Raw genomic sequence first — 111,812 nt, 5'->3', positions numbered from 1 at the left:
CGGGTATCAGTTGCATCAGCGCGCCGTCCCCGGTGGTCGTCACTGACAAGCGGGCCATGCAGGCGGACAGGGTTTGCCCGGAAGACACGTACTTCGCGTCGGCGATGACAGCGGTCGCTGCTGTCGTGCTTTCGGCGTTGGTCGTGGTGCTGGCGACTGCCGGCGCCGTATCGCGGTGATAGACGAAGCCGGCTGCGGTGGCCAGTCCCGTCGCCGCCACCAGTGCGGCGGCGACGATCGGCCCGCGCAGGTGGCGACGCCGGACCGGCATGAAGCCGGCCTCGGCGCTGGCCAGGCGAATCAGGTCGGCATCAATCACCGGATTGCCGGTGGCGACAATGCCGTACAGGCAGCGGTCCATGATCAGGTGGATCCGGCGCGGGTTGCCGGCGCTGCTGCGATACAGCGCGGCGTGGGCGGCGGCCGTCACGCGGATGCGGCCGGCCGCACCGGCCAGTGACAGGCGGAACTCGACGTAGCGCGCGGTCTCGGTGACGTCGAGCGCGCTCATGCGGATGTGCTTGACGATGCGGCTGGTCAGCTGACGGATCTCGTGGCGGCCGAGATGCTCGTCCAGCTCCGGTTGACCCGCCAGCACGATCTGCAGCAACTTTTCCTGCCCGCTTTCGAGATTGCTCAGCAGCCGCAGCAGTTCGAGGCTTTCGAGACTGAGGTTCTGGGCATCGTCGATGACCAGCACGCAGGTGGTGTCGGCCTGCCAGCGGCGCACCAGGAAGCTGTTGAGCCGGTTGATATTGTCCGCAGCGTCACTGCCCGGTTCGATGCCGAAGTCGCGCAGGATCGCGGCCAGCAGGTCCGGCCCCTGCAGGAAGGTATTGAACACCAGCGAAGCCAGTGCCCCCTCGCGCACGACGGCATCCAGCAGGCGGCGCACGAAGGTGCTCTTGCCCATGCCGACTTCACCGGTCATCAGCACGAAGCCCTTGCGCGCGAGCAGGCAGTGGGTTGCCTCGGCCAGCTCGCGCTCCAGCGCGACGGTGTGGAAGTAGCCGTCCGCGTCCGGCGTCGGTGGGAACGGTGAACGCGTCAGCCCGAGCTCGGACAGATACGTGATCTTGGAGGTGGCGATGGCCTCGTTCACCGCAACTGCGCCTCCACCAGGCCGATGGCTTGGTCGATCTCGCGCGAGTCGGTGCTGTTCGACCGTAGCCGTTGCAGGCGCTGGCGTGCACTGGCGGCCTCGCCCGTGCGCGCCTCCAGGATCGCCAAGTTGATGACCGCGGTCTGGTCGCCGGGCATGCGTGCCACGATACGGCGATACAGCACCAAGGCGCCTGCAGTATCGCCGCTCTCATGCGCCAGCCACGCCTGCATGCGCAACAAGGTCAGGCTTTGCGGTGGCAACAGTCGGCTCAGCAAGGCGAGTTGCTCGGCACCGGCGACGAAGTCCTCGCTTTTGATTGAAGTGCCGAGCGCGGCAACTGCGCGCGCGACGGACTGTCCGTCCTCGGGCACCGTCGCCTCCGACGCATCGCGGATGCTGATGGCATCGACCAGCGGTTGCGGTTGTGGCTGTTTTTGTGGCGCAACCTGGTCCGCTGGTTGCGGTGTGGGTGTGGGTGCGGGTGAGGGTGTGGCCTGGGCGATGGGTGCTGCTGCGGGCGGCTGTGAATTCGCAGTGGTCTGGATGTCCGGGGTTGTGGCAGCGACGGGACTGACAACGGCCGGCTTGGCAACGACAGGAACAAGTGCTGTTTCGTTGGCTGCGACCGGTGTCAACGCAAAGGTGGTTGCGCGCGAATCATCCGCGTCGTTGGTGGGCGGTGGGACCGTCGGGATCGAGACCGTCGCCGTGGCCATTGCAGCGCCGGAATCGGCGGGCTGCGTCACTGCTGGGGGAAACCACCACCAGCCGCACAACAGCACCATCACGGCGACCAGTGGCGGCGACCAGCGTTGGAGCAGGCGCCAGTTGTGACGTGGCGTTCCGTCGCGCACCGCCGTCCCGGCCGGGCTCGCGCCCGACGTTTCCAACCGCTTCAGGGCGGCAAACATCAAACTCATATCACCGTGACCCGCAATACCATCACCAGTTCGCGGCTGTCGTGCGAGCGAGACTGGGCACCAAACAGGTTGCCCAGGCCAGGCACGTCGGACAGGCCCGGCACACCGTTATCGGTGTTCTGCGATTGCTGGTCGATCAGGCCGCCAAGCAACACGGTGTCGCCGTCGCTCAGACTCAAGGTGGTGGTCATGCCCTTGAAACTGATCACCGGCAATGTCACCGAGTTGCCGTTGCCGACATCGATCAGGTCCAGGCTGCCGGGCGCGACGTCGGTCTGCATCGGGTGAACCAGCAGCTCGACCGTGCCATCTTTGTGGATCAGCGGCGCGACGCCAATCACCACGCCGGCGAACAAGGATTCGGTCTGGATGTCGGACGAGGTGTTGGTCGCACCGCCACCGGGGTTGCTGAAGCTGGTGGTCGACTTGCTGACGTAGCGGATGTTGCGGCCGACGCTGAGGTAGGCCGGCGTTCCGTTGCGCACGCGCACGCTTGGGTTGGACAACACCTTGACGTTGCCGAACTCGCGAAGCACGTTGACCGAGGCCGAGAATGTATCGCCGAGATAGCCGATCCCGGTGCCACGACCCAGGGCCGATCCGATGACCTGACGTGGGATGGTCAGGATCTTGTCGAGGGTGTTGTGCTTGCCGGCGGGGAAGTTCGGGTTGGTGATCGGGTCGCCATCCGCGTTCAACCCGTAGAACGGATCGGCCTGCAACGGCGAGTCGCCGTAGACACCGGCCACTCGGCCGCGCAGTTTGGTCCAGTCGACACCAAAGCGGAACTGGTCGTTGAGCTGCACGTCGATCAGCTGCGCCTCGATCAGCACCTGGCGGCCGAGCATGGCCTGGTTGCGCTCGATCAGCTCGGCCACTGCGCGCAGCTGCGAAGGCCGCGCGCGCACGAACAGCGAGCCGGTCAGCGGGTCCAGGCTGTAGCGTGAGACCTCGCGCGGAGGCGCATCACCGGTGGTCTTGGCCGCAGTGTCTTCCTTGATGATCGCCTCGACCGACGCGGCGAGTTGCGTGTACGGGTCGTTCTGTTTGCCGACGGTGCCGTCCAGGATGAGCTTGCCGCGCAATGAGTTGCCACCGCCGGCGCCGCTGCTGCCGGCGCCGAACACGTCGCCGCCGGTGCTCATGTCCAGCGAGGTGGTGCTGTTGAGCATCTCTACGCTGAAGATGCGCTCGGCCATCGCACTGACCACCAGCGCGCCACCGCGGGTCTCGCCGTGCAGGTCGAACGCGGTGAGAATGTGGTTGTAGACCTCGCGCGCGGTGACGTTCTTCAGGTACAGGCTGGCGCGCTGGTCACGTGCCAGCACGTCCGGATCGACGATCAGGTTCATGCCCAGCTGCTCGGCCAGTGCCCACAGTAGGCCGCCGACATTGGCCTCGCTCATGTTGATGGTGACGATGCGGTTCTCGAGCGGGTCGTATTGCGGTGCCACCGGCGCCACGACGGGCGCCGGTTCACGCATGCGCTCGATATGGCGGCGCAGGCGATCGTGTTCCGCCGACAGCTTGTGCGATTCCTCGCCAACTTTCGTACCCAGTTGTTCCAGGGCGACGTACTCGGTCGCCGGCAGGTCCTTGACGCTGCGTGGAACGGTGCTGCAGCCAACCAGCAGGGTGAATGCCAGTACCGTCGCCGGCGCCGCGAGGACGCGCAGGGCAGGACGTTTCGGCTGAAGCTTGAATGTGCGGTTCATGGAGTCGATTGCCTGTGGTCATCTAGCGGGTGTGGGTGGCCAGCCAGCCGAGCAGCGTGCTGGCGCTCTCGGCGACTACCACGTCGTCGTAGGTCGCATCCATCGCCCGGCCCGGGGCGGCGATGCAGGTGGCGTTGGCGGTGGCCATTGCGTGGTTGATGCCATCGAAGCCGGCGTCGGCACCGCCGCTGGCGTCGCGGTCGCTGACCGGTGCGATCAGGACAAACGCGGGGTTGGCGGCGATGTCGGTGCAGTTCTCCGGATCGCCGGGCGTGCCGACCCCGCTCAGGAACGGGCGGGCAGTGGATGGCGCGAGCCGCGCGGTCGCGACAAGGGTGTTGCGCAGGCGGCCGTTACCGTCCAGGTCGAGGCCGTCGCTGGCGCCGCCGACGGGCGCCACCAGATCCACTGCGGTTGTGCGGCTGACGGCATAGCGCATGCGTTCGGACGGGGCAGGCCGGGTAAGTCCAACGCTTTCATACGGCAGCCAGCCAACCTGGGCGCCCGGTGGACAAGTGCCGGCAAACCCTTCACGGCCGCCGTTGCCCGCGGCACTGAGATCGGGGCACGGCAGGCGCTTGTTCTTCAGCATGAACACGCGCACCGCCTGGCGGGCGACCTCGGCCTGGCCTTGGGCGAGTGCGCGGGCGCGGACCTCGGCGATGCTGAAGTAGGCCGTCGAGACCACCAGGCTGAGCACACCGATGACGCTCACGGTGATGGCCAGCTCGACCAGGGTGAAGCCGCCCACGCGGTGTTCGCCGCTGCGACGGATGACTCGGCGATGGTGGTCACGGCGTGGCATTTCACGGCGTACTGGCAGGCTTGGCGGCGGGCGCGAGGGTGGGGAATGCGGGAATCACCTCGGTCGCACCGGGCGCACTCACGTCCTGACGCAACTGCGACTGCAGTTGACGAAACTGCGCCAACGTCGCCTCCAGCCGCTGCTGGCGCGCGGAGCCGCCCGGTTCGGCCATCACCTGTTGCAGCTCCTGCGCCAGCGCCTGCATCTTGATGCTGATTTCGAGGTTCTGGCGCACCGCGTCCAGGTTGATCTGCGAAGTGACCGCCGGGTCGTTCATTTCCTGCAGCGTGTCGAGCGCGTTGCGCAGGTGATCATTGGTCGCCTGCGAGCGCCGGCTGGTCTCGGTCATGATGCCGCGCATCGATTGTTGCAACTGGCGCATCTGCTCGGCGCGCTCCGGATCTTCCGCGGAGCGGGTGTCGGCCGGAGCACCGGTATCGCTGTCGGTGGACTGCGTCCGGGCCCAGGGCGGCGGCGCCTCGGCAGTGGTTGGCGTATCCACAGTCACAGCTGCGGCGGTGGTCGGGGTGGCCACCGGCATGACTGCGGCATCAGCGGGGGTGCGTGCCGCAAAGCCGCGCAAGGTCATCACCACGATCAAGCCGGCGACGATCACCACTACGGCGGTCAACGCAATGGCGCGTCGGTTGTTCATGGTTGTACCTGCGAGGATGCGGCGGCGAAGGGCCGGGGAAGCTGCAGCGTCTCGATGTCTCCGGCGGCGTTCTCGATACGCAACCAGTCAGCTCCGATGCTGCGCACGTGAGAGCCGTCATCGAGCTTCGTGCCGTCCCGCACCACGCGACCGTCGAGGATGGCGCGGCGCGAGCGCTCGGTGGAGATGATCAGCGAGAGCCGGTTGCCGATCGGCACGGCCGTGCCGGCAGCGATCTCGCCATTGCTTCCCGCCACCGGCTCGGGGTCCGGGGCGACCAGTGGCCCCGCGACCGCGTGATCGGGCGCACTGTCCAGCAAGTCCAGGGCGGTCAGCATTGCGGTGTTGTGGTTGATGCTGCGCTGCAGTTGGACGATCTCGCCTGATTCGTTCCCGTCAGCAAAGTTGTTGGCGACGCTGGGCTTGGCGACGATCATCGCGCTGACCCAGGCCACCACGCACAGCCACAACGCCAGCGCCAGGCTCGCCGAGTATTTGAGCTTCACGATGGATCGCCTGCGGTTGCGCCGGTGGCGGACGCTTGTGGGTACTGGAGCTGATATGAAAACGAGCCGCCCGGTGATTGCGCGCGTCCACCGCTGACCTGCGGGTCTACCGCAGTCGCGGCGAATCCGGCGGCACGCAGCCGCTCGACGAAGCGCGCGACCTGCATGCCCTGCGGGTCGCTGTCGTGTTGCTTGACCATGCCGTCCACGCGCAGACTGTCACTGCCGTCGGCCATGGTCGCCTTGTCCAGGCGCAACCGCAGGATACGCACGTCGTCGCCGGCCGCTTCGCGCACCGTCGCCAGACTGGCGTGGGGGTCCAGGGCTTGTTGCAACGCATCCGCACGTTCGAGAAACCTGAGCATCTGCGGGTAGGTGTCCGGTAGCGCCTGATGCTGTCCCAGGGCCTTGATCTGGTTGTCGATTTCGGTGATCTGATCGTCCAGGCCGTGGGCGCGGGTGTTCGCGTCGTGTGCGGCCAGTGTCCAGCGTCCACCCAGGCCGCCGAGCGCGATGGCCAGCAGCAAGGAGGCGGCACTTGCCCATGGCAACAAGCGTTCGGCCAGGTACATCACCCGGCTGGCGGCTGGATTGACGGCGATCAACGTACTGGCACTGGCCGTCAGGCGAGCGACACCGCTGCGGTACATCACGCCGTCGGCATTGGTGACCAGTGCATGCGCGCCGAGGCGGACGGTGGTGCCACTGTTGGCGGAGAAGATCTCCAGCAACGCCTCGTCCGTCCAGCGGCCGCTGGCGATGCTGCCGCTCGCGCTCGCAGGCGCGGCGATGCGTGCGGCATCTCTCAGCTGCTCGGCCGAGGGAGCGACGTCGTCATCGCCAGCCTTGTTGTCGGTATCGGCATGGCCGTATTCGGGGTCGAGTTGGCCATCGAACGTCAGCGGTTGTTCGTGTTCGACATCCCCGTTGGCCTGGTCAGCCGCGCGCAGGGTCGGGTGATCGTCGTCGCCCGCGGTCGCCGCAGACCCGGGCAGGTGGTCGGCACGCGGCATGGATGCGGCAAACACGCCCGGCACGTTGTCGCTTTGCAGAGTGGCGGGGGTGGTGCCGGCATCGGGCGCGCGGGTCAGTACGCCAACCCATTCAACCGTCAAGGTCTCCAGTGCTTCGTCGTCGCCCGCCAGATCCCTGCCGGCGCGCTCTCCCAACGCTGCCACGGTCATCGCCAGATCGTCCTGCGAATCACTGAACGCGAGCGCCGAGGCATGCACGATACGGTTGCGTAGCGAAGCCAGGAACACGAACTGGCGGCCACTGTGCAGCACGATACCGCGGCCAGGCTTGAGTGAATGCCAGAGCAAGGCCACCGACGGCAGCAGCAGGCAGTGGTCGAGCTGTCCTTCAGCCCAGGCAAACAGTTGCTGCCAGCGGTCCAGCGGCACCGCGGTGAACAGTGCCTGGTAGCCGTTGCCGACGGTCTTGGTCTGGTGGATCAGGATCTTGCTTTCGTTGTCGATCAGGCCATCGGCGCGCAGCCGCTTCTCGATCAGTGCGGTCGCGTGCGAGGTGCTGCCCTCCAGCGCGGTGACCTGGCTGATCGCGCCATCGAAATCGGTGATCACGACGGTGGCGCGGTCGACCTTCGGGCGCGCGTCCAGGTGCGTGACCTGGTCGCCGTCGAATGACAGCCAGCGGCCGTCCTGGTGCAACAGGGTCAAGGCGCTCACGGCAGCTCCACGGCGGGCTCAAACATCTGGGTGCGGAACAGCAAGGTCCCGCGCAAGGTCATCAGCAGCGGTGGGCTGCGCTGTCCGGGCTCGTCAAACAGCCCTTCGTCGGCGTGGGTCACGGACAACTCGAATGCTTCCGCCCCGAACATCCGCGCATCGGTGCGGATCACGCCCGACAGCAGGCCGTTGACCTGTTCACGCGTCAACGGCGCCTGGCTGACGTTGATCAGCCGCTCGCCCCAGCCCTGGTCGACGAAACCATTGGCGGCGGCGCGGTCGACCAGTTGCCGGGCGCCGGTGGCGAGCTTCACTTGCAGCCGCGCCTGCTGCATGCGGTGATCGGCCGATGCCAGCGCCTGCTGGCGACTGCCGACCAGACTGTAGGCCTCGGCCAGGTTGCCGCGGGCACTTGTGAACCAGGCCGCGGCGATCACCAGCGCCCCCAGCGTCGCGGCAAACAGCAGCAATGATGCTTGCCGGGATTGACGCAGCCGGACGAGCAGGGCGGCAGGAGACGCTTTCATCGTGTGGCGCCTTACTGATTCATTTTGTAGTGGGCGACCAGGGTCAGCACCTGGTCTGCGTCGGTCGCGGTGTCAACGACTTCGTTGGTGCCGGTACCGTCGGTGATGCTGTTGGTGTTGTTGCCAAGCCAGATAACGCCTTCGTTGCCGTTGGTGGCCACGACGCCCTGCTGGCGGAATGCGCCGTTGCGTGCATCGGGTGCGCCGTCGATCGCCTGGTCCAGCGCGCGCGCCAGATCCGGCGTCAGGCCAGTGAGGACCATGATGTTGCCGGAGCCGGACGCGGTCGCGGGTGGGTTCCACTGGAAGCAGACCTGGATTTCCTGAGGGTTGCCGTTGGTGTCCAGGTAGACATAGCGATCCTCCATGCCTTCGCCGCGACCGGGTGGCAGCGTGATGCCGGCCTTCAGCATCAGGTCGCGCAGGATGAACTGCTGGCCGGTTTGCGTACCATTCGGAAGGGCGGGCACGGGAGCCGTTTCGCCGCAGATGGCGGCGGGCGGCGTGGCACTGGACATGTTGCCGCCGGATATTCCGGAAAAGTTGGCGCCGTTGACCATCAACTGCGGTGCGGTCTGGCTGTCGCCGACCGGTGCGCCCAGCCGCTGCGAATAGGTGTTGTAGGAAACCACCCACTGGTCGACGAATTTCTGCTTGATGCGCGTGTACTCGGCATTGCGCTGGACGTCGCGGCCGATCATCACCGCGCCCAGGATCACGCCGATGATGACCAGCACGACCGCCATTTCCACCAAGGTAAAGCCGCCCTGGCCTGCCTTGCGGCCGCCGGCTGTGTGTCGTACTTGCATGAGTTTTCCCCTGGAGCTTGATGAGGCTGGCTCGCAACAACGGCAAATCCGTGTTCAGCGGCGCAGCGCGGCGAACCTTAAGGCGGGGGTGTAAGAGCTGCGTAAGAGAGACGTGCGACACGCTCTGGAAGTGCGAGAAGTCCGACTTCCCCGCCGCTGCCGACGGTCCCGGTTTGGCCGCACGCGCGGACTCGGCGACAATTGGCGCCCGCCGCCCGGGGTTGTCCGGTCGAGCCGAGCCTTTCCCTTCTTGGATCCGCCATGCCCACGCCCAGCCGCCGCGACCTTGCCAATGCCATCCGCTTCCTCGCCATCGACGCCGTCCAGGCGGCCAACTCCGGCCACCCCGGCATGCCGATGGGCATGGCCGACATCGCCGAGGTGCTGTGGAACGATTACCTGAGCCACAACCCGGCCAACCCCGGCTGGTTCAACCGCGACCGCTTCATCCTGTCCAACGGCCATGGCTCGATGCTGCAGTACGCGCTGCTGCACCTGTCTGGCTATGACCTGTCGATCGAGGACCTGAAGCAGTTCCGCCAGCTGGACTCGAAGACCCCCGGTCATCCGGAGAACTTCATGACCCCGGGCGTGGAAACCACTACCGGTCCGTTGGGGCAGGGACTGGCCAACGCGGTCGGTATGGCGCTGGCGGAGAAACTGCTCGCGCAGCGCTTCAACCGACCCGAGCAGGCGATCGTCGACCACCGCACCTGGGTGTTCATGGGCGACGGCTGCCTGATGGAAGGCATCTCGCACGAGGCCGCGTCGCTGGCCGGCACCTGGGGTTTGAACAAGCTGGTCGCGTTCTGGGACGACAACCACATCAGCATCGATGGCGACACTGCCGGCTGGTTCACCGACGACACCCCGGCACGGTTCGAGGCCTATGGCTGGAACGTGGTGCGCGGTATCGACGGCCACGACGCGGATGCGATCAAGCGCGGCATCGATACGGCGCTGTTGAGCAGCGACAAACCGACCTTGATTTGCTGCCGGACCACGATCGGCCATGGCTCACCGGCCAAGGCCGGCAAGGCCTCCAGCCATGGCGCACCGCTGGGCACCGATGAAATCGCCGCCACCCGCGCGGCGCTGGACTGGGAGCACGAAGCATTCCATATCGCGCCGGAGATCTACGATGGCTGGCGCGTGGGCCAGGTCGGCACGTTCCGCGAGGACCAGTGGAACGAGGCCTTCGACAAATACGCGGCGCGTTTCCCGGCCGAGGCTGACGAGCTGATCCGTCGCTCGCACGCCGAGTTGCCGGCCGACTTTGCCGCCGCTGCCGACGCCTATATCGCCAAGCTGCAGGCCGACGGCCCGGTGATCGCCTCGCGCAAGGCCTCGCAGAACGCGATCGAAGCGTTTGCGCCGCACCTGCCGGAGCTGGTTGGCGGTTCAGCCGACCTGGCCGGATCCAACCTGACCCTGTGGAGCGGCAGCAAGTCGGTCACCACCGACGCGCGCGACGCCAACTACATCTATTACGGCGTGCGCGAGTTCGCGATGACCGCGATCAGCAACGGCCTGACCCTGCACGGTGGCTTCATTCCGTATGACGCGACCTTCCTGGTGTTCAGCGACTACGCCCGCAACGCGGTGCGGATGAGCGCGCTGATGGGCGCACGCGCGATCCACGTCTACACCCACGACTCGATCGGCCTGGGCGAGGACGGCCCGACCCACCAGCCGATCGAGCACGTCGCCAGCCTGCGCTATATCCCCAACAACGATGTCTGGCGCCCTTGCGACGCGGTCGAGTCGGCGGTGTCGTGGAAGGCCGCGATCGAGCGTGCGGACGGTCCGAGCTGCCTGGTGTTCTCGCGCCAGAACCTCGACCACCAGCCGCGCGACGCCGCCCAGGTCGCCGATATCGCGCGCGGTGGTTACGTGCTCAAGGACGGTGGTTCGAACCCGGACGTGATCCTGATCGCGACCGGCTCGGAAGTCGGTCTGGCGATGCAGGCCGCCAATCAGCTTGGCGACAACGTGCGCGTGGTGTCGATGCCCTCGACCGACGTGTTCGACCGCCAGGACGCGGCGTATCGCGAATCGGTGCTGCCCAGGGCCTGCCGCAAGCGTGTCGCGATCGAGGCCGGTGTCAGCGACTTCTGGGGCAAGTACGTCGGCCTGGACGGCGCGGTGATCGGCATCGACACCTTCGGCGCCAGTGCGCCGGCGGAAAAGCTGTTCCCGCACTTCGGCTTCACCGTCGAGCATGTGGTCAAGGCGGCGCGCTCGCTTTAAGTCGCATCCCCCCGGGGCCGCCAAGGCAAGGCAATTGCACGCGGCCTGCTCGGCAGCGGTGTACGCGGTCGCCGTCGCGATGTTCGCGGATGGGCAGGTCCGTGCACGGCCTCAAGTTGGGGGCATGGTCATCGGTTGCGAGGCCTGGGCGAGAGGGTGGATCGGTAGCTTGACATCCGCGTTTACATCCGTAATCTGTCAATGGGATTACAGGCGTAAACAATGCAGATCAGCGAAGCCGAATCGGTCGTGATGGACGTGCTCTGGCGGCAGCATCCGCGCAGCGCCGAGGCAGTGGTCGCGGCCTTGGCCGACGCGCAGGAATGGCAGGAAGCGACCATCAAGACCCTGCTCAACCGCCTGCTCAACAAGGGTGCGATCGCCGCCGAGAAGGACGGACGTCGCTATCTGTACACGCCGGTGCTCAAGCGCGAGGACTGGCTGATCGACGAAAGCGAGAGCCTGCTTGACCGGTTGTTTGGTGGCCGGGTCGCGCCGCTGGTGGCGCACTTCAGTGAGCACCGCAAGCTCAGTCCCAAGGACGTCGCCGAGCTGCGCAAACTGCTCGAGGAGATCGACGATGGAAGCCCCTGAGATGTTCCGCGCGCTGGTCGAGACCACGGTCGCGTCGAGCGCGGCGATCGTGCTGGTGATGCTGCTGCGTCACGGGTTACGGGGCCGGTTCGGTACGGCGACCGCCTATGCGGCCTGGTCGCTGGTTCCGGTCGCCGTGCTGGCGGTGTTGTTGCCATCAGCGGCGGTGGCTCCGGCAGCTGGCGCGATGGGACTGGCCTTGGGTGACACGGTGCCGCAGGCGGTTGTCATTGGAATTCTGGCGACGGTCGACACCGCAGCCGTACTGGTGCCGGTCTGGTGGCTGGGCGTGCTGGCGATGGCGCTGCGTTTTTTCCTCCAGCAACGCCGGTTCCGGCGCGCGCTGGGTCCGTTGCGCCAGCGCACCGATGGCCTGCATCAGGCCGGTACCAGCGTTGGCCTGCCTGCCGTGCTGGGTGCGTGGCGACCGCAGATCGTGGTGCCGGCCGATTTCGATCAACGCTACAGCCCCGAGCAGCGCGTGCTGATGCAGGCGCATGAAGCCAGCCATATCCGTCGCGGCGACCTGTACCTGAATACTGTCGTTGCCGCGCTGCGCTGCGTGTACTGGTTCAACCCGTTGGTGCACATCGCGGCCCGGCATTTCCGTCATGACCAGGAGCTGGCTTGCGACCAGCGCGTGATCGCTCGCCATCCGAAGTCGCGTCGCGCGTACGGCGAGGCAATGCTCAAGACCCAGCTGGCTTCACAGCCCCTGCCGCTGGGATGCCACTGGGGCTACAGCCATCCACTCACGGAGAGAATCGCCATGCTCAAGCAACCCACCCCCACGGTTTCGCGCTGGTTGGCCGGCAGCACCGTCGTCGCCGCCTTGAGTTTGCTGGTCGGCTACAGCGCATGGGCGGCACAGCCGCCAAAGGTCGAGTCAAATCAGGGAGTCGTCAGCATTGGAGAGATGGCGCGGCCGTCTTATCCGGCCGAAGCGGCCACTCAAGGCATCGGCGGCAAAGTGAATCTGGTGATCAACGTGGACGCGCAGGGGCTTCCGGCAGATATCCAGGTTGAGTCGGCCGAGCCGGCCGGTGTGTTCGATCAGGCCGCGGTGGACGCAGCGCGCAACTGGCGGTTCGAGCCAAAGATCGAAAACGGCAAGCCGGTTGCGAGCCGCATCCGGGTACCGGTGGAGTTTGATCCTGACCGGCCTGCGCCGCCCGCGGCGGCGGCACCTCCAGCGCGTCCCGTGCCACCTACCGCACCGCCCGCACCGCCGATGCCTCCCGTCGCAGGCGAAGGCTCATAACCCTTCCGCTGGCGGCTCCACCTGCAGCGGTATGCACAGGTAACGGTGACCGTCGGCTCCGGCCGGCGGCAGCCGGCCACCGCGGAGGTTCACCTGCAGCGAGGGGTACAGCAGGTTGGGCGCGGGCAGGCCGGCATCGCGCGTGCTGCGCGCGGCGCGGAAGACTTTCAGCGTTGTGTCGCCGGCAAGCATCCGGTTGTCGCGGCGGGACTCGCCGACACTGACGCTGGCGCGGCGCTCGCGCCCGGTCGGTGGGTAGTCGTGGCACAGCCACAACGTGGTCTCATCGGGCAGTGCATAGAGGCGCTGTATGGAGGCATACAACTGCTCGACGCCGCCGCCGGGGAAGTCGCAGCGGGCGGTGCCAAGGTCAGGGGCAAACAGCGTGTCGCCGATGAACACGTTGTCGCCGATCCGGTAGCTCAACCCATCGGCCGTGTGCCCGGGCGTCGCCAACACCTCGATGCGCAACTGGCCCGCATGGATGACATCGCCATCGGCCAGCAGTTGATCGAACGCGTGGACGACGGCGTCGTCGTCGGTGGCGAGTCGGAAGATGGCGGCGAAATACGCCTGCACCGAGCGGATCCCGGCGCCGATCGCCACTGTCGCCGAAGTTCGCGCCCGCAGGAAGGCGGCCGCACTCAGGTGGTCGGCGTGGGCGTGGGTTTCCAGGATCCGATGCACCTGCAGGCCGTGCGCCGCGATGTGCTCGAGCAAGGCGCTGGCGCTGCCGGTAGCCACCCGGCCGGAGCGGTGGTCGTAGTCGAGCACCGGGTCGATCACCACCGCATCGACGCCCTGGCTGACGACGTAGCTCCAGGTGCCGGTTGGCTCATGGAAGAAGGGCTGGATGAGCAGGTCGGTGGTCATCAGATTGCTCCCGACTGAAGATTCGCAGCACAAGGTGAGGCTGTGCAGGTGTTGATGATGCGTCCCGTGGCGCTATCGGCAAGTGAACAATGGATGCCCTGCATCGCAGTTACCAGCGTGGTGCTGGTCTTGCTCTCGAGATGCGGCCACGTTTGGACGTCACGAGTTGCGCATGCCCGCAGCCGGATCCGTTTTCCCGTTGCGGCGCGCGGTGATTACGGCTCGCCGAGCGCCTGGTTCAACACCGCCGCAAGGTTGACGCCGCCCAGGCGCAATTGCGCTTCCGCCACCGGCCGCCACGTCTGTACGTAGTCGCCGTTGATTTTGGCGCGCGGCGGATAGAAGCCTGGCTGGCGCACGATCGCGCAGGAGTGCTCCGCCCATGTGCGGGCGCCTTCGGCGATCGACATGGAGTGTTCCGGTGCCCCTTGTTGCGGCTCAGCCGCCGGTTCTGGCAACTCCCGCAGACGCTCCAGATAACGCGCGGTGTTAAGCCCGCGGGTGTTGAGGAGCCCGCTGTCCCAGAGCCGATGCAGATTGCTGCCCTTGCCGTACAGATTGACCTGGAATTTGTTGCCGCCCAGGTCGTGGGCGTAGCCGGCATGGGCGGGCTGATGGATGTCGCCGACAAAATGGACGACGAACTTCAGTGCCTGCCGTCGGGCGTCCATCGGCTGGTCACGATCGGCCAGGATCGCGGTCTGGGCGCGGATGGCCTCGACCACGCAGTCGCCGCCGGGGCAATCACGCGCGGCATCGTAATGGCAGTCGTTCTCGGCGAGGTTGACGTAGTGCCAACGCGCGCTGCGCTTGCCCAGGTCGGGGTCGCGCTCGCGCAACTCGTCGGCCCAACTGGCGATACCGGCCAGGTCCTGGCCCGGGTCGTCGGCCAGCAGTCGCTCGACCTCATTGCGCGCCTGCGGTGTCAGTGCATCGTTGGCCAGTGACGCGACCAGTTGATGGCCGCGCGGGCCCCAGGCCGAAGCGTCGAAGGAGGCGAGCAGGCCGCAGGTGGCCAACGCCAAAGTCAGGGAAATACCGCATACGGATCGATTCATGCCGACAAGGGTAGCGGAGCAGGATCGCTGCCGTCTTGCGCGACATGAGGTGATGCGTCCCGGCGCGTCGTTCACGTCAAGGGGTCGGTTGGCAGGGCGGATGGCGCGATGGCTCAAGCCTGTCGTGGCCGGGAATAGGCTAAAATGAGGGGCTTTTCCCTTACACATGCCCGTCAGGAGCCCTGCAATGGCGATCAAGGTTGGTATCAACGGTTTTGGCCGCATCGGACGCAATGTCTTTCGTTCGGCCGTACAGAATTTCGGCAATGACATCGAAGTGGTTGCCATCAACGATCTGCTGGAGCCGGACTACCTGGCCTACATGCTGCAATACGACTCCGTCCACGGCCGCTTTGACGGTGACGTCAAAGTCGAGGGCGAGCATATCGTCGTCAACGGCAAGAAGATCCGCCTGACCCAGGAGCGCGACCCGGCCAACCTGAAGTGGGGCGAGGTCGATGTCGATGTGGTGATCGAATCCACCGGCCTGTTCCTGACCAAGGAAGCCGCGCAGAAGCACCTCGATGCCGGCGCCAAGAAGGTGATCCTGTCGGCGCCGTCCAAGGACGACACGCCGATGTTCGTCTTTGGCGTCAACGACAAGAAATACGCCGGCGAGGCGATCATCTCGAACGCCAGCTGCACCACCAACTGCCTGGCTCCGGTGGCCAAGGTGCTCAACGACAAGTGGGGCATCAAGCGCGGCCTGATGACCACCGTGCACGCCGCCACCGCGAGCCAGAAGGTCGTCGACGGTCCGTCCAACAAGGACTGGCGCGGCGGTCGTGGCATTCTGGAGAACATCATCCCGTCCTCCACCGGCGCGGCCAAGGCCGTCGGCGTGGTGATCCCGGAGCTCAACAAGAAGCTCACCGGCATGAGCTTCCGCGTGCCGACTTCGGACGTGTCGGTGGTCGACCTGACCGTCGAGCTGGAGAAGCCGGCGACCTACGCGGAGATCTGCGCGGAGATGAAGGCGCAGTCCGAAGGCCCGCTGAAGGGCATCCTGGGCTACACCACCGACAAGGTCGTGGCGACCGACTTCCGTGGCGACACCCGCACCTCGATCTTCGACGCCGATGCCGGCATTGCGATGGACGATACCTTCGTCAAGCTGGTCGCCTGGTACGACAACGAGTGGGGCTACTCCAACAAGTGCCTGGAGATGGTCAAGGTCGTGGCGAAATAATCGCCATTGTCGCACACAAAAAACCGGGCCTGATCGCCCGGTTTTTTTTTGCTCAGCGCTTCAACAACGGCAACTTGTCCGGCACACCGTCCCATTTTTCCGCGTCTTCCAGCGCCGGGATCTTGCGGTCGATCACCGGCCACAGCGGAGTCAGCTCGGCGTTGATCGCCAGGAACTTCTCCTGCCCGGCGGGGACATCGTCTTCCGGGTAGATCGCGCCGACCGGGCATTCGTCCACGCACAAGGTGCAGTCGATGCACTCGTCGGGATCGATGACCAGGAAGTTGGGGCCTTCGTGGAAACAGTCGACCGGACACACCTCGACGCAATCGGTGTGTTTGCAGTTGATGCAGTTTTCGGTAACGACGTGGGTCATGGAGGGTCCACCTTGACGGTTTCCGGCATTGCCATTGTCTCGCGGTTTGATTCATCGTGGCCCTGACATGGATCAAGGCGGGCTTGCCCAGGCGCCGGGACAATAGCGCCAACACCCCACTACATGGAGTCAGAAAAATGATCCGCAAGTTGACAGCCGTCGCCGTACTCGGTCTTGCCGGCACCTTTGCCCTGCCCGCGATGGCAGCCGATTGCGCGGCTACGGTCGAAAGCACCGACGCGATGCAGTTCACCACCAAGAGCCTGCAGGTGCCGGCAACCTGCAAGGAGTTCAAGGTTACCCTGAAGCACACCGGGCAGCTGCCCAAGATGGTGATGGGGCACAACTTCGTGCTCGGCAAGACCGCTGACGTCAATGGCATCAATGCCGACGGCATGAAGGCCGGAGCGGACGCCAACTATGTCAAGGCCGGCGATACCCGCGTGATTGCGGCCAGCAAACTGATTGGCGGTGGCGAATCGACCACGGTCACCATCCCGGTGGCGAAACTGAAGGCGGGCGAGGACTACACCTACTTCTGCTCGTTCCCCGGCCACGTCGCGATGATGAAGGGCAGCTTGACTCTGGCCAAGTAAGCCTCCATCTGGAGAAGGGTGGCCATCGTGGTCGCCCTTCTTTCGTTTTCGCGGCCCGTCGTCGCGAGCTCCTGCCGGTATCCCATGACACGCAATTCCACCGAACTCACCGAACAGCAACTGGCGGCCCTGGTCGACCGGTTTTACGACAAGATCCAGGTCCATCCCACTCTGGGCCCGGTATTCAACGCCGCCGTGGACGACTGGCCGGAGCACAAGCGCCTGCTGACCTCGTTCTGGTCGTCGGTCGCGCTGGGCGCGGGAACCTATCGCGGCAACCCGATGGCCAAGCACCGCGGCCACTCGATCCATGCCGAGCACTTCGAGGACTGGCTCGCACTGTGGCGCGAGACCGCCGACGAAGTGCTGGACGCCGAGCACGCGGAGAAAGTGCACGACTACGCCCAGCGCATCGGCCGTAGCCTGCGTTACGGTCTGGGCCTGAACGACGGCGGCCGCTCCCTCGGCCTGCCCATCGTAGGCGGCTGATCCCGCGTAGGGCGCATTAACAATGCGCCGAAGCCAACGCGTCGAACGGAACTCAATAAAACATCAACTTCGCAAGCGCCACGATCCCCACCATCAATACCAGAATGGCGCGGTGTGTATGGCGAAACCTGCACGGGTTCATGCCGCCGTGCATCCCGGCGCGAATGGCACCGATGAACACCGCCAGCACCAGGAAGGCCAGCGTCACCTTGGCCAGCAGCAGCCAGCCGAAGCGACTGCCAACACAGGCGAATCCGTCGCAGCGGATGTCGAACAATGCGAACCCACTCAGAAACAGCGCGCCGACCACCCACGGCATGAACCGCCGCGCACGCGCCATCACCGCCTGCTCGATGCGACGCATCAGCGCCGGCTCAAACTGGCCGTGCAGTGACTCCAACACCAGCACTTCGAACGCAACCGCACCAATGAAGATGATCGCGCATGACAGGTGCAGCAGCAGGATCAAGGGGTACCAGCTGGCCACGCGCGCTCCTGGATGCCGGACAAGACATCAGCATGCGCTTGCCGATGACCGCGATGCGTTGATCTGGATCAACCCGAAGGCCGTCGATGAGGTGCAGGACACAACTGGCCAATGATTCAGCTGGCGCCGGTGTCGCGAGGCCCCTTGGCCATCGCCGGGAATACGCCGTCGCGGTACACCCAGGCGTGCATCAGGGCGGCCGAGACATGCAGCAGTATCGTGACGAACAGCAGGTAGCCGAGCCAGCTGTGCGCGAAGCGCAGGGCCGCGTAGAGCGTCGTATTTTGCGGTGCGATGGGCGGTAGTACGAACGATTCCGATAGCTGGACCGGAAACCCGCTTGCCGACAGCATGGCCCAGCCGATCAGGGGCATAGCCAGCATCATTCCGTAGAGCAGCCAGTGGGACGCGCGCGCAGCGGCTTTCTGCCAGCGTGGAAGCGTCGATGGCAAGGCGACCGCGGGGCTCCGCAGGCGGTTGCGCAGCCGGAGTATGGCCAACATCAGGATGGCGATGCCCAAGGGGCGGTGCAGGTCGATCAACCACGGCCGGGCCGATACCGAAGTCACCATGCCCACGCCGATGAACAGCATCGACAGGATCATCGCGGCCATCAGCCAGTGCAGCCAGCGCGCGGTAGCGTTGAAATGCAGGGGTGCGCTCATGGTGTACGTTCCTGTCCGGTGGCGGCGGTGTCGCCCAGCGCGATCTCGCGTTGGCGGCGGTTGAAGGATTGCGAGTAGGCCGCCGAGCGTGCGGCGAGGATCGGGTCGTCCGATGCGGCGACGCCCGGCGGCAGGATCAATGGATCGAAGTTGACGTCGCGGCATTCGCCGCTGGCCTGCGGCTCGGCATGCACCAGGCTCAGCGTGCCCGCCACCACCTGCGTACGCGTATTGGGCCAGGGGCGGGTGGGGTCATTGACCGGGTCGTCGGCGTTCGCGATGGTCACCACCATGTCCCAGTACAACGGGGTACGGACCAACCGTGCCTGCAGGTCGCGGGCAAGGAAGTCGACGTCGGCCTGTTGGCGCTCGGCCGTTGCCAGCGCGCGAAACGGCGCGCGCGGCCGCATCGACCACCGCACGAACCGGACAGTGCCGCCGGCGTCAATGAAGCGGAATGCGTTGACGCTGTTGTATTGCGTGTTCGCCCAGCTATCGGACCACGGCGCGTGTTTCGCCCATTGCTGGAACTTCCTGGCTTGTGGGTGGTCGGCGAGGAACGCTTCCATTGCTGCGGGATCCGGCTTGCCGGTTGCAGGATCGGGGCGTTTGGACAGGACCTGCTGCTGGAACTGTTCCGGAGTGGACACGGCGAAGAAGGGGAAGCTGTTCATGGCCATGCGCCATTGCGCTTCATCGGGGCCGCCAAACTGGAGCGCCATGCTGCGTACGCGTGCGGTGTTGTCGGCGCCATGCGGATTGCCCCCGCCGATCGAGAATCGCCCGATGAACTGAATCGGCGCGCCCGAGAACACTGGTGCCGTGGACAATGTGCGTGCCTGCTCAGTGGCCTGGAACGTGCCACTGATACAGACGCCTTTGGCATGGTTTCGCCGAAAGCCCGGGTGCCTGGGGCCGTTGGCTTCCATCGCGCCGACGATGCGCTGAGCGGTGAGTCGATCGCCGCCCAGCCATCCGGCCGTCCACGCGAAGGCGCCAGCGGCACCGAACGCGATGGCACCGATGCCAGCCAGGGCCAGCCGCCGCCGCCGGCCGGTTTGCGCCGGAGGTTCGAAGGGGGGCCGCGGGTCGTTGGAAGACTCGGGTAGCGTCATGGGATGCTCGAAAGGAGGGGACAACCCGTAAGACGCACCCGACCAGGCTTTATTCCCGATCTTCTCGAATCTTCGATGAACGAGTGCGGAGCCACGTTGTCGTCAACTAGGCAAAGTTTGCCCAGCATCTCCCGAACGGGACAATGGCGGGACCGCGGTCGGTCGACCTTCGGAGTCCAGTGCGACCATGGTGAAACGACCGCGTGTGGCCAGCAGCGACGCGCCCGAATGCAGGTCCTCGCTGTGCATCTCCACTTCTACCTGCAAGGAGGTGCGGCCGGTGGCGATCACCCGTGCGACCAATTGCACCAGCGCGCCCTGGTTGACCGCGGTGTGAAAGTCGATCTGCTCCGAGCGCGCGGTGACCACCGTGCAGCGCGCGTAGCGTGAGGCAGCAATGAAGGCGGCCTTGTCCATCCACGCCAGCGCCTGGCCGCCAAACAGCGTGCCCAGGTGGTTGGTGTGGTCGGGGAACACAATCTCGGTCATGCGCGCCTCGGTGACGGGCTCAGAACGCGGCATCGAAGGCGACCTCGCCCTGCACGCCGACCTGGTAGGCGGACACCCGGCGCTCGAAGAAGTTGGTCACTTCCTGCACGTCCTGCAGGTCCATGAAGCCGAACGGATTGCCTGCGCCGAAATGCTTTGGCATGCCGAGCTGGCCGAGCCGCTGGTCGGCGCAATATTCCAGGTACTGGCGCATGTCCTTCAGCGACAGGCCGACCACGCCACCAGAAAGCGTGTCGGCGGCGAACAGCATTTCGCATTCCACGGCCTCGGTCAGCATCTGGATGACATCGCGCTGCATCGACTCGTCAAACAGCTCCGGCTCCTCCTCGCGCGCGGTGCGGATGACTTCGAAGGCGAACGCCATGTGGCAACTCTCATCGCGGAACACCCAGTTGGTGCCCGAGGCCAATCCATGCAGCAGACCGCGCGAGCGCAGGTAATACACGTAGGCAAAGGCGCCGAAGAAGAACAGGCCTTCGATGCAGGCGGCGAAGCAGATCAGGTTGAGCAGGAACTGGCGACGCTGTTCGCGGGTCTCGATGCGCTTCAGGTCCTGGATCGAATCGATCCACTTGAAGCAGAACGCCGCCTTGGCACGGATCGACGGGATGTTCTCGACCGCCGCGAACGCTTCGGTACGCGCCTGGTCATCGGGCAGGTAGGTGTCCAGCAGGGTCAGGTAGAACTGCACATGCAGCGCCTCCTCGTACAGCTGCCGCGACAGGTACATGCGGGCCTCGGGCGCGTTGATGTGCTGGTAGAGGTTCAGCACCAGGTTGTTGGCGACGATCGAGTCGCCGGTGGCGAAAAACGCGACCAGTCGTTCGACCAGATGGCGCTCGGCCGGACCGAGTTTGCCGCGCAGGTCGTTGACGTCGAGCGAGAAGTCGACCTCCTCGACCGTCCAGGTGTTGCGGATCGCGTCGCGGTACATCTCGTAGAAACGCGGGTAGCGCATCGGGCGCAGGGTGAGGTCGAAGCCGGGGTCGAGCAGGCGTGGGGTGGTCATGGGGATTCCTGGGATGTGGGGGAGTGAGTGCGCGGTTTGCTACTGGCAGGCTTCGCAGCTTTCCGGATTTTCCAGCGAGCAGGCGATCGCTTCGCTGCCGGGCACCGGCGCGCTGACGGTCGATTTGGCGATCCGCGTCGCCGGGCGCGAGCGCAGGTAGTAGGTGGTCTTCAGTCCCTGCTTCCACGCGTACATGTACATCGACGACAACGCGCCGATGTTCGGGTTCTCGATGAACAGGTTCAGCGACTGGCTCTGGTCGATGAAGGCACCGCGGTCGGCGGCCATGTCGATCAGCGAACGCATCGGCAGTTCCCAGACGGTGCGGTAGATCTCGCGCAGGGATTCGGGAATCGCGGTGATGCCCTGGATCGAGCCGTCGGCCATCTTCACCGCGTCGCGCAGTTCCGGCGTCCACAGCCCAAGCGTCTTGAGTTCCTCGACCAGGTACTTGTTGATCACCAGAAAGTCGCCCGACAGGGTCTCGCGTTTGAACAGGTTGGACACCTGCGGCTCGATGCATTCGTAGCAGCCGGCGATCGAGGCGATGGTGGCGGTCGGGGCGATCGCGATCAGCAGCGAGTTGCGCAGACCGTGCTCGCGGATACGCTCGCGCAGGGTGTCCCAGCGGGCAGGGTCGGCCGGTGTCACTCCCCAGGCTTCGAACTGCAATTCGCCCTGCGAGGCGCGGGTGTCGCCGAACGCGGGGTGGCGGCCGTGCTCCATCGCCAACTCGCTCGAGGCCGACAGGGCGTGGAAATAGATTTCCTCGGCAATCCGCTTGGACAGCTCGCGCGCCGGCTCGGAATCGAACGGCAGGCGCAGCTGGAAAAACACATCCTGCAGGCCCATCGCCCCCAGCCCGACCGGCCGCCATTTCAGGTTCGCCCGGCGTGCGGTGTCGATCGGGTAGAAGTTCAGGTCGATCACGCGGTCCAGCTGGCGTACCGCCAGGCGCACGGTCTCGGCGAGCTTGCCGAAATCGAAGCGCGCCGCACCGCTGCCGGGTTGCCCGCCCTCGACGTGGTGGGCGAGGTTGATCGAACCCAGGTTGCAGACCGCCGTCTCATCCTGCGAAGTGACCTCCAGGATCTCCGTGCACAGGTTCGACAGATGCACCACGTTGCCCTCGCGCAGGGTCTGGTTGCAGGCGCGGTTGGACTTGTCCTTGAAGTTCATCCAGCCGTTGCCGGTCTGGGCGAGGGTGCGGATCATCCGTCCGTACAGCTCGCGCGCCTTGACCTGACGGGTCGCCAGACCGGCGGCTTCGGCCGCGTGATACGCGCGGTCGAACGCCTCGCCGAACAGGTCGGTCAATGACGGCGCACCGTTCTTTGCCAGCGCCGCCGGATCGAACAGCGACCACATCGCATCGGCTTCCACCCGGCGCATGAACTCGTCGGGGATCCAGTTGGCGAGGTTGAGGTTGTGGGTGCGGCGGGCGTCCTCGCCGGTGTTGTCGCGCAGTTCCAGGAACTCCTCCACGTCGGCATGCCACGGCTCCAGGTATACGCAGGCCGCGCCCTTGCGCTTGCCTCCCTGGTTGACCGCCGCGACCGAGGCGTCCAGCGTTTTCAGCCACGGCACGATGCCGTTGCTCATCCCGTTGGTGGACCGGATCAGCGAGCCGCGCGAGCGCACGCGGCTGTAGGACAGGCCGATGCCGCCGCTGAACTTGCTCAGCTTGGCGACGTCCATGTAGCGCTGGTAGATCGCTTCCAACGAGTCTTCGGGCGAGTCGAGCAGGAAGCAGCTCGACAACTGCTCGTGGGTGGTGCCGGCGTTGAACAGCGTCGGCGAGCTGGGCAGGTAGTCCAGCTGGGCCATGCGCCGGTAAAGCGCGAGCGCGTCGGCCACGTCCTCCGACAAGGCGCAGGCGATGCGCAGGAAGAACTGCTGCGGCGTCTCGATCACCGTGCGCGCGGTCGGGTGGCGCAACAGGTAGCGGTCGTACACCGTGCGCAGGCCGAAATAGTCGAAGCGGGTGTTGAGCGTGTTGTCGATCGCGTCGTTGAGCTTGCGCGCGTTGGCCTGCACGAAGCCCAGCAGGCGGTCGTTGATCAGGCCCAGGTCGTAGCCGCGCTGTACCGATTGCGAGAACGCATTGATGTCGATGGACGCGACTTCCTTCTCGATCACCCCGGCCAGCAGGCGTGCCGCGAGGCGGCCGTATTCGGGTTCCTCGGCGGTCAGCAGGGCGGCGGTGCGGATCGACAGCTCGTCCAGCTCGGACGTGGTCGCGCCGTCGTACAGGCCGGAGATCGTGCGGGTGGCGACGCGCATCGGGTCGATCGCGTACAGATCGTCGCTGCAGCGGGTGATCGCACGCACGATCTTGTTGAGGTCGACCGGTTCGTGGCTGCCGTTGCGCTTGGTCACGCGCATGCTCAGTGCGGTGGCCGGCGGGGTCAGGGTGAAGCCGGGTTCGGCGGCTCCTTTCGGGGGTATAGCCGTGTCGGCTGCGGCAATCGGGTCGAGGTCGGCCGTGGCTGGTTCGAGGGTGGTCATATGGATGGGCTCCGGTGCAGGGCGCACGGGTCGACGGCCTTCCCTCGAAGGTCGACGCACGGAGGCATGGGCGTACCGCCGGCACGCACAAAGCGCGCTGTCGACGGCACGGCCACGCCCCCGCGGGCGGTGGAATTCTCGGGTCTGAAACGGAAGGTGTCGCCGGGCATCGGAGGACGCCCTGCCACTCTGCCCGAGGCAGGGTGCTGCGACACCGACCGTCTTCCCCCGAAGACTCCCTGGCCGGTCACCGCGCGGTGTGCATCACGCGGTTGTCGGCAGGTCTTCGGGCTCTGGACGTGGGCAGGCAATGCCTGTCTTTCCTACTGGCCGTCGCTTCCCAGGGCGTGTTGCCCCCAGTGCCAAGACGGCGTTCGTTTCCATTTACCGCTGCGGGGCAGCGCCGGATTCACACCGGCTTCCCTTTTCAGCCGACCGCGAGGATCGGCACCGACAGACACAACATATCGTGTTTGTATTTTTAGTCAACACAATATGTAGGATAAGTGATGCTGGGAAGGATCAAGTTCGCTTGGAGCGCCGTTGTGCCCGCGCTACCTGCGGAACCGGCTTTCTGCAGGGCTACAGGATTTGCCCGGCATCTCCCCGAACGGGACAATGGCCGGTCCCGCCTGGTGAATGTCCAGGCTCACCCGCATGACCACGGAAGCGCCCATGACCATTCTCCGCATGACCGAGCTCGACCTTTCCGGCAAACGCGTACTGATCCGCGAAGACCTGAACGTGCCGATCGAGCATGTCGCCGGCCAGCCGGCCCGCATCACTTCCGAGCAGCGAATCGCGGCGGCGCTGCCGACGCTGCGACTGGCATTGGAAAAGGGCGCGGCGGTGATGGTGATGTCGCACCTCGGGCGGCCGACCGAAGGCGCGTGGAGCGAAGCCGAGTCGCTGGCGCCGGTCGCCAATCGGCTGTCGGAGCTGCTCGGCATCGAGGTGCCGTTGGTCAAGGACTGGCTCGACGGTGTCGATGTCGCGCCCGGCCAGTTGGTGTTGCTGGAAAACTGCCGCATGAACGTCGGCGAGAAGGCCGATGACGAGGCCTTGTCGAAGCGGTATGCCGCGCTGTGCGATGTGTTCGTGATGGACGCGTTCGGTACTTCGCACCGCGCGCAGGCGTCCACCCACGGCGTCATCCGGCACGCGCCGCTCGCCGCCGGCGGCCCGCTGCTGATGGCCGAGCTGGACGCGCTGGGCAAGGCGCTCGACCAGCCCGCGCGGCCGTTGCTGGCGATCGTTGCCGGCTCCAAGGTCAGCACCAAACTTGAATTGCTGTCCTCGCTGGTCGGCAAGGTCGACCAGCTGATCGTCGGTGGCGGCATCGCCAACACCTTCATCGCCGCGATGGGCCATGGCGTGGGCAAGTCGCTGGTGGAGATGGACCTGATCGACACCGCGAAGCAGATCATGAGCGATGCGAAAGCGCGCGGCGCCGACATTCCGGTGCCGACCGACGTGGTCGTCGCGCCGGCATTCGCGGCCGATGCACTGGCGACGGTGAAGGCGGTCGATGCGGTCGACGCCGACGACATGATCCTCGACATCGGCCCGGACACGGCGGCGCGCTACGCGGCAATGATCAACAGTGCCGGCACCGTGGTCTGGAACGGCCCGGTCGGTGTGTTCGAGTTCGATGCGTTCGGCAAGGGCACCGAAGCGTTGGCCCACGCGATTGCCGACAGCAACGCGTTCTCGATCGCCGGCGGCGGCGACACCCTCGCGGCGGTCGACAAGTACGGCATCGCCGACCAGGTCAGCTACATTTCCACCGGCGGCGGCGCGTTTCTGGAGTTCCTGGAAGGCAAGGAACTGCCGGCGGTCACGGCACTCAAGGCGCGCGGCTGAGCGCCGATGAAACCCACCCTGTTCTTCGACATGGACGGCACGCTGATCGACTCGGCGGTCGGCATCACCCGCTGCGTGGCGCACGCGTTGACGCAGATGAACGTGGCGGTGCCGCCGCAGTCGCAGCTGCGACGCTGGATCGGACCGTCGCTACGTACCAGCTTCGGCCCGCTGTTCGATGACCCCGCCGATGTCGAGCGTGCCGTGGAGCATTACCGCGAGCGTTTCGAGACCCACGGCTGGGCCGAGCACGACCTCTATGACGGGATTGGCGAGGTCATCGAGTCGCTGCATGCCGACGGCCACCGGCTCGCGGTAGTGACCGCGAAGAACGAGCCGCATGCGCGCAAGATCGTCGACCACCTGTCGTTCGGCCATCGTTTCGACGATGTGATCGGCGCCACCATCGACGGCAGCCGCAGCGACAAGCCCGAGCTGATCGCCGAGGCATTGCAGCGGCTGCAGCTGATTCCGTCACAGTGCTGGATGATCGGCGACCGCCACATGGATATCGACGGTGCGCGCCATCACGGCATGCGCAACATCGGCGTGTTGTGGGGGTTTGGCGGGGAGGCGGAGTTGCGCGCCGCCGGTGCCCAGGTACTGGCCGCCGCACCGGCGCAACTGCCCGACCTGCTGGCGGGTTGATCCACCCGCGAATCGCGGGTTCTCGGGTTGCCTGCCGGCCCATCCGGCGGGCGGGCCGGCAGTAGTTTGTATCGGACAGGACGGACGTGAAGACGTGCTAGCGTGATCTGATCGATCCCTTGCATGGAAGTCTGCCGATGGCCGCGCTGCTGCGACGTACCAAGATCCTTGCCACCCTTGGCCCGGCGACCGACGCGCCCGGCGTGCTGGAGGCGATCATCGCCGCCGGTGTCGATGTGGTGCGGTTGAACTTTTCCCACGGCGACCCGGCATCGCATGTCGCAAGGGCCGAGGCGGTGCGTGCGGCCGGGCAAAAGGTCGGGCGCGAGATTGGCATCCTGGCCGACCTGCCGGGGCCGAAGATCCGCATCGACCGCTTCGCCGAGGGCAAGGTGCGCCTCAACGCCGGCGACCGCTTCGATCTGCTGGCCAGCGCCGATGCCGCGCCCGGCACGCAGTCCGGGGTCGGCGTCAGTTATCTCGGCTTGCCCGGCGATGTCGCCGCCGGCGACGTGCTGCTGCTCGACGACGGCATGATGCAGTTACGGGTGGAGGCGGTGGACGGCCAGCGCATCATCACCCGCGTGCTCAACGACGGCGATTTGTCGGACCGCAAGGGGCTGAACAAGCAGGGCGGCGGGCTGTCGCTGGGCGCGTTGACCGAGCACGACGAAGAATTGATCAAGGTCGCCGCGCAGCTGGGCGCCGACTTCATCGCGGTGTCGTTCTGCCGCACCGCCGCCGACATGCACGACGCCCGCCGGATCGCGCGCGCAGCGGGCAGCGACGCGGCGCTGGTATCGAAGATCGAGCGTGCCGAGGCGATCGAGAACCTGGGCGAGATCATCGACGCCAGCGACGTGGTGATGGTGGCCCGCGGCGACCTCGGGGTGGAGATTGGCGATGCCGAGCTGCCCGGCCTGCAGAAGAAAATCATCCGCGAATCGTTGGCCCGCAACCGGGTGGTCATCACCGCCACCCAGATGCTGCAGTCGATGGTTGAAAGCCCGATCCCGACCCGGGCAGAGGTGCTCGATGTCGCCAACGCGGTGATCGACGGCACCGATGCGGTGATGCTGTCGGCCGAATCCGCCGCCGGGCGCTACCCGGTCAAGTCGGTCGAGGCGCTGGTGCGGATCTGCCTGGGTGCGGAGCGCCAGTTCGACCACGACACCGATTTCGAGGCCGCCCCGCGCAACCTGCAACGCGCCGATCAGGCCATCGCGATGGCGGCGATGTTCGTGTCCGAGCACATCGGCGTGCGTGCCATCGTGGCGATGACCGAGTCGGGTGGCACCGCGCGCTTCCTGTCCCGGTTTCGTGCGCCGGTGCCGATCTTCGGCCTGTCCCGCCATCCCGGTACACGTCGAAAGATGGCGCTGATGCGCAGTGTCATCCCGCTCAGCTTCGACAGCCGAGGCCTGGACACCCAGGACGCCGTTCGCAGCGCCATCAGCCAATTGTTCGCCGCCGACCAACTGGCCATGGGCGAACGGGTGATCTTCACCAGCGGCGACCACATGGAGCACCGTGGCGCGACCAACACCCTGCGCCTGTTGCAAGTCGGAGAGGGTGGCAAGGCGGAAGGTCCGGACGAGCTGTGATGAACGGTAAGCCACTGTTTCGCAATGGCCTTTGCCCGAGCTGCCAGCTATACTAGAAGGCTATTCAGCCACCTTTCGCAGGAAATCCATGAGCATCGAACAGCTTGCCGAAACCGCCGAGGCGATGGTTGCCCCGGGCAAGGGCATCATCGCGATCGACGAGTCCACCGGCACCATCAAGAAGCGTTTCGATGGTGTGGGCATCGAGTGCACCGAGGAAAACCGACGTGCCTACCGCGAGATGCTGCTGAGCACGCCGAACCTCGGCGAGCACATCTCCGGCGCAATCCTGTTTGATGAGACCATCCGCCAATCGACCAAGGGCGGCGTGCCGTTCACCAAGCTGATGGCCGACAACGGCATCATCCCCGGCATCAAGGTCGACAAGGGCACCCACGCACTGGCCGGTTTCCCGGGCGACGTGGTGACCGAAGGGCTGGACGGCCTGCGCGCGCGCCTTGAGGAGTATTACAAGCTGGGCGCGCGTTTCGCGAAGTGGCGCGCGGTGATCAACATCAGCGAAGACGGCCCGTCGGGTACCTGCATCGAGGCCAACTCGCATGCCTTGGCGCGTTACGCCGCGCTGTGCCAGGAGCAGGGCCTGGTGCCGATGGTCGAGCCGGAAGTGATCATGGACGGCAACCACGACATCGATGCCTGCTTCGAGGTTTCCGAGATCACCTTGCGCTCGTTGTTCGGCTCGCTGTACGAGCACAACGTGATGCTGGAAGGCACCATCTTGAAGGCGTCGATGGTGTTGCCGGGTTCGAAGAGCGGCGAGAAGGCATCGGTAGAAGAAGTCGCCGCGGCCACCTTGCAGTGCCTGAAGTCGACCGTGCCGGCGATCCTGCCGGGCATCGTGTTCCTGTCGGGCGGGCAGTCCGACGTGGATGCCACCGCAAACCTGAACGCCATGAACCTGGCCGGCCCGAACCCGTGGCCGCTGTCGTTCTCCTACGGCCGCGCGATGCAGACCGCGGCGCTGGAGATCTGGTCCAAGGACCTGGTTGGCAACATCGGCAAGGCGCAGGAGATGGTGTTCGCCCGCGCCCGCGACAATGGCCTGGCAGCGCGAGGCGAGTGGAAGCTGGCTTGACCGGAGCAATCTTCGCCCGGCCGATATCGGGTTAACGCAAAACGCCGGCTCCATGCCGGCGTTTTGCGTTGTGGTGCGTTGATTGTGTCGCGATTGGGCATTCGGCGTACTACGACCTTCGGCTCAATGCCGGAATCCAAAGGCGGATGCACCGCACCGGCGCCCTCAAGGCAATCCGGCCAGCCAGTCGTCGTCGGAGCCTTCGTTGACGTCTTCCAGCAGGAAGGTGCTGAGGTAGCGCTCGCCGGTATCGGGCAGCATCGCCAGGATGACCGCGCCTTCGTCGGCGGATTTCGCCACTTCCAGCGCTGCCGCGACGGTGGCGCCGGCGGAGAGGCCGACGAAGATGCCTTCCTCGTGCGCCAGCCGGCGAGCCAGGTCGCGTGCCACTACGTCATCCACCGGAACCAGCTTGTCCACCACCTCGGCGTTCAGTACCTCGGGCACGAAATCGGGTGTCCAGCCCTGGATCTTGTGCGGCTGCCAGGGTTGGCCGGCGAGCATCGAGGCGACGGCCGGTTCTGCCCCGACGATACGGACGTCGGGGCGGGCGACCTTGAGCACCTCGCCAACGCCGGTCAAGGTGCCACCGGTACCCCATCCGGAGACGAAGCAGTCGAGTCGACGGCCGGCGAAATCCTGCAGGATCTCCGCTGCGGTGGTTTGACGGTGGTAAGCAGGATTGGCGGGATTGGCGAACTGGTCGGCGAGGAACCAGCCGTGTTTGGTCGCCAGTTCCTGCGCTTTGCGGACCATGCCGGTGCCGCGCTCGGCGGCGGTGGTCAGGATCACCTTGGCGCCATAGGCACGCATCAATTTTCGGCGCTCGATCGAGAAGGTCTCGGTCATCACCGCGACAAACTTGTAACCGCGCGCCGCGCAGACCATCGCCAGCGCGACTCCGGTGTTGCCCGAAGTCGCCTCCACCACGGTATCGCCGGGCTTGAGCAGTCCGCGCGATTCGGCATCCAGGATGATTCCCAGCGCCAGCCGGTCCTTGACTGAACCGCCCGGATTGAAGGACTCCACCTTGGCGTACAGCGTGACGCCGGCAGGGGCGATGCGGTGCAGCCGCACCACCGGGGTGCGGCCGATAGTGTCGAGAATGCTGTCGTAGATCATGGGCTGGGCTCGTTTCCGGGGGCGAGGACAAGAATGTCACGCCCGGACGGTAGTGTCGGTTGCTCCAGCAAAACACAGGGTTCCACAGCATGCCGTGACGGCCCGGTGGTCAGCTGGCCAACCTATGGCCCACGCGGACGCCACATGGCTCCAGATAGACTCACCGGAGTTGCGCTTGCAACCCCCCATCCGTTTTACCGAGCGACCCGGACACAGCATGCGAATCCCCACCCGACCAGGCGCAGTTTGCGCGATTTTGATTGCCTTGGCGTTGTCCGCCTGTAGCCAGGAGGCCGTCCAGGCGACCGCAGCCAGTGGCACCCCTGTGACGACGCAAACGCTCCAGCTGCAGCCCTGGAACGACACCCTGCGTGCGCTGGGGACGGTCAAGGCGCGCGAGTCGGTGATCATTACCGCGAAGGTCAGCGAGACGGTGGAGAAAGTTCACTTTGACAGCGGCGACCAGGTCAAGGCCGGAGTGCCCCTGGTGACCCTGAGCGGGCGTCAGCAACAGGCGGCGCTTGTGCAGGCGCAAGCCACTGCCCACGAGGCCGATAGCCTGTACCAGCGGATGGTCGGGTTGGACAAGCAACAGCTGATCGCGCGTTCATCGCTGGACAGTCAGCGTGCAACCCGCGATGCCGCCAATGGGCAGGTGGCTCAGATCCGGGCACAACTGTCGGACCGGGTGATCCGGGCGCCATTCGCAGGCACCTTGGGCTTGCGCCAGGTCAGTCCGGGTGCGCTGGTCACTCCCGGCACTCCGATCGCGACCCTGGACGACACCCGGCAGGTTTATGTCGACTTCCCGGTGCCGGAGACCGCATTGGGTCACCTGGCGACAGGCCAGGCGCTGACGGCCGACAGCGCGTCCTGGCCTGGGCAGGCGTTTACCGGCGTCGTCGGCACGATTGATTCGCGGATCGACCCGGTGACCCGGTCGGTGGTGGTTCGCGGCGAGTTTGCCAATGACGAGCGCAAGTTGATTCCCGGCATGTTGATGCAGGTCATCTTGATCCGGCCCGAGCGCGAGGCGCTGCTGGTGCCGGAGATTTCGATCGTCCAGGTGGGCAGTAGCTCGTTTGTCTACCGGGTCCGGGCGGACAACACGGTGGAACGGGCCGACGTGATGATCGGCAGCCGGGGCAAGGGCGTGGCCGAGGTCGTCAGCGGCCTGCAACCCGGTGACACGGTGGTGGTCGACGGCACCGGCAAACTGCGTGATGGGTCGACGATCACGGTCGAGCTTGCCGCAGACAAGGCGGCGCCGGGCGCATGAACCTCTCCGAGCTGTGCATCCGCCGGCCGGTGTTTGCCACCGTGATGAGCCTGCTGTTGATGGTGTTGGGGATCATGGCGTTCTCACGGCTGACCCTGCGCGAGCTGCCTGCGATCGATCCACCGATAGTCTCAGTCGATGTCAATTACCCGGGTGCTTCGGCGGCCGTGGTCGAGACCCGTGTCACCCAGGTGCTCGAGGACGCGTTGTCGGGCATCGAGGGTGTGGAGATGATCCAGTCACGCAGCGTCAACGGACGCTCGGCGGTGACCCTGGAGTTCACCCTGGAGCGTGACATCGAGGCGGCGGCGAACGACGTGCGCGACGCCATCAGTGGTATCGCGGACCGGCTGCCCGACGAAGCCGATGCACCTGAAGTGGAGAAGGCCGACAGTGATTCGGACACCGTCATCTGGCTCAACATGAGCGCGACCGGCATGGATACGCTGCAGCTGTCGGATTACGCCGACCGCTACATCGCCGATCGCCTGTCCAGCCTTGATGGCGTTGCCCAGGTCCGGATCGGCGGGCGTCAGCGTTATGCGATGCGGATCTGGGTGGACAGTGCCGCGATGGCCGCTCGCGGGGTTACCGCGCGCGACGTTGAAACGGCGCTGCGGGCCGAGAACGTGGAGCTGCCCGCCGGCCGGATCGAGTCCGAGAATCGGGACTTCACCCTGCGTGTTGCCCGCCAGTACGAGGACCCCGCCGACTTCGCCCAGATCCCGATCAAGCAAGGTGAAGGCGGCTACGTGGTGCGCATTGGTGATGTCGCCAAGGTCGAGCTCGCCTCGGCCGAGCGTCGCGCCTATTACAAGAGCAACGGCCAGCCGAACATTGGCCTGGGCATCGTCAAGACTTCCACGGCCAACGCGCTGGACGTGGCCCGCGCCGCCAAGGCGGCAGCCGTGGAGATCCAGACGACCCTGCCCGAAGGCATGCATATCTTCGTCGCTTATGACGACACCGTGTTCATCGATGAGTCGATCAAGCGGGTCTACTGGACGCTGATCGAGGCAATGGCACTGGTGCTGCTGGTGATCTGGCTGTTCCTGGGCAGTTTCCGGGCGGCGCTGATCCCGGCAGTGACGGTGCCGGTGTGTCTGGTAGCCGCCTTCATTCCGTTATACCTGTTCGGCTATTCGATCAACCTGTTGACCCTGCTCGCGCTGGTGCTGTCGATTGGATTGGTGGTGGACGATGCGATCGTGGTGCTGGAAAACATCCAGCGCCGCGCCGACCTCGGTGAGCCAAAACTCGTCGCCGCGGTCCGTGGCACCCAACAAGTCCGGTTTGCGGTGATCGCCACCACCACGGTGCTGGTGGCCGTATTCCTGCCGGTCGGTTTCATGGAAGGCAATATCGGGCGCCTGTTTCGCGAATTGTCGGTCGCCTTGGCCGGTGCGGTTGCACTATCCGCCTTTGTCGCGTTGACCCTGACGCCGATGATGTCGTCGCGACTGGTACGCCCCCACAACCAGGAAAAGTCCAACCGCCTGCACCGCTGGACCAACCGCAAGCTGGTCCAGGTGAGCGGTGGCTACCAGGGCTGGCTGGGGCGCCATCTTGGCAAGCCCTGGCTGGTGATGGCGCTGATGGCCGGCGCGCTGGTGCTCAGTTACGGCTTGATCCGCATCGTGCCTTCGGAGCTGGCACCGGCGGAGGATCGCGGGTCCTTCTTCGTCTCCATCACCGGCCCGGAAGGTGCGGGTTTCGACTACACGGTCAAGCAGATCGAGCAGGTCGAGGAGGTCATGGCCGCCCATACCGGCGAAGACAACGCGATCCGTCGTTACAACACCCGGGCACCGGGTGGCTGGGGTGCCACCGAGGAAATGCATACCGGCAACGTGATCGTGTTCCTGCAGGACTGGAACCAACGCGAGCTCAGCACGGCTGAAGTCGCCGAATCATTGCGGGCCGACCTGGACCAGCTGACCGGCGTGCGTGCGCAGCCACGCGTGGGCGGCGGTCTGGTTGGCAGCCGCGGGCAGCCGATCCAGATCGTGCTGGGTGGCCCGGAGTATGTCGAGATCGCCAAATGGCGGGACACCATGATGAAACACATGGAAGCCAACCCGGGGCTGTTCTCGGTGGACTCGGACTACAAGGAAACCCGGCCGCAGATGCGGGTGCAGATCGACCGCCAGCGCGCGGCCGACCTGGGCGTGAGCGTGACCGACATCGGCCATGCGCTGGAAACCATGATGGGCAGCCGGCGGGTCACCACCTTCGTCCAGGACGGCGAGGAGTACGACGTGATCGTGCAGGCGGGTCGCGAAGGTCGCGCCTCGCCAGCGGACCTGTCTGCGATCCAGGTGCGTGGGACCAGCGGCGAGCTGGTGCCTTTGTCCAACCTGGTCACGCTGAGCGAGCTGGCGGAGGCGGGCAGCCTCAACCGCTTCAACCGCATGCGCGCGATCACCATCACCGCCGGCCTGGCGCCGGGGTACACGATGGGCGAGGCGCTGGAGTTCCTGCAAGGCGTGGTCAGCACCGAGTTGCCCGAGTACGCTCAGGTCGACTGGAAAGGTGAGTCGCGCGAGTACCAGAAGGCGGGCAGTGCGGTGGTGCTGACTTTCGCGCTGGCACTGCTGGTGGTCTACCTGGTGTTGGCGGCGCAGTTCGAGAGTTTCATCCATCCGTTCGTGATCATGCTGACGGTCCCGCTGGCGGTACTTGGGGCGCTGGTTGGCCTGGCCGCGACCGGGGGCACGCTCAACCTGTTCAGCCAGATAGGCATCGTGATGCTGATCGGGCTGGCGGCGAAAAACGGCATCCTGATCGTGGAGTTCGCCAACCAGTTGCGCGACGAGGGACGCAGCATCCAGCAGGCGATCATCGAGTCGGCCGGGGTCCGGTTGCGGCCGATCCTGATGACCTCGATTGCGACCGCGGTGGGCGCGCTGCCATTGGTGATGGCCGGTGGGCCCGGCTCTGCCAGCCGCGCCACCATCGGGGTGGTGATCATTTTCGGCGTATCGCTGTCCACGTTGTTGTCGCTGTTCGTGGTGCCGGCGTTCTATGTGTTGCTGGCGAAGTACACCCGCTCCCCGCACGCAGTATCGCGCGAGCTGGAACGGCTGGAAGCGGAGACGCCGGAGGTTGGCGGTCACGCTTGAGTTGCACGAGTGGTGATTGACCCGCCGGTTCGTGGCTGCGTTCGCGCAGCCCGGGCCGTCGCGGCAAGCCTGCGCGATGCCCATGCAGGACTTCCGGGGTGTTTCGCGAGAGTGAAATCCGGTTAAGGTGCGAGTCTTGTCGCCGGTTGGTCCCGGCGCACTCACGGCCAAGGGATACCGATACGTGGAAGCTCTGATCACCTCGCTCAACGACATCATCTGGAGCACGGCGCTGATCGCGCTGTGTCTTGGCCTGGGGCTGTATTTCTCGTTCCGCACCCGCTTCATGCAGGTGCGCGGTGTGCCGGAAATGATCCGGCTGATGCTTGACAACAAATCCTCGAATGCCGGCGTGTCCTCGTTCCAGGCACTGACAATGTCACTGGCCGGGCGCGTGGGCACCGGCAACATCGCCGGCGTCGCCACCGCGATCGCGTTTGGCGGGCCCGGCGCGGTGTTCTGGATGTGGGTGATGGCGTTCCTCGGCGCCTCGACCTCGTACATCGAGAGCACCCTGGCGCAGATCTACAAAGAGAAGGACCCGCAGGGGCGCTATCGCGGTGGACCGGCCTACTACATCGAAAAGGCGATGGGACAGAAGTGGTACGCGTGGCTGTTCGCCATGGTCACCATCATCGCCTGCGGCTTCCTGCTGCCGGTGGTGCAGGTCAATACCCTGGCCACTGGCATGGCGAACGCCTTCGGCGTGCCACCGCTGCTGATCGCCGGAGGTATCGCGGTGGCGCTGGCGTTGATCATCTTCGGCGGGGTCAAGCGCATCGCCACCTTCGCCGAGGTCGTGGTGCCGTTCATGGCGGTGGCCTACATCCTGGTCGCGGTCGTGATCATGGTGCTGAACCCGGAGAACGTGGTCGACATGTTCGCGCTGATCTTCGAGAGCGCATTCGGTATGCACGCCGGTTTCGGCGCGATGCTCGGTCTGGCGATCGAGTGGGGCGTCAAGCGCGGCATCTACTCCAACGAGGCCGGGCAGGGCACCGGCCCCCACGCCGCGGCGGCGGCCGAGGTCCAGCACCCGGCGCAGCAGGGCTACGTGCAGGCGTTCTCGGTCTACGTCGATACGCTGCTGGTGTGCAGCGCGACCGCGTTCATGATCCTCGGTACCGGTATGTACAACGTGGTTGATCCCAACGGTGGATTCCTGTTTCAGGGGCTGCAGGGCGCGGTTGCCGGGCCGGACTTCCCGCAGGCGGCGGTCGACAGCGTGTTCCCCGGTTGGGGCGCGGGCTTCGTGGCGGTGGCACTGCTGTTCTTCGTTTTCACCACGGTGGTGGCCTACTACTACATGGCCGAGACCAACGTCGCCTATATCAATCGCAAGGTGCACCGGCCGTGGCTGATCCTGCTGCTGAGGCTGACCATCCTGGGTGCGGTGTTCGTGGGTGTACTGCGCACCACCGGCGGCGCCTGGGCGCTGGGCGACATCGGCGTCGGCCTGATGGCGTGGCTCAACCTGATAGCGATCGTGATCCTGCAGAAACCGGCGTTGCTGGCGCTGCGCGATTACGAGCGGCAGAAGAAGGCCAAGGTGGTGAATTACGAGTTTGACCCAAGGGCGCTGGGAATCCGCAACGCCGTATTCTGGGAGCGTCGCGTCGATGGCCTGGAGGTCGTCGAGGCCGGGATGGACAACCGTGATGGCGAAGCAGACAGTGCACGGGAGCGGCCCGATGAGCGTTGATCCTTGGGCGCGCGGCGCGGCGCGTAGTGGCCGACGTGGTGCGCCATCAGGTGGCCAGCCGTCCGGATCGCCGCAGCAAGCCGACGCGCCGGCTTTTGACAAGCACGCGTCCGACAAGCAAGGCCGCGAGTTGCGCCTGTATGGACTGAACGCGGTACGCGCCGCCTTCGAGCGGCGTCCCGAGGCGATCCGCAAGGTGTACCTGGCCCAGTCGCGTATCCCGGTGCTGCAGCCGTTGCTGAAGTGGTGTTCCGCCAACCGCATCGGCTATCGGGTGGTGGAAGAGGACGACCTGCGCAAGCTGGCTGCCAGTTCCCACCACGAAGGGGTGATCGCTGACGTCCTGCGTGCCGAGCCGGAGCCATTGCCTGACTGGCTGGCCAGGTTGGCCGCCGGTCCGCAATGCGCGATCTGGCTCGATGGTGTCGGCAATCCGCACAACCTCGGCGCGATCCTGCGCTCCTGCGCGCACTTCGGCGCCGCAGCGGTGCTGTTTCCCCAGGAGTCGCCATTGGCGTTGTCGGGCGCGGCCGCCCGGGTCGCCGAAGGCGGCGCCGAATCGGTATCGATGGTGCGTTTGCCGGGCAACACCGATGCGCTCGCCCAACTGCGCGAGGCAGGCTTTACCGTTGCCGCGACCGTCGTCGACGGCGGTGACGACCTGTTTGCCACCGCGCTGCCGCAGCGCCTGGTGTATGTCCTCGGCGCGGAGAGCGCCGGGATGGATCGCCCGTTCGCCACCACCTGTGACCTGCGCCTGTCGATTCCCGGCAGCGGCGCGGTGGAAAGCCTCAACGTCGCGGCCGCCACTGCCGTGTTGCTGGCGGCGTGGAGGCGCTCGCAAGGCAGTTAAATCGCGGTCGACCGGTGCATGGGAAAGCGTGCGGATAGACGGGTGCCGCGTCCGGACTGGCTGTCGATCTCCAGCGTGCCATCCAGTTGTTGCGCCCGCTCGCGCATCGTGATCATTCCCAGTCCGCGAGTTCTCGCGCGATCGAAGCCGCAGCCGTTGTCATGGATGGTGAGCAACAGCGAATGACCGTCGCATACCAGCGTCAGGCTTACCGCACTGGCGCCTGAGTGTCGCAAGGCATTGGTCAGCGCTTCCTGTGCGATCCGGAAGCAGGCGACCTCCACCGCCGGATCCGGGCGCCGAGGCAAGGGCTCCAGCGCCAGCTCCAGTCGTGGACCCCCAGGACGAATCAACGCGCTGGCCTGCCAGCGCAAGGCCGACTCCAGCCCCAGCGCGTCCAGTTGTGGGGGGCGCAACAGCAACGAGATGTTCCGCAACTTGATCACGGTTGAATCGGCGATGTTGCCGATTTCGGCAATGGTCGCAGCGCGCTGCGACTTGTCCTCACCTTCCAGCGCCATCACGCTCAGCTTGATGGCGGTGATGTCCTGGCCGATATCATCGTGCAGCTCGCGCGACAACGTGCTGCGCTCGTCTTCTTGCAAGGTGATGATGCGTCGGGCCAGCGCCCGCAGTTCCTCGCGCTGCTGCCTCAGGCGACCTTCGATCGAGTGACGCCCGCCCGAGATCGGAAGCCAACCGCGATGGATGGCCAAGAGGGCCAGGCTGGCGCCGAACAACGCACTGGCGAAACCCAGTAGCAGTTCCTGGATGAGACCGGTCATGCAGCCCAGTGTGTCACCTAGAACAATTCCACGCTGCCGGCATCCATGGTTTGCTGCATCACCGGCTTGTGCGGCGGCCGTTCCCACTCGCCGCGCATCTGTCCGACGCGGTGCATGAGCTGTTTGAGTGCGAGTTGGACATCGTTGTCGTTATGACTGCGATGCAACAGTCCTTGCAGATTGGCAGCCTCGCCATTGATTTGGTTCAATCGTTCCAGATGGGCCGTAGCCGCCGTCAAGGCCTGGGTGGCGATGTCCTCGAATTGCAGGGACCGTACCGCTTCGGCAACCGAGCTGTCGATGGCCTGGCCGCATTCGGCGATCTCGCGCATGCCATTGCCCAATCCGCGGTTCATGCCGTCCACGCGCTCCAGCATGCCGGCGGCCTCGGCACGAGCGCCGCGTGAGCGATCCAGATCCCGGGAGGCCATCTGGCTGACGGTGTCACGGACCTTGGCGATGGCATCCTTGGAGCTGTGGGCCAGCTTGCGGATCTGCTCGTTGAACGTCGTGGAGCGCTCGGACAGATTGCGTACCTCGTCGGCGACCACGGCAAAGCCGCGTCCGGCCTCGCCTGCGCGAGCGGCTTCGATGGCCGCATTGAGCGCGAGCAAATTGGTCTGGTCAGCGATCGACTTGACGTCTTCAAGCAACGCGAAGATGCCGTCCAGGTGCTCGGCCATGGCGTCAATGTGGGTCACGGTGTTGCCGCTCTGGCCGCTGACTTCTTCCAATGCCTCGACCAGTTGCTCCATCTTCTGGCTGGCCTGCAGGGCGAACTGGTGCACGTCCATGCCGCCCTCATCGCCGGTGCGGTCGATGATGCGGGTGACGATCTCACTTTGCTGGCGGGATTTCCGGTTGACGGCCTCGAAGCTGCCGCCCAGCTTGCCGACCGACTCGCGGATCAGCTCGCGGGTGCGTTCGATCTCCGTGTGTGAGCCACTCACCTCGGCACTGATGAATTTTCGCAGGTCCTCCAACAGGCGGGTCTGTTCGCGGACCAATGCTGGCGGGGTGCGCTCGCGCCGGGACCAGGCAAACACCAGCCAAGCGGCCGCAACGGCCACGGTGGCGCCCAGGCGTGCCGCGCTTGGCCAGTCAAGCAGTTGTGCGCACAACAGAAGAAGTGTGAGTGCCAGCGGTGCGGCCAGACGGATAACTACACGGGAGTCCATTGCTGCTCTCTTTGCGGGGGGCGGTCACTACGGATAACGGCGGGAATGCGACAAGCTTTAACGAGCAGTGAGCGCATTCCCGCATCGTGCGGGGGATCTCATCAGGCCGGTAAATCGCGGTCAGCGAGCTTCGCCCCGGGCCAGCAGGCGGATCGCGACTTCGTTCAGCGGGGCGACCTGCTTTGCCGCGCCCAGGGCGACGGCAGCGCCCGGCATGCCCCACACGACGCTACTGGGCTGGTCCTGGGCAAGCGTATAGGCGCCGGCATCGCGCAAAGCCAGCAATCCGCGTGCGCCATCGCTGCCCATGCCGGTCAGCAAGGCGGCGCCAGCACCGGAGCCGACATGCCGCGCAACCGATTCAAACAGCACATCGACGCTGGGACGATGCCCGTTCACCTGCTCGTCGTCGCTGGTGCCGCAGTGCCAGGTGGTGCCGCGTCGGTAGACACGCAGGTGGAGCCCGCCCGGGGCGATATAGGCATGGCCGCGCAGCAGCGGCTGGCTCGGCCCTGCATGCAGCACGGTCATCGCGCTGTGCTGGTTGAGGCGCTCGGCAAACGCCGCGCTGAAGGCCGCCGGGATGTGCTGCGCGATCACGACCGGCGGCGTGTCCGCCGGCAAGGCGGACAGCACGTCGAGAATCGCGTTGGTGCCGCCGGTGGATGCACCGATGGCGATCACGTGCAGGTTCGGATGTCGGTAGGCGGCGGCCGGCACGGCTTGGGCTGGCACGCTCACACGATGGCCGATGCGCGTCTTTGCCGCTTGGCGGACCTTCGCTCGCAGCTCCTCGCCGTAAGCCGACAGACCACCCACGACATCGGCCTGCGGCTTGGCGATGCAGTCCACCGCGCCGGCGGCAAGCGCATCCAGGGTCACCGCCGCGCCTTTCGCGGTCAGCGTGGACACCATCACCACCGGCATCGGTCGCAGCCGCATCAGGTTGCCCAGGAAGGCCAGCCCGTCCATGCGCGGCATCTCGACGTCCAGGGTGAGCACATCGGGAGACAGGCGCTTGATCTTGGTGCGGGCGATGAACGGGTCGGCCGCTGTGCCGACCACCTCGATGAGGGGGTCGACCGACAGCAGGTCGCTCATCAGCCGGCGCATCAATGCGGAGTCGTCGATCACCAGCACCCGGACACGTTGCCCATCCATCAGAACAACTCGACGCTGCCGGCGACCGGCGCGCGGTTGAGGTCGCCGTAGTAGGCGCGCTCGGCGCGGACGATGTCGTCTTCGCGTGTCGACGGCAGGCGACGCACCAGGGTGCGGCCGGTCTGCACGAAGAAACACACCTTGCGCGGCTGGGTATCGCCCAGATCCTGCGCGACCACCGGGATGCGTTCGGCCACCAGGTACTGCAGCACGAAGCGTGCGTTGCGGGTGCCGATGGGGTCGTTCTGGAAGCCGCTGAGCACGTTGCCGCCGCCAAACACCTTGGCCAGCAGCCGCGACCGGCTGGCGCCGCGTTTGAGCAGGTCGTTGATCACCAGTTCCATTGCATGGGCGCCATAGCGGGCGCTCATGTCGCCGTCGGCAAGGTCGTTGCGGGTGTTGCCCGCCGCGCCGGGCAGCATGAAGTGGTTCATGCCGCCCACGCCGATCACCGGGTCATACAGGCAGGCCGCCACGCAGGATCCCAGCAGCGTGACCAGTGCCAATGGCTCGCTGCTGACCCGGTACTCGGCCGGCATCAATCGCACCGCGTGGGTCTGCAGGGCCTTGTCGTAATAGTGGCCCGGCTCGGTGACGGTGGCATTGCCGGGGTGGCGGCTGCTCATGGCGAGGGGGCCGTTCCGGTGGCCCTGTAGGTGGTGCGTCCGCACGGGGTGACCACGTCCAGTGCGTGGGTGAAGCTCTCGGAGTGGCCCGCGAACAGCACTCCGCCGGGAGCCAGCAACGGCGCGATGCGCGCCAGCACCTGGTACTGGGTGGGCTTGTCGAAATAGATCATCACGTTGCGGCAGAACACCGCCGACAACCCGCCGCGCAGCCGGTAGCTTTCATCCAGCAGATTGAGCGGACGGAAGCTCACCAGCGACTGCAGCTCCGGGCGTACCCGACACAGGCCTGCGTTGGGCCCGCTGCCGGCCTGGAAATAGGCTTGCCGCCGCTGCGATGACAATGCGTCGATGCGGTCGATCGAGTACCGCCCCAGTGCGGCGGTCTCCAGCACGCTGGTATCGATGTCGGTGGCCAAAATGCGCACTGGCGGGGCGAGGGTGGCGAACGCCTCGCAGGCGGCGATGGCGATGGAGTAGGGTTCCTCGCCGGTGGATGCGGCGCAGCACCAGATCGTCAGCGGCGCACGGCGGTCGGTGCGCATAGCGTGGGCGGCGAGCAGGTGCTCCGACAGCATGTCGAAATGGTGGGACTCGCGAAAGAACGACGTCAGGTTGGTCGTCAGCGCGTTGGTGAAGTGCTCCCACTCCTCGCTGCCGTCGCGCTCCAGTGCGTCCAGGTATTCGTCGAAGCGCTGCATGCCGCATGCGCGCACGCGCCGGGCCAGGCGGCTGTACACCATGTCGCGCTTGTGCGGACTGAGGTTGATGCCCGCGCGGACGTGGATCAACCGGGCGACGCGGCGGAAGTCGCGCTCGTCAAAGACGAACTCCCGCGTCGTCGCCGGGTCACGGGGTGCGGCCGCAACAGCCTCATGCATGTCGGGGTATCCGTCTGGTGGTTGGACCCGCCACAGCTGGCAGGGCGCCCAATGGGCGCTGCGTCCCGGCCTTCGGGTAGTCGGGACGCGGGGTGGTGGCCGTTGCGCCAGTGCTTTCACTGCCAAGACGGAATGCCGCCGCGGTCTGCACCAGATGACTGGATTGCTGTTCCAGGCTGCGCGCCGAGGCGGCGGCTTCCTCGACCAGCGCGGCATTCTGCTGGGTGCCCTCGTCGACCTGCATGATCATCTGGTTGATCAGGTCGATCCCGGTGGACTGTTCCTGCGATGCCAGGCTGATGTCGGCCACCAGTCCGGCCACCTGTTTCACGCTGCTGACGATGTCCTGCATGGTGCGACCGGCCTGCTCGACCAGTTGACTGCCGATGCCGACCTGCTCCACCGAATCGTCGATCAGGGTCCTGATCTCGCTGGCGGCCGTGGCGGAGCGCTGCGCGAGCGAGCGCACCTCGGAGGCGACCACAGCATAACCGCGACCCTGCTCGCCGGCTCGCGCGGCTTCCACCGCAGCATTGAGCGCCAGGATATTGGTCTGGAACGCAATGCCATCGATCACGCCGATGATGTCGACGATCCTGCGCGAGGACTCGCTGATCCCGCTCATGGTATGGACCACGCGGCCGACGACTTCGCCGCCCTGGCTGGCCACTTCCGCCGCGCTGATGGTCAACTGATTGGCCTGGCGGGCGTTGTCGGCGTTCTGGTGGACGGTGGACGTCAGCTCCTCCATCGAAGAGGTGGTCTCCTCCAGCGAGGCGGCCTGTTGTTCGGTGCGTTGGGACAGCTCCCGGTTGCCGACGGCGATCTGCGACGCGGCGGCATCGATGGCCTGGGCACCGGACTGGATCGCACCGACGGTCGCGGCGATCTGCTCGACGGTGCGGTTGGTGCTGGTCTTCATGTCACCGAACACGCCACGCAGGTCGGCATCGATACGCTGGCTCAGGTCGCCCTGCGCCAGCGCATGCAGCACCGATTGCATCGCATCCAGGCTGGTGCTGGTCGAAGCCAGCAGCCGGCCGATGCTTTCGGCCAGCAGAAGCAGGAAGTCCTGCTTGTTATCGGTGCGGATACGGCGGCTGAAGTCGCCGTCGGCAGCGGCCTGCAGCACCTCGGTGACTTCCGCCTGCATGGCCAGTTCGACGGTGCGGTCGCGCCATTCACTGACCACGCCGATCTGGGTGCCGGCGGCATCGCGTACCGGTGTGACGATGACATCCATCGTGTAGTCGCCAAGCTGGAGTCGGCGGGTCGACGCCTGCTGAAGCTGCAACAGTTGCGTGTGCGACTGGCCGGGATCCTGCAGCAGTGGCGTGATGTCGCTGCCGATCAGGCGTTGCGCATCGAAATCGGGCAGGGTGCGGCGGATTCCATCGGCAGCATTGCTCATCAATGTCTGGATGGCGCTGTTGGCATACACGATCACCAGTTCCCGGTTGGCAACCAGGATGTTGGTGTTGGCATAATCCAGCGCATTGCGGATACGGGTGTTGGCTTCGTTGCCGCGTTGCTGCTCCTGGACCTCGAAGCCGAGCCGGATCTGCATGGACTTGACGGCCTGCATCACCCGGCCGATCTCGTCATTGCGCGCGATCGGGATGACATCGGTGTAGTCGCCCGAACTGATATGGCGAAAATGCTCGATGGTCTGGTCCAGCCGGTCGACGACGTCGCGTGACAGCCACCAGGCGCTGTATATCCCGAACAGGCCGGCCAGCGAAGAGACGGCGTACAGAAGCCGGGCATCGGTGCCTGCGGTTGCCAGCCAGACCAGTGCCACGGCGAAGGCACTGATGCTGACGGCGGCCAACATCAGTCGCTGGCGCAGGGACAGCCGCCAAAGTGGATTGAAATCGCGCAGCCAATTGCGTGTCTCGATCGCGCCGACGTGGATCCGCAGTCCGTGCGCACGGCCGTGGCGGAATGCCGCGTAGTCACGCCCGGCGGAGGCGATGGCGGCACGGCTGGCCTTGCGTCGAACCGACATGTAGCCGGTGAGCTGCCCACGTTCGTATACCTGGGTGACATGCGCCTGCACCCAGTAGAAGTCGCCGTTCTTGCAGCGGTTCTTGATCACGCCGACCCAGGGGCGACCAGCCTTCAGCGTCTGCCAGAAGTTGGCGAACACCAGCGGGGGTGTCTCCGGGTGGCGCACGATGTTGTGCGCCTGACCGATCAACTCGGCCTCGCTGAAACCGCTGACCTGGATGAAGTCCTGGTTGACCGACAGCATCCGGCCCTTGGTGTCCGTGTAGGAAACCAGCGTGGCGTCGTTGTCGAGTTCGATTTCGACATCGGTAACAGGAAGGTTGTTGCGCATGGAGCTCCGGGCGATGCAGGCGTCGCGTTCACCGACTGGCTGGTGTGTGATGGGTGAAGGACGAGGGCGGGTCCCATGCTCCGGATAACGGCCGGTGCGGGCGTATCTTGAGTATCCGGGCGCGCGTCGACAGCCCCGGTCGCATCTGGATTGCATTGCCCATAGGAAAAAACAGCCGTGACCCAGGAGCCGACGGCTGTCTTTCGTGTGCGAATTCTGGCGCGCCTGTGGTTTCCGGCGCGATCAGAACTCCTGCCAGTGTTGGTCGTTCACCGCCGTTGCCGATGCGGTGCGCTGGCTCTGGCGGCGGGTGCCGGTGGTGGGCTTGCTGGTGGCCTTCCCGGTTGCCGCGTTGGCCGCCTTGACGCTGAAATCCGCCACCGGAAGGCTCGCCTTGGCGGTGTTTGCCGGTGCAGCGGACGCGACGCCGGTGCTGGCGGTGGTTGTGCCTGCCTCCAGCCGGAACGCGGCGACGGTCTGCACCAGTTGCTCGGATTGCTGCTCCATTGACCGCGCGGCGGCGGTGGCTTCCTCGACCAGCGCGGCGTTCTGCTGGGTGCCTTCATCCATGTGGGTGATGACCTGGTTGACCTGCTCGATGCCGGTCGACTGTTCCTGCGAGGCGGCCGAGATATCGGCAATGATGTCGGTGACCCGCTTCACGCTGGTCACGATCTCCCCCATGGTCTTGCCGGCTTGGCCGACCAGGGCGCTGCCGTTCTCGACCTGCTCCACCGAGTCGTCGATCAAGGTCTTGATCTCCTTGGCCGCGGCCGCGGAGCGCTGGGCCAGCGAGCGGACTTCGGAGGCGACCACGGCAAAGCCTCGGCCCTGCTCGCCCGCGCGCGCGGCTTCCACCGCGGCGTTGAGCGCGAGGATGTTGGTCTGGAACGCGATGCCGTCGATGACGCTGATGATCTCGACGATCTTGCGCGAGGACTCGTTGATGCCGGTCATTGTCTCGACCACCCGGCCGACAACTTCGCCACCGACCTCGGCGACTTCGGCCGCGCCGATCGCCAGTTGGTTGGCCTGGCGGGCGTTGTCGGCGTTCTGGCGCACGGTGGAGGTGAGCTCTTCCATCGAGGAGGCGGTTTCCTCCAGCGACGCGGCCTGCTGCTCGGTACGGCGCGACAGGTCATCGTTGCCGGCGGCGATCTGGCTGGCGGCGGAGCTGATCGCGTCGCTGCCCTGACGGATCTGGCCGACGATTTCCGACAACTTCTCGACGGTGAGGTTGGCATCGGCGGCGAGGCGGCCGAAGTGTCCTGGCAGGGACTCGTCGGCGCGCTGGTTAAGCTCGCCCTCGGCGACGGCGAGCAGCAAGTTGCCGATCTCATTGAGGCCGCTATCGGCGCTGGCCATCAGCTCGTTGAGGCTGAGGATCATGTCGCGGTAGACGAACTCGAACCGGTCGGCATCGCCGCGTTGGCTGAAGTCGCCGGCGACGGCCGCGTCCACCAGCGTCTTGATCTCGGCGGTGACCGATTGCGTGCTGGCCTTGACCGCGGCCAGCGCGCGGGTCGTCTCGGCCTTCTGTCCAGGCAGTTCGGGGAAGTCACGCGACAGGTCGCCCCGGGCGTACTCCGCAGCGAACCCGGATACCTCGTGGACCATGTCGATATGCGAGGCGACCAGGTCGTTGATCTGCGCAGCCATGTGCCCATAGGCACCGGGGAAGCTGTCCGCCGGGATCCGGTGGGCGATCTCACCGGCATCGTGCCGGCGGGCGATCTCGCCCTGGGCCTCGGCGAAGCTCTGCAGCTCGGCCTGCATGTCCTTCATGGATTTGCTCAGTTCGGTCAGCTCATCGTCGCCGGCCCCGTCGACCTGGTTGTCCAATCGGCCTTGGGCAATGCTCCGCGCGATCTGGGTGGCGCGGGTGATCGGCCGGATCAGGCTGAGGGTGACCTGCCAGGCGAGCAGCACACAGATCAACAGCACGATGGCGCCGATCACGCCCAGTTGCACCAGCGCGCTCTCGTAGGCCTGCGTGGCCTGGGCATGGGCAGACCGGGCTTGCTCGATCTGGCGTTCACCCGACTCGTTCAGCTTCGTACGCCATGCCCGCATCCCGCTGATGCCGGAGTTGAGCAGGGCGACTGCCTCGTCGTTGTGGCCCTCAACGGTCAGCCGTACGACTTCGTTGTTGACCGGGGCGATGGAGGCTCGCAGTTGCTGGATGTCAGCAAGGACCGCGAGCCCCTCCTGGGAGTTGGGCATGCCCTCGATGGTCGCGCGGTGCTCGTCATAGGTGGCACGCAGCTCCTGGAGTTCCCGGATGAGCGCCTGCTTTTGTGCGTCGTCCCGTTCGAAGACGATATCCCGCACCTGGATCGCCGTCCGGCTGGACAGCTCGATCATCCGGTTGATGTGCATGGTCTTGACGTAGCGGTCCAGCACGATGTTGTCGAGCTGATCCTTCATCGTTGCCATCTTCGATAACGAGAGCGCGCCAAAGCCGATGAAGAACAGCAGCAGCAGGGTGAAGGCGAACGTGAGACGCGTACCAATGCGGTAGCGCCTGAGCAAGTTGGTCATTGTGTGTCCTGTGGGGGGCAGGGGTGGATACGGAGTCTGGGAGGGCGACACGGGTGGAGCTGGTCGATCGTGGTCGTACTTCAAGGGTGCGACTGCCACATGCCGATAACGGCCGGGGATTCGGGAACATTTGCCTGCAGACGCGATTGCCGGGCGCTGCGATCTGCTTGGTTCAGGTTGAAAAAGCAAGAAGGCGCGCCGTCTCCGGCGCGCCTCTGGTTCTCCATGAGATCGAGAGCCTAGAACTCCTGCCAGTGCTGGTCGTTGCCGGCGGCGGCCTTCGGGTTGCTCCGCACCGGGCGGGGGTGTCCGGATGCGGCGGGCTGTTTGATGGGGGGGTTGACCGGAGTATTGGCGGCGGTGCCGGTCAGACCACTGACGCGGTCGATGGCCGCTACGTGTGTGCGGGTCTGCGCCTGGCCGGAATCGGCGTCCAGCCGGAATGCGGCGACGGTCTGCACCAACTGCTCGGACTGCTGCTCCAACGAGCGCGCGGCGGCAGTGGCTTCCTCGACCAACGCGGCGTTCTGCTGGGTGCCTTCGTCCATGTGGGTGATGACGTGGCTGACCTGCTCGATTCCGCTGCTCTGCTCCTGCGAGGCGGCGGAGATATCGGCAATGATGTCGGTGACCCGCTTCACGCTGGTCACGATCTCGCCCATGGTCTTGCCGGCCTGGCCGACCAGGGCGCTGCCGTTCTCGACTTTGCTGACGGAGTCGTCGATCAGGGTCTTGATCTCCTTGGCGGCGGCGGCGGAGCGCTGGGCCAGCGAGCGGACTTCGGAGGCGACCACGGCAAAGCCTCGGCCTTGCTCGCCAGCGCGCGCGGCTTCCACCGCGGCGTTGAGCGCGAGGATGTTGGTCTGGAACGCGATGCCGTCGATGACGCTGATGATCTCGACGATCTTGCGCGAGGACTCGTTGATGCCGGTCATGGTCTCGACCACCCGGCCGACAACTTCGCCACCGACCTCGGCGACTTCGGCCGCGCCGATCGCCAGCTGATTGGCCTGGCGGGCGTTGTCGGCGTTCTGGCGCACGGTGGAGGTGAGCTCCTCCATCGAGGAGGCGGTTTCCTCCAGGGAGGCGGCCTGCTGCTCGGTACGGCGCGACAGGTCATCGTTGCCGGCGGCGATTTCGCTGGCGGCGGAACTGATCGCGTCGCTGCCCTGGCGGATCTGGCCGACGATTTCAGACAGATGTCGCACGGTGTCGTTGGCGTCACTCGCCAAGCGACCAAACTGGCCCGGCATGTTGGTGTCCGCAAGTTGGGTAAGGTCGCCTTGGGCCATCTCGGCCAGCAGGGTACCGACTTCGCTGAGGCCACGATCGGAGCTGGCCATCAGCTTGTTGAGGCCCAGGATCATGTCGCGGTAAACGAACTCGAACTGCTCGGCGTTGCCACGCTGGCTGAAGTCGCCGGCCACTGCCGCGTCCACCAGCATCTTGATCTCGGCGGTGACCGCTTGCGTATTGACCTTGACCGCATCCACCGCGGCGGTGACTTCCGCCTTGGTGCCGGGGTAGCGCTCGATGTCGCCCGACAGGTCGCCGTGTGCATACGCGCCGACCATCTCGATGGTCTTGCGGGTCAGGTCGATGTGCGAGGCGACCAGTGTATTGATCTCTTCGGCCATCTCGCCGAATGCGCCCGGGAACGCCGCCGCGTCCAGGCGCTCGTCGATGTTGCCGGCCTGGTGGGCCTCATAGACGTCGCGCTGCGCGCCGGCGAACGTGCGCAGGCTGGTGACCGCGCGCTCCAGACTGCGGGCGATGTCGCGCAGCTCGTCCTGGCTGTCGACGCGGACACTCTGCGGGAATTCGCCGGCGGCGATGGATTCGGTGGCCTGCTGGATCTTGAACAATGAGTCACGCGTGCTGCGGCTGAACCCCAGGAACAGGTAGCCCGCGATCAGCAGCATCAGTGCCACCACCATCCAGGTGAGGTTGGCCGAGGTCGTCATGCGGGAGATCTGGGCGGCCGCGGCGGCGTCCAGCGAGTTGATCGATCCGACCATCGCGGCGGCCATCGCCAACTGGGTGGCATGCTCGCGTGCGGCCATGGTTTCCACTGGCAGCACGGGGGTGTCGGCATCCAGGATGTGGGTGGCGATGGCGTCGTTCTGCTTGCCCATCGCCTCCAGCGCGGCCTGGATGGGTTTGCCGGCGGTGGCGACCAGCGACGGCATGCGCTGCTCGGCATTGGCCAGCTCCAGTTCGATCCGGCTGCGCAGGAAGTCCTGCATGGTGCGCGACACGGCCAGGCCGGTGCGGTCGTCGACCCAGATCGCCCCTTCGCCCAGTACCCGCAATCCGACCACGCCCTGTTGCGAGGTGTATTCGGCCAGCGTCGGCAGCCACTCGCTGGCGGCACGGCCCATGTACAGCACGGTTGGCTCCTGGGAATGCGACAAGCCGGTGCGTTCCGCCACCAGTCCCATCAATAAACGCACCTGCTGGATCGTGGATTCGGTCACGTCGGCGCCGGCGTCACCGCTGTTGACGCTCGCCCATCCGTCCTGCGCCTGCTTGAAGGCGGTACGGACGTCGGCATCCTTCAGGGCCTGGCCGGCCCAGCGTGCGGCGGCATCCAGTTGGGTAGTCGCGGTGGAAGCGGCGCCGGCGATCTCCTGCGCGGGCACGTCCTGTTTGGCCGAGACCCGGGTGCTCATCTGGCGATGGGATTGCATGGCCAGCATCGAGCGCTGCAGGTGCGACAAGCCCTCGACGGCCGTGCGCTGCTGCTTCACTGCCTTGATGTCGATGTTGGTGCGCACGACCAGGATGCCGGCCAGCAGGCCGCAGGTCAGCATGAACGCAGCACCGATGACCAATGCCTTGTGGCCGAAGCGCAAGCGCGCCATGAGCTGCATGGCTGGGGCCAGGGCGCGGTCCAGCAAGGAGGGAGTGGGGCGAGTGGACATCGGAGACCTCGGGTAGTGAATCGTTTGATCGACCCCCGGGACAACGGCTGGCTGAACGAGAACTTTAGCGATCACTGGCAAATCCGCGTGGAGCTAAAGAAACCTCCGTGCTGGCCGATGTGTGGAAGTACAGCGGGAGCATGTGTTCCCGTCCCCACCCGATCCAATACGTCCCCACACTCAGGAGTCCTCCCATGCCCCGTTACCAGGTCCTTGTCATTGCCGCGCTGGCACTGGCGTTCGCCCTCCCGGCCCAAGCCTCTCTCAGCCCGATCAAGCGTGTGGAGCCGACCTATCCCGCCGAGGCGGCTCGCAACCGTACTGAAGGGTTTGTCGAAGTGGAGTTCACCGTGGGTGCCGACGGCAGCGTGGAGAGCGTCTCGGTCGTCAACGCGCGTCCGTCGCGCACGTTCGAGTCGGCCGCGGTGAGCGCGGTGAAGCAGTGGACGTTCGAGCCGGGTGGTGGTCGTGGCAAGGTGCGCCTGGACTTCACCCTCTGAAGGCCATCGCCTTATGCCCGTGCGCTTCGGCGCCGCACAAAAAACGCGCCGAATCCGGCGCGTTTTTTTTGTGGGATCCTGCAGTGAAACTTGCAGCTGACCGAAGATTGGCTACTGCAGTGCTGCAGCCTCTGCCACCAGGCCCATCTCGGTGCTGGTCATCAGGCGCTCGATATCCAGCAGGATCAACATGCGCTCGTCGAGCGTGCCGATGCCGGTCAGGAACTGGCGATCGATGGTCGCGCCCAGTTCGGGCACCGGGCGGATCTGGTCGCTGCCCAGGCGGATGACGTCCGAGACGCTGTCCACCACGATGCCGACGATGCGATCGGAGACATTGAGCACGATCATCACCGTCACCGCGGTGTAGTCGGCGTTGGCGAGGCGAAACTTCAGGCGCATGTCGATCACCGGCACGATCGTGCCGCGCAGGTTGACCACGCCCTTGATGTAGTCGGGCGCGTCGGGCAGACGGGTCACGGCGTCGTAGCCGCGGATCTCCTGCACCTTGAGGATGTCCACCCCGTACTCTTCCTCGCCCAGGGCGAAGGTGAGGAACTCGCTGTTGTCGGTGTCGGCATCCAGCCCCGGTTGGGTGTACGTGGCGCGCGGGGCAAGCAGGGTGCGGTTGGGCGTGGAGTCGGTCATGGGATGTGTCCTTGGTGCAATCCGCGGCGGCGGCAATGAATGGGGCGGGCAGGGTCAGGCGGCGACGGGCAACGGAGTGCCGGTCGCGATGCCGGCGGCGTCGATGATCAGCGCGACGCGGCCGTCGCCCAGGATGGTCGCGCCGGAGATGCCCGGGATCCGGCGGTAATTGGCTTCCAGGTTCTTCACCACCACCTGCTGCTGGCCGAGCAGTTCGTCCACTTCCAGTGCCAGGCGGCGGCCCCCGCTCTCCACGACCACCGCGATCGGTGCGGCGGTCGCATCGGCCGGTGGCAGCCGGTATTGCTGGCGCAGGTTGACCAGCGGCAGGTAATCGTCGCGCACATGCAGCACACGGGTGTCGCCGGCGATCGTGCGCACCTCGTGCGGCTGGGGCTGCAACGACTCGACCACCATGTTGAGCGGCAGGATGAACACCTCGTCACCGACCGCGACCGACATGCCGTCCAGGATCGCGAGGGTCAGTGGCAGCCGGATCGACACGGTGGTGCCGACGTGCTTTTCGCTGCGGATCTCAACCTGGCCACCCAGTGCCAGGATGTTGCTCTTGACCACGTCCATGCCGACGCCGCGCCCGGACAGGTCCGACAACGCATCGGCGGTGGAGAATCCGGGGTGGAAGACCAGGTCCCAGACCTGCGCATCGGTCGGATTTTCCGGCAGCGGCAGGTTGCGTTCGGCCGCCTTGCGCACGATGCGGTCGCGGTCCATGCCGCGGCCGTCGTCGCTGACCTCGATCAGGATGTGGCCACCCTGGTGGGCAGCGTTCATGGTGATGGTGCCGGTCTCGTCCTTGTTCGCGGCGCGGCGCTCGTCGGCGGACTCCAGGCCGTGATCGATCGCGTTGCGCATCAGGTGCACCAGCGGGTCGACGATCTTCTCGATCATGCCCTTGTCCAGCTCGGTGGCCTCGCCGAAGGTGCGCAGGCGGACCTTCTTGTCGAGCCGCGAGGCCAGGTCGCGGACCATGCGCGGGAAGCGGCTGAAGGCGAACTCCACCGGCAGCATGCGCACGCTCATCACCGCTTCCTGCAGGTCGCGGGTGTTGCGGTCGAGCTGGCCGAGCCCGGTCAGCAGGGTTTCGTTGGCCACCGGGTCCAGGTTTTCGGAGCGCTGGCGCAGCATCGCCTGGGTGATGACCAGTTCGCCGACCAGGTTGATCAGCGCATCGACCTTGGCCACGGCGACGCGGATGGAGGTGTCGGCGTCCGCATTGGCGGCGCGGGCGGCGCCCGGCGCGCTGGCGTTGGCAGGGGATTCGCCGTCGGACGACGCGGCGGCAATGCCGGGTGACGCCGTCTGCACCGACGTGCTGGCGGCGACGGCCTCGATCGACAGCGCGCATTGGTCGTCGACCCACGCAAACGCGTCGTCGATGGCGGCACGCGGCACGCTGCCCGGCAGCATCAAGTCCCAGGCCAGGTGTGCCTGGAACGGGTCGAGCAGATCGAACGCCGGCAACTGGTCGTCCAGGCAGGTGGCGGTCAACTCGCCGTGGCTGCCCAGCTCGCGCAGGATCCGCAGCGGGTCGTTGCCGGTCATGAACAACGAGGTTTCCGGGCGGAACCCGATGCGCCAGTGTTCGGGGTCGCCCATGTCGCCGGTCTTTGCCGCAGCGGCAATGGCCGGTGCAGCGCACGCCTCGCTTGCCAGCAGTCGATCCAGTCCGGAACGCGCGCGACTCATGGCCTGCTGGTCGACCTGTCCGCCGTGTTCGGCCACCGCGAGCAATCCCCGCAGTACATCCACCGCGTCCAGCAACGCATCGATGGCGACGTGGTCGAGATAGCGATGGCCAGAGCGGGTCTCATCCAGCAATGTTTCCAACAGGTGGGTCAGGTCGGTGACGTCACCGAAGCCGAACGTGGCCGCCCCCCCTTTGATCGAGTGCGCGGCGCGGAAGATGACGTTGATGGTGTCACCGTCGGCGAGGCCGGGCTCCAGATCCGGTTCCATCTGGGCTTCCAGGCGCAACAAACCCGCTTCCATGGCTTGCAGCCCTTCACGGCTTTCCTCAAAGAACGCGGCGTGGAATTGGGTGATGTCCATGGTGTCAGGCGAGAACCTTGCGAACCGTGGCGAGCAACTGCTCGGGATCGAACGGTTTGACCAGCCAGCCGGTGGCGCCGGCGGCGCGGCCTTCCTGCTTCTTGTCGCCACCCGACTCGGTGGTCAGCATCAACAGCGGGGTGAACTTGTAGCCGGGCAGCTGGCGCAGCTGGCGGATCAATTCGATCCCGTCCATGCGCGGCATGTTGACGTCGGTCACCACAGCGTCGAAGTGGGTGGTCCTGGCGATATCCAGTGCAGCCTGTCCGTCTTCCGCCTCGTGCACGGTGTAGCCGCCCGACGACAGGGCAAAGGCGACCATCTGCCGCATGGAAGTGGAATCATCGACGATCAGCAGCTTGGCGCTCATGCGGGATCTCCAGTGTTTTCAAGGTCGCCAGCCGTTCCAACCGGTGCACCGAGCCCCAGCATGTCGGTCAGCGCGAGCACGCGTGCCGCGTCCATCAGGGCAGGCGAGGCCAGGGTGATGGTGGTGCCGTGACCGGCGTTCGCGCGGTCGCGGATGAAGGCGTGCAACAGCTGCAGGCCGGCGGTATGCACACGCTCTACCCGGTCGCCAGTCAATGCCAGCATGCCGGCACGGTTGAGGAGCGGCGCGAGCGTCGCCCGTAACGCTTCGACGTGCTCGATACCCAGGTCGGGTTGTAACGATATTTCATTCATGAAATGGGTGGCCGTTGCAGTCAATGGCTGCAGTCAATGGCGTTAACGGCGCAGTGCGCGGGAACTTGAAGATTCATTCAAACAACGCGTTGGCATCCAGCAGAACCGTTGGGGCGCGGCCGACCCGGGCGACACCGAGGACCCCGCCAGGGTCGTTGCCCGGTAGCGGCGGCTCGATATGCTCGCGCGCCAGCGTCACCACGTCCTCCACCGCCGAGACCAGCACGCCGATCAGCTCGTCGTCGCGCTCGACCACGATGATGCGGACGTTCTCGTCGGTGGTGACTTCACCGGTACCCAGCCAGCGGGCTAGATCGAATACCGGCACGATGCGTCCACGCAGGTTCATGACGCCCAGCATCGCGCGGGAGGTGCCGCGCATGGCAGTGATGGTGGCCATGCGTACCACTTCCTGCACCCGCAGCAGTTCAAACGCGTAGTGGTCGCTGCCCAGGGAGGCGCGCAGCCAGCGATGCCCGGCCGTGGTCGCCCGCAATGGCGGCGCTACCGTGTCCGGTTGATGAGCCGGTGCTGGCGCCGGGCGGGCCGGAAGTCGTGCCGACTCCACCTCTGGCGCGGGCGCAAGTTGGAGGACGGGCACTGGTGCAGGCACGAGCCTGGTGGCCGCCTGGAGCGGTGCCAACAGCTCGTCCAGGTAACTGTCCACCATCTGTGAGCTCATGCGGCCTCCTGTTGCTGCGGTATTGCATCCAGCAACCAGTTCAGTGCCGAGCGGTACGCTTGCGCACCGCGGCCGCTGGGTGGCGTGGCCGCCGTCAGCCCCATGGCATCGCGCAGACGGGTATCCATTGGCACCGCCTTGGGCCAGACCAGCGCCTCGTAGCTGTCATGCAGTTGTTCCAGGATGCGTACCCCGGCGCGGGTACGCCGGTCATACAAGGTGGGCAGGATGTGCCGTGGCAACGGGCGTCGACGCGACCGCTCGACCATGTCCGCGGTGCGCAGCATGTCGGTCAGTCCGTGAAGCGCCAGCGGGTCGGTCTGCGTGGGCACCACCAACCGGTCGGCGGCGGCCAGTGCGTTGACCATCAGCAGCCCAAGCGTCGGTGGGCAGTCGAGCAGGACATGGTCATAGCCACCACGCGTGGCATGCAGCGCGCGCGCCAACGACAGGCCCAGGCCGGGCTGGGTGGCTCCACGGCGCTCCAAGGTCGCCAGTGCAGGCTGTGCCGCCACCAGCTGCAAGCCGTCGATCGGGGTACTACGGGCAAGGGTGGACAGCTCCACGCTCCGGCTGGAGAAAATGTCGTGGGTGCCCGGCGGCGTCGGGTCCGATGGCACCCCGAAAGCACGTGTCAGTGACGCATGCGGGTCCAGGTCGATCAGCAGTACCCGGTTGCCCTTCTCGGCCAGTCCACGTGCCAGGCACAGCGACGTGGTGGTCTTGCCCACCCCGCCTTTTTGATTGGCAATGGCCCAGGTCTGCATGTCAGCCGGCTCCGGAGTTCGGGTTGGGGCGCGCGACCGTCGCCATCGTGGAATCAGGTGTTGCGCCGGCGGCTACTGCCGGCGCCAAGGGGGCTGTGATGGCATCCGGCCCCTGCGGCGAGGCCAGGATGACCAGCAGCACGCGGCGGTTGGCGTTACGGCCCTCACCCGTGGTGTTGTCGGCTACTGGCTGGTATTGACCGTAGCCGACCATGGCCAGTCGTGTCGCCTCCACGCCGGCATCGATCATCTCGTGCACCACACTACCGGCGCGCGCGGCCGACAATTCCCAGTTGGAAGGGAAGCGCGCGGTGGCGATCGGCACGTCGTCGGTGTATCCCTCCACCCGCACCGCGTTGGGTTCATCGCGCAGGACGTGGGCCAGCTTGCGGATGGTTTCCACCGCCAGCGGACTGGGTGTGGCGATGCCGCTGGCGAACAGGATGTCACTCTGGATCTCCACCTCCAGGAACATCGGCCCGCGACGCACGGTGACCAACTTCTCGCGCACCAGTTCCGACAGCGCGTCCTGGATACGCTGGCCGAGCAAGTGCAGGTCAGCCTGACGCCGGTTTTCGACCTCGGTCGTCGCCGCTGCGGCAGCCGCGGCCTGCCTGCTGCGCGCCTGCTGGCCGAAGGTTGGCATGTCCAGCACTTGCAACATCCGCGGTGAGTTGATCGGGGTGGCGGCGGCCGGACCGGCCTTGGAGGCAGCGGTCTGGATCGACGGACGGTCAAAAGAGGAGCCGCGCAACTGGGTCTCGCCAAGCTGGATCGGGCTGATGGTTCGCGGCGCGCCGCCGAAGGCGGAGGACAAGGAGTCCGCCAGGACCCGGTACTTGCCTTCATTAAGCGAGGAGATCGCGTACATCACCACGAAAAATGCCAACAGCAGCGTCAGCAAGTCGGCGTACGGGATTGCCCACGCCTCGTGGTTCTGATGTTCCTCATGCTGGTGTCGGCGTGCCATCTCAGTGTACGAAGCCGTTCAGCCGGATCTCGATGTTGCGCGGATTCTCGCCCTGGGCAATGGCGATCAGGCCTTCGATGATCATCTCGCGTTCTTCGGTCTGCTGGTTGATCAGGCCCTTGAGCTTGCTGGCGGCCGGCAGCAACGCCAGGTTGGCGGTGCCGATGCCATAGATGGTGGCAGTGAACGCGGCCGCGATGCCGGCCCCCAGCTTGCTGGGATCGGCCAGGTTCTTCATCACCGCGATCAGGCCCATTACCGCACCGATGATTCCCAGGGTGGGTGCGTAGACGCCCATGCCCTCGAACACCTTTGCCGCCGCCAGGTCGCGGCTGGATTGTCCGTACAGCTCGATCTCCAGCATCTGCCGAATCGTCTCGGGCTCCAGTCCGTCAACGACCATTTGCAGGCCCTTGCGGACGAACAGGTCCTCTTGCGCGGCGATCTCGGGTTCAAGCCCGAGCAGCCCCTGGCGGCGCGCGACCGTGCTCCATTCGACGATCCGGATGATCATGGCGCGGCGGTCATGCGCGGGTGGCAGGAACACCCAGCGCACGATCTTCATCGCGCGCATGAAGGTGTCCATCGGTGTCTGCACCAGGATAGCGGCCAGGGTGCCGATGATCACCACCACGAATGCTGCCGGCGACCACAGTCCCGACAGGCCCGCGCCCTTGAGCAGGCTGCCGCCGACGAGGGCGAACAACGCAAGTACGGTGCCGATGACGCTGAGTCTGTCCATACTGTCCGTTAACGGTGCTGGTGGGGATTACTTGAGTCGCGACGTGCCACGCACGCCGGTTCGATACAGCGCGTCCACGTCCAGGATCAATGCCATCCGGCCGTCGCCAATCAGACTGGCGCCGGCATAGCCCGATAACCCGCGCAAGGTGCGTGGCAAGGCCTTGATCACCACTTCCTCGCGACCGCGCACGCGGTCTACCGACAGGCAGAATCGCTGCTCGCCGGCTTGCAACACGACCACGGTGCTGCCCGCAGTCGCCTCGGGTTCGACACCCAGCCAGCCGCGCAGGCTCAACAGCGGCACCGGTTGTTCGCGCAGGTCGAGTACCTCCTGGCCATCGATCGACATGGGCGCTCCGGGCAGTTGCGCAAGCACCTCCATTACCCGGACCAGGGGCAAGGCATAGACGTCGTTGTCGACCTCCACCAGCAAGGTCGGAAGAATCGCCAGGGTCAGCGGTACCTGGATTACGAAGCGCGAGCCGTGCCCAGGTTCCGACTGGATCTGGACCCGGCCGGACAACTCGTGGATGCGTGATTGCACCACGTCCATGCCTACCCCGCGCCCGGACAGGTCACTGACCTCGGCGCGGGTGGAGAAGCCCGGCAGGAAAAGCAGTTGCAGGCACTCGTCCGGCGACAGTCTGGTTGCGGCGTCGGCATCGACCAGGCTTTTGCGCACGGCAATGTCGCGGATCCGGTCCGGGTCGATTCCGGCGCCGTCATCGCGGACCTCGATGACCACGTGGTCGCCTTCCTGCTGTGCGGACAAGCGCACGTGGCCTTGCTCGGGCTTGCCTGAGTTGCGCCGCGCCTCGGGTGACTCGATGCCATGGTCGATCGCATTGCGCACCAGGTGCACCAGCGGGTCGGCCAGCGCCTCGACCAGATTGCGGTCCAGCTCGGTCTCCGCGCCAACGACTTCCAACTCGACATTCTTCTGCAGTTGCCGCGCGACATCGCGGGCGAGCTTGGGAAAGCGGGCGAACACGCGGCCGACCGGCTGCATTCGCGCCATCATCACCGCTGACTGCAGGCGCGAGGTCGCGCCGTCCAGCGCGCCGACCGCGCGATCGAGTTCCTCGTCATGCAGTCGCGGACGCAAGGTCTTCAGGCGGTTGCGCGCCAGTACCAGCTCCCCGACCAGGTTGACCATGGTGTCGAGGCGGCGCACGTCGACACGCACCGTCGGCTCGTCCTGGTGTGCCGGGGCGGCAGGCTTGCGCGGCTTTGGCGGGCCGGGCGCCGCCGGTTGAGCCGGTGGTGGCGCGAGCACGGCTGCAGGGATGGCCGCAGGCGGCTCCGGCGTCGCTGCAGGCGGCACCACGCCGGGTGTGCCGCCGCTGCCGTGCAGGCTGTCGAGCAATGCCTCGAAGTCGAGCTCATCCAGGTCGTCGCCGCCGGGGGCGGCTGGCGATTTGATGTCGTGGTTTGCCGGAGTTCCGGTCATGCCCGCATCGACCCGCAGGCTGTCGATCAATGTTTGGGGTGCGGGCGTCATCGGCTCGCCGGCGGAGACGCAATCGAGCATGTCGACCAACAGGTCCAGGGCCTGCTGGGAGCCGTCGAAGGCAGCGGCATCCAGCACCGCATCGCCGGTACGTGCCAGGTTCAGTCGATCCTCCACCGCGTGGCAGATCGTCACCATGGCCGGGAAATCCAGGAATCCGGCGCCACCCTTGATGGTGTGGAAACCGCGGAACACCGAGTTCAGGCATTCACGATCGGCGGGGGCGTGCTCCAGTGCGACCATCTGCTCGCCAAGCTGATCGAGGATCTCGCGCGCCTCGACCAGAAAGTCGGCGCAGATGTCGGACGCGGTGTCCATGCCGCTACAGCCCCAGCGACGACAGCAGTGTGTTGGCGTCGTCCTGGCTGACCGGCTCCGGATCCAGGCCGGCGATCGCGGGGCCGTGGCCACGGTTGGAAGCTTGCGGCGCAATGCCGGACTCCTCCTGGCCGACCACCTCACCCAGCCCGACGTGCACGGCGCGTACCAGCGAGACCACGCGCAGGATGATCTGCCCGGTAAGGTCCTGGTAGCCCTGGGCGGCGGTCAGCTCCGACAGTCGCGAGCGGATGCCGAGCATGGCATCGCGTTGCGTATCGTCCAGCGGCGTGGGCAGCTGGCGCAGCAGCGCGCTGCATTCATCGACCAGGTCCAGCGAGCGCATGCTGGCGCGTTCGGTGAGGGTGACCACGTGCTCCAGCCGCGCGCAGGCGTCGGGCAGCGAGGTTGCATTGGGTTGCGCGTTGCCATCCTCGCCGAACGCCTGCTCCAGTTCGCGTGCGAGTCGGGACAGCCCCTGCACGAATGGTTGGGTACGCCATTGGATCAACGCATCGACGTTCTCTCGCCAGCCGTCATGGTCCTCGTTTTCCAATGCCCACAGCGCGGCGTGCAGGCGTTGGGTGATGACCTGCCGGTCGTCGCTGTTCACGCGCCCGCCCCGAGGCGCTCGAATACCTTGCCCAGCTTGTCGCCCAACGTCGCGGCGGTAAACGGCTTGATGACGTAGCCGTTCACGCCGGCTTGCGCGGCTTCGATGATCTGCTCGCGCTTGGCCTCGGCGGTGACCATCAGCACCGGCACCTTGGCCAATGCGGGATCCTTGCGGATCGCCTTCAGCAGGTCGATGCCGGGCATGCCGGGCATGTTCCAGTCGGTGATCACCAGGTCGAAGCTCGCCTTGTTCAGCTCTACCAGGGCGGTGGTGCCGTCGTCGGCTTCGGCCGTGTTGGTGAAGCCAAGGTCGTTGAGCAGGTTCTTGACGATGCGGCGCATCGTGGAGAAGTCGTCGACGATGAGGATGCGGATATTCTTGTCCATGGGTCTGGAGGCACTCGGGAAGCGGTTGAAAATGATGATTCGATTGCGGCGATGGTTCAGTCACTCGGGTCCATGGCGGTGTCGCGCCATTCGCCCAGTCGCGCGCGCAGCCGCAGCATCGACTGGCCGTGGATCTGGCACACGCGGGACTCGCTGATCGACAGCACGGCGCCGATCTCGCGCATGTTCAGCTCTTGCTCGTAGTACAACGACAGCACCAGCTGTTCGCGCTCGGGCAGCTCGCCGATGGCTTCGCCGAGTGAGTCCCGGAACTCGCCATAATCGAACGCGCGTGCGGGGTTGGCATCGCCAGCGGCGGCCACGCGCGGTTCGCCGTCGTGCTCGTCGGTGTGCGCATCAAGACTGATCAACTGGCCGCGCGAGGATTCCTCCAGCATGCGGTAGTACTCATCCAGGCCGATCTCCAACTCACCGGCAACCTCCTGCGCGGTGGCGGCGCGGCCGGTGGCCTGCTCAATCCGGCGGGTCGCGGCGATCACGTCGCGATAGCGGCGATGTACCGAGCGCGGCACCCAGTCGCCACGCCGGATTTCGTCGATCATCGAGCCGCGGATGCGGATCGACGCATAGGTCTCGAATGCCGCGCCCTGGTCGTCCTGGAAGTTTCGTGCAGCGTCCAGCAAGCCGAGCATCCCGGCCTGGATCAGGTCATCGACCTCGACGCTCGACGGCAATCGTGCTGCGAGGTGGTGGGCAATGCGACGGACCAGTTCGCCGTGGCGCTCGACCACTTCGGATGCATCCTGGCGCGGCAAGCTGGCGCGATAGGCAGCGGCGGCATGGCTCATGCGATGGCTCCCCGGGCGGGCGTGATCAACCGTTCCATGTAGAACTCGACATGCCCGCGGGGGCCTGGCGGGGACTGCCATTGGCCGGCGCGGCGGGTGATGTCACGGAACGCCATCGCCGAGGGACTGGACGGGAACGCCTGGGTTACCGCCTCCTGGCGCTGAATGGCGCGGCGCAACCATTCGTCGCGGGGAATCGCGCCCAGGTAGTTCAGGGTCACGTCGAGAAATTTCGATGCGACCCGCTCCAGCTTGCCAAACAGCTGGCGGCCCTCGCCGGGGTTGTTGACCTGGTTGGCCAGCACCTGGATGCGACTGACCCCGCGGTCGCGATTGAGCACCTTGATAAGCGCATAGGCATCGGTGACCGAAGCCGGCTCGTCGCACACCACGACGATCACGTCCTGCGCGGCCTGGCAGAAGGTCAGCACGCTGTCGGCAATGCCGGCGGCGTTGTCGATCACCATGGCGTCGATTGGCAGGTCCAGCTGGCTGAAGGCATGCACCAGGCCAACATGCTGTTGTGGCAGCAGCTCAACCATGTGGCGCTTGCCCGAGGCAGCGGGCACGACCCAAAGTCCACCCGGACCTTCCAGCAGGGTGTCGCGCAGTTCGCAGCGCTCGGCGAATACATCGGCCAGGGTGAACCGCGGTGACAAGCCGAGCATGACGTCGACATTGGCCAGGCCCAGGTCGGTATCCAGCAACAAGGTGCGCTGGCCGGAGTTCTGCAGCGACATTGCCAGGTTGACCGATACGCTGGTCTTGCCCACGCCGCCCTTGCCGCTGGCCACGGCAATGACCCGGACCGGGGCCGCGCGCGCAGACGTTGTCGGCGTGGCGCCAGCAGGCTGCGCCATCATCGCGGGAACGGGTTGGAGGTCAGGCGATGGCATGGTGATCCTCGGTGACAAAGGGGTTATCGGCCGCACGGCGCAGTTTCTCCAGTTGCAGGACCAGGTTGGACGCATCGGCGGCCTCCAGATCCTCTGGAACGCTTTGGCCATGGGCGGTGTAGGTCAGGCTCAGGCCGTTGCGGATGGCGACCGACAAGGCCGCGCCAAGGCGTCCGGTCTCATCGGTCTTGGTCAGCACCACGCCTTCGGGACTGGCCATCCGGTAGCGGCGGACCAGCTCACTCATGTCATGGGGGTGTGCGCTGGCGGGCAGTACCAGCAAGCTGCGCAACTGGCGGGTGGCACGCAGCCAGGTGATCTGGCTGAGCAGCGCGCGGTCACGGGCGCCATAACCGGCGGTATCGACCAGCACCAATGGATAGTCCTGCAGCTGGGCCAGCGTCTGGGCCAGGGATTCCGGCCCGTTCGACTCGCATACGGTGATGCCGAGGCGGCGTCCATGTGCATGCAGTTGTTCGATTGCGCCCACGCGCTCGCTGTCAGTGGTCACCATGGCGACATCGCGGGCACGGTGGCGGGCGGCAAAGCGGGCCGCCAGCTTTGCCACGGTCGTGGTCTTGCCGGCGCCGGTCGGTCCGATCAGTGCGATCACGCCGCCGTCGTCGATGGGCTCGCTGCGGCTGATGGTCAGCATCCGTGCCAGCTCGGCGAGCATCGGTGCGCGCACCTTGTCCGGGTCCAGCGCCGGGTTGATCTTGGCGGCAATGGTCTGTGCCAGGGACTCGTCGCAGCCATACCCCAGCAGCATGTCGTAGGCGGCGGCACGCGCCGGGGAGCCGCGCAGGCGTTCGCTGGTGAACTGGCCCATCTCGCGCTCGATCATCCGTCGCATCGAACCCAGTTCCTCGCGCATGGCGATGATGCCGGGGTCCGGCTCGGCAACCACGTGTACCGCCGGTGGCGCGACCTTGATGCTGGCCTCGGCCTCGGCCGCAGCGGCCGGTGCCGGCAGGAGCGACGATATCGTCGTGGCCGGTGAGGTGGGTTCCTGGACTGGGGCCGGGTCTGGAAGATCGGCTGGCAGCAGGTCCCGGTCGGCGAGTGCATTCATCATCGCCTCGAAGTGGGTCGGTGATCCGGTTGCTGCGTTCAACGCGGCAGCGGTCGGGGCAGCGTTGGCCTGTGGCCGCGCACCGGCAGGGCGTGACGCATTCGGGTGGAGGACGGCCGTTGGCGGCATGTGTCCGGTGAGCTCGGCCAGGGTCGCGTCGGCGTGTTCCTTGTCATGGTTTTCCGCCGGGGAACCACCAATGCGGAACACGGCGCGTGCGCGGCTGGCGAAACTGTCGCGCGGTGGCGACGTCTTCGAGTCGGGGCCCGATGCCGGCGTCACGGCTGCCTTGTCGCTCGCGTCGTCGTGGTTCCGGCCCGCGTGTCCGGGGGTTGCCGGCGGCAGTTCGTCGGGCCTGGTGGCAGCCAGCGACAGCGCCGGCGTCGCGGCACGCAGCGCCTGATGCACCAGTGCCTCGTCGTAATCGGTCGCCGCGACTACCTCGATCCCGTCGGCGGTCGGACGCGTCGACAGGATGACCGACTCCGCCCCCTGTTCCTCGCGCACCATGCGCAATGCGCTGCGCATGTCGGTGGCAATGAAGCGCTTGATTCTCATGACGTTGTTCCCTTGTTCCCGTTATTCCAGGCCCTGGTTTATCAACCAATCGAGCCGACCAACCGCAAACGCTTCTCTTCCGGTACTTCGGTGTAAGCCAGTACCGACAGGGCCGGTACGCTGTGCCGCACCAGCCGCGCGATGGTTGCGCGGATCCCGCCGGGCACCAGCAGGACGGCCGGCTCGCCGCGTCCCTCCTGCTGCGTCACCAGATCGTTGAGGTTCTGGTGCAGTCGCTCGGCAAGTCCTGGTTCCAACGCGGCGCCGGTGCCGTTGACCGACTCTTGCAATACCTGTTCCAGAGCCGGCGCCAAGGTATAGACCGGCAGCTCGGTCTTGAGGCCGTTGAGCTCCTGGACGATGAAGCGCCCCAGTGCGTTGCGGACCGCAGCGGTCAGTGCGGCCGGGTCCTGGGTGTGCACACCGTGCTCCAGCAGCGCCTCCACGATCTGGCGCATCTGTCGTAGCGGTACCTTTTCCAGCAACAGCGATTGCAGTACCCGTACCACTACTGACAGCGGCAGCAACTTGGGCGTCAAGTCCTCGACGAGTTTCGGGGTCGCTTTGCCCACGCTGGCCAGCAGCTGCTGTACTTCGTCGTGACCCAGCAACTCGGAGGCGCGCTCGCGCACCACGTGCGACAGGTGGGTGGCGACTACGGTGGCGGCGTCCACCACCGTGTAGCCCAGCGATTCGGCATGGGCGCGCTGGTCCGGCGGGATCCATACCGCATCCAGCCCGAATGCCGGGTCCTTGCCGGGGATGCCTTCCAACGGGCCAAATACCTGGCCCGGGTCGAGGGCCAGGTTGCGGTCCGGGTACAGCTCGCCGGTCGCCATTGGCACTCCATGCACCAGGATCCGGTACTGGCCGGGCGACAGCTCCAGGTTGTCGCGCACGTGTACCGCCGGGATCAGGAAGCCCAGGTCCTGGGTCAGCTTGCGCCGGATGCCTTTCAGCCTCGCCAGCAGTTCACCGCCACGGGTCTTGTCGACCAGCGCGATCAGCTTGTATCCCACCTCCAGTCCAAGCGGCTCCACCGGGCGCACTTCGTCCCAGCTCAGCTCGGCCATGGCCTGGTTCTGGCTGCTGCCGGTGGCCACCTCGTCGGCATCCGCGGTCGCAGCGCCAGCGGTCTCGCGCTTGTGCAGTTTCCAGGCGGCATAACCGACGATGGCCGACAGGGTCAGGAACGGCAGGTTGGGCATTCCCGGGACCACGCCGATCAGGCCCAGCAGCAAGGCGGCGACGAACAGTGCGCGTTTGTGCCCGAATACCTGCGCCGATACCGCCGGTCCCATGTCCTGCTCGCGGGTTGCCCGGGTGACCAGCATCGCGACCGCCGTGGACACCAGCAGCGCCGGCAACTGGGCGACCAAACCGTCACCGATGGTCAGCAGTGCGTACACCTGGGCCGCGCTGGAGAATGCCATGTCATGCTGGATCACGCCGATCAGGATGCCGCCGACCAGGTTGATCACCAGGATCAGAAGGCCGGCGATCGCATCACCGCGGACGAACTTGCTGGCGCCGTCCATCGAGCCGTAGAAGTCGGCTTCCTCCGAGACTTCCTGGCGCCGGGCCTTGGCATCTTCGCGCGTCAACAAACCGGCGTTGAGATCGGCGTCGATCGCCATCTGCTTGCCGGGCATCGCGTCCAGGATAAAGCGTGCCGACACTTCGGCGATGCGCCCGGAGCCTTTGGTTACCACGATGAAGTTGACGATGGTCAGGATCGAAAAAACGATCAGGCCGACGGCGTAGCTGCCACCAATGACGAAATTGCCGAACGACTCGATCACGTGCCCGGCCGCGCCGGGACCTTCGTGACCATGCAGCAGCACCACCCGGGTGGAGGCGACGTTCAGCGCCAGCCGCAGCAGGGTGACCATCAACAACACCGACGGGAACACCGAGAATTCCAGCGGCCGCTTGACGTAAACCACCGCCAACAACACCACCAGGGACAGCGCGATGTTGATGGTGAACAACGCATCCAGCACCAACGGCGCCAGCGGTACCACCACCATTGCCAACATCGCCAACACCACCACCGGGGCGGCGGCTCCATCGCGCACCGAACGGGCGAGGTCGGCTATGGAAAACCGGCTCATGGTTGCACTCACGCTGCCGGCCCCCCGTCAACCGGGTCGACGGCGCCGTCCGCGCCTACGTCCAACGGCTGCAGCGACGGAGCCGGACCGTGCGCCGGCTGCCAGCGCTTGAGCTGGTACACGTAGGACAGTATCTGTGCGACTGCAGCGTAGAGCTTCACGGGGATTTCCTGGTCGACCTTGGCCTGCCTATACAAGGCGCGTGCCAGCGGCGGTGCCTCGACCACGCTGATGCGGTGCTTCCCGGCCACGTCGCGGATCATCAATGCGGTCTCGTCCACACCCTTGGCGACCACCCGGGGCGCACGCATGTTGTCGGGGTCGTACTTCAGCGCGACCGCGTAGTGGGTCGGGTTCATCACCACCACGTCGGCGCTGGGCACCGCCTCCATGGTCTGGCGCTGCGACAGTTGGCGGGCGACCTGGCGCACCCGGGCCTTGATCTCCGGGTTGCCCTCGGTCTGCTTCATCTCGTCGCGGACTTCCTGCTTGGTCATCTTCAGCTTGCTGCGGTGCTGGTAGCGTTGCCACGGCACATCGATGGCGGCAATCAACGCCAGCGAGCCCGCCATCGCCAGCAGCGCGGTCATCGCGGTGTGCAGGCCGGTGTCAATGGCGACATGCAGTCCCATCCGGGGCATCAGCAACAAGTTGTCGACCGCGCCGATGATGACCATGGCGCCGGTGCCAACCACCAGCAGCACCCGCAACATCGAACGCAAAAGCTCGGCGAAGCCTTCCTTGCCATAGATGCGCTTGAGACCAGAGGCCGGGTTGAGTCGCTTGAAATCCGGTTGCAATGCCTTGTTGGAGAAGCGGATGCCGCTCATCAGGGCCGGCGCGATCAGGCAGGCCACCAATGCGGCGGCCAGCACCGGCAACACCGGCAGCATCAGTGAAATGGCCAGGGTCACCGCGTGGGTGATCAAGCGGTCAGGGTGGCCGAGGATGGCCGGATTGAAGGCCAGCGCGCCGCCCAGCCAGCCCTGTGCCGCCGTGCCGATCCCCGGCGCCAGCAGCATCAATGCCACTGCGGTGACCCCCAGCACGGCAACGTTGGCCAGTTCACGGGAGCGCGGGACATCGCCTTTTTCACGAGACTCGCGCAGGCGCTTCTCGGTCGGTTGCTCGGTGCGGTCCTCTTGATCGCCGGACATGGCAGGGTTCCTGCTGTGGCCACTAAGTGGCCTATCGGATACAGCGCGACCGGCAGGCTCAGCGCGATCAGCCGGTCAATGCGCGCGCCGCCAGGAAGGCTTCCCCGAACAGTCGCTGTATCGGCTCCTGCAGTTCCCGTGCCAGCAACCCCAGCAGAACCAGTCCAACCACCAGGGCCACCGGCAGGCCGATCGCGATCGGGTTGAACGCCGCGGCGGCGCGCGAGAGCACGCCGAAGGCCAGATTGGAGGTCAACAGCGCCATCATTACCGGCAGCGCCAGCAACAATCCCGCCCGCAGGCAAGTGGAAAAGAATGCGGGCAATGCCGCCAGGAAGCCGTGCAGGTCAGCCAGCGACGCGCCGATCGGCAGCGTCCGGTAACTGTCGGCCAGCAGCTCGACCAGTACGAGGTGGGCATCGAGGGTGAAAAACAGTAATCCGAAGGTCAGGTAGAACCACTGCGATAGCACCGTCGACGATGCGCCGCTCAACGGGTCCGCCAGGGTCGCGAACGACAGCCCCATGCCCTGGCTGACCAGTTCGCCGGCCAGTTGCCCGGCCTCGAAGGCGAGCCGCAGCATCAGTCCAATGGCGATGCCGACTGCCAGTTCCCGCACAACGGTAAGGACCGTTGTCGCGTCGATCGCGGCGATGGGCGGGACCGGCAGCACGGTGGACATCGTCGCCGACAGCGCCAGGGCGACGATCAGCCGCGCCTGCACCGGCATTCCGCGGCCGCCGATCATCGGCAATGCCAGCAACGTCCCGCCTATGCGCAGCAGGTACCACAGCACCTGGCCAAGCATGCCGAACAGGTTCAGTCCATCGATGGCGGTGGCGGTCGCCGGGTCCATCGCGCGGGTTCCCGGTCAGCCAATCAAGTGCGGGATGCGCTGGTACAGGCCGATGGTGAACGCCACCATCTTGCCGAGCAGGAAGTGCCCGGTCAGTGCCAGTATCGTCGCCAATGCAATCGCCTTCATCACGAACGCGATGGTCTGCTCGTTCACCTGGGTGGCGGCCTGGATGATGCCGACCACCACGCCCACGACCAATACCGCCAGCAGGGGAGGAGCGCCCATCAACAGCGCCATTTGCAGACCGCGGCCAATCTCCGTGATGGCGGTTTCCGGCGTCATCGTCCTACACCGCGTTGAAGCTGGCAGCGAGTGAACCGACCACCAGGACCCAACCATCCACCAGCACGAACAGCAGGATCTTGAACGGGGCGGAGATCAGCATCGGCGAGAGCATCATCATGCCCATCGACATCAGCACGCTGGCGACCACCAGATCGATGATCACGAATGGGATGTAGACCAGGAACGCGATCTCGAATGCGGTTTTCAGCTCACTGGTCAGGAACGACGCCGCCAGCACCCCGAACGGCACGTCCGACGGTCCTGCGTACGGGCCGCTGCCGGACAGCCCGGCAAAGGTCATCAAGTCGTTCTCGCGGACCTGGGCCAACATGAAACCGCGAAACGGTTCGATCGAGGCGGTCCAGGCGCTTCGGAAATCCATCTGGTCATTGAGGTAGGGGGAAATGCCCGCGGCCCAGGACTGGTCGAACACCGGCATCATGATCATGGTGGTCAAAAACAGCGCCAACGCCAGCAGCACCTGGTTGCTGGGGGTCTGCCCGGTGCCGAGCGCCTGCCGCAACAGGCCCAGCACGATGATGATGCGGGTGAAGGCCGTCAGCCCGAGCAATGCCGCCGGCAGCAGGGTGATGCCGGTCATCAGCAACAACACCTGCAGCGGCAGGCTGACCGGTTCGCCGCCGATATTGCCCACTGTCACGTTTGGCAACGTGGGGGTGGTCGTCGCGGCAGGCGATGGCGCCGTTGCCGGCGCGGCCATGGGCGTGGTTGACGCGGGCGCAGTCTGCGCCGCGACGGTCGGGACCAGTAGCAGCGCGGCGACAAACAGCACTACGCCGAGCAGTCGCGACATCCGGGCAGTGACCCGGCTCACGGCTTTTTGCCGAAGTGTTGTGAAAGCAACTGGGCGAACGGTGAGGGACCGCTGTTGGGGGATAACGGTAGCGGCGCGTCGAGGGTATGCAGGGTGCGGGTGCCACCGGGGCCGACCCCGAGCAGGAGCTGGGTCTGGCCGATCTCGACCACCACCACCCGGTCACGCGGGCCCAGTGCCAGCGACCCGACCACGCGCAGTGCCGGGTTGCCGGCCCCCGCGACACCAACGCCTGGCATCCGCCGGGCCAGCCACGCCAATCCGAGGATCAGCGCGACCACCAGCAGCAGCGCGAGCACGCCGCCACCCACCGCGCCGGCGCCGCCGGAACCACTGGTTTGCGGCGGCGCGAACACCGGCGTCGGCGCTACCGACGCGGTGCTCGTGCGTGCCACTGGCAGGGGCAGCGGCACGAGGTTGGCGGTGGTATCAACGGAAGCGGTGACCCGCGCGAAAGCGCCGGTGGAATCCACCGCTGCAGCCGCCACAACTCCGTCACTCACCACCGCCCCGTCCTTCACCACCGCCCCGTCATTCCCGCGCAGGCGGGAAGCGCTCCACAACAGCCCAAAGGGCTGGTCATCCATGGACGTGGCTGTAGACGTGGCCGCCGCAACCGCCGCCGCCGCAGTGTCGGCCGCCGGGCTCATCGCAGTCGCTTGATGCGCTCGGCGGGGCTGACCACATCGGTCAGTCGCACGCCGAAGCGGTCGTTGACGACCACGACCTCGCCCTGGGCAATCAGGGTGCCGTTGACGAACACATCCAGCGGCTCGCCCGCGCCACGCTCCAGCTCAACCACCGAGCCCTGGTTGAGCTGCAGCAGGTTGCGGATCGGGATGCGGGTGCGCCCGACCTCCAGCGACAGCGATACCGATACATCCAGGATCACGTCCAGGTTCAGGTCGGTGGCCCGGCCGTCGCCGTCGGCGGTCAGGGTATCGAACGCGGCGCGCGAGGTTTGGCCGTCGTCGGTCTGTGGGGTGTCTGTCGGGTTCATGGCGTTGTCAGGCTTTCGAAAGTGGGGAGGGCGCGGGCGGGGTGGACGGTGCCGATCTTGATGGCGTTATGGCCGTTGTGACTGCCGAACTGGCCGGTGAACAGCGCGGTCTGTTCAACGTTCAAGGTCACCGTGTCGGGCAGATGGATCGGAATCACGTCACCGATCTTGAGTTGGCACAATTGGCGCAGGCTGATCTGGCATTGGGTCAACGAGCTGCTGAGCTCGACCTGCGCGTCCTGCAACTGCGCGCGCATGGCCCGGGTCCAGCTTTCATCGCGCTCTACCCGGTCGCTTTGCACGCCGGCGTCCAGCTGTTCGCGGATCGGTTCGAGCATCGAGTAGGGGATGGACACGTGGAACTCGCCGCCGCCGCCTTCCAGCTCGACATGGAAGCGGCTGACCACGATGTACTCGCGGGGGCTGATGATGTTGGCGAAGTGCGGGTTGACTTCCGAGTTGAGGTATTCGAATTCGACCGGCAGCACCGGTGCCCAGGCGTCCGTCAGGTCGGCGAAAGTCTGCTTCAACAACAGCTGGATGACTCGCATCTCGGTGGGGGTAAACTCGCGGCCTTCGATCTTGGCCGGGTACTTGCCGGCGCCGCCAAAGAAGTTGTCGACCACGGTGAATACCAGCCGCGGCTCGAACATCACGATGGCGGTGCCACGCAGTGGCTTCATCTTCACCAGGTTCAGGTTGGTCGGCACCTGCAACGAGTGCATGTACTCGCCAAAGCGCATCAGGTCGACCCCGCGTACCGACAGATCGGCCGAGCGTCGCAGCAGGTTGAAAAGGCCGATCCGCCAGGTGCGGGCGAAGCGCTCGTTGATCATCTCCAGGGTGGGCAAGCGACCACGGACGATGCGGTCCTGACTGGCGAAATCGTAGTTGCGCGCCTCGTTGGGAGCTGCGGGCGCGTCCTCATCGACATCAACGGCACCGCTGTCGACGCCGTGCAGCAGGGCGTCGATTTCGTCTTGGGAGAGCAGGTCGGAGCTCATCGCAGGTGTCCTACTGGGTCACGAAACTGGTGAAATAAACCGCTTCGAGCTTGCTGGCGGTGGTCTCGGTCTTCAGCAGCGTGCGCACTTCGTCGGCGGCGGTCTTCTGCAACCGTTCCTTGGCGCTGCGCTGGGCCAGCTGGTCGGCGGAGTACTGCCCAAACAGCAGCAGCAGGCGGTTGCGGATGGCCGGTGCATGCAACTCCATCGCCTTGGCGGTGGCGTCGTCGCGGGTCATCAGTTGCACATCGGCCTGCAGGTAGCGCACCGCGTTGGTGTCAGCCAGGTTGACCACGAAGGCCGGCTCCAGCGCGAAGTAGATCGCCGGCTTGCGTGGCGAAGGTTGATCGGCCGCTGCTGCGGCTGCAGCGGCGGCAACCGGCGCTGCCACGGCACTGGAGTACCAGAACCATCCGCCGCCGGTGGCCAGTATCAGCACCAGGGTAGCGACAAGGATCCACGGCAGCTTGCTGGAGGACGATGGTTTCTTGGATGGCACGCGACAACTCCGGGATGCGGGGGTTGCCAAGGCAATGCAAGGGGTGTGCCGCAACTCCGGCGACGGGCAGTGACGGGGATTTGACGCGTGCAGCAATGGTCACTGGTGGCGGCGGTTTGGCCGCCCCGTCATTCCCGCGAAAGCGGGAAGTGCTCCACAACAGCCCAAAGGGCTGGTCATCCATGGACTTTGGGCGGTTGAATAGCAACGTCCTTGGATCCCCGCCTTCGCGGGGATGACGGGATGACGGAGATGACGGGGGAAGTGGCGTTGTCCGGACCTTAGCTAGGCGTACTCGTCCAGTAACCCGCGACGCAGGATGGTTGGAATCGGGGTGTCCATGATGTCGGCGTCGCGTCGGTCGGAGCCGGCATCGGTCACGTAACCGGCGCTGCTGTTCGATTGCCCACTGCCAACGTCGGACTGGGCCAGTTGCAAACCCTGTTGCCCGAGCATGTCGCGCAGGCGGCCGACGCTGGCTTCCAGTGCCTGCCGCACGTCGGCATTGGCGGAGTTGAATTCGGCACTGACCCGGTTGCCGTCGATATGCAGCCGCACATCGATCGGGCCGAGGTGGTCCGGGCTGACCCGGATCTCGGCGCGGCCGATGCGCTGATCGGCCAGCCAGCCGATGCGTGCGCCGAGTGCGTCATCAAAGCCCGAATCCGGATCGGCCGGCATCGGGATGGGTGTCGCCGCCGTCGCCGCCGCTGCACGGACCGGACTGTTGCCGGTGAGCGGTTGGGAGGGGAGGGAAAACTCGATGGCATCCGCATCGGCACCCACCGCCGGTGCCGCTGGGAGTGATTTGCCGGCGTCATCGGCGGCTGCCAGACCCATCACGCGGGCAAGATCGGTTAGAGGAAGCGCATCGTCGGCGGAGGCGGCGCTGGTGGCATTGGCGGCCAACGTGGCATTGGTGGCTAGTGTCGTTGGGCCAAGCGCGAAGGCCGGCAGCTTGAGGTCGGAATCGGTGGCCGCCAGCTGGCCCAGCGCTTCCCCTGCCGGGGCCACCGATGCGGTCAATGTTGTCGAGTCCGCCGTCAGCGCCAGGCTGGCATCCGCGCCGGTTGCGAGTGCGGCCGGGGCAGTGGGGGCGAGCGGTGCCGGGGTGTGCCAGTGGCCTCCCAGCAGAGCCAGGATCCGGTCGGGGGAATGGTCTTCGTCCGTGGTCTTGTCCGCGTCCGCCGGTTGTCCGTCGTGTGCATCATTTGCGGTGGACGATGTCTTTGCTTCCGTCGTCGCCGCGTCGCTGGACGCACCGTTGCCCGCCGAAGACTTGGCCAAGACACCGGCGAAACCACTGCTATCGCTGTCGCGCGCTGAGTCTTTGGTGGAGCTTCGGGAAGCGCCCGCTGTCGGCGCGCTGCCGGCGGACGTGCTGGCAGCACCTGCGCCAACTCCGCCGGCGGCCATCATGCAGCCGGCTCCGGCTCCGGCTCGCCGCGGCGGCTGCTCGATATCCGTCGTGCGCCCAGATCATCCATCTCGCGCTGGCTGCGCTGCTCGACCGTGCGGGATTCTTCGGCACGGTAGCTGGCCGACAACTTCTCCAGCACGTGGGTCTCGCGACTGGCCAGTAGCAGACGCGTGCGTTCCACGTCGCTTTGTTGACGGGTGTCGCTGACCACGCGGCTTTGCTGGGCAATGGCGGTATCCAGGCGCTCGCGGAATGCCAGTCGGTTGGCCAGCAATGCCGGGCTGGTGAGGCTGGAGCCGCCGGGCACTGCGTACTCCAGTGCGTAGCGGCGCAGCGCGTCCAGGCGTGCCTGCTGCTCAACCACCGCGCGGTCGCGTTCGGCGACCTCGCGGGCGACGTCGTCCTGGCGTCGCTGCTTCACTTTCAACAGTGGATCCAGTCGTTGCGATCGCATGTCGGTCAGGTCTCCTGCGGGTTGGGGGTCGGGGATTGCGGAATGTCGGGCGCATCGTCAAGCAGGCGGGCGAGTGCGGCGCGGCTGGCGTCGACATCGGACGCCTCGCTGACGTCCTGTCCCAGGAATGCCTGGATTGCGGGCCAGCGGGCGACAGCCTCGTCGACCGCCGGATCGCTGCCGCGCTGGTAGGCACCGATGGCGATCAGGTCGCGCTGGGCCGAGTAGGCCGCCAGCAGCCGGCGCAGCTTGCGGATACGTTCGCGCCACGGCGCGTCGGTGATGTCCTGCATGACCCGGCTGACCGAAACCTCCACGTCGATGGCCGGGTATTGGCCGGCGTCCGCGATGCGGCGGGTCAGCACGATGTGGCCGTCGAGGATTGCGCGGGCGGCGTCGGCGATCGGCTCCTGTTGGTCGTCGCCCTCGGTCAACACGGTGTAGAAGGCGGTGATCGAGCCGCGGCCGTCGGCGCCATTACCGGCCCGCTCCACCAGTTGCGGCAGCTTGGCGAAAACCGATGGCGGATAGCCGCGGGTGGTCGGCGGCTCGCCTACCGACAGCCCGATCTCGCGCTGTGCCTGGGCAAAGCGGGTCAGCGAATCCATCAGCAGCAGCACATGCAGGCCCTGGTCGCGGTACCACTCGGCGATGGCCGTCGCCCGTAACGCGCCGTGCAGCCGGGCCAGTGGTGGCCGGTCGGCCGGGGCGGCGACCACCACCGCGCGGCGCATGCCCTCCTCACCGAGAGTGGCCTCGACGAAGTCGCGTACCTCGCGGCCGCGCTCGCCGACCAGGCCGACCACGATCACGTCGGCGGCGGTGTAACGGGTCATCATGCCCAGCAGCGTCGACTTACCGACACCGGAGCCGGCGAACAGGCCGATGCGCTGGCCGCGGCCAATCGGCAGCAGCGCATTGATTGCGCGCACGCCGACGTCCAGCGAGCGGGTGATCGGCTCGCGCGTCAGCGGGTTGATGATCTGTCCGCCCAGCCCGACCCAGTTCTCCGGGCGCAGCGGGCCGCGACCGTCCAGCGGTACGCCGTCGCTGTCGATCACGCGCCCCAGCAGCCCTTCGCCCACGGCCACCTCGCCGCGCTGGCGGGTGGTCACCACCCGCGCGTTGGGCAACAGACCGGCCAGGTCGGCGGTGGGCATCAGGAAGGTGCGGTCGCCGGAAAAACCAACCACTTCGGCGTCGACCCAGCGACCGCCGGAGGTCTCCACCCGGCAACGCGAACCCAGCGGCGCGCTGCAACCGGAGGCTTCCAGGGTCAGTCCGACCGCACGCCGCAACACGCCTTCGCGGGCGAGACCCAGCGAGGGGGGGTGCGGGTTGATGGTGCCCAGCCGCGCTGAAAGGCGCAGGTTGCGCATTTCTTCCCACTGGTCGGCGGCGATGCGGCTCATGGGGTGTCCTCGGCGTTCGTGTTGGCGTCGGTCTCCATGGCCGCGTCGAGGCAGGCCTGCAGGCGCGCGGCGAGGGTGCCGTCGATGCGGACGCTCTCGCTGTGCAACCGCAGTTCGCCGCGGGACAGGGTGCTGTCCTCGCTCAGGCGCACGCCGCTGAGCCCCATCAGGTGCGGCGCCAGCACGCCCAGGTCATCGGGGTGCAGGCGCAGTTCGATCTCGCGCGAGCTGGTGCCGACCGCATCCAGCGCCTCACGCACCAGGTCGGCCAGCAGGGTCGGGTCGGCGCGGTAGGTACGGCCGAGCAGGTTGCCGGCGATGCGCACGGCCAGCTCGCCCAGCGCGTCGGCCACCTCATCGTCCAGGCGTGCCAAGGGGCGGGTAAAGCCGTCCAGGATGCCTTCCATCTGGGCGGCCATCTTGCGTACTTCGCACTGGCCGCTGGCCAATCCTTCAGCATGGCCGGCGGCGTAGCCTTCGTCTCGCGCCGCCTGCTCCAGTGCCTGCAGCTCTTCCACGCTCGGTCGGACCGGTGCCGCTTCGGCTGCCGCCTCAGGTACGGCCGGACTTGCGCCGCACGTGGCCATCGATTCCAGGTCCGGTGCGGTCCAGCGCACCAACTGCGCGGGATTGGCCATGACCGTCATACGAAGGCCTCCGTCTTGGCGGTCAGCTGGATCGCGCCGCTATCGGCCAGTCGCCGGACTTCGGCCAGGATCTCCTTCTGCGCAGCCTCCACCTCGGCCAGGCGCACCGGTCCGCGCGCCTCCATGTCCTCGATCAGGATATCGGCCGCGCGCTGGGACATGTTCTCGGTGATCTTGGTACGCACCTTCTGGTCGGCACCGCGCAATGCCAGCCCGAGTTTCTCGCTGGGGATCTCGCGCAATACGGTCTGTATGGCGCGGTCATCGAGTTCGACCAGATTCTCGAACACGAACATCAAGTCGCGGATCTGGGCGCTCAGTGGCTCGTCGATCTGGCTGATATTGCCCAGGATGGTCTCGTCCTGGCCGGAGTCCATGAAGTTGAGGATGTTGGCCGCAACCCGCACGCCGCCGATGTTGGAGGACTTGATGTTCTGGTTGCCGGCAAACTGGCGCGCCATGACCTCGTTGAGTTCGTTGAGCGCATTGGGCGGTATGCCGTCAAGGGTGGCAATGCGCAGCAGCACGTCGGCGCGCACGCGTTCGGCCAGGCACTTGAGCACCTCGGCGGCCTGGTCCTCGTCCAGGTGGGACATCACGATGGCGATGATCTGCGGGTGCTCGTTGCGCACCAGCTCGGAGATCGCGCGCGGCTCCATCCACTTCAGCGTGTCCAGCCCGGTGGTGTTGCGCCCGGCCAGGATACGGTCGATCAGGCTGCCGGCGCGCTCCTCACCCAAGGCCTGGTTGAGCACGGCGCGGATGTAATCGTCGGCGCCCGAGCCCAGGGCGCTGGGCTGGGCAAGGGTCTCCACGAAGTCGTCAAACACCGTGCCGACGGTCTCCCGCGACACGCCGCCCACCGACGTCATCGCCATGCCGAGCTTTTGCACTTCCCGCGCGCCCATGTGTTTGAGCACCTCGGCGGCCTGCGCCTCGCCCAGTGACAGCAAGACCACGGCGGCACGCTGCACGCCGGTCAGCGGTTCTTGTTTCATCGTCCTGGGCTCAGCCATCGGTTTCCACCCAGTTGCGAATCACGTTGGCGACACGCTTGGGGTCGTTGCTGACTGCCGTGCGCGCCACCTGCAGTTTTTCGTCGAAGTTCATGGAGACCTCCTGCGCGTCCCCGTCCAGGCGGGGGGCGGACGGCGCAGACAACGTGACCGGTACGTCCTCGTCATCCTCGATCAATGTGGCGATCGCGGTGCGTGGCTTGACCGGACCCATCAGCTGGCGCATGGCGGGGCGCAACACGGTGAAGATCAGCATCAACACCGCCAGTCCGCCCAGGGCGATACGAAGCAGCTCCTTGAGCCGGGGGTTCTGCCAGAACGGCGACTCCATCGGCTCGTCCAGGTGGCCCTGGTTGAACGGCGCGTTGACCACGGTGACCATGTCATCGCGTTGGGTATCGAAGCCGATGGCTTGTTGTACCAGCGACTTGATGCGCTCCAACTCGGCATCGGTGAGGGGGCGCGAAGTCTGCTTGCCGTCCTTGTCGACAGCGGTGGGGAGGTTGTCTACCAATACCGCGGCGGTTACCCGTGTGATCCGGCCGGGCGCCTGCCGGGTGTGGGTCAGGGTGCGGTCGATCTCGTAGTTACGTACCGCGGTACGGCTGCCGGTGAGCGTGTCGTCGGCGGCTTGGGCAGTGGCTGGTGCCGCGGCCGCTTGCGCGGCATCAGGGGTGTTGCTGGCGCTGCCCGGCACGCCGCCCGGTGGCGTCTTTGCGCTGAGGTCGCCGGATTCGGAGACCTGCTCGCTGCGTACGATTGCCGCCTCGGGGCCATAGATCTCGCGCGCCTGCTCGCTCTGGGAGAAGTCCATTGCCACGCTTACCTGGGCGCTGACCCGCCCCGGGCCGGTCATCGGCGCCAGCAACTCCTGGATGCGCTGCACGTAAACCGCTTCCTGGCGGTGTTGCTGCTCGAAACGCTTGGCGCCGATGGCCGAGCCGCTGTCGGGATCCGGGTTGGACAACATGCGGCCAAACTGGTCGACCACGGTCACGCTCTCCGGTGGCAGGGTCGGGATGCTGCCCGATACCAGGTGCACGATCGCGTTGACCTGACCGGCCTCAAGCACGCTGCCGCTGCGCAACTGCAGCACCACCGATGCGCTGGCTGCCTCCTTTTGTCGGGTAAACGCGCTGGGTTTGGGTATTGCCAGGTGGACGCGCGCCTCGAGCACCGGACGCAGGTTGCCGATGGTGCGTGCCAGTTCGGTTTCCAGCGCATGCTGGTAGCGCGCGTTCTCCACGAACTGGCTGGTGCCAAAGCCCTGGTCGCCCTGCAATGACTCGAAGCCACCGCCGGTCTTGGCCGGCAATCCCGCCGAGGCCAACGCCAGCTTGGCCTGGCCACTCTGGTCGGTGGGCACCGCCAGCGAGCCGCTGGAAGCGTCGACCCGGAACGGAATGTTCGCGCTGCGTAACAAGTCGGACGCTTCGCTGGTGGACTTCGCGTCCAGCCCGGCGAATACCGGCACGTAGTCCGGGCGCTGGGTCCAGAAGAACAACCACAGGCCGATCGCGATGGCGGCGGCCACCAGCGCAAACGTGCCCATCTGGCGGACCACCGGGATGTCCTGCAGCGGGCCGAGCTCGCGCAGGTTGGTGATCGCAGTCTTGGGAAGGGAAGTGGCGCTCATTGTTGCGGTCTCGAATGTGCGGTACTACGTCGGCAATCGGGTTGGCATCACACAGGCATGTATCAAACAGGCATGCATTACACCGGCACGCATTACACCGGCATGTTCATGACGTCCTGGTAGGCCTGGACCAGGCGGTTGCGCACTTCGGCGGTGGCCTTGAAGGCGACCGATGATTGCTGCATGGCGACCATCACCCGCGCCAGGTCCGCGCGCGGGTCACCCATCTCGAACGCCTGTTGCAATTGCGCGGAATTGTTCTGCGCGTGGCTGACGCTATCCAGCGCGTGGTTGAGGGTTTCCGAGAACCCCGGAGCTTTCGTTTCACCGACCCGGCCGGGCCCGTCGGCATGGAATCCGCCGGGCTGGATCGCGTTGCTGGCCGGCGCATCGCCCAAACGGCCGCTTGCCTGCGCCTGATGGGCACGGATCTGGGAAAGAATCGAGGAAATCGCATCGCTCATGGCCGGGCTTCAAGCGTCTTGGGTAGCTGCCCATGACGATGCAAGCCGTGTGCCAGAGCCGTGCCGGGATCCCGTCGCCGGATTACTGTCTTTGCCGACCCTTGCTTTTGATCGTCACTTCCGCGAAAGCGGGAGCCCATGGACGTTGTTGATCAGCGGGCTGAAGTCCATGGATTCCCGCTTTCGCGGGAATGACGGTGGGTTGATCGGGGACGACGGTGGATGTCGGGAATGAGGGTGGATGGTCGGGGACGACGGTGGATGGTCGGGATGACGAGCAGAAGCCGAGGTGTTCAGGCTTTCCTTAAGGCTCAGCGCTCGATGCCGTACTTGCGCAGCTTTTCCACCAGGGTGGTCCGGCGCAGGCCCAGCAGGGGGGCGGCGTGGGCTACCACGCCGTCGGCCTGGTCCAGTGCGGCGCGGATCAGTTCCAGTTCGACGTCGGCGATGTGTGAGCGCAGGTCCATGCCTTCCGGCGGCAGGGTGGCGCGTGGCGACAGGGTGGCGGCAGGGTGGGGGTCGAGCACCGACTCGCGCACGGGCTCTTCGTCCGGCAGCTCCGGCATTGCCGCGCGGTAGCGTGCGGGCAGGTCGGTCGCGCGGACAGTCTCTGCAGGGTGCAGCACCGCCAGTCGTTCCAGCAGGTTGCTCAACTCGCGCACGTTGCCCGGCCAGGCATAGTGACGCAGGGCATCCACGGCACCGTCACTCAGGGCGACCTGGCCACGGCCGGCCTCGCTCAGCTGGCGGGTAATCGCCGCGATCAGCTCGGGCAGGTCGTCGCTGCGCTCACGCAGCGGCGGCATCTCGATGGGGAATACATTGAGCCGGTAGAACAGGTCCTCGCGGAACTTGCCATCGGCGATGTGCGACTCCAGGTTGCGGTGCGTGGCGGCAATGACGCGCACGTCGCACTTGATGGTCTGGTTGCCGCCAACGCGCTCGAAGGTGCGCTCTTGCAGCACCCGCAGCAGCTTGACCTGCATCGGCATGCTCATGTCGCCGATTTCATCCAGCAGCAAGGTGCCGCCGTCGGCCATTTCAAAGCGCCCCTTGCGCTGGGTCAGGGCACCGGTGAAGGCGCCTTTCTCATGGCCGAACAATTCACTTTCCAGCAAGTCGGCGGGGATGGCGCCGCAGTTGATCGCGACGAACGGCCGATCATGGCGCCGCGAGCGCGCGTGCACGGCGCGTGCGGCGACTTCCTTGCCGGTGCCCGACTCACCCAGGATCAGCACGGTGGTATCAAACGGGGCCACCTGGTCGATCATCCGCGACAGTCGCAATGCCGCGGCGCTTTTCCCGGTGGGGCCGCCGGTAGTGGATCTGGGTTGCTCGTCCTCGTTGATGCGCTTCAGGCTGGCGCGGCGGAGCGCTTCCTGCAGTTCGGTCCGGCGGATCGGGTAATGCAGCGGCCACACCGCCTCCGGATGCACGGCAGTGCGCCAACCGGCGTCGTCGGCATTGCCGGGCAGCACCATCAGCGGCGGATGCAAGGGCTGGCGGGCCAGCCAGTCCACCAGGCCCGGCCACGCCGGATCGCCCTCCACGTCGCCCACGACCACCGCGACCCAATCACTGGGCCGGGCCTTCTTGAGGTCGATGTCGCCGGGCTCGGCCAGCCTTGGGGTGAAGTCCATGAACTCCAACAACGTCGCGACCCGCTCGGCGCGCTCCATGTCGTTGTCCAGCACCAGGATGCGGGATTCACTCACGGTGCTACCTCAGTGGTGCCGGCGTCCGCGCCACTCACCACCGCCTCCAGCAATGGCATGACGTCATGCAGGTAGGAAAGCTTGCTGACGAATGCATCCGCGCCGGCCCGCAGCGCGTGCTCGCGGTGCTCGGCATCGTCGAAATGGCTGGCGATCACCACGTAGGGTGGCTTGTCCTGGGCCTTGATCAGGCGGGTTGCCTGCAGCCCGCCCATTTCCGGCATCGCCAGGTCCATCAACACCACGTCCGGCAGCAGTGCCTCGCATTGGGCAATGGCCTCGATGCCATTGGCCGCCGAGCCGACCACGTTGACCCAGTCGACCCGGCGCAGGTGGCGGATGGCGGCGTTGATGAAACCTTCGTGGTCGTCGACCAGCAACACGGTGAGGGTGCGCATGAGGGGTTACTCCAGTTCAGCTGGCGGTGGCGGTAGGCGCCGGGCGTTGACGCGAGCGTGCGGGGCCGATGCAAAGTTGGCCGCGGTACTTCGCCACGGTGCGGCGCGCAATGCAAACCCCCTGGCGTTCCAGCAGCCCGGCAATGGTGTCATCGGCCAGCGGTGCGTGTGGGGGCTCGGCATCAATCAGGCGCCGGACCATCGCCTTGACCGCGGTTCCCGATACGCTCGCGCCTTCCAGCCGGACGGCGAACAGGCGCTTGAGCTCCAGGGTGCCGCGCGGGGTCTGGATGTACTTGCCGGTGGTGATGCGCGAGACGGTGGACTCGTGCATCCCGATCTCGTCGGCAACCTCGCGCAGGGTCAGCGGCACGATTGCCTCCTCGCCGCGTTCCAGGAAACCACGTTGGCGCTCGATCAGCACCTGGGTGGTGCGCAGCAGGGTGTCGTTGCGCATCGCCACGCCGCGCACCAGCCAACGCGCCTCGTCGAGCAGGCCACGCAGCACGCTCTGGTCACCCGGTGCGCCGTCCAGGGCGCGCGCGCAATGGGCGGCAACGCGGATGCGCGGGGTGGCTCGGCCGTTCAGGGCGACCCGCCACCGTCCGCCCAGAAAACGCGCCACCACGTCGGGCGTGATGTAGGGCGTTGCGGCGTCGGTGGGTTCCTCGACCGGGCAGGGACTCAGGCTGAGGATCAATCCGGTGGCGCGCTTGATAGCGTCCGGGGTGGCATCCAATGCGGCGGCCAGCGCTGGGTGATCGTGCGCGGCCAGCAGGTCGATGTGGTGGGCAAGGATGCGGTCGGCCAGGGCGTAAGTGGCCAGCTCGCGCGCGACGGGATCGCCCGGATGTGTCCCAGTTCGTTCGGCCTGTTGGCGTTGCCGGGCCAGCTGCGCACGCAGGCACTCGGCTGCATCGACCGCCGCCATCCCTGGCCACGGGCCGTTGAGCAGCCGCAAACGCAGGGTTTTCATTGCCGGCCGGGTAATCGACAGCTCACGGGCCCCGGCGGCTACCAGCCCGGCCAGCGGGTGTTCCAGGTAACCGCGGTCATCGCACTGGTCCAGCCACCACTGGGCACCACGCAGGTCGTCGATATCCCAATCCAGGGCCAGCTCCTGCAGCAGGCGGACCCGTGGGTCGGTGGAGCTGCCGGCCGCGATCCGCGCGGTGGCGTCGTCGTCGCCCGACGCACTGCCAGACGCTGCCGAGGTGTAGATCGGCTCGGGCAGCTCGTCCCAGGCACCGGCGTCCAGCGTCGCATCGTCGCCGTCAGCCTCCTGGACGCTGGCGTCGGTTTCCCCGATCTCGTCGGCGTCATCGTGCTCCAGCATTGGATTGAGCTCCAAGGCCTGCAGCAGCTCCATTTCCAACTGTGGGGCAGATAGTTGCAGCAGCCGGATCGACTGCAACAGTTGCGGCGTGAGGTTGACGGTTTGCGTCAACTGCCCGTGGACGGTTTGTTTCACAGATCCCCCTGTGGTGATGCCGTACGCGCGGTACGGATCCTGCAGGGCTGATCTTGCCTCGTCGGTGACAGATAACGAATCGGGGCAAACCCGAGTCAGGTAGGGGTTATCCCGAATGCATGTAGGGGTTTTCCGGACCTGGTGCCGGTTTTGCGGCTACAAACCGCCCGCGTGCAATCCCAGGGCGATGCGCAGCAACTCGGTGGCGTTGGGACAGCCCAGGGTTTCCATCATCCGCGCACGGTGGGTTTCAACGGTCTTGACGCTGATGTTCAGGTCGCCGGCGATCTGCTTGCTGCTGCGGCCGGCACCCAGCGCGGCCAGGATCTCGCGCTGGCGCGGGGGCAACGCATCCACCCCCGTCACCGCTCTGGAGCGCCCGCCGCGCAGCTGGGGCGCAGAGACCTGCGGGCTCAGGTAAGTGCGCCCGGCGGCCGCGGCGCGCAGGGCGATGTCCAGCTCGGCGGGTGCGGCCTCCTTGACCACGAAGCCGGACGCCCCTCGCGCCAGCGCCTCGCGGACATGGGAGGCATCGTCGTGCATCGACATGATGACCACCGCGGTGTCGGGACAGACCTGGCGCAGCTCATCCAGGGCCTGGAACCCATTGCGGCCGGGCATTGACAGGTCAAGCAGGACCACGTCGGGGAGGGTTCTGCGTGCTTGTATCACCGCCTCGTCAGCGCTGGCGGCTTCGGCGACCACCTCCATCGCATCGAAGGATTCCAGCAACCGGCGCAAGCCGGCCCGGACCAGGGTGTGGTCATCGCAAATCAGTACGCGCAGCAAGTGAACCTCTCGCGGGACGCGCTCCAACGGGACGTGGAGACGAGTTCACTTTAGCCCAACCGTCCCGTTCCCATTGCCGCTTGCGGGGAAGGTCCGTGCGGCAAGGGGTTCAGCGCGGCCGGCGCGATTCGGCGATCGCTCGACGGTGGACCCGGAACAAGTGCCGTTCCAGGGCCGAGGCGAGCGTTGCCGGCAATGCCTGGAAACGCAGCCATAGCTGACGGCCCGTGCCATCAGCGACGCTGGCCAATACGGTCGCGGGCAGCTCCAGGGCCTGTGGCAGCCAGTCGCAGGGCAGCACCCGGAATACGCCCACGGTGCCGGGTGCCACGTCGGCGGCGGAGTTCCCCACGGCCAGGCACACGCCCAGTGCCGACCAGCGGACAGACTGCGGGTGGTCCTGGGTATCGCGATTGCCCACCAACGTGGCAACCAGCGCGGTCAGCAGGTCGAGCTTGGCTTCAATGCGCTGCATCCCCAGTTCCTGGGTGCCGCGCTCGTCCGGGTCGTCGGTGCGACTGTCCTCCACCAAGGCGATCGCGCGTAGCAGCGCCTCGGCGCGGGCGCATGCGACGCGCTGGGCGCTCTCGTCCAGCGCCCCGGGCACAAACGCGACCGGACGAACCTCCTGGCAGGTAAGCGAGTCACCGAAAACCGCGGCGCGGGCCTCGTCGGCATTCATGGCAGGCGCTGGGCCCGGTAGGCCTGTGCGCTGCGACGGTTGCCTTGCAGACGCTGCAACGCCTCCATCGTGTCGCTGCGTGCGCCTTGCAGCTGTTCCAGCAACGAGCGCTGTGTCGATAGCAGTGCCTGCCATCCGTCCTGGTCGTCTGCGCTGGCCGGGGATTTGCCCAATGCGGTGCGCACGTCCAGCTCGTGTTGGGAGATCAAGGCAATTGCGTCATCGAGCCGTCCGCTGTCCAGCGCGAGACGGATGGCGTCACTGGGCAGCACCGGCGTCATGGCCCCAGCCTTGCTTGATCAGGCGACGGGCCCGCGGCGCCCGGTTGCCCCGGTGCGATGGCGGACCACGCGGTCTCGATCTCGCCCAGCAGGTCTTCGATCTCGATCAGCGGTGCGCTGTCGTTGCCGACGTTCGCGTCCAGCAGCCGGCGTTGGGCGTAGTCATACAGCTGTTGCAGGCCGTCGGCGATTTCGCCGCCGGCTTTCATGTCCAGTGCACCATTCAGCCCGCCGATGATCGCGCTTGCATCGCTGATTGCCTTGGCCTTGCGCGGCAGGTCGCCGCGCTCCAGGCAGGCAATGGCGAGGCGGGCGCGGGCGCGGGCGCCGGCCAGCATCAACGCGACCAACTGGTGCGGACTGGCCTCCAGCACGGCGCTGTTGACGTTGGTCTGACGGTACTGGTTGGCGTAACTGCGGGCGCTATGCATGGCGGGCTCGGGGTCCAGGAAAGTTAGTTGCCGGCAGGGCTTGGCAGGTTCTGCAGCTGCTGGGTGAGGAAGGAGCTGGTGCTTTGCAACTTCGAGATCATCACGTCCAGCGCGGTGAACTGGCGCAGGTACCGGGCTTCCACGCCTTCGATCCGGCGGTCGAAGTTTTCCCGGTCGGTCGCCAGCGATTCCAGGCGTGAGTTGAGGGCATTGGTGCGGCCCTGGATCAAACCCTCGTCGCCGACCCAGGACTTCAACGAACCGGCCATGGTTTTCTGCAACCCGCCGTCGCCACCAAACAGGCGTGACACCGCTTCGGGGTCGGCGGCCATGGCGGCGTCGAACTTGGCGCCGTCCATGCTCAACGAGCCGTCCACTTCGGTCTTGAAGCCGAGCGCGGCCAACTGTGAGTAGTTGGCGCTGATGGTATTGCGCAGGCTGGAGGTGATGGAACGCGGCGCGGAATCTCCGCTTAGCGGTGCGCCGCTGCTGGCTTCCCCGCCGGCCGCGCTTTGTGTGCCCAATGCGGACAGGGCCGTGTTGTAGGCACTGATAAAGCCCAGCAACTTGGCTTTCAACGGGCTGGCATCGGCGCTCAGGTCCAGCGAGAACGTCTCCCCCGGCTGGGCTTTGGTCAGATCCAGGGTGATGCCGTCGATCGCGCCGTCGAGGCGGTTGCTGCTGCTGGTGTGGGTGAGCCCATCGATGACCACGCGTGCATCGTTGCCCGGGTCGGTGACCGTCATGCTGCCACTGGTGGTGTCCAGCGCCGCCAGACCGCCGTCACCACCGGTGGCAGTGACTTGCAACCGGCCTTCGCTGCCGGTCTCGGTGGAGGCCAGCACCAACACGTCGCCGGCATCGCTGTGAACCAGCGTTGCGGTGACACCCTTGCCGCCGGCCTGGGCGTTGATGGCGTCGCGGATATCGGCCAGCGAGCCCTTGCCCTCCTCGATGGTGACCTCGATGGGTTCACCGTCGCCCATGGTGATCGACAGGTTGCCGTGGCCCAGCTGGGTGTCCTTGGCCAGGGCGGCGGACTGCAATTTATGGGTGGTGGCCAGGCTTTCTACGGCGATCTGGTAACTGCCAAGGGCGGCCTTTTCGGTGGCGGTCGCGGTAAAGCCGGCGTCGCTGCCAACGGTGACCTTGCGGCCCAGTGAGGCGCCAATGCCGTCCAGTTTCGCCAGCGTGTCCTGGAGCCCGGACAAGCCGCTGCTGACCTTGCCGAAGGCGGAGATCTGCGCCTTGGTGGTGCTCTCGATCCGGTCGAAGCGGCGGTCGCCCGGCGCGCGCTCGGCCGCTACCAGCTGGGGTACCAGATCGGTGAGGCCGGATGCAAACCCTGGGCTGGAAATGGAAGCCACGCGCGTCTCCTTTGAGTGATGGCTGATGGGCCCGGGTAACCGACCCCGACAACAGACCCGACAGCAGACCCGTCAACCAAGCAAGAACCGTTCCGATGGATTGGCGGCGGCTTAGGCCCGCCGGTCCAGCTCTCAAGGTATCGGCCAGCGCTGGCAAACCTTTAGCCATACCTTGAACCGCATCACTTTCCCCGTCCCGAAAACCAGCGCACAAAAAAACCGGCCAGGGCAAAAAGCCACTGACCGGTCGGGGTTCCCAGGGGAGGGAGATTAACGCAGCAGGCTGAGCACGTTCTGCGGCACCTGGTTGGCCTGGGCCAGCATCGCGGTACCGGCCTGGGCCAGGATCTGGGTGCGGCTCAGGTTGGCGGTTTCCTTGGCGTAGTCGGCGTCCACGATCCGGCTGCGGGCCGCGGACAGGTTCTCCGAGCTGGTCTGCAGGTTGGTCACCACCGAGGTGAAGCGGTTCTGGATCGCACCCAGGTCGGCGCGTGAGGAGTTGACGTCATTCAACGCCGCGTCCATGGCCAGGATCATGTTGTCAGCTGCGTCGGCGCTCAGGACGTTCTGTGCCTGGAAGCCGTCGGTGGTGGCGCCGACTGTCTCGGTGGCGGCAGTGTCGGCGACGGTCAAGCCGGTTGCGGCGGCTGTTGCCGTTGCATTGGCGGTGTTGCCGGCGATCTTGATGCCATCCTCGCTGGTGGAGGTAAGCGTCAACACGCCGGCGGCATTGGTGGCCGACACGCCAGTCTCGGCAGTCTTGGCATTGATGGCTGCTATCAGGTTGTCACCCTGGGTGGTCGCATCCGTACCGGCATTGACCGCACCGATGTCCACGCCATTGATGGTCAGGTCGCCAGCCGCCAAAGCGGTCTGTGCGGTGTTGGCAGTACTGGCGACGGTTGAGGCGTAGGTGCTGGGGGCCGTCCAGGTACCGAGTGAGTCGATGTTGGCATTGGCCATGCCGCTGACGGTAATGGTCTGGCCCTGGTTGGCGCCGATCTGGAATACAGCATCGCCAAAGCTGCCATCGAGCAACTTCTTGCCGTTGAAGTCGGTATGTTCGGCGACGCGCTGGATCTCGGACTTCAGCTGGCTGACTTCGGCGTTCAGTGCAGCGCGATCGGAGTCGGAGTTGGTGGCGTTACGCGACTGCACCGCCAGTTCACGGATGCGCTGCAGGTTGTTGCCGATCTCGCCCAGCGCGCCTTCGGCGGTCTGCGCCAGGGAGATGCCGTCGTTGGCGTTGCGGGCGGCCTGGTCCATGCCGCGGATCTGGGTGGTGAAGCGCTCGGAGATCGCCAGGCCGGCGGCGTCGTCCTTGGCGCTGTTGATGCGCAGGCCCGAGGACAGGCGCTGGATGGTGGTGCCCAGGTCGGCGCTGTTGCTGGCCAGATTGCGCTGGGCATTGAGCGACATTACGTTGGTGTTGATGACAGACATGGTGTGGTTCTCCTGGAAGGGATGCCGGTGTGGGACCGGTAGCTCGCAGGGGCGTCGCTGTAATCAGGACTTGTCCGCTGCTGAGAAAGGTAACGGCATCAGCCTTGGAAGCTTTAGCGAAAACTTGCCAATCAACCCAGTTTGTTGAACAGCGACAGGCCCTGGATCCGCAGGGTCACCGTCTGGGCGGCCTCCAGGGCGGTGAGTTGCATTGCGAACTCGGAGGCGGCCTCGGCGTAGTTGACATCGCGCAAGCCAGACAGGGTGGCCTCCAGCGACAGCTTGGTGGCACTGCGGCTTTCTTCGGCCGCGTCCAGTGCCGACAAGCGGTTGCCGGTACTGGCGCGCGCGGCAATCATGTGCTCCTGGGCGCGGCTCAGGTCGCCCAGACCGGCAGTGAGTGCGTTGGTCAGGCGGGCGGTGTCGGCGGCGGAGTCGCCCGGCGCGTCGAGTGCATCGGCCAGTGACTGCAACGTGCCGAAAATGTCGTTCTGCGGCGCCCGCCCGACACCGAAGCTGTCGCCGGCGGCAGGTGCACCATTGATCTTCAACTGCACGCCACCGGCATTGATGGTCTCGCCTTTCTCCCACGTGCCAGTGGCAATCTCGGCGCCGCCAGCATCGAGCACCCGATACTGATCGGCGGCAGTGAACTCCACGGTGATGGCGCCGCCGCTCCAGGCACCGTGGTCGGTGACACTGGCCGATTGCAGCACGCCGCTACCGGTGTTGGCCGCGTCCGCACGGCCACGCACGATGCCGTCGCCGGTCGGCACCCGCATGAACAGCTCGCTGCCGGGGTCGGCATCGCGCAAGCCAAGGCCGGGGGCAACGTCAAGGTCGTTCTGGCCGTCGTTGCCGGTATAGGTGACGGTGCCGCCGTTGTCGGTAAACGGCACCACGCCGTCGCGGGTGCCGGCAAACAGGGCGCGGCCGGAGCCGTCGGTGGTGTTGCCGATGGAGATCATCTCCGCGCGAAGGTGGCGCAGTTCGATGGCAATGGTCTTGCGGTCGTCGGCCGACAGCGTCGGGGTGTTGGCCTGTATGACCAGGTCGCGGGCGCGGGTCAGGCGGTCGTTGGCGCTGGTGAGTGCGTGCTCTTGCAGGTTCAGGCGGCGGTCGAGGTGGCCGGCGCTGGTTTTGTAGCTGTCCAGCGCGGCCAGCGCGTGGTCCAGGCCTTGCGAGGTGGCGGCCGCGGCGGGCGCCTCGCCGGCACGGGAATAAAGCACTCCGGTGGTCATCTGCTCGTGGGTGCGAACCATTTCGGACTGGCGCTGCAGCATGCTCTGCAGCCCCTGTGCGTACATCCCGGCGGTGGAAATTCTCATGGGAGCGGTCTCATCGGTGCGGTTCGGTCAACGCGGCGGCGATCAGCGGCGGACGGCGCTGAGCAGGGACTGGAACAGGGTGTCGGCGGTGGCGATGATCTGCGCGGCGGCCTGGTAGGCCTGCTGGTAGCGCAGCAGGTTGGTGGCCTCCTCGTCCAGGTTGACGCCCGAAAGCGATTCGCGCTCGGCCGTGACCTGGCCGTGGATCGCCGTTTGCACCTCCAGGTTGAGCTCGGCGTGGCGCGCATCGCCGCCGACCTTGCCGGTCAACTGCGCCAGCCCGGCGGTCAGGTCCAGGGTTCCGCCATTGAGGATGTCCTGCTCATCCATCCCGGCCAGTTGGCGTGCGTTGCTGTTGTCGGACGAACGTGGCGGGGTGGGCGACAGGCTGAACTGGTCGCCCGCGGCGGGCGTGCCATCCAGCTCCAGCGACCAGCCGTCGCCGCTGATCGGAGTGCCGGGGCTGTACGGGAACGGACCCGCGCCATCGATGGTGTACTGGCCGGCATCGATGAATTCGATGCTGGCACCGGCAAAGCCCGCGAATGCAGCGGCATCGGTGATCTTGCTGGAACCGGTCTTGGCGGTTCCCAGGTTGCCGCTGTCGGCGCTGACTTCCAGTGGTGCAGCGGCGGCGATGGAATTGGGGTCGGTCAGCGCCATTTTCAGCCCGCCGGCAACCCCTGCGGTCGGGCGCAGGGAGAACCGGTCGCCATTGGCCGGGGTGCCGGCGAGGACCAGCTCGACGCCGTCAACCCGCAACGGGTCGGCGGCGGTGCCGGTGCCGGTGATGGCGACCGGCTCGCCGGTATCGCTGCGGGTCGCGGCCCAGCTGCCGGCATCGAAACGCAGCACCAGGTCGTTGCCCTTCAGCGTGCCCAGGTCGCCAATGCTGGCGCTGAGCACGGCATCGCCGGCATTGCCGGCATGGCGGTCGATGCGCGGTGCCGGCAGGGTAAAAAAGTCGCTGCCCGGTTTGCCGTGGTAGTCCACGCCGGCGCGTTGGGTGGCGTTGAAACTTTCGGCGAACGCGGTCGCCAGCCGGCCCAGTTCGGCGCGCGCGGGGTCGAGCACGCGACTGCGGAACTCCAGCAGGCCGCCGACTTCACCCGACACGGTGGTCGCCGAGAGCGGGATCGAGCCGCCGCCGGCGGTTTCCAGTGACAGTTGCACCCGGTCGGCGCGGTAAGGGTCGGCAACGGTTCCCAAGCTCATGGCGCGGCTGCCCAGCACCATTGGCTGGCCGCCGGTGGTGAACACGTTGATCGAGCCGTCGTCCTGGGCGACGGTCTCCGCGCCCACCAGGTTGGCCAGTTGGTCGATCCGGACCGCGCGCTGGTCGAGCATGTCGGGCGCGGCATTGCTGCCGGCGGCGGCAATGTCGCGATTGAGGATCGCGATTTCGCCGGCCAGCTGGTTGGCGGTGGCGACCTGGGCCTTGATGCGCTGGTCAACCTGGTCTTCCTGCGTCGCCATCTGCGCGTCCAGGTTGCCCCAGCGCGTAGCGAGCTGGTTGCCTGCGGCAATCAGTGCGTTGCGCGCCGTCCCCGAGGTGGGCTCGGCCGTGACCCCTTCGGCGGCGGCAAAGAAGGCCGACCAGGGGGTTGCCAGACTGCTGGCCGAGTCCGAGACCAACTTGTCCAGCCGGATCGACATCGACGACAGTTGGCCGAGTCGGCCAATCTCGGCGCTGCTGTCGATCTGGCGGCCAAATACCAGCCCATCGGCCAGTCGCTGCAGCCCGGCGACGTCCACCCCGGCGCCGATGTAGCCGGCCGTGGTGCTTTGCCCGAAGCGCGCTTCCAGATCTACACGCTGGCGGCTATAGCCCGGCGTGGACGCGTTGGCGACGTTGTGGCCAACGGTGTTGAGTGCGCGCTGGAACGCGAGCAGGGCCGAACTTCCGGTGGATAGCAGTCCGCTCATGGTCAGCCTCGGGTGGTGGTGTCGGGTAGCGCGGCGAAGGTGCGGCCGTGGGCGTCATCAAGGGTTTCCAGCGCGCGGCGGAGGGTCGGTCCGTTGGCAATCGCGGAGATCTTGGCGGCGTAAGCCGGATCGGTGGCGTAGCCAGCCTTTTGCAATGCGTTGGCAAAGCGGGAGGTGTCTTCGCCGGAGGCAAGTGCGCCGGCATAGCGGTCGTTATGCATCAGCCGTCGGTAATCGGCGAAGCTTTCGTGCACCGAGCCATAGGCGCGGAACTGGGCGCGGGTCTCGACGCGGCGGCCATTGACGAACTCATGGGTGCCTGAGTCGACGCGCTTGCCGTCCCAGTGGCCGCTGGCCTTGATGCCAAACAGATTGTGCGAGCCATCGCCGCCAACCAGGCGCCGGCCCCAGCCGGTCTCCAGCGCGGCCTGGGCGACCAGTGCCTTTGGCGATACCCCCAGCTCGCGCGCGGTTTCCACCGCGTGTGGCCAGATCGACTGTACGAAGGCTTCCGGGCTGCTGCAGTCAAGTTGGGCGTTGGGGTCGCAAGGGCCGTCGACATGACCGGGGGCGCCGATCCCATTCGATATGGCCGCTGGCTCCGGCGCAGGCGGCAACGGCGCCAGCGCCGGCAACGAAACGCCGCCATGGCTGGGCGCCAGCGACAAGCCGGTCATTATCGTTGCTCCCGGCAGTGGCATTGGCAGCGGCAGGTTCTTCATCAACGCCATCGGCATCGCCTCGCTCGCGGTCGGGCTCATGGGCAGGCTGCGCGACAGTTGGCGCTCGATCATTGGTGCCAGGCCCAGGCCGCGGCCCTTGCTCATTTCCTTGGCCAGTTGCTGGTCGTACATGTCGCGGTACATGGTGTTGTCGCCCAGCATCGAGTCACCAAAACTGGTGCTGCGCATCGACTTGAGCATCATCTGGGCAAACTGCGACTCCAGCTCGCGTGCAGCGGTTTGCAACCGTTCGCGCGAGGCGTCGGGAGGTTGCAGTGGCAGGGCGGTGGCGGAAGGCAGGCGCATGGCGTGGTCGCTAGATCACCTCGAGCTCGGCGCGCAATGCACCCACGCGCTTGAGGGCTTCCAGGATGGCAACGATGTCACCGGGGGCGGCGCCTACCGCGTTCACTGCACGCACGATGGCCTGCAGTGAGCTGCCACCTTCAAACAGGAACATGCGGTTACCGCTCTCGCTGATCTCGATCGAGGATTCGGGCATCACGGCGGTGACGCCATCGCTGAACGGGCCGGGTTGGCTGATCTGCGCGCTTTCCACGATCGACACCGTCAGCGAGCCGTGCGAGACCGCTGCCGGCAGCACGGTGACATGGCCACCCATGACCACGGTGCCGGTGCGGGCATTGACGATGACCTTGGCCGCCGCCGCGCCGGGGCTGACGTCCAGCGCTTCGAGCTGGGCCAGGAAGCCGATGCGGTTATCGGACGGCGGCGTGATCTCGATGGTGACGCCGTCCACCGCGTGGGCGCGGCCGGGACCGAATGCCTGGTTGATCGCAGCGACCAGGCGCGAGGCGGTGGTGAAGTCGAATTCGTGCAGATTGAGGGTGATGTTGCCAGTGGGCGCCGCACCGCCGGGGACGGCACGCTCGACAATGGCCCCGTTGGGAATGCTTCCGCCATTGGGTGCGTTGACCGAAATCCGCGACCCGTCACGGCCGGAGGCGCCAAAGCCGCTGACCACCACGTTGCCCTGGGCAATCGCATAGACCTGCCCGTCGGCGCCCTTCAGTGGCGCCATCAGCAGGCTGCCGCCGCGCAGTGAACCCGCGTTGCCGATCGAGGACACGCTGACGTCGATCGATTGGCCGGGCTTGGCATAGGGCGGCAGCTCGGCATGGATCGCGACAGCCGCGACGTTTTTCAGCTGCGGGTTGACGCCATCGGGCAGGGTGACGCCCAACTGCTCGAGCATCGTCTTCAGGCTTTGCACGGTGAACTGGGTCTGGCTGGTGCGGTCACCGCTGCCATCCAGGCCCACGACCAGCCCGTAGCCGATCAGCGCGTTGCCGCGTACGCCGGCCACCTGGGCGAGATCCTTGACCCGCTCGGCGCAGGCCGGGCCGGCGGCAAACAAGGCCAGCAGGACAAAGGTGGCGATGGACTTGATGGTTGGACGCATGCTGGTGGTCCTCAATACGGGAAGGCGGCGGAGTTGAAGAACCGGCCAAGCCAGCCCATCGCATTGGAACGCGCCAGCGTGCCGCGACCGCCATAGACGATCTGGGCATTGCCGACGCGGTCGGAAGTGATGCGGTTGTCAGGCCCGATATCGGCCGTGCGTACGATTCCTTGAACCTGGACCAGTTCATCACCCTGGTTCAGGCGCATCTGCTTCTGGCCACTGACCAGCAGGTTGCCGTTACCCAGTTCGCGGACCACAGTCACGGTGACTTCACCGTCCAGGCGGTTGCTCTGGGTGGAGTCACCGGCGCCATTGAAGTCACGCCCGGCCTCGACTTCGGCCTGCAGGATCGACTGCCCGTTGTAGGTCACCGGCACCCCGGCAAGCACCGGTGCGCCCAGGCTGAAGCCCGAGTCCTTGGTCACGGCGGTCTTCGCGCGCGAGGTGGACGAGGTGCGTTCGATCAGCACGATGGTCAACAAGTCGCCCACGTTGCGGGCCTTGTTGTCCTGGAACAGTTGCAAGCCGTTGTTACTGTTGCTGGCATAGATGGAGCCGACGCTGGCCTGGCCCGACCGGACTGGCGGTGCCACCGCGGGCATCGCATGGCCCGGCATGGCCGCGATGTCGGGGTCGGCGAGCGGGACCATTGGCGCGAACGGACGCACATCGCCCACCAGGCTGGCACAGCCGGATAACGCGAGCATCGCGGTGCACGCCAGTGCCCAGCCGCGAACGCGAACGCCGGATGCCGGAGCGAAGTCGGTCATGGCAGTCACAGGTTCTGGTTGAGGAAGCCGAGCATCTGGTCGACGGTCGAGATGGCCTTGGCGTTGGTCTCGTACGCGCGCTGGGTCTCGATCATCGACACCAGCTCCTCGACCGTGTTGACGTTGCTGCCTTCCAGCGCCCCCTGCTGCAGCAAGCCCGCGCCGTTCTCGCCCGGGGCGCCGACCTGGGCCGGGCCGCTGGCACCGGTCTCCACGTACAGGTTGCCGCCCTTGGCCTGCAGCCCGGCGGGGTTGATGAAGTCGGCGACCGACAACGCGCCGATCTGGACCCCTTCGGCCTGGCCGGCGAGCTGGACGGTGACCGTGCCATCGCCGGCAATGGTCACGGCCTGCGCGCCTTCGGGGAGCTGCAAGCCGGGCTGCACCGGGTAGCCGGCGTTGGTCACCAGCTCGCCTTGCGAGTTGATCTGGAAGCTGCCGTCGCGGGTGTAGGCCGGGTTGCCATCGGGCATCAGCACCTCGAAGAATCCGCGACCGTTGATGGCCACGTCCAGGGCATTGCCAGTCTGGGCCAGGTTGCCCTGGGTGAACTGCTTGGCGGTGGCGGCAACCCGCACGCCGGTGCCGGTGGACAGGCCACTGGGCAGCTGGGTCTGCTCGGACGATGCACCGCCGGGCTGACGCACGGTCTGGTAAAGCAGGTCCTCGAAGCTGGCGCGGTCGCGCTTGAAGCCGGTGGTATTGGTATTGGCGAGGTTGTTGGAGATCACCGCCATGCGCGTCTGCTGCGCGTCGAGGCCGGTCTTGGCGATCCAAAGTGCCTGGGTCATGGGGAATACTCCGAAGAATTCTGGTGGGTCGGTGGATCAGCGCGAGGACAACAACGAGTTGCTCGCCTGTGCGTTCTCGTCAACGCTCTGCAAGACCCGTACCTGCATCTCGAACTGGCGTGACAGCTGGATCATCGAGACCAGCATCGCGGTGGGGTCGACGTTGCTCTGCTCCAGCGCACCGGCGGTCAGTACCTCACCGGCGGCCGGAGCCAGCGGCGCGGCGCCGGCGGGCAGGCGCATCAGCCCATCCTCACCACGCTCCAGCTGATCGGTACGTGCGGCGGCCACTTGCAACCGGCCGGCTTCGGCGACGGTGTTCGCTGGCTGGCCGAGCGGGACGATCGAGATGGTGCCGTCACTGCCGATGTGCAGCGACTCGTGGGGCGGAATCGCCACCGGCGCGCCCCGCTGGTCAAGCACCGTCAACCCGGTCGCGGTGGTGAGCAGCCCGTTGCGGCTCAGCTTGAGGTCGCCGGCACGGGTATAGGCGACATCGCCATTGGGTGCCTGCACGGCCAGCCAACGGTCCTGGTCCAGCGCGACATCCAGCACGTTGCCGGTGATGTTGATCGCCCCCGGTGAGGCGCTGACACCCAGGGTGCGGAATGCCGCCGCGACACGCGAGCCATGGCCGTCGCCACCCACCGGGCTGGCCACGGTGCCAGCCAGGGTGGCCTGGAAACCGATGGTGTCGGTGTTGGCGAGGTTGTGCGAGACCGACGCCTGTGCCCGCAAGGTGGCGCTTGCGCCGGTCATCGCCACATAGGCGGCCTTGTCGATCATCGGGTTTGCCTCGTTGGTGGCAGACGGCCGCGCATCAGCGGATGTTGATCACGGTCTGGGTGATCTGGTCCTGGGTGGAAATCATCTGCGCGTTGGCCTGGAAGTTGCGCTGGGCCGTGATCATGTTGACCAGCTGCGCGGTCAGGTCGACGTTGGAGGCCTCCAGTGCGCCGCCCTGGACCAGACCGAGCTCGGAGGAACCGGCGCTGCCAAGACGTGCGTCGCCGGACTCGGCGGTCTCGGCCCATCCGTTGTTGCCCAGCGATTGCAGGCCCTGTGGGTTGGCGAAGTTGGTCAGGGCGACCTGGCCCAGGGGGGTGGACACGCCATTGGTGTAACGGGCGTTGACCACGCCTTCGGCGGAGACCTCGATGCCGGTCAGGCGGCCGGTGGCGTACCCGTCCTGGGCCAGCGAAGAGACGCCAAACTTGTTGCCGTACTGCGTGGAGCCGCCCAGGTCCAGGGTGAGCGCCATCGGCGCGGCGCCATTACCGGGGTCGAAAGCGGGCATCGGGAAGGTGCCGGGGTTGGGCGTTTGCAATGCGCCGGTGTCGGAGTATTGCAAGGTGGTCGGCGCGCCGGTGGTGGTGCCATCGATCGAGGTATGGACCTGCCACTGGTTGGGGTTGGCGGTTTTTACGAAGTGCAACGACTGGGTGTGGGCCGCGCCCAGCGAGTCGTAGACCGTCAGCGAGGTGGTGTGGTTGTAGGTGGTCGGGTCGTTGGCATCAAAGGGGGTGATCGCGGGCACTTTGGCGTCGGCCGGCAGGTTGGTGCCGATATCGACCTTGCCGGTGGCCTGGGGCGGTGCGTCGCCCACGGCCAGCTGCAGATCGCCCATACGGCCGGTATCGAAGCCGGTGCCGCTGGCATTGGGCAGAAATACCTGCAGGCGGTTGCCACTGGGATTGACCACGTAGCCTTCACTGTCGGCTCCGAAGTTGCCGGCACGCGAATAGACGTTCGCGCCGTTGTCGGACAGGGTGAAGAAGCCTTCGCCGCTGATCGCCAGGTCCAGCGCCTTGCCGCTGAACTCGATATTGCCCTGGTCGAACTGTTGCGCGACCTGGGCCAGCTTCACCCCGGAGCCAATCGCATTGCGCGACAAGCCGTAGCCCGAGACCGGGAATACGTCGGCAAACTCGGCGCGCGATTGCTTGAAGCCGCTGGTGTTGGCGTTGGCGATGTTGTTGGAGGTGACGTTGAGGTCGGACGTGGCCGCGTTCATGCCACTGAGCGAGATGCGAAAACTCATGCTGTGTGCTCCTGGAAAATCGGGGTTGGGCGGCGGTCAGCCGATGCGACGGATCGACGACAGTGGGTGACTGCCGAGGCCGGAAAGATTGAGCACGAGTCCGGTCGGCTCGATGGATACGCTGTCCACGTGCGCGGCCAGGCGCAGGTCCAGGGCCTCCGCTTCCTTGCCCACGCCACTGCTGGCGCGGATGGAGTAGGTGCCGGCGGCAATCGGGTCGCCGCTGTCATTGCGGCCGTCCCATTCCCACGCCACGTTGCCGGCCGCGCCGGCCTCGACGGTGGTCTTGCGCACGATCGCGCCGGCGCTGTCGACGATCTCGATCTGGACCGTGCCGGGAGCCATGGCAACCAGCTCGCCACGTGCGCCAGCGCCTGCAGCAAGCTCGACGGTGTCGGCTTCCACCAGCGCTTCGCGTCCGACCAGACTGGCTGCGCGCAGCGTCTGGTCGGACTCCATCACGCTGGCCATCGAGCCCATGGCGCTTTGCATGTCCTCGATGCCCTGCACGGTGGAAAACTGCGCCAGCTGGCCGAGGAACTGGTTGTTGTCCAGCGGTTTGAGCGGGTCCTGGTTCTTCAGTTGCTCGGTCATCAGGCGCAGGAAATCGGCCTGTCCCAATGTCGTGTCGCGGGCGGTCTGCTGGTTGCCCAGCCCGAGGGCGCCGTAGGGATTGTCGTTGTTGGTCGCGGGGATGCTGGTCATGGGGTCATCTCGTCGGTCGGGTGGGCTACTTGCCCATGTTCAAGGTCGCCATGGCCAGTTCCTTGGCGGTATTGAAAACCTCCACGTTGGCCTGGTAGCTGCGCGAGGCGGAAATCATGTCGACCATCTGTGCGACCGGGTCGATATCGGGTGCATAGACATAGCCGTCCGCGTCGGCCAGCGGATGGCCGGGTTCGTAGCGACGCAACGGGGCGGCGTCGGACTGGGTCACGTCGTCGACCTGCACCCCGGCAAGCCCCGGTTGTCCGGCCACCGGGGTGGCGGAGAACACCGGGTGCAAGGGGCGATAGACCGCATCCGGGTTGCCGGCTACCGAGTCCGCATTGGCCAGGTTGCTGGCCACGGTGCTCAGCCGCACCGATTGGGCGTTCATCGCCGAGCCGGCGACGTCGAAGATCGGAAGGTTGCTCATCCTGGTTCCCCTTACTGCCCGGTGATCGCGGTCAACATCCCGCGTACCTTCGACTCCACGAACGACATCGAGGCCCGGTACTCCAGCGAGGCCTGGGCGAAGCTCGCCTTGGCGCGCTCGGCGTCCACGGTGTTGCCGTCCATGCTGGGCTGGGAGGAGGTCGGGGCGTAAAGCGCGGCCTGGGCGGCGTTGCCAATCGCGTCGCCAAGGCCGGCGCTCGGTTGCAGCGCGGCGCGCAAGGCGCTGCCGAAGTCCATGTCCTGGGCCTGGAAGCCCGGGGTGTCGGCGTTGGCGATGTTGGATGCGAGCAGTTGCAGGCGTTGCTCGCGCAAGGCCAGTGCGGTGCCATGGATACCAAGGAAATCGGACATTGCGCCCTCCGGGGTGCGGATTCCCCCCGGATCAAGCAAGCGGCGTGCCACAGCCGCTGCAGTTGGGCGTCAGCAGGCCTTCTGGAGTGCGTTCATCCGGGCGGCAATGCGTTGCGCCAGCTCATGCTCGGAGTACTTGGGGACGAAGTCGTCCGCCCCCACGCGCTCCACCATGGCGTGGTTGAACACGCCCGACAGCGAGGTGTGCAGCAGTACATACAGCCCCCGCAGCATCGGGTCGCGTCGGATTTCCGTCGTCAGCGTGTAACCGTCCATTGCCGGCATCTCTATATCGGAGATCACCATGGCGTAGCGCTGCTGGGGCGGCAGGCCGCTTTCTGCCAGTTGCTGCAGGTGTTCCAGGGCCTGGCGACCATCCGAAAGCAGGGTCGAAGGCAGCCCAAGCTGATCCAGCACCGCACGGATCTGGTTGCGGGCCACGCGCGAGTCATCCACAACCAGCACTTCCTGCGGTGACCCAGCAGTGGGCTGCAATGCGACGATGCCGCTGGCGTCGCTGGCCCTGGGCGACGACTCGGCCAACACGCTCTCCACGTCGATCAGCTGGATCAGCTCGCCATGATGGCGGGTTACGCCGGTCAGGTAATTGCCTTCTCCGCCCAGGTCGGGTGGCGGCTGGATATCCTCGACGGCGACGTTGACGATCCGGTCCACGCCGGCCACCAGGAAGCCCTGCACGCTTCGGTTGAACTCGGTGACCACCAGGTAGGCCGGCGGCGGCGCGCCGCCGGTGTCATAGCCGATCGCCCGTGCCAGATCGAGCACCGGAACGGTGCGGCCGCGGATATCGGCCGCGCCGTTGAACGCTGCCGGCAGTTGCGGCAGGGTGAACAACGGCGGACGGGGGATGACCTCCTGGACCTTGAATACGTTGACGCCAAAAAGCTGACGTTGGCCCAGCCGGAACAACAGCAATGCCAGTCGGTTGTGACCGGCCAGGCGGGTACGTTGGTCGATTCGGTCCAGCAGTTGGTGGCTCATGGACAGGTTGTCGGCCTTGCCCGGCAGTTCTTGAGTCATCGCCCGCCACCCCGCGAGATCGCCCGCGGCATGCAAATTGCTTGTGCAATGGCTGACCTCCTGCGTGAGATGCATTTTGCTTCCGTCCCGTTCTCGACCCTGGTGTCGTTGCCTGTCGCTATCAACACTGCTGGTTGCTGCGTTTGCGCTGCCGTCCGGTGCCCAGGCAACCCGACCGGCCGACATCCGCGAGGCCGCGTTGGCGGCCCTGGGCGTTGCCGGGACCGGCTCGGAAGCCATGGTCGATCCGGCATTACAACTGGCAACCTGTACTACGCCACTGAAGGCCGTGCCAACCGGGCCGCATACGGTCCAGGTCCGCTGCGACGATGCGCCCGGCTGGCGCCTTTACGTGCCGGTGCGGGTTCGCCGGGAGGCCGATGTCGTGGTGCTGACCAAGGCCGTCCCTGCCGGGCAGCTGATTACCGCCGCCGACGTGGTGGTGCGTCGGCGGGACATGGCCGGCGCTGGCGGCAAGGGCTTTCGTGAACCCGGGGCGGTCATCGGCCTGACCGCGGTCCAGGGGCTGGTGCCGGGTGCGGCATTGACCGATGCCGACCTGGCCGATGGCCCGCTACTCAAGCGTGGTGATCCGGTCATGCTGGTCTCGCGCATCGGCGGGGTGGAAGTGCGGATGGCCGGTCGTGCGCTGGGCCGCGCAGAGCCGGGGGCCACGGTCGCGGTTGAGAACCTGGCGTCGCGGCGCATCATCCGTGGCCGCCTGGTCGGCGATGGCGTGGTTGAAGTGACGCGCTGAAATTGTTGGCGCCATTGGCTAAAGTTCCTTCCGGGCCGGTCGTTACCGGGGTCGACGAGCAATCAGGAGTTAAGTGATGTCCAACCAGATCAATGGCGCCCCGCCGCCCGCCGCCCGCGCGGCCGAGTTGGCAGCCCCCAGCCAGGCCCGCGTCCGTGCCGGTGGAGACCGTTCCGAACCAGTGGCGGCGACACCGGCGACGGACCGCATGCTTTTAACCGGTGAGGCGGCGGGCCTGCAGGTCCTGGAGCGCTCCCTGGCCGCGCCGGCAGGCATCGACGTGGCCCGTGTGAACGAGGTTCGCGCGGCGCTGGCGGATGGCAGCTATCAGGTCGACCCGCAACAGGTCGCGTCGCGCATGCTGGCGTTCGAGGACGCATTGCTGAAATGACCATCACGGCGATGCAGCCATCGGTAACGGCGTCGCTGGACGCGTTGGAGCAGGCGCTGCAAGCCGAGCGTCAGGCATTGTTGACCCATGACGTCGATGCGTTGCTCGGATCGACCCAGGCCAAGCTGGTTGCGTTGAGGGAAGTGGAGAAGCGTCCATTGAGTGACGACTTCTCCGGGCGCGTGATTGCGCTCAGTGAACTGAATCGGGCCAACAACGTGTTGCTCACGCGTCGTCGTCGCGAAGTGACCTGGGCGCTACGGCACCTTGGCCGCATGGAATCGGCGGGCGTGTACGATACCGATGGACAAGCCAGCGCACGTCCACAGGTGCGCGCTCTCGGAGTGGGATGAACGACGCGACCAGCCCAGACCAACGTCCCCCATGGAGTGGGGACCTGTTGACGCTGGTCTCGTTGACGGACACCGCGATCATCCTGTTCAACCCGGCTGGTCAAGCGGAGCGGTCCAATGCCGCCGCCGACGTGTTGGGGCAGCGATTGCTGGCCAGCACGACAAACGCCGGGAGCAATGCGTTGTCGGTCCTGCCCGGGCACATTCCCGAGGACGCCTGGGACATCGCCTGTCGCGACGGCCGGTGGAGTGGTGAGGTGGTGATCGAGGCGCCAGCGATGGTGCTGGAGATCCGGCTGTTCGCCGAACCCGGCGGTCGGGGCCAGCGGTTTGCGACCTTCTGGGACGTCACCGCCCGCTCGGCACGCGAAGCAGAGTTGCAACAACGCCACGATGAGCTGGAACGCACCTATCGACGGCTGGCCGGGACCCAGGAACAGCTGCTGCAGTCCGAGAAGATGGCCTCGATCGGCCAGCTCGCCGCAGGCGTCGCCCACGAGATCAACAATCCGGTGGGCTACATCCACTCCAACCTGGGCACCTTGCAAGAGTATGTAGGCGCGTTGCTCGCGTTGCTGGAGGCTTACGACACGGCGTTGGATGACAGCGCCCCCGGCACCAGTCGGGAGCAGTTGCAGGCGATGCGAGAGCGGCTGGATATCGACTTCATCACCGGTGATGTCCCGAAACTGCTGGAGGAGTCCCGCGAAGGGATTGAGCGGGTCACCAAGATCGTCCAGGACCTGAAGGATTTCTCCCGGATTGGCCCCGATGAACCGATGCAGGCCGCCAACATCGAGAAGGGCCTGGAATCCACCCTCAACATCGTCTGGAACGACCTCAAGTACAAGGTGCGGATCGAGAAGTACTACAGTCCGCTGCCACCGGTGGAGTGCCATGTCTCGGAGATCAATCAGGTATTGATGAACCTGCTGATCAATGCCGGCCAGGCCATCCATGAGCGGGGCGTGATCGTGATGGCGACCGGCGCGGACGATGGCGAGGTATGGGTCAGCATCAGCGATAGTGGCTGTGGCATACCCGATGAAGTACTGCAGCGGGTCTTTGACCCGTTCTACACCACCAAGCCGATTGGGCGCGGTACCGGCCTGGGCCTGGCGGTCTGCTACTCCATCGTGGCCAAGCACCACGGCCGCATCGAGGTATCCAGCCGGCTGGGTGTGGGCAGCACGTTCCGGGTGGTGTTGCCGATCACGCAGCCCACCGGGTCGGCGGCACTGCCGGGGGCTGCGACTTCCACGCCACAGTAATTGCGTCAGTCATGGCCGGTCGCATGCTGTTCGTAGGCGCGAAACGCGGCCTGGATGTGCTCGCGCAGTTCATCGTCGTTCCAGGGCTTGGTGAGATAGCGGTAAATCGATCCGTGGTTGATCGCCTCGGTGATGGTGGTCAGGTCGGTGTAGCCCGATAACACCATGCGTACCGTATCGGGGTACATGTCGCGCACGCGGGTCAGGAACTCGGTGCCGCTCATGTCAGGCATGCGTTGATCGGACAGGATCACCTGGACCGGGTTGCTGGCCAGCAGGTCGAATGCCTCGCGTACCCCGTTGGCGGTCAGGATCTGGTAGCCGTCGCGGCGGAACAGCCGCACCAACGATCGCAACACGTTCTCCTCATCGTCAAGAAGCAGCAAGGTGCGTGCGGGACGGTTGGCGGTGAATGCCTCCGGCAGCAGGAAACGGCGCCGGATGAGGTCGTCCAGTTCGTCGGCCGGCAGCGGTGCGCTGAACAGGTAACCCTGGAGGAAATTGCAATGGTTGCGACGCAGGAAGCCAAGCTCGGCCTCGCTTTCGACACCCTTCGCGGTGACCTTCATGCCCAGACTGTGGCCCATGGCGATGATGCCGCGAACGATGGCGGCGCTGCGGGTGTTGCTGGCGACGTTGAGGATGAAGCTGCGGTCGATCTTCAACCGGTCCAGCGGGTATTGGGCCAGCGCGGACATGCTCAGGCCACCCAAGCCGAAGTCGTGCACGGTCAGGGTGGCCCCCAAAGCGCGCAAGCCGGCAAGATTGTCCAGGACCTGGCGGGTGTCGAGCGCGAGTACGGTTTCGGCGACCTCGAACTCCAATGCCTTCGCAGGCAAACCGTACTTGTGCAACAGCGCGCCGATCCGATCCACGCAATCGCGATGAGTGAGCAGCGGCTCGTCAAGGTGGACCGATATGCCGAGGTAATCCAGGCCTTGGTTTTGCCATTGCGCCAGCTGGCGCAGTGCCGATTCGACGACCCACCAGCCCAGCGGCTCTGACAACCCGACGCGATCAACGATCTCGATGAAGCGGTTCGGCAGCATCAGGCCCTGGTCCTCGGTCTGCCAGCGCAGCAAGGCACTGAAACCCGACAACCCGCCATCATCGGCATTGACCAGGGGTTGGTAGAACAGACGGAACTCGTCGTTGTCCAGCGCCTTGGCGAAGCGTTCGGCAAAGCCGTCGTTGGATGCGGTGTGTCCCGGCTTGGCGACATACAGGCCGACGGCATCCAGGCCTTCCTTCTTGACCCGGAGAAGGGCTTGCTCGGCCTTGGCCAGTAACGTGGCGGCGTTGCTGGCATGGTCGGGAAATATCGCCACCCCGATCGAAAACGTGATCGGCACCGTATAGGGCGGGATGGACAGCGGCGTCTCGAAGGCATCGCGCAACAGGTTGGCCAGGTTGCTGCCGTCGGACTCCCCGTCCCGGTAACCGATGGCGGCGATGAACTGGTCGCCCGCAAGTCGCCATAACCAGCCGTCCTGGGGGATTGTCTTGCGCAGCCGCTGAGCCGTGGCGGCCAGGACCTTGTCGCCGACCTCCTCGCCCATGTTCGCGTTGATCGAACGGAACATGTCGATGTTGATGTGCAGCAATGCGACCCGTCGCTTGGTAGCGCTGGCGGCGGCCAGCGCTGTGGTCAAGCTGGGCCCGTTGGCGCCAAGACGATAGATACCCGCAACCGGGTCCAGGGAGATGTAACCGAAATCGTCATAGCGCTGGGGCATGGGATGGAGCTAGTCCTGCGCGGGTGTCTCGCCGCCGCCGAAATCCCCTTCGGCCGATGCGGCCAGGTAGGCAAACACCGCATACGCCGCGACATTCTGCGCCAGGGCTTCGGGGTCGATCTTGTCGAAGGTGTCGTCCGGAGTGTGGTGCAGGTCGAAATAGTCGGTGCCGTCCTGGCTCAGGCTGGCCCAGGCCAGGCCGTTGCGTGCGAACGGGCCGAGGTCGGGGCCGGGGCCACCTTCACCGGCCGCGTGCTCGATTCCCAGCGGTGCGAGCGCCTTCAGGATCTGCGCTTCGGCGGCCTTGGCATAGTCCGGTGCTGAGGTCTCGAACGCATAAACACGGCCGGCGCCGAAATCGCTTTCCGCAGCAATCTGGTGCTGTTTGACCTCGCCGGCATGGGCTTCGGCATACGCTTTGCCACCCCACAGGCCTTGCTCCTCATTGGCGAACGCGATCACCCGGATGGTGCGCGCCGGAGCGGTCGGCAGGTCACCGATCAGCTTTCCGGCCGCCATGGTCAGGCCAACGCCCGAGGCGTCGTCGATCGCGCCGGTGCCGGCATCCCAGGAGTCCAGGTGCCCGCCGATCAACACGACTTCGTCGGGCTTGCTGCTGCCGGTGATCTCGCCAATCACGTTGTAGGAGGTGGCCTCGCCGTTCCAGCCGGTGTCCAGCGCCATCTTCACTTGTACCGGCTTGCCCAGGGCGAGCAAGCGGCTCAGTTGGTCGGCATCCGGCGCGGCCAGTGCGGCGGACGGGATCGGGGTCAGGCCGTCGTCGAAGCGGGTAATGCCGGTGTGCGGGTTGCGGTGCGAGTCGGTGCCGGCCGAGCGCATCAGGTAGGCACTGGCGCCGGCCCGGATTGCGGCCGAAGGGCCGCCCGAACGGGTACGTGAGCCCAGACCGTAGCCGCTACCATCGCGGGCACGTTCCATCCTGTAATCGATGAACGCGATTTTGCCGTCCAGTGAGTCGGCCGGTGCGGCTTCCAGTGCCGCCAGATCCGCAAAGCGCACCACCTCACCGGTGACCGTGCCACCCGGGCTGCCGCCCAATGCCGTCAGCACCAGGTTCTGTGAATGGGCGCCCAGTACCTGCGCGCTCTCGCTGCGACGCTCCCACTTCGGGAAGGTGACCGGCTCGGTCCAGACCTTGTCGTAGCCGAGCTCTTCGAACTTGGCCTTGGCCCAGGCGACCGCACGGGCATCGGCTGGACTGCCGGCCAGCCGCGGGCCGACTTCAGTGGTCAGCGATTCGGTGATCCTGTAGCCCAGGTCGCTGGCCAGCGCAGTGGCGCGCAATTGCGCAGCGGTGTCCATCGCGGCCTCGGGGATATGGGTATCCGCCGGCGCGGCGTGGACAGTGCCGGCGAGCAACAGGGAGGTGGCCAGGGTGGTGCCCAGCAGCAATGGAATGCGCATCGGATCTCCTGCCGGGCCATGGCCCGAAAAACAATGAAGCCGCGAGCGTAACAACTCGCGGCTTCATAATGGCGTGCCTCAAGTCACATGGCGGCGTGCCACGCTTGAGATTGCCCCGGTGTGGTTGCTCAGAGGCCCGGTTGCTTCAGCGAATCGCGGATCTCACGCAGCAACAGCACTTCTTCCGCCGGTGCAGCCGGGGCGGCGGCTTGCTTGGTAATCATCCTGTTGTAGGCCTTGATGATCATGAAGATCACGAACGCGATTAGCAGGAAGTCGATGATGGTCTGGATGAATGCGCCGTAGGTAATGACCGGTGCCGCAGCCTCCTGCGCGGCCGCGAGGTTGGCGTAGTCGCCACCGTCGAGGGCGAAGAACAACTGCGAGAAATCGACCCCGCCCATCGCCATGCCGACGATCGGCATGATGATTCCGTCGACCAGCGCGGTGACGATCTTGCCGAACGCGGCGGCGATGATCACCGCGACCGCCAGGTCGAGGACGTTACCGCGCGCGATGAATGCCTTGAACTCGCTGACCATGCTCATCAGGTGATCTCCTTGGGGTATTGGGGAATGCCGTGGAAACTATAGCCTCATGTTGATGGTGTGACGTGACCGCGCAATTGGACGACGTCATCGAGGCAAGCAAGGAAGGTATCGCCGGGCAGCAACGGCCCGACACCTGCCGGTGTGCCCATGAACACCAGGTCGCCGGCGCGCAGCGCATACAACTTCGACAGCTCATGCAGGATGTCCGGCACGTCCCAGACCAGGTCGGCGAACGCGCCCTGCTGGCGGAGCTGGCCATTGACCTTCAGGGTCAGCGTGCGGGTTGCCAGATCGCCGACCTCGGCGGCCGGCACCAGCGCGCTGACCGGGGCGGAATGATCGAATGCCTTGCCGGTGTCCCAGGGCAATCCCTTGGCTTTGGCGGCCGCCTGCAGGTCGCGGCGGGTCAGGTCCAGGCCGATCCCGTAGCCGAACACCAGTGCGTCGGCGGCACCCGGGTCGAGCACGCCGGCCGGAGCGTCGGCGCCGAGCGCGACCACCAGCTCGACCTCGTGGTGCAGCTCGGTGGTGCCACGCGGGTAGGGGACGACGCCATCGAGCACCAGCGCGTCGGCCGGCTTGCAGAAGAACACCGGGCTGCCGCGCTCGGCTTTCGACGCGGGGGCGACGGCGCCCATCTCACGGGCATGGTCGGCGAAGTTGCGCCCCACGCAATAAATCCGGCGAACCGGGAAAAAACCTGCGTCGCCGGTGCCGCGGACGGGGATGCGGGCCTGCTGGGGCGCAGGGATTACATCGTTGCCGGGCATCGCGGGTACGTCAGCGCGGCTGGGTCGACTTGTCGACGACGCGGTACTCGCCCTCGACCACCCGGGGGTCATGCTGACTGGCGGCGCGACGGTGCGGCAACGGCTGGCTGCGGCCGCGGAACAGCCGGTAAACCAGGCCCGCGGCCAGCATTGCCGACCCGATGACGGCGCCCACAAGCACCAACAGGGCCAGCAACCCGAGGCCGAGGGCACCCATCAGGAAGCGCAGCAACGGGTTGCGCGGCTTGCGCGGCTCAAAGGCGGCGCGGACGCGCGACTGGAGGAAATCGTTGTTGAAACGGAAAGTCTGGCTGCTCATTGAATGCATCATGGCACAATGCGGCGGAAGGCCGGAGCCGGCAGTATCCGCCGGTACGAGGAGAAATTCGTGATAAATCCGTTAATAAAACCGCGAGTGGACCCGACAGCGCTTATCGCGATGGATCGTCTTGCCGATGGCGGGTTTGCCGCGGTGGGTGCGGACCTGGATGACGACATGGAGCCGCTGGTTCTGTATCGCGATGGCGAGCAGGTGCGCGCCTGGCTCAATGTCTGTCCGCATGCCGGTCGTCAGCTGGACTGGGCGCCGGGCCAGTTCCTGAAGAGCAAGGACGGGTTGCTGGTCTGCGCCGCGCATGGCGCCAGTTTCGAGTTGCAGCACGGCGAGTGCGTTGCCGGGCCATGCCGCGGGGATTCGCTGCGCGCGGTGGCGGTGGAAGTGCGTGACGGTGCGGTGTGGCTGAAAAGTGGCGCTGCCGGGCACTCAGAACAGTAGGTTCACCATCAACACCGCGATCGCGGTGTAGGCCAGCGACAACGGCCCGCCGACCTTCCAAAGCTCCTTGCCGGTATACCCCGCCGGTCCGGTGATCATCGAGATCACCGGATTGGATGCGGTCATGAAGTTGTTCGACGCCGACAACGCGACGATCAACGCGAACGCGGTCGGGTCACCGCCCGCCGCGAGCGCCAGGTTGATTGCCAACGGCACCATCACGATGGCCGCGCCGACATGGCTGATCACCAGTGAAAACGCGGTGGTCAGCAAGCCCAGCAGCAATTGCAGCAACCAGGTCGGGGTGCCGTCCGGCAATCGCTCGATACTGTGCCCGGCGACCCAGGCCGCCGCGCCGCTGGAATCCATCGCCCAGCCCAGCGGGATCAGGCAGGCCATCAGGAACACCGTCTTCCAGCTGATGGCCGAGTACGCCTCGTCGATGTGGATCACCCCGGTCAGCAACATCCCGGCAACGCCGGCCATCAGTGCGATCGATACCGGCAGCCGCGACGACAAGGCAACCAACATGGCCAAGGCGAAAATCCCCAGTGCGATCTTCAGCTTGTGCGGGCGTTGCTCGCCCTTGGGGTAATCGGTCACCACCACCAGGTCCTTGCCCTTGGCAGCGTCGGCGAGGTTGGCCCAGATGCTGTGCAGCACCAGCATGTCGCCGGCGCGCAACGCCAGGTTGCGCACATCCTCGCGCATCACCTTCTTGTCGCGATTGACGGCGAGCAGGCTCAGGCTGTGGGTCTTGCGCAAGTGCAGGTCGCGCGCGGTCTTGCCGATGAACTTGGAGTTCGCCGGGATCACCGCTTCGGAAATGCCCGCACGGCTCGGGTTGAACAAGTCGGCGAACACGCGCAACCGGGAACTCATCCGCAGCATCTGGTTCTGGGCGAAATCCGCGACCTGCTGCCTGGGGCCCATCGCGCCCAGCACGCTGCCGACCCAGATCCGCGCATCGGCAGACGGTGACAGCCGTGCATCGTCCTTGGTCTTGATGGCCAGGATCAGCGGTGCATCGTGCAAGGTTTCCGCCTCACCCAGGGACATGCCCACCAGCGGGCTGTCGGCGGTGACGGTCAACTCGTAGACATCACCCTCGATGCCGTAGGCGTCCTCAAAATAGCTTTGGGTGCGCGCCGGGGTGGCGCCCTTGCCGACGCCCTCGTGCAGACGCTTGCTGCCGAAGAACCTGAAATACAGCAACGAGGTGGCCAGCAACGCCAAGCCGATCGGCAGGGTCGCGAACATCTGCAACGGCTCCAGCGTCGCCGCACCCGATGGCAGGTTGCTGTTGGCCGCCAGCAGCAGGTCATTGAGCAGGATCAGCGGTGAGTTGCCGACCATCGTCAACGAGCTGCCCATCACGATCGCGGTGGCCAGCGGCAATAACAGCCGCGGCAGGGTCAGCCCGGTTCGCGATGACAGGCGCGATGCCACCGGCAGGTACAACGCCATGACCGACGGGTTCTGCATCACCGAGGAGTTCAGGCCGGCAACCGCGCCGGTCAGCAGCAGCAGGCGTTCCTCGATTCCGTGCGAGCGCCTCAACAACCACGCCGCCAGCCGGTTGAGCGCGCCGGTGCGGTCCAGACCGGCGCCCAGGATCATGGTGGCGATGATGCTCATCACCGCGTTGGACGAGAAGCCGTTGAAGATGATGTCCGGTGAGACCAGTCCCGACAAACCCAGCAGCACCAGCACGACCAGTGCAACCACGTCGGCGCGGACGCGCTCGAACAGGAACATCACCATCGTGAACACCACCAGCCCCAGTACCAGCTTCATGTCGGTGGTAAGCGTCAGTGCGGTGTCCATGCCCGGGTTGAACACTTTGGTGGTCGGCCTGTCTTGTGGTCAGCAACCGTCAGCAGCGGTCGTAAAGAAGATCCCAGACGCCATGGCCGAGTTTCTGGCCGCGGGTCTCGAAATGCGTCTGCGGGCGCCAGTCCGGCCGCGGTACCGAGCCGCGCTGTCCGGCGCGGTTGACGATGCCATCGGTCGCATCCAGCACGTCCCACATCTGCTCAGCATAGTCGTGCCAATCGGTGGCGAGGTGCAAGCGACCGCCCGGGGCGAGTTTGCGAACCAGCAGGGCGGCGAACCCGGGTTGCAGCAGCCGCCGCTTGTTGTGGCGCTTCTTGTGCCATGGATCCGGGAAGTAGATCCGGACCTCGTCAAGGCTGGCGTCGGCCACCTCGTGGGTCAGCACCTCGACCGCATCGTGGTGGTAGACACGCACGTTGGTGGCATCGTCCAGTGCCACCGCGTTGAGCAGGCGGCCGACGCCGGGCGCATGGACCTCGATACCGATCAGGTCGCGTGCCGGGTCGTGCCGGGAGGCGAACAGCAACGCCTCGCCATTGCCGAACCCGATCTCCACCACCCGCGGTGCGACGCGCCCGAACACAGTGTCGAAGTCACGGGGTTGGTCCCGGCTTTCGGCCGGCCTGAAGTCGATCCCGAAGCGCTCCCACTGCTGGTCGAACGCGCGCTGCTGGGCCGGGGTGAAACGGCCCTGGCGCAACACGAAGCTGCGGATCTGGCGATGGCCTTCGGTGACGATGAACGGTTTGCCGGAAACGGGTTTCGGCGTTTTGGGAACGGTCGGCTGCGGAGGGTCGCTGTCGGGCATCAGTCGATGATGCCTTCCACCGGGCTGGAGGCACTGGCATAACGCTTGCGCGCCACCCGGCCGGCCTTGAACGCGGCGCGCCCCGCCTGGATGGCCAACTGCATCGCGTGGGCCATCAGCACGGGGTCCCTGGCACCGGCGATCGCGGTGTTCATCAACACGCCATCGCAGCCAAGTTCCATCGCGATGGCAGCATCGGAGGCGGTGCCCACGCCCGCGTCGACGATGATCGGCACCTTCGCGTTCTCCACGATTTCCACCAGGTTCCACTTGTTCTGGATACCGAGCCCGGAACCGATCGGTGCTGCCAGCGGCATCACCGCCACGCAACCAATTTCTTCCAGTCGCTTGGCCAGCAGCGGGTCGTCGGAGGTGTAGACCATCACGTCGAAGCCATCCTTGACCAGCGTCTCGGCGGCGGCCAGGGTCTGCACCACGTCGGGGTACAACGTCTTGTGGTCGCCCAGCACTTCCAGCTTGACCAGGTTGCGCCCGTCGAGCAGTTCGCGCGCCAGCCGGCAGGTGCGCACTGCCTCGTCGGCGGTGTAGCAGCCGGCGGTATTGGGCAGGATCGTGAAACGATCCAGTGGCAGCACGTCCAGCAGGTTGGGCTCGCCCGGGTTCTGGCCGATGTTGGTGCGGCGGATCGCGACGGTGACGATCTGTGCCCCGGCGGCCTCGGTCGCGCGCCGGGTCTGGTCCAGGTCGACGAACTTGCCGGTGCCGGTAAGCAGGCGCGAGGTGTAGGCCTTGCCGGCAATCAGCAAGGGGTCGGCGGCGCGGAAGTCGGTGGCGTTGAATGCGTTCATGCCGCGATTATCGCACCGCCGGACAGCCAGGCGTCAGCCGCCGCCCAGGGCATGCACGATCTCGATCCGGTCGCCGTCGGCCAGCGCGCGTTCGTCGTGCTGGCTGCGCGGCACGATATGGCCGTTGATCTCCACCGCAACCCGGCGTTCGGCCAGGCCCTCGTCCTGTAACAGACGGGCCAGCGTGGTGTGGGCCGCGAGCGCGCGCGGTTCGCCATTGAGAATGATGTCCATGCCGGCATTGTCTCGGGACGGGCCGAAAAGGGCCAGCCCGGCGACCGGCTCGCTGACGCGCCGCTGGCAACAATCAAGCGGGTTGCCGGTTGGCGCCGGTGGCTGATGTGGCTTGTCTGCGGGCAACACCCGTGTTTCGATACAGGCCGTCCGCTGGCGTATTGTGGCGCTGGCCCGTGTTTTGCCCATCGCAGGAGTTACCCCGTTGAAACCTATTCGCGCCGCCCTTGCCATTGCCGTTGCACTCGCCTTCGCGCCGTCGCTGGCCGTGGCAGGTGACCCGGAGGCCAACGATCAGCCGTATTCGCAGACCATCTTCTTTGGCGACAGCCTGACCGACTCCGGACACTTCCGGCCAGCGTTGATCCAGGCGGTGGGGCCGCAGGCCGCCATCCTGGGCAAGTTCACCACCAACCCGGGGCTGGTCTGGTCGGAGTACCTGGCCGATTTTTACGGCACCCAGGCGGCCGCAGCCAACCAGGGTGGCAGCAATTACGCGGTCGGCGGGGCGCGTGCGGGGGAAGACGAGGTCGGCCCGCTCGGGCCGACGCCGTCGATGATGACCCAGGTCACCAGCTACCTCACCGCGACCGGCGGTGTCGCTGATCCCAATGCCCTGTACACGGTGTGGGGTGGCAATAATGATCTGTTCGCGGTCGCCCAGGGCGCGCCGCCCCAGGCCACCATCGGTGCCGCAGTGACCGCGCAGATCGGCGTCGTTGGCGCGTTGCAGGCGGCTGGCGCGCAATACGTGCTGGTGGCCAGCATCCCCGACCTGGGACTGACGCCATCCGCGCGCGCGCAGGGCGCCCTCGCACAAGGCCAGCTGACCCAGTTGGCGACGGTTTACAACGACGCGCTGTACGGTGGGCTGGCGGCGGCGGGGCTGCAGGTGATTCCGCTGGACATGTTCCATTTGTTCCAGGAAGTGGCCGCCAATCCGGCGCCATTCGGCTTCAGCAACATCACCGGCACCGCCTGCCAACCCCAGATCACCGCCCAGTCCGTTACCTGCCAGCCCGGCAGCTACGTGACCCCGGATGCCGCCACCAGTTACCTGTTTGCCGATGGCGTGCATCCCACCGGCGCGGCGCATGAGGTGATCGCCGACTATGCCGCCTCGGTGCTGGAGGCGCCGCGCCAGGTCGCCGTGCTGGCCAATTCCGCGTCGATGGTCGGACGTGCCCGCGCCGACCGCGTTGCCGCGCAACTGACCGGCGTGACGATGACCAATGGCAAGCGCTGGTGGGGCGACGTGCGTGGGGATTTCCAGCGTTACGATCATGGCGACCTGTATGACGGCGCCGGCCCGGCCGTGACGGTCGGTGTCGACTGGCACCGCGATGGCCTGACCCTTGGCGGGTTTGGCGGCTATGGCCAGCTGAAGCAGGACTGGGGCCGCAGCGGTGGCAGTTTCGACCAGAGCGCCGCCAGCATCGGTGGTTACCTGGGCTGGACTGCCGGTAGCGGGGCCTGGGTCAACGCCCAGGTGAGCTATAGCCAGTTGGGCTTCGACCTCGAGCGCAATGCCAACCTGGGTCGCGTCACCCGGGTGCACCGCGCGGACGTGGATGGCAGCAACGTCAGTGCCGGCGTGAATGCGGGCTGGGAGTTCGGTGATGGCGCGTTGCGCCATGGGCCGGTGCTGGGCGTACTCGCGCAGAAGATCCGGATTGACGGGTTCGGCGAGAGCGATCCGCAGTTGTCGACCTCGCTGGCGTACCCGGAGCAGGAGTTCGACTCGCTGATCGGCACCGCGGGCTGGCAAATGCGTTACATCGCCAGCGAGCATCTGCAGCCGTATGCGCGGGCGACCATCGACCGCGAGTTCGAGGATGCCCCGTCGCAGGCCTTCGGGCAGTTGCAGTCGATGCCGGGCACGGCGCAATTCGCGGTGCCCGGGGTGGCGTTCGATGACAGCTACGGCAGCCTGACGTTCGGCGCCCGCACGCGGGTGATGGGACTGGACGCAAACATCGGCAGCAGCCTGACGCTGGGTCAGCAGGGTGGTCACCACGCCACCGTGTTCGCCACCATGGGCGGCACCTTCTGAGGCGGGCTTCCCCGGCGCCCGGCAAAGGCTTTAAACTGGCGTGATGCGGGTGTAGCTCAATGGTAGAGCTGTTGCTTCCCAAGCAACTGACGAGGGTTCGATTCCCTTCACCCGCTCCACATGCGCGGCGGCCTGGTCCTGATGGACGGGGCCGCCGTTTTCGTTGGCTCGCGCCGATGACGGCACCCATGTTCCCGGGTCTGTCATGGGCGGGTCACCGTGATGGTTGCACCATCGATACAATTTCGCCTGGAGCGGAAGCAGATGATGCCAAGGGTTGTTTTGGGCTGGCGGGAATGGGTCGACTTGCCGGCCCTCGGGGTGGCCGCGATCCGGGCCAAGGTCGACAGTGGCGCGCGCAGCTCGGCGCTGCATGTCGACGCGCAGTGGCGTTTCGTCGAGGGCGGCGCGCCATGGGTCGGTTTTCAGTTGACGCCGGGTGGC

Annotated in this window: 109 protein-coding genes, 1 tRNA gene and 1 riboswitch (2 of these 111 running past the window's edge); of the genes, 23 read left to right on the top strand and 87 right to left on the bottom strand. The window is 66.2% G+C overall.

The window, feature by feature from the left end; genetic code table 11:
- The 9 genes in view from ACW7G6_RS13695 to ACW7G6_RS13655 are tightly spaced (at most 22 nt apart) and all read right to left on the bottom strand, a layout consistent with a single transcriptional unit that may run on beyond the window.
- A protein-coding gene (locus tag ACW7G6_RS13695) for an AAA family ATPase (RefSeq protein WP_456998503.1) crosses the window boundary here: on the bottom strand, positions 1-1,102 show its 5' portion. 443 nt of this gene lie to the left of the window's left edge; the window shows 1,102 of its 1,545 coding nt (coding positions 1-1,102); its start codon is at positions 1,100-1,102; the stop codon falls past the left edge of the window.
- Positions 1,099-2,016 (bottom strand): tetratricopeptide repeat protein, encoded by a 918-nt coding sequence (locus ACW7G6_RS13690; RefSeq protein ID WP_456998502.1) that lies wholly within the window; start codon positions 2,014-2,016, stop codon positions 1,099-1,101. Before ACW7G6_RS13690 ends, ACW7G6_RS13695 begins: the two co-directional genes overlap by 4 nt.
- A gap of 5 nt (positions 2,017-2,021) precedes the next feature.
- Positions 2,022-3,740: a pilus (MSHA type) biogenesis protein MshL gene (gene mshL, locus ACW7G6_RS13685; RefSeq protein ID WP_456998501.1), complete on the bottom strand. Its 1,719-nt coding sequence runs from the start codon at positions 3,738-3,740 to the stop codon at positions 2,022-2,024.
- 22 nt (positions 3,741-3,762) lie between these two features.
- Entirely contained in the window at positions 3,763-4,545 is a 783-nt protein-coding gene (locus tag ACW7G6_RS13680) for a type II secretion system protein (protein WP_456998500.1), read from the bottom strand.
- 1 nt (position 4,546) lies between these two features.
- Positions 4,547-5,200 (bottom strand): hypothetical protein, encoded by a 654-nt coding sequence (locus tag ACW7G6_RS13675; protein ID WP_456998499.1) that lies wholly within the window; start codon positions 5,198-5,200, stop codon positions 4,547-4,549.
- Positions 5,197-5,706 carry a hypothetical protein gene (locus ACW7G6_RS13670; protein WP_456980333.1) on the bottom strand — a complete coding sequence of 170 codons (510 nt, stop codon included), beginning with the start codon at positions 5,704-5,706 and terminating at the stop codon, positions 5,197-5,199. The genes ACW7G6_RS13675 and ACW7G6_RS13670 overlap by 4 nt, the downstream gene beginning before the upstream one ends.
- Positions 5,703-7,394 (bottom strand): hypothetical protein, encoded by a 1,692-nt coding sequence (locus tag ACW7G6_RS13665; protein ID WP_456998498.1) that lies wholly within the window; start codon positions 7,392-7,394, stop codon positions 5,703-5,705. Before ACW7G6_RS13665 ends, ACW7G6_RS13670 begins: the two co-directional genes overlap by 4 nt.
- Positions 7,391-7,921, bottom strand: a complete 531-nt coding sequence (locus tag ACW7G6_RS13660; RefSeq protein WP_456980331.1) for a hypothetical protein — start codon at positions 7,919-7,921, stop codon at positions 7,391-7,393. Before ACW7G6_RS13660 ends, ACW7G6_RS13665 begins: the two co-directional genes overlap by 4 nt.
- An 11-nt stretch (positions 7,922-7,932) precedes the next feature.
- Positions 7,933-8,730 (bottom strand): type II secretion system protein, encoded by a 798-nt coding sequence (locus ACW7G6_RS13655; RefSeq protein WP_456998497.1) that lies wholly within the window; start codon positions 8,728-8,730, stop codon positions 7,933-7,935.
- A gap of 261 nt (positions 8,731-8,991) precedes the next feature.
- On the opposite strand from ACW7G6_RS13655, the gene tkt reads away from it, so the two are divergent.
- The 3 genes from tkt (at position 8,992) to ACW7G6_RS13640 (ending at position 12,835) form a co-directional block, all read left to right on the top strand.
- The gene (gene tkt / locus ACW7G6_RS13650; RefSeq protein WP_456998496.1) at positions 8,992-10,980 is read left to right on the top strand and encodes a transketolase; all 1,989 of its coding nucleotides are present in this window, start codon (positions 8,992-8,994) and stop codon (positions 10,978-10,980) included.
- Positions 10,981-11,202: 222 nt separating this feature from the next.
- Positions 11,203-11,574 (top strand): BlaI/MecI/CopY family transcriptional regulator, encoded by a 372-nt coding sequence (locus tag ACW7G6_RS13645; RefSeq protein ID WP_456998495.1) that lies wholly within the window; start codon positions 11,203-11,205, stop codon positions 11,572-11,574.
- On the top strand, positions 11,561-12,835 hold the full coding sequence (locus ACW7G6_RS13640; RefSeq protein WP_456980327.1) for a TonB family protein: 1,275 nt from the start codon (positions 11,561-11,563) through the stop codon (positions 12,833-12,835). The genes ACW7G6_RS13645 and ACW7G6_RS13640 overlap by 14 nt, the downstream gene beginning before the upstream one ends.
- Here ACW7G6_RS13640 and ACW7G6_RS13635 read toward each other — a convergent pair.
- Positions 12,830-13,708: an MBL fold metallo-hydrolase gene (locus tag ACW7G6_RS13635; protein WP_456980326.1), complete on the bottom strand. Its 879-nt coding sequence runs from the start codon at positions 13,706-13,708 to the stop codon at positions 12,830-12,832. The two genes, ACW7G6_RS13640 and ACW7G6_RS13635, sit on opposite strands and share 6 nt — an antisense overlap.
- Positions 13,709-13,923: 215 nt before the next feature.
- Positions 13,924-14,766 carry a S1/P1 nuclease gene (locus ACW7G6_RS13630; RefSeq protein WP_456998494.1) on the bottom strand — a complete coding sequence of 281 codons (843 nt, stop codon included), beginning with the start codon at positions 14,764-14,766 and terminating at the stop codon, positions 13,924-13,926.
- A gap of 187 nt (positions 14,767-14,953) precedes the next feature.
- Here ACW7G6_RS13630 and gap point away from each other — a divergent pair, with 187 nt between their 5' ends.
- Positions 14,954-15,955, top strand: a complete 1,002-nt coding sequence (gene gap, locus ACW7G6_RS13625; protein WP_456980323.1) for a type I glyceraldehyde-3-phosphate dehydrogenase — start codon at positions 14,954-14,956, stop codon at positions 15,953-15,955.
- Positions 15,956-16,007: 52 nt separating this feature from the next.
- Here gap and fdxA read toward each other — a convergent pair whose 3' ends face one another.
- Positions 16,008-16,331 (bottom strand): ferredoxin FdxA, encoded by a 324-nt coding sequence (gene fdxA / locus ACW7G6_RS13620; RefSeq protein WP_456980322.1) that lies wholly within the window; start codon positions 16,329-16,331, stop codon positions 16,008-16,010.
- A gap of 137 nt (positions 16,332-16,468) precedes the next feature.
- On the opposite strand from fdxA, the gene azu reads away from it, so the two are divergent.
- Entirely contained in the window at positions 16,469-16,927 is a 459-nt protein-coding gene (gene azu, locus ACW7G6_RS13615) for an azurin (RefSeq protein ID WP_456980321.1), read from the top strand.
- A gap of 84 nt (positions 16,928-17,011) precedes the next feature.
- Entirely contained in the window at positions 17,012-17,416 is a 405-nt protein-coding gene (locus ACW7G6_RS13610; protein WP_456980320.1) for a group III truncated hemoglobin, read from the top strand.
- A gap of 52 nt (positions 17,417-17,468) precedes the next feature.
- Here ACW7G6_RS13610 and ACW7G6_RS13605 read toward each other — a convergent pair whose 3' ends face one another.
- From ACW7G6_RS13605 to ACW7G6_RS13580, 6 genes are all read right to left on the bottom strand, one after another.
- Positions 17,469-17,903: a CopD family copper resistance protein gene (locus tag ACW7G6_RS13605; RefSeq protein ID WP_456998493.1), complete on the bottom strand. Its 435-nt coding sequence runs from the start codon at positions 17,901-17,903 to the stop codon at positions 17,469-17,471.
- A gap of 116 nt (positions 17,904-18,019) precedes the next feature.
- Complete coding sequence (locus tag ACW7G6_RS13600; protein WP_456998492.1) at positions 18,020-18,568, bottom strand: cytochrome b; 549 nt, start codon at positions 18,566-18,568, stop codon at positions 18,020-18,022.
- Complete coding sequence (locus tag ACW7G6_RS13595; RefSeq protein WP_456998491.1) at positions 18,565-19,683, bottom strand: catalase family peroxidase; 1,119 nt, start codon at positions 19,681-19,683, stop codon at positions 18,565-18,567. The genes ACW7G6_RS13600 and ACW7G6_RS13595 overlap by 4 nt, the downstream gene beginning before the upstream one ends.
- A 102-nt stretch (positions 19,684-19,785) precedes the next feature.
- Positions 19,786-20,205, bottom strand: a complete 420-nt coding sequence (locus tag ACW7G6_RS13590; RefSeq protein ID WP_456998490.1) for an acyl-CoA thioesterase — start codon at positions 20,203-20,205, stop codon at positions 19,786-19,788.
- A complete protein-coding gene (locus ACW7G6_RS13585; protein ID WP_456998489.1) occupies positions 20,192-21,202 on the bottom strand; it encodes a ribonucleotide-diphosphate reductase subunit beta in 1,011 nt (336 codons plus the stop codon). Before ACW7G6_RS13585 ends, ACW7G6_RS13590 begins: the two co-directional genes overlap by 14 nt.
- A 39-nt stretch (positions 21,203-21,241) precedes the next feature.
- Positions 21,242-23,587: a ribonucleoside-diphosphate reductase subunit alpha gene (locus ACW7G6_RS13580; RefSeq protein ID WP_456998533.1), complete on the bottom strand. Its 2,346-nt coding sequence runs from the start codon at positions 23,585-23,587 to the stop codon at positions 21,242-21,244.
- Positions 23,588-23,970: 383 nt separating this feature from the next.
- A riboswitch (cobalamin riboswitch) is annotated at positions 23,971-24,180 on the bottom strand.
- A gap of 205 nt (positions 24,181-24,385) precedes the next feature.
- Here ACW7G6_RS13580 and ACW7G6_RS13575 point away from each other — a divergent pair.
- From ACW7G6_RS13575 to ACW7G6_RS13560, 4 genes are all read left to right on the top strand, one after another.
- Positions 24,386-25,573 (top strand): phosphoglycerate kinase, encoded by a 1,188-nt coding sequence (locus ACW7G6_RS13575; protein WP_456998488.1) that lies wholly within the window; start codon positions 24,386-24,388, stop codon positions 25,571-25,573.
- 6 nt (positions 25,574-25,579) lie between these two features.
- Positions 25,580-26,221, top strand: coding sequence for an HAD hydrolase-like protein (locus ACW7G6_RS13570; protein WP_456980313.1), 642 nt, complete (start codon positions 25,580-25,582; stop codon positions 26,219-26,221).
- Between the two features lie 137 nt (positions 26,222-26,358).
- The gene (pyk, locus tag ACW7G6_RS13565; RefSeq protein WP_456998487.1) at positions 26,359-27,825 is read left to right on the top strand and encodes a pyruvate kinase; all 1,467 of its coding nucleotides are present in this window, start codon (positions 26,359-26,361) and stop codon (positions 27,823-27,825) included.
- Positions 27,826-27,913: 88 nt separating this feature from the next.
- Positions 27,914-28,921, top strand: coding sequence for a class I fructose-bisphosphate aldolase (locus ACW7G6_RS13560; RefSeq protein WP_456998486.1), 1,008 nt, complete (start codon positions 27,914-27,916; stop codon positions 28,919-28,921).
- A gap of 165 nt (positions 28,922-29,086) precedes the next feature.
- On the opposite strand, the gene cysK is transcribed toward ACW7G6_RS13560, so the two are convergent.
- Positions 29,087-30,043 carry a cysteine synthase A gene (gene cysK, locus ACW7G6_RS13555; RefSeq protein ID WP_456998485.1) on the bottom strand — a complete coding sequence of 319 codons (957 nt, stop codon included), beginning with the start codon at positions 30,041-30,043 and terminating at the stop codon, positions 29,087-29,089.
- A gap of 217 nt (positions 30,044-30,260) precedes the next feature.
- Here cysK and ACW7G6_RS13550 point away from each other — a divergent pair, with 217 nt between their 5' ends.
- From ACW7G6_RS13550 to ACW7G6_RS13535, 4 genes are all read left to right on the top strand, one after another.
- The gene (locus tag ACW7G6_RS13550) at positions 30,261-31,322 is read left to right on the top strand and encodes an efflux RND transporter periplasmic adaptor subunit (protein ID WP_456998484.1); all 1,062 of its coding nucleotides are present in this window, start codon (positions 30,261-30,263) and stop codon (positions 31,320-31,322) included.
- Entirely contained in the window at positions 31,319-34,444 is a 3,126-nt protein-coding gene (locus ACW7G6_RS13545) for an efflux RND transporter permease subunit (RefSeq protein WP_456998482.1), read from the top strand. Before ACW7G6_RS13550 ends, ACW7G6_RS13545 begins: the two co-directional genes overlap by 4 nt.
- Positions 34,445-34,628: 184 nt before the next feature.
- On the top strand, positions 34,629-36,146 hold the full coding sequence (locus ACW7G6_RS13540; RefSeq protein WP_456980304.1) for an alanine/glycine:cation symporter family protein: 1,518 nt from the start codon (positions 34,629-34,631) through the stop codon (positions 36,144-36,146).
- Positions 36,103-36,999: a TrmH family RNA methyltransferase gene (locus ACW7G6_RS13535; protein ID WP_456998481.1), complete on the top strand. Its 897-nt coding sequence runs from the start codon at positions 36,103-36,105 to the stop codon at positions 36,997-36,999. Before ACW7G6_RS13540 ends, ACW7G6_RS13535 begins: the two co-directional genes overlap by 44 nt.
- Here ACW7G6_RS13535 and ACW7G6_RS13530 read toward each other — a convergent pair.
- From ACW7G6_RS13530 to ACW7G6_RS13495, 8 genes are all read right to left on the bottom strand, one after another.
- A complete protein-coding gene (locus ACW7G6_RS13530) occupies positions 36,996-37,784 on the bottom strand; it encodes a sensor histidine kinase (RefSeq protein ID WP_456998480.1) in 789 nt (262 codons plus the stop codon). The two genes, ACW7G6_RS13535 and ACW7G6_RS13530, sit on opposite strands and share 4 nt — an antisense overlap.
- A gap of 17 nt (positions 37,785-37,801) precedes the next feature.
- Positions 37,802-38,962, bottom strand: a complete 1,161-nt coding sequence (locus ACW7G6_RS13525; protein WP_456998479.1) for a methyl-accepting chemotaxis protein — start codon at positions 38,960-38,962, stop codon at positions 37,802-37,804.
- Positions 38,963-39,082: 120 nt separating this feature from the next.
- Positions 39,083-40,123, bottom strand: a complete 1,041-nt coding sequence (locus ACW7G6_RS13520) for a protein-glutamate methylesterase/protein-glutamine glutaminase (RefSeq protein WP_456980300.1) — start codon at positions 40,121-40,123, stop codon at positions 39,083-39,085.
- Positions 40,123-40,749, bottom strand: a complete 627-nt coding sequence (gene cheD, locus ACW7G6_RS13515) for a chemoreceptor glutamine deamidase CheD (protein ID WP_456980299.1) — start codon at positions 40,747-40,749, stop codon at positions 40,123-40,125. Before cheD ends, ACW7G6_RS13520 begins: the two co-directional genes overlap by 1 nt.
- Positions 40,746-41,630 (bottom strand): CheR family methyltransferase, encoded by an 885-nt coding sequence (locus ACW7G6_RS13510; protein WP_456980298.1) that lies wholly within the window; start codon positions 41,628-41,630, stop codon positions 40,746-40,748. Before ACW7G6_RS13510 ends, cheD begins: the two co-directional genes overlap by 4 nt.
- Complete coding sequence (locus tag ACW7G6_RS13505) at positions 41,623-43,971, bottom strand: methyl-accepting chemotaxis protein (protein ID WP_456980297.1); 2,349 nt, start codon at positions 43,969-43,971, stop codon at positions 41,623-41,625. The genes ACW7G6_RS13510 and ACW7G6_RS13505 overlap by 8 nt, the downstream gene beginning before the upstream one ends.
- A gap of 243 nt (positions 43,972-44,214) precedes the next feature.
- Positions 44,215-46,512: a methyl-accepting chemotaxis protein gene (locus ACW7G6_RS13500; RefSeq protein WP_456998478.1), complete on the bottom strand. Its 2,298-nt coding sequence runs from the start codon at positions 46,510-46,512 to the stop codon at positions 44,215-44,217.
- Positions 46,513-46,751: 239 nt separating this feature from the next.
- Positions 46,752-49,436, bottom strand: coding sequence for a methyl-accepting chemotaxis protein (locus tag ACW7G6_RS13495; protein WP_456998477.1), 2,685 nt, complete (start codon positions 49,434-49,436; stop codon positions 46,752-46,754).
- Positions 49,437-49,630: 194 nt separating this feature from the next.
- Here ACW7G6_RS13495 and ACW7G6_RS13490 point away from each other — a divergent pair, with 194 nt between their 5' ends.
- Positions 49,631-49,936 (top strand): energy transducer TonB, encoded by a 306-nt coding sequence (locus ACW7G6_RS13490; RefSeq protein WP_456980294.1) that lies wholly within the window; start codon positions 49,631-49,633, stop codon positions 49,934-49,936.
- 111 nt (positions 49,937-50,047) lie between these two features.
- Here the strand turns inward: ACW7G6_RS13490 and ACW7G6_RS13485 are convergent, their stop codons facing one another.
- The 51 genes from ACW7G6_RS13485 to ACW7G6_RS13235 all read right to left on the bottom strand — a co-directional run bounded on the left by ACW7G6_RS13485 (position 50,048) and on the right by ACW7G6_RS13235 (position 97,560).
- On the bottom strand, positions 50,048-50,584 hold the full coding sequence (locus tag ACW7G6_RS13485) for a chemotaxis protein CheW (protein WP_456980293.1): 537 nt from the start codon (positions 50,582-50,584) through the stop codon (positions 50,048-50,050).
- Between the two features lie 54 nt (positions 50,585-50,638).
- Complete coding sequence (locus ACW7G6_RS13480; RefSeq protein ID WP_456998476.1) at positions 50,639-52,654, bottom strand: chemotaxis protein CheA; 2,016 nt, start codon at positions 52,652-52,654, stop codon at positions 50,639-50,641.
- A 4-nt stretch (positions 52,655-52,658) separates the two neighbouring features.
- Positions 52,659-53,024, bottom strand: a complete 366-nt coding sequence (locus ACW7G6_RS13475) for a response regulator (protein WP_456960786.1) — start codon at positions 53,022-53,024, stop codon at positions 52,659-52,661.
- On the bottom strand, positions 53,021-53,338 hold the full coding sequence (locus ACW7G6_RS13470; RefSeq protein ID WP_456980291.1) for an STAS domain-containing protein: 318 nt from the start codon (positions 53,336-53,338) through the stop codon (positions 53,021-53,023). Before ACW7G6_RS13470 ends, ACW7G6_RS13475 begins: the two co-directional genes overlap by 4 nt.
- A gap of 73 nt (positions 53,339-53,411) precedes the next feature.
- Positions 53,412-54,020, bottom strand: a complete 609-nt coding sequence (locus ACW7G6_RS13465; protein ID WP_456998475.1) for a chemotaxis protein CheW — start codon at positions 54,018-54,020, stop codon at positions 53,412-53,414.
- Positions 54,017-54,787: a ParA family protein gene (locus tag ACW7G6_RS13460; RefSeq protein WP_456998474.1), complete on the bottom strand. Its 771-nt coding sequence runs from the start codon at positions 54,785-54,787 to the stop codon at positions 54,017-54,019. Before ACW7G6_RS13460 ends, ACW7G6_RS13465 begins: the two co-directional genes overlap by 4 nt.
- 1 nt (position 54,788) lies before the next feature.
- The gene (gene motD / locus ACW7G6_RS13455; protein ID WP_456998473.1) at positions 54,789-55,757 is read right to left on the bottom strand and encodes a flagellar motor protein MotD; all 969 of its coding nucleotides are present in this window, start codon (positions 55,755-55,757) and stop codon (positions 54,789-54,791) included.
- Position 55,758: 1 nt separating this feature from the next.
- The gene (locus tag ACW7G6_RS13450) at positions 55,759-56,499 is read right to left on the bottom strand and encodes a flagellar motor protein (protein ID WP_456980287.1); all 741 of its coding nucleotides are present in this window, start codon (positions 56,497-56,499) and stop codon (positions 55,759-55,761) included.
- Positions 56,500-56,526: 27 nt separating this feature from the next.
- Complete coding sequence (locus tag ACW7G6_RS13445) at positions 56,527-58,329, bottom strand: chemotaxis protein CheA (protein WP_456998472.1); 1,803 nt, start codon at positions 58,327-58,329, stop codon at positions 56,527-56,529.
- A 4-nt stretch (positions 58,330-58,333) separates the two neighbouring features.
- Complete coding sequence (locus ACW7G6_RS13440; RefSeq protein WP_456998471.1) at positions 58,334-58,942, bottom strand: protein phosphatase CheZ; 609 nt, start codon at positions 58,940-58,942, stop codon at positions 58,334-58,336.
- Positions 58,939-59,331, bottom strand: a complete 393-nt coding sequence (gene cheY, locus ACW7G6_RS13435; protein WP_456960794.1) for a chemotaxis response regulator CheY — start codon at positions 59,329-59,331, stop codon at positions 58,939-58,941. Before cheY ends, ACW7G6_RS13440 begins: the two co-directional genes overlap by 4 nt.
- Before the next feature lie 56 nt (positions 59,332-59,387).
- Complete coding sequence (locus tag ACW7G6_RS13430; protein WP_456998470.1) at positions 59,388-60,140, bottom strand: RNA polymerase sigma factor FliA; 753 nt, start codon at positions 60,138-60,140, stop codon at positions 59,388-59,390.
- Positions 60,137-61,036, bottom strand: a complete 900-nt coding sequence (locus ACW7G6_RS13425) for a MinD/ParA family protein (RefSeq protein WP_456980283.1) — start codon at positions 61,034-61,036, stop codon at positions 60,137-60,139. Before ACW7G6_RS13425 ends, ACW7G6_RS13430 begins: the two co-directional genes overlap by 4 nt.
- Positions 61,023-62,666: a flagellar biosynthesis protein FlhF gene (gene flhF / locus ACW7G6_RS13420; protein ID WP_456998469.1), complete on the bottom strand. Its 1,644-nt coding sequence runs from the start codon at positions 62,664-62,666 to the stop codon at positions 61,023-61,025. The genes ACW7G6_RS13425 and flhF overlap by 14 nt, the downstream gene beginning before the upstream one ends.
- A gap of 41 nt (positions 62,667-62,707) precedes the next feature.
- Positions 62,708-64,696, bottom strand: coding sequence for a flagellar biosynthesis protein FlhA (gene flhA / locus ACW7G6_RS13415; protein WP_456998532.1), 1,989 nt, complete (start codon positions 64,694-64,696; stop codon positions 62,708-62,710).
- 92 nt (positions 64,697-64,788) lie between these two features.
- Entirely contained in the window at positions 64,789-65,937 is a 1,149-nt protein-coding gene (gene flhB, locus ACW7G6_RS13410) for a flagellar biosynthesis protein FlhB (protein ID WP_456998468.1), read from the bottom strand.
- Between the two features lie 67 nt (positions 65,938-66,004).
- Entirely contained in the window at positions 66,005-66,793 is a 789-nt protein-coding gene (gene fliR / locus ACW7G6_RS13405; protein WP_456998467.1) for a flagellar biosynthetic protein FliR, read from the bottom strand.
- A 15-nt stretch (positions 66,794-66,808) separates the two neighbouring features.
- Positions 66,809-67,078 (bottom strand): flagellar biosynthetic protein FliQ, encoded by a 270-nt coding sequence (locus ACW7G6_RS13400; RefSeq protein WP_456960800.1) that lies wholly within the window; start codon positions 67,076-67,078, stop codon positions 66,809-66,811.
- Positions 67,079-67,082: 4 nt separating this feature from the next.
- Positions 67,083-67,895 (bottom strand): flagellar type III secretion system pore protein FliP, encoded by an 813-nt coding sequence (gene fliP, locus ACW7G6_RS13395; RefSeq protein ID WP_456998531.1) that lies wholly within the window; start codon positions 67,893-67,895, stop codon positions 67,083-67,085.
- Positions 67,896-67,912: 17 nt separating this feature from the next.
- Complete coding sequence (gene fliO, locus ACW7G6_RS13390) at positions 67,913-68,503, bottom strand: flagellar biosynthetic protein FliO (RefSeq protein ID WP_456998466.1); 591 nt, start codon at positions 68,501-68,503, stop codon at positions 67,913-67,915.
- A gap of 59 nt (positions 68,504-68,562) precedes the next feature.
- Positions 68,563-68,916 (bottom strand): flagellar motor switch protein FliN, encoded by a 354-nt coding sequence (fliN, locus tag ACW7G6_RS13385; protein WP_456960802.1) that lies wholly within the window; start codon positions 68,914-68,916, stop codon positions 68,563-68,565.
- Positions 68,913-69,920, bottom strand: coding sequence for a flagellar motor switch protein FliM (gene fliM, locus ACW7G6_RS13380; RefSeq protein ID WP_456998465.1), 1,008 nt, complete (start codon positions 69,918-69,920; stop codon positions 68,913-68,915). Before fliM ends, fliN begins: the two co-directional genes overlap by 4 nt.
- Positions 69,921-69,930: 10 nt before the next feature.
- Positions 69,931-70,419: a flagellar basal body-associated FliL family protein gene (locus ACW7G6_RS13375; RefSeq protein ID WP_456980276.1), complete on the bottom strand. Its 489-nt coding sequence runs from the start codon at positions 70,417-70,419 to the stop codon at positions 69,931-69,933.
- A gap of 285 nt (positions 70,420-70,704) precedes the next feature.
- Positions 70,705-71,706 (bottom strand): flagellar hook-length control protein FliK, encoded by a 1,002-nt coding sequence (locus tag ACW7G6_RS13370; protein ID WP_456998464.1) that lies wholly within the window; start codon positions 71,704-71,706, stop codon positions 70,705-70,707.
- Between the two features lie 128 nt (positions 71,707-71,834).
- Positions 71,835-72,293, bottom strand: a complete 459-nt coding sequence (gene fliJ, locus ACW7G6_RS13365; protein WP_456998463.1) for a flagellar export protein FliJ — start codon at positions 72,291-72,293, stop codon at positions 71,835-71,837.
- A gap of 5 nt (positions 72,294-72,298) precedes the next feature.
- Positions 72,299-73,705, bottom strand: a complete 1,407-nt coding sequence (gene fliI, locus ACW7G6_RS13360) for a flagellar protein export ATPase FliI (protein WP_456980273.1) — start codon at positions 73,703-73,705, stop codon at positions 72,299-72,301.
- Positions 73,702-74,343, bottom strand: a complete 642-nt coding sequence (locus tag ACW7G6_RS13355) for a FliH/SctL family protein (RefSeq protein WP_456980389.1) — start codon at positions 74,341-74,343, stop codon at positions 73,702-73,704. Before ACW7G6_RS13355 ends, fliI begins: the two co-directional genes overlap by 4 nt.
- 5 nt (positions 74,344-74,348) lie before the next feature.
- Positions 74,349-75,335, bottom strand: a complete 987-nt coding sequence (gene fliG / locus ACW7G6_RS13350; protein ID WP_456998530.1) for a flagellar motor switch protein FliG — start codon at positions 75,333-75,335, stop codon at positions 74,349-74,351.
- A 25-nt stretch (positions 75,336-75,360) separates the two neighbouring features.
- A complete protein-coding gene (gene fliF / locus ACW7G6_RS13345; RefSeq protein WP_456980272.1) occupies positions 75,361-77,004 on the bottom strand; it encodes a flagellar basal-body MS-ring/collar protein FliF in 1,644 nt (547 codons plus the stop codon).
- A gap of 92 nt (positions 77,005-77,096) precedes the next feature.
- A complete protein-coding gene (gene fliE, locus ACW7G6_RS13340; protein WP_456980271.1) occupies positions 77,097-77,468 on the bottom strand; it encodes a flagellar hook-basal body complex protein FliE in 372 nt (123 codons plus the stop codon).
- 311 nt (positions 77,469-77,779) lie between these two features.
- A complete protein-coding gene (locus ACW7G6_RS13335; RefSeq protein ID WP_456980270.1) occupies positions 77,780-79,183 on the bottom strand; it encodes a sigma-54 dependent transcriptional regulator in 1,404 nt (467 codons plus the stop codon).
- On the bottom strand, positions 79,180-79,581 hold the full coding sequence (locus ACW7G6_RS13330; protein ID WP_456998462.1) for a response regulator: 402 nt from the start codon (positions 79,579-79,581) through the stop codon (positions 79,180-79,182). The genes ACW7G6_RS13335 and ACW7G6_RS13330 overlap by 4 nt, the downstream gene beginning before the upstream one ends.
- 16 nt (positions 79,582-79,597) lie before the next feature.
- Positions 79,598-81,052 (bottom strand): RNA polymerase factor sigma-54, encoded by a 1,455-nt coding sequence (gene rpoN, locus ACW7G6_RS13325; protein ID WP_456998461.1) that lies wholly within the window; start codon positions 81,050-81,052, stop codon positions 79,598-79,600.
- Positions 81,053-81,208: 156 nt separating this feature from the next.
- A complete protein-coding gene (locus tag ACW7G6_RS13320) occupies positions 81,209-81,838 on the bottom strand; it encodes a response regulator (protein ID WP_456980387.1) in 630 nt (209 codons plus the stop codon).
- Positions 81,839-81,950: 112 nt separating this feature from the next.
- The gene (locus ACW7G6_RS13315; protein WP_456960813.1) at positions 81,951-82,523 is read right to left on the bottom strand and encodes a PilZ domain-containing protein; all 573 of its coding nucleotides are present in this window, start codon (positions 82,521-82,523) and stop codon (positions 81,951-81,953) included.
- Positions 82,520-82,804: a hypothetical protein gene (locus ACW7G6_RS13310; protein WP_456998460.1), complete on the bottom strand. Its 285-nt coding sequence runs from the start codon at positions 82,802-82,804 to the stop codon at positions 82,520-82,522. Before ACW7G6_RS13310 ends, ACW7G6_RS13315 begins: the two co-directional genes overlap by 4 nt.
- Positions 82,801-83,235 (bottom strand): flagellar export chaperone FliS, encoded by a 435-nt coding sequence (gene fliS / locus ACW7G6_RS13305; protein ID WP_456980265.1) that lies wholly within the window; start codon positions 83,233-83,235, stop codon positions 82,801-82,803. Before fliS ends, ACW7G6_RS13310 begins: the two co-directional genes overlap by 4 nt.
- Positions 83,236-83,258: 23 nt before the next feature.
- The gene (gene fliD, locus ACW7G6_RS13300; RefSeq protein WP_456998459.1) at positions 83,259-84,602 is read right to left on the bottom strand and encodes a flagellar filament capping protein FliD; all 1,344 of its coding nucleotides are present in this window, start codon (positions 84,600-84,602) and stop codon (positions 83,259-83,261) included.
- Positions 84,603-84,872: 270 nt separating this feature from the next.
- The gene (locus tag ACW7G6_RS13295; protein WP_456980263.1) at positions 84,873-86,045 is read right to left on the bottom strand and encodes a flagellin; all 1,173 of its coding nucleotides are present in this window, start codon (positions 86,043-86,045) and stop codon (positions 84,873-84,875) included.
- A gap of 131 nt (positions 86,046-86,176) precedes the next feature.
- The gene (flgL, locus tag ACW7G6_RS13290) at positions 86,177-87,373 is read right to left on the bottom strand and encodes a flagellar hook-associated protein FlgL (protein WP_456998458.1); all 1,197 of its coding nucleotides are present in this window, start codon (positions 87,371-87,373) and stop codon (positions 86,177-86,179) included.
- Between the two features lie 42 nt (positions 87,374-87,415).
- Complete coding sequence (flgK, locus tag ACW7G6_RS13285) at positions 87,416-89,299, bottom strand: flagellar hook-associated protein FlgK (RefSeq protein ID WP_456998457.1); 1,884 nt, start codon at positions 89,297-89,299, stop codon at positions 87,416-87,418.
- Positions 89,300-89,301: 2 nt separating this feature from the next.
- Positions 89,302-90,327 carry a flagellar assembly peptidoglycan hydrolase FlgJ gene (gene flgJ / locus ACW7G6_RS13280; protein ID WP_456998456.1) on the bottom strand — a complete coding sequence of 342 codons (1,026 nt, stop codon included), beginning with the start codon at positions 90,325-90,327 and terminating at the stop codon, positions 89,302-89,304.
- Between the two features lie 10 nt (positions 90,328-90,337).
- Positions 90,338-91,444, bottom strand: coding sequence for a flagellar basal body P-ring protein FlgI (locus tag ACW7G6_RS13275; protein WP_456960821.1), 1,107 nt, complete (start codon positions 91,442-91,444; stop codon positions 90,338-90,340).
- An 11-nt stretch (positions 91,445-91,455) separates the two neighbouring features.
- Positions 91,456-92,217 (bottom strand): flagellar basal body L-ring protein FlgH, encoded by a 762-nt coding sequence (locus ACW7G6_RS13270; protein WP_456980259.1) that lies wholly within the window; start codon positions 92,215-92,217, stop codon positions 91,456-91,458.
- 5 nt (positions 92,218-92,222) lie between these two features.
- Complete coding sequence (gene flgG, locus ACW7G6_RS13265) at positions 92,223-93,008, bottom strand: flagellar basal-body rod protein FlgG (RefSeq protein WP_456960823.1); 786 nt, start codon at positions 93,006-93,008, stop codon at positions 92,223-92,225.
- A gap of 36 nt (positions 93,009-93,044) precedes the next feature.
- On the bottom strand, positions 93,045-93,791 hold the full coding sequence (locus ACW7G6_RS13260; RefSeq protein WP_456980386.1) for a flagellar basal body rod protein FlgF: 747 nt from the start codon (positions 93,789-93,791) through the stop codon (positions 93,045-93,047).
- 37 nt (positions 93,792-93,828) lie between these two features.
- Positions 93,829-95,049: a flagellar hook protein FlgE gene (flgE, locus tag ACW7G6_RS13255; protein WP_456998455.1), complete on the bottom strand. Its 1,221-nt coding sequence runs from the start codon at positions 95,047-95,049 to the stop codon at positions 93,829-93,831.
- Between the two features lie 36 nt (positions 95,050-95,085).
- Positions 95,086-95,754 (bottom strand): flagellar hook assembly protein FlgD, encoded by a 669-nt coding sequence (locus tag ACW7G6_RS13250; RefSeq protein ID WP_456998454.1) that lies wholly within the window; start codon positions 95,752-95,754, stop codon positions 95,086-95,088.
- Between the two features lie 25 nt (positions 95,755-95,779).
- The gene (flgC, locus tag ACW7G6_RS13245) at positions 95,780-96,187 is read right to left on the bottom strand and encodes a flagellar basal body rod protein FlgC (RefSeq protein ID WP_456960826.1); all 408 of its coding nucleotides are present in this window, start codon (positions 96,185-96,187) and stop codon (positions 95,780-95,782) included.
- Positions 96,188-96,198: 11 nt separating this feature from the next.
- Positions 96,199-96,558 carry a flagellar basal body rod protein FlgB gene (gene flgB / locus ACW7G6_RS13240; RefSeq protein ID WP_456998453.1) on the bottom strand — a complete coding sequence of 120 codons (360 nt, stop codon included), beginning with the start codon at positions 96,556-96,558 and terminating at the stop codon, positions 96,199-96,201.
- A 69-nt stretch (positions 96,559-96,627) separates the two neighbouring features.
- Positions 96,628-97,560: a chemotaxis protein gene (locus ACW7G6_RS13235; protein ID WP_456998529.1), complete on the bottom strand. Its 933-nt coding sequence runs from the start codon at positions 97,558-97,560 to the stop codon at positions 96,628-96,630.
- 115 nt (positions 97,561-97,675) lie between these two features.
- Here ACW7G6_RS13235 and flgA point away from each other — a divergent pair, with 115 nt between their 5' ends.
- The 4 genes from flgA (at position 97,676) to ACW7G6_RS13215 (ending at position 100,371) form a co-directional block, all read left to right on the top strand.
- Positions 97,676-98,356: a flagellar basal body P-ring formation chaperone FlgA gene (flgA, locus tag ACW7G6_RS13230; RefSeq protein WP_456980253.1), complete on the top strand. Its 681-nt coding sequence runs from the start codon at positions 97,676-97,678 to the stop codon at positions 98,354-98,356.
- 76 nt (positions 98,357-98,432) lie between these two features.
- The gene (gene flgM, locus ACW7G6_RS13225; protein ID WP_456960830.1) at positions 98,433-98,747 is read left to right on the top strand and encodes a flagellar biosynthesis anti-sigma factor FlgM; all 315 of its coding nucleotides are present in this window, start codon (positions 98,433-98,435) and stop codon (positions 98,745-98,747) included.
- 11 nt (positions 98,748-98,758) lie between these two features.
- On the top strand, positions 98,759-99,100 hold the full coding sequence (locus ACW7G6_RS13220; protein WP_456962913.1) for a flagellar protein FlgN: 342 nt from the start codon (positions 98,759-98,761) through the stop codon (positions 99,098-99,100).
- Positions 99,097-100,371, top strand: a complete 1,275-nt coding sequence (locus ACW7G6_RS13215; RefSeq protein ID WP_456998452.1) for an ATP-binding protein — start codon at positions 99,097-99,099, stop codon at positions 100,369-100,371. The genes ACW7G6_RS13220 and ACW7G6_RS13215 overlap by 4 nt, the downstream gene beginning before the upstream one ends.
- A 5-nt stretch (positions 100,372-100,376) precedes the next feature.
- On the opposite strand, the gene ACW7G6_RS13210 is transcribed toward ACW7G6_RS13215, so the two are convergent.
- The 5 genes from ACW7G6_RS13210 to ACW7G6_RS13190 all read right to left on the bottom strand — a co-directional run bounded on the left by ACW7G6_RS13210 (position 100,377) and on the right by ACW7G6_RS13190 (position 105,172).
- Positions 100,377-102,107, bottom strand: coding sequence for an EAL domain-containing protein (locus tag ACW7G6_RS13210; protein WP_456980251.1), 1,731 nt, complete (start codon positions 102,105-102,107; stop codon positions 100,377-100,379).
- Between the two features lie 9 nt (positions 102,108-102,116).
- Positions 102,117-103,532, bottom strand: a complete 1,416-nt coding sequence (locus ACW7G6_RS13205; protein ID WP_456998451.1) for a M28 family peptidase — start codon at positions 103,530-103,532, stop codon at positions 102,117-102,119.
- Positions 103,533-103,660: 128 nt separating this feature from the next.
- Positions 103,661-104,080 (bottom strand): large conductance mechanosensitive channel protein MscL, encoded by a 420-nt coding sequence (gene mscL, locus ACW7G6_RS13200; protein WP_456998450.1) that lies wholly within the window; start codon positions 104,078-104,080, stop codon positions 103,661-103,663.
- A 47-nt stretch (positions 104,081-104,127) separates the two neighbouring features.
- A complete protein-coding gene (locus ACW7G6_RS13195) occupies positions 104,128-104,853 on the bottom strand; it encodes a fumarylacetoacetate hydrolase family protein (RefSeq protein ID WP_456980248.1) in 726 nt (241 codons plus the stop codon).
- Positions 104,854-104,863: 10 nt separating this feature from the next.
- Complete coding sequence (locus ACW7G6_RS13190; protein WP_456980247.1) at positions 104,864-105,172, bottom strand: hypothetical protein; 309 nt, start codon at positions 105,170-105,172, stop codon at positions 104,864-104,866.
- Between the two features lie 120 nt (positions 105,173-105,292).
- Between ACW7G6_RS13190 and ACW7G6_RS13185 the strand changes: the two genes are divergently transcribed.
- Positions 105,293-105,628 carry a Rieske (2Fe-2S) protein gene (locus ACW7G6_RS13185; RefSeq protein ID WP_456980385.1) on the top strand — a complete coding sequence of 112 codons (336 nt, stop codon included), beginning with the start codon at positions 105,293-105,295 and terminating at the stop codon, positions 105,626-105,628.
- Here the strand turns inward: ACW7G6_RS13185 and ACW7G6_RS13180 are convergent.
- The 4 genes from ACW7G6_RS13180 to thiS are packed head-to-tail and all read right to left on the bottom strand — an operon-like array spanning position 105,617 to position 109,315.
- A complete protein-coding gene (locus tag ACW7G6_RS13180) occupies positions 105,617-107,455 on the bottom strand; it encodes an SLC13 family permease (protein ID WP_456980246.1) in 1,839 nt (612 codons plus the stop codon). The genes ACW7G6_RS13185 and ACW7G6_RS13180 overlap by 12 nt on opposite strands.
- Before the next feature lie 49 nt (positions 107,456-107,504).
- On the bottom strand, positions 107,505-108,272 hold the full coding sequence (trmB, locus tag ACW7G6_RS13175; protein ID WP_456980245.1) for a tRNA (guanosine(46)-N7)-methyltransferase TrmB: 768 nt from the start codon (positions 108,270-108,272) through the stop codon (positions 107,505-107,507).
- Positions 108,272-109,081, bottom strand: a complete 810-nt coding sequence (locus tag ACW7G6_RS13170; protein WP_456980244.1) for a thiazole synthase — start codon at positions 109,079-109,081, stop codon at positions 108,272-108,274. Before ACW7G6_RS13170 ends, trmB begins: the two co-directional genes overlap by 1 nt.
- A 33-nt stretch (positions 109,082-109,114) precedes the next feature.
- Positions 109,115-109,315: a sulfur carrier protein ThiS gene (gene thiS / locus ACW7G6_RS13165; protein WP_456998449.1), complete on the bottom strand. Its 201-nt coding sequence runs from the start codon at positions 109,313-109,315 to the stop codon at positions 109,115-109,117.
- A gap of 205 nt (positions 109,316-109,520) precedes the next feature.
- Here thiS and ACW7G6_RS13160 point away from each other — a divergent pair, with 205 nt between their 5' ends.
- The 3 genes from ACW7G6_RS13160 to ACW7G6_RS13150 form a co-directional block, all read left to right on the top strand.
- Positions 109,521-111,368, top strand: coding sequence for an autotransporter domain-containing protein (locus ACW7G6_RS13160; RefSeq protein WP_456998448.1), 1,848 nt, complete (start codon positions 109,521-109,523; stop codon positions 111,366-111,368).
- Positions 111,369-111,413: 45 nt separating this feature from the next.
- A tRNA-Gly gene (locus ACW7G6_RS13155) sits at positions 111,414-111,487 on the top strand.
- Positions 111,488-111,635: 148 nt separating this feature from the next.
- Positions 111,636-111,812, top strand: partial view of an ATP-dependent zinc protease family protein gene (locus ACW7G6_RS13150; RefSeq protein WP_456980241.1) — the 5' portion only. The gene runs 291 nt beyond the window's last position; the window shows 177 of its 468 coding nt (coding positions 1-177); the start codon lies at positions 111,636-111,638; the stop codon falls past the right edge of the window.

It is taken from the genome of Lysobacter sp. A421, from assembly GCF_054052145.1.
This window is presented reverse-complemented; position numbering and strand designations above follow the sequence as displayed.

What these genes read in the sequence shown, in the direction of transcription:
- ACW7G6_RS13690 (WP_456998502.1), bottom strand. Translation starts at nt 2,016, where the DNA reads ATGTTTGCCGCCCTGAAGCGGTTGGAAACGTCGGGCGCGAGCCCGGCC.
- mshL (WP_456998501.1), bottom strand. Translation starts at nt 3,740, where the DNA reads ATGAACCGCACATTCAAGCTTCAGCCGAAACGTCCTGCCCTGCGCGTC.
- ACW7G6_RS13680 (WP_456998500.1), bottom strand. Translation starts at nt 4,545, where the DNA reads ATGCCACGCCGTGACCACCATCGCCGAGTCATCCGTCGCAGCGGCGAA.
- ACW7G6_RS13675 (WP_456998499.1), bottom strand. Translation starts at nt 5,200, where the DNA reads ATGAACAACCGACGCGCCATTGCGTTGACCGCCGTAGTGGTGATCGTC.
- ACW7G6_RS13660 (WP_456980331.1), bottom strand. Translation starts at nt 7,921, where the DNA reads ATGAAAGCGTCTCCTGCCGCCCTGCTCGTCCGGCTGCGTCAATCCCGG.
- ACW7G6_RS13655 (WP_456998497.1), bottom strand. Translation starts at nt 8,730, where the DNA reads ATGCAAGTACGACACACAGCCGGCGGCCGCAAGGCAGGCCAGGGCGGC.
- tkt (WP_456998496.1), top strand. Translation starts at nt 8,992, where the DNA reads ATGCCCACGCCCAGCCGCCGCGACCTTGCCAATGCCATCCGCTTCCTC.
- ACW7G6_RS13645 (WP_456998495.1), top strand. Translation starts at nt 11,203, where the DNA reads ATGCAGATCAGCGAAGCCGAATCGGTCGTGATGGACGTGCTCTGGCGG.
- ACW7G6_RS13640 (WP_456980327.1), top strand. Translation starts at nt 11,561, where the DNA reads ATGGAAGCCCCTGAGATGTTCCGCGCGCTGGTCGAGACCACGGTCGCG.
- ACW7G6_RS13635 (WP_456980326.1), bottom strand. Translation starts at nt 13,708, where the DNA reads ATGACCACCGACCTGCTCATCCAGCCCTTCTTCCATGAGCCAACCGGC.
- ACW7G6_RS13630 (WP_456998494.1), bottom strand. Translation starts at nt 14,766, where the DNA reads ATGAATCGATCCGTATGCGGTATTTCCCTGACTTTGGCGTTGGCCACC.
- gap (WP_456980323.1), top strand. Translation starts at nt 14,954, where the DNA reads ATGGCGATCAAGGTTGGTATCAACGGTTTTGGCCGCATCGGACGCAAT.
- fdxA (WP_456980322.1), bottom strand. Translation starts at nt 16,331, where the DNA reads ATGACCCACGTCGTTACCGAAAACTGCATCAACTGCAAACACACCGAT.
- azu (WP_456980321.1), top strand. Translation starts at nt 16,469, where the DNA reads ATGATCCGCAAGTTGACAGCCGTCGCCGTACTCGGTCTTGCCGGCACC.
- ACW7G6_RS13610 (WP_456980320.1), top strand. Translation starts at nt 17,012, where the DNA reads ATGACACGCAATTCCACCGAACTCACCGAACAGCAACTGGCGGCCCTG.
- ACW7G6_RS13600 (WP_456998492.1), bottom strand. Translation starts at nt 18,568, where the DNA reads ATGAGCGCACCCCTGCATTTCAACGCTACCGCGCGCTGGCTGCACTGG.
- ACW7G6_RS13595 (WP_456998491.1), bottom strand. Translation starts at nt 19,683, where the DNA reads ATGACGCTACCCGAGTCTTCCAACGACCCGCGGCCCCCCTTCGAACCT.
- ACW7G6_RS13590 (WP_456998490.1), bottom strand. Translation starts at nt 20,205, where the DNA reads ATGCCGCGTTCTGAGCCCGTCACCGAGGCGCGCATGACCGAGATTGTG.
- ACW7G6_RS13585 (WP_456998489.1), bottom strand. Translation starts at nt 21,202, where the DNA reads ATGACCACCCCACGCCTGCTCGACCCCGGCTTCGACCTCACCCTGCGC.
- ACW7G6_RS13580 (WP_456998533.1), bottom strand. Translation starts at nt 23,587, where the DNA reads ATGCGCGTGACCAAGCGCAACGGCAGCCACGAACCGGTCGACCTCAAC.
- ACW7G6_RS13575 (WP_456998488.1), top strand. Translation starts at nt 24,386, where the DNA reads ATGACCATTCTCCGCATGACCGAGCTCGACCTTTCCGGCAAACGCGTA.
- ACW7G6_RS13570 (WP_456980313.1), top strand. Translation starts at nt 25,580, where the DNA reads ATGAAACCCACCCTGTTCTTCGACATGGACGGCACGCTGATCGACTCG.
- pyk (WP_456998487.1), top strand. Translation starts at nt 26,359, where the DNA reads ATGGCCGCGCTGCTGCGACGTACCAAGATCCTTGCCACCCTTGGCCCG.
- ACW7G6_RS13560 (WP_456998486.1), top strand. Translation starts at nt 27,914, where the DNA reads ATGAGCATCGAACAGCTTGCCGAAACCGCCGAGGCGATGGTTGCCCCG.
- cysK (WP_456998485.1), bottom strand. Translation starts at nt 30,043, where the DNA reads ATGATCTACGACAGCATTCTCGACACTATCGGCCGCACCCCGGTGGTG.
- ACW7G6_RS13550 (WP_456998484.1), top strand. Translation starts at nt 30,261, where the DNA reads ATGCGAATCCCCACCCGACCAGGCGCAGTTTGCGCGATTTTGATTGCC.
- ACW7G6_RS13545 (WP_456998482.1), top strand. Translation starts at nt 31,319, where the DNA reads ATGAACCTCTCCGAGCTGTGCATCCGCCGGCCGGTGTTTGCCACCGTG.
- ACW7G6_RS13535 (WP_456998481.1), top strand. Translation starts at nt 36,103, where the DNA reads ATGGCGAAGCAGACAGTGCACGGGAGCGGCCCGATGAGCGTTGATCCT.
- ACW7G6_RS13530 (WP_456998480.1), bottom strand. Translation starts at nt 37,784, where the DNA reads ATGACCGGTCTCATCCAGGAACTGCTACTGGGTTTCGCCAGTGCGTTG.
- ACW7G6_RS13525 (WP_456998479.1), bottom strand. Translation starts at nt 38,962, where the DNA reads ATGGACTCCCGTGTAGTTATCCGTCTGGCCGCACCGCTGGCACTCACA.
- ACW7G6_RS13520 (WP_456980300.1), bottom strand. Translation starts at nt 40,123, where the DNA reads ATGGATGGGCAACGTGTCCGGGTGCTGGTGATCGACGACTCCGCATTG.
- cheD (WP_456980299.1), bottom strand. Translation starts at nt 40,749, where the DNA reads ATGAGCAGCCGCCACCCCGGCAATGCCACCGTCACCGAGCCGGGCCAC.
- ACW7G6_RS13510 (WP_456980298.1), bottom strand. Translation starts at nt 41,630, where the DNA reads ATGCATGAGGCTGTTGCGGCCGCACCCCGTGACCCGGCGACGACGCGG.
- ACW7G6_RS13505 (WP_456980297.1), bottom strand. Translation starts at nt 43,971, where the DNA reads ATGCGCAACAACCTTCCTGTTACCGATGTCGAAATCGAACTCGACAAC.
- ACW7G6_RS13500 (WP_456998478.1), bottom strand. Translation starts at nt 46,512, where the DNA reads ATGACCAACTTGCTCAGGCGCTACCGCATTGGTACGCGTCTCACGTTC.
- ACW7G6_RS13495 (WP_456998477.1), bottom strand. Translation starts at nt 49,436, where the DNA reads ATGTCCACTCGCCCCACTCCCTCCTTGCTGGACCGCGCCCTGGCCCCA.
- ACW7G6_RS13490 (WP_456980294.1), top strand. Translation starts at nt 49,631, where the DNA reads ATGCCCCGTTACCAGGTCCTTGTCATTGCCGCGCTGGCACTGGCGTTC.
- ACW7G6_RS13485 (WP_456980293.1), bottom strand. Translation starts at nt 50,584, where the DNA reads ATGACCGACTCCACGCCCAACCGCACCCTGCTTGCCCCGCGCGCCACG.
- ACW7G6_RS13480 (WP_456998476.1), bottom strand. Translation starts at nt 52,654, where the DNA reads ATGGACATCACCCAATTCCACGCCGCGTTCTTTGAGGAAAGCCGTGAA.
- ACW7G6_RS13475 (WP_456960786.1), bottom strand. Translation starts at nt 53,024, where the DNA reads ATGAGCGCCAAGCTGCTGATCGTCGATGATTCCACTTCCATGCGGCAG.
- ACW7G6_RS13470 (WP_456980291.1), bottom strand. Translation starts at nt 53,338, where the DNA reads ATGAATGAAATATCGTTACAACCCGACCTGGGTATCGAGCACGTCGAA.
- ACW7G6_RS13465 (WP_456998475.1), bottom strand. Translation starts at nt 54,020, where the DNA reads ATGAGCTCACAGATGGTGGACAGTTACCTGGACGAGCTGTTGGCACCG.
- ACW7G6_RS13460 (WP_456998474.1), bottom strand. Translation starts at nt 54,787, where the DNA reads ATGCAGACCTGGGCCATTGCCAATCAAAAAGGCGGGGTGGGCAAGACC.
- motD (WP_456998473.1), bottom strand. Translation starts at nt 55,757, where the DNA reads ATGGCACGCCGACACCAGCATGAGGAACATCAGAACCACGAGGCGTGG.
- ACW7G6_RS13450 (WP_456980287.1), bottom strand. Translation starts at nt 56,499, where the DNA reads ATGGACAGACTCAGCGTCATCGGCACCGTACTTGCGTTGTTCGCCCTC.
- ACW7G6_RS13445 (WP_456998472.1), bottom strand. Translation starts at nt 58,329, where the DNA reads ATGGACACCGCGTCCGACATCTGCGCCGACTTTCTGGTCGAGGCGCGC.
- cheY (WP_456960794.1), bottom strand. Translation starts at nt 59,331, where the DNA reads ATGGACAAGAATATCCGCATCCTCATCGTCGACGACTTCTCCACGATG.
- ACW7G6_RS13430 (WP_456998470.1), bottom strand. Translation starts at nt 60,140, where the DNA reads ATGAGCCATGCCGCCGCTGCCTATCGCGCCAGCTTGCCGCGCCAGGAT.
- ACW7G6_RS13425 (WP_456980283.1), bottom strand. Translation starts at nt 61,036, where the DNA reads ATGCCATCGCCTGACCTCCAACCCGTTCCCGCGATGATGGCGCAGCCT.
- flhF (WP_456998469.1), bottom strand. Translation starts at nt 62,666, where the DNA reads ATGAGAATCAAGCGCTTCATTGCCACCGACATGCGCAGCGCATTGCGC.
- flhA (WP_456998532.1), bottom strand. Translation starts at nt 64,696, where the DNA reads ATGGTGGTGGTACCGCTGGCGCCGTTGGTGCTGGATGCGTTGTTCACC.
- flhB (WP_456998468.1), bottom strand. Translation starts at nt 65,937, where the DNA reads ATGTCCGGCGATCAAGAGGACCGCACCGAGCAACCGACCGAGAAGCGC.
- fliR (WP_456998467.1), bottom strand. Translation starts at nt 66,793, where the DNA reads ATGGACCCGGCGACCGCCACCGCCATCGATGGACTGAACCTGTTCGGC.
- ACW7G6_RS13400 (WP_456960800.1), bottom strand. Translation starts at nt 67,078, where the DNA reads ATGACGCCGGAAACCGCCATCACGGAGATTGGCCGCGGTCTGCAAATG.
- fliP (WP_456998531.1), bottom strand. Translation starts at nt 67,895, where the DNA reads ATGTCGCGACTGCTCGGCGTAGTGCTGTTTGTCGCCGCGCTGCTACTG.
- fliO (WP_456998466.1), bottom strand. Translation starts at nt 68,503, where the DNA reads ATGGATGACCAGCCCTTTGGGCTGTTGTGGAGCGCTTCCCGCCTGCGC.
- fliN (WP_456960802.1), bottom strand. Translation starts at nt 68,916, where the DNA reads ATGAACCCGACAGACACCCCACAGACCGACGACGGCCAAACCTCGCGC.
- fliM (WP_456998465.1), bottom strand. Translation starts at nt 69,920, where the DNA reads ATGAGCTCCGACCTGCTCTCCCAAGACGAAATCGACGCCCTGCTGCAC.
- fliJ (WP_456998463.1), bottom strand. Translation starts at nt 72,293, where the DNA reads ATGCGATCGCAACGACTGGATCCACTGTTGAAAGTGAAGCAGCGACGC.
- fliI (WP_456980273.1), bottom strand. Translation starts at nt 73,705, where the DNA reads ATGAGCCGCATCGCCGCCGACCAGTGGGAAGAAATGCGCAACCTGCGC.
- ACW7G6_RS13355 (WP_456980389.1), bottom strand. Translation starts at nt 74,343, where the DNA reads ATGGCCAATCCCGCGCAGTTGGTGCGCTGGACCGCACCGGACCTGGAA.
- fliF (WP_456980272.1), bottom strand. Translation starts at nt 77,004, where the DNA reads ATGAGCGCCACTTCCCTTCCCAAGACTGCGATCACCAACCTGCGCGAG.
- fliE (WP_456980271.1), bottom strand. Translation starts at nt 77,468, where the DNA reads ATGAGCGATGCGATTTCCTCGATTCTTTCCCAGATCCGTGCCCATCAG.
- ACW7G6_RS13330 (WP_456998462.1), bottom strand. Translation starts at nt 79,581, where the DNA reads ATGCGCACCCTCACCGTGTTGCTGGTCGACGACCACGAAGGTTTCATC.
- ACW7G6_RS13315 (WP_456960813.1), bottom strand. Translation starts at nt 82,523, where the DNA reads ATGAATGCCGACGAGGCCCGCGCCGCGGTTTTCGGTGACTCGCTTACC.
- ACW7G6_RS13310 (WP_456998460.1), bottom strand. Translation starts at nt 82,804, where the DNA reads ATGACGCCGGTGCTGCCCAGTGACGCCATCCGTCTCGCGCTGGACAGC.
- fliS (WP_456980265.1), bottom strand. Translation starts at nt 83,235, where the DNA reads ATGCATAGCGCCCGCAGTTACGCCAACCAGTACCGTCAGACCAACGTC.
- ACW7G6_RS13295 (WP_456980263.1), bottom strand. Translation starts at nt 86,045, where the DNA reads ATGTCTGTCATCAACACCAACGTAATGTCGCTCAATGCCCAGCGCAAT.
- flgL (WP_456998458.1), bottom strand. Translation starts at nt 87,373, where the DNA reads ATGAGAATTTCCACCGCCGGGATGTACGCACAGGGGCTGCAGAGCATG.
- flgK (WP_456998457.1), bottom strand. Translation starts at nt 89,299, where the DNA reads ATGAGCGGACTGCTATCCACCGGAAGTTCGGCCCTGCTCGCGTTCCAG.
- flgJ (WP_456998456.1), bottom strand. Translation starts at nt 90,327, where the DNA reads ATGCGCCTGCCTTCCGCCACCGCCCTGCCACTGCAACCTCCCGACGCC.
- ACW7G6_RS13275 (WP_456960821.1), bottom strand. Translation starts at nt 91,444, where the DNA reads ATGCGTCCAACCATCAAGTCCATCGCCACCTTTGTCCTGCTGGCCTTG.
- ACW7G6_RS13270 (WP_456980259.1), bottom strand. Translation starts at nt 92,217, where the DNA reads ATGACCGACTTCGCTCCGGCATCCGGCGTTCGCGTTCGCGGCTGGGCA.
- flgG (WP_456960823.1), bottom strand. Translation starts at nt 93,008, where the DNA reads ATGACCCAGGCACTTTGGATCGCCAAGACCGGCCTCGACGCGCAGCAG.
- flgE (WP_456998455.1), bottom strand. Translation starts at nt 95,049, where the DNA reads ATGAGTTTTCGCATCTCGCTCAGTGGCATGAACGCGGCCACGTCCGAC.
- ACW7G6_RS13250 (WP_456998454.1), bottom strand. Translation starts at nt 95,754, where the DNA reads ATGACCAGCATCCCCGCGACCAACAACGACAATCCCTACGGCGCCCTC.
- flgC (WP_456960826.1), bottom strand. Translation starts at nt 96,187, where the DNA reads ATGAGCAACCTTCCGATCTTCGACGTCGCCGGCTCGGCGATGAACGCC.
- flgB (WP_456998453.1), bottom strand. Translation starts at nt 96,558, where the DNA reads ATGTCCGATTTCCTTGGTATCCATGGCACCGCACTGGCCTTGCGCGAG.
- ACW7G6_RS13235 (WP_456998529.1), bottom strand. Translation starts at nt 97,560, where the DNA reads ATGAGCCACCAACTGCTGGACCGAATCGACCAACGTACCCGCCTGGCC.
- flgM (WP_456960830.1), top strand. Translation starts at nt 98,433, where the DNA reads ATGTCCAACCAGATCAATGGCGCCCCGCCGCCCGCCGCCCGCGCGGCC.
- ACW7G6_RS13220 (WP_456962913.1), top strand. Translation starts at nt 98,759, where the DNA reads ATGCAGCCATCGGTAACGGCGTCGCTGGACGCGTTGGAGCAGGCGCTG.
- ACW7G6_RS13215 (WP_456998452.1), top strand. Translation starts at nt 99,097, where the DNA reads ATGAACGACGCGACCAGCCCAGACCAACGTCCCCCATGGAGTGGGGAC.
- ACW7G6_RS13210 (WP_456980251.1), bottom strand. Translation starts at nt 102,107, where the DNA reads ATGCCCCAGCGCTATGACGATTTCGGTTACATCTCCCTGGACCCGGTT.
- ACW7G6_RS13205 (WP_456998451.1), bottom strand. Translation starts at nt 103,532, where the DNA reads ATGCGCATTCCATTGCTGCTGGGCACCACCCTGGCCACCTCCCTGTTG.
- mscL (WP_456998450.1), bottom strand. Translation starts at nt 104,080, where the DNA reads ATGAGCATGGTCAGCGAGTTCAAGGCATTCATCGCGCGCGGTAACGTC.
- ACW7G6_RS13195 (WP_456980248.1), bottom strand. Translation starts at nt 104,853, where the DNA reads ATGCCCGGCAACGATGTAATCCCTGCGCCCCAGCAGGCCCGCATCCCC.
- ACW7G6_RS13190 (WP_456980247.1), bottom strand. Translation starts at nt 105,172, where the DNA reads ATGAGCAGCCAGACTTTCCGTTTCAACAACGATTTCCTCCAGTCGCGC.
- ACW7G6_RS13185 (WP_456980385.1), top strand. Translation starts at nt 105,293, where the DNA reads ATGGATCGTCTTGCCGATGGCGGGTTTGCCGCGGTGGGTGCGGACCTG.
- ACW7G6_RS13180 (WP_456980246.1), bottom strand. Translation starts at nt 107,455, where the DNA reads ATGGACACCGCACTGACGCTTACCACCGACATGAAGCTGGTACTGGGG.
- trmB (WP_456980245.1), bottom strand. Translation starts at nt 108,272, where the DNA reads ATGCCCGACAGCGACCCTCCGCAGCCGACCGTTCCCAAAACGCCGAAA.
- ACW7G6_RS13170 (WP_456980244.1), bottom strand. Translation starts at nt 109,081, where the DNA reads ATGAACGCATTCAACGCCACCGACTTCCGCGCCGCCGACCCCTTGCTG.
- thiS (WP_456998449.1), bottom strand. Translation starts at nt 109,315, where the DNA reads ATGGACATCATTCTCAATGGCGAACCGCGCGCGCTCGCGGCCCACACC.